We start from the raw sequence: 114,528 nt of genomic DNA, 5'->3' as shown, positions 1-114,528 counted from the left end.
ATCACCGGACCGGGGCTGACCAACACCATCACCGCAATGGGCCAGGCGCGCGCCGATTCGGTGCCGATGCTGGTGATTTCGGGCGTCAACGCGATGCCGACGTTGGGAAAGGGACTGGGCTTCCTGCACGAACTGCCGGACCAGCGCGGCATGATGGAGAAGGTGGCGCTGTTTTCGCAGCGTGTCACCGAGGCCAGCGAATTGCCTGGCGCTTTGGCGCGGGCCTTCGCGCTGTTTTCGTCGTCGCGGCCGGGCCCCGTCCATATCGAGATCCCGACCGACGTCATGGTCAAACCGGCCGACGGCATCGCTGCTTCGCTCACCAATGCAGCGCCGCCGGCGCCGGATGGCGCGGCCATTGCCGAGGCAGCCAAACTGATCGCAGCCGCGCGCCGGCCGCTGATCCTTGCCGGTGGCGGCGCCAAGCGCGCCGAACAGCCATTGCAGCTTTTGGCCGAGCGGCTCGGCGCGCCTGTCGCCCAGACCGCCAATGCGCGCGGTCTGCTGCATGCACATCCGCTTTGCGTGCCGGCCAGCCCCAGCCTGAAGGCGGTGCGTGCGCTGATGGCAGACGCCGATCTGGTCATCGCCGCCGGCACCGAATTCGGCCCGACCGACTATGACGGTTACAGCGATGGCGGCTTCGTGCTGCCCGCCAATCTGATCCGCATCGATATCGGCGCCGACCAGCTCGCCCGCCGCCCGGTGAGCGTCGGCATCCAGGCCGATTGCGCGGAGGCGCTTGGCGCACTGCTTGGCGCGCTCCACCCTGATCATGCCGCGGCGAAGGACGGCGAGAGCCGCGCAGCCACGTCGAGAAAGGCGGCCTTTGCCGAGCTCAGCCCGGCCTATGCCGCGCAGGTGCGTGCGGTGGAAACCATTCGCGACGCGCTGCCGGGCGCCATCATCGTCGGCGATTCCACCCAGCCGATCTACGCCGCCAACCTTTACTACGACCATGACCGGCCAGGCGGCTGGTTCAATGCCGCCACCGGTTTCGGCGCGCTCGGCTACGGACCACCGGCGGCGATCGGCGCAGCCCTTGCCATGCCCGGCGTGCCGGTGGTCTGCCTCACCGGCGACGGCGGCTTCCAGTTCACCTTGCCGGAGCTGGGCGCGGCGCTCGATGCACCCGCACCGGTCATCTTCGTCGTCTGGAACAACAGAGGCTATCGCGAGATCGAAACGTCGATGCTCGATGTCGGCGTCGAGCCGGTCGGCGTGTCGCCGGCGCCGCCGGATTTCTGCAAGCTGGCCGAGGCCTACGGCATATCAGCCGAACGGCTTGCCGGTACTGCCGGTCTCGCCGATGCGCTCAAACGCGCACGCGCAACCAGACTGCCGCACGTCATCGAAATCACCATCGACTGACGCTTGACCGCGCGCTTTACGTCAATGCGCGGGTCAGAAGGGGGCGGTCGGCGACTTCGAGCGATGCAAAGACGCAACAACTGCCATGTCGAGATGTCGGTTGAGTGATCGTGCAAAAGGCGCGACGCTCTGCGTCGGCGCGGCACGACAAGCGACATAATCATAAGAAACGACAGGAGCGTCCAGGATGACGGAAACAGTTCAGGGCAAGCATATCGTGGTGACCGGTGGCACCGGGGCGCTGGGTGCCGCGGTCGTCGGCAAATTGCTGGCGGACGGCGCGATCTGCCATGTGCCGAATGCCCACGCGTCGGCCCCCTCGCATTTCCCCTTCGCGGCCCATGATCGCGTCCGGCTGGCGCACAATGTCGATCTCGCCGATCCTGCCAAGGTCGATGCCTTCTATGACAGCGTCCCCGAATTGTGGGCCTCCATCCATCTGGCCGGCGGCTTTGCCGCAGCCCCGGTCGAGAAGATCGAATCCGCATCCTTTGCCGAAATGATGGACACCAACGCCCGCACCGCCTTTCTGTGCTGCCGCGCGGCAGTGCGCTCCATGTTGGGCTCGAACACAGCGGGCCGCATCGTCAATGTCACGGCACGCGCCGGGCTCGACCCGCGCCGAGGCGCCGGCATGGTCGCCTATACCGCGAGCAAAGCGGCAGTGGCGGCGATGACCGTGGCGATGGCGGAAGAGCTGAAGCACAAAGGCATACTGGTCAACGCGGTGGCGCCCTCGACGCTCGATACGCCGGCCAACCGCGCCGACATGCCGGATGCCGATTTCGGCAAATGGGTCAGCCTCGAAGCCGCCGCCGAGGCAATCGCCTATCTGGCATCACCGGCCAATCTGGCAATGAGCGGAACGCTGGCGCCACTTTACGGCCGCGCCTGAAGTTCCGCCGCGCAGGCGACTCATTTGGTTTGGCTTCCGATGGCGGCCTTTGCCGACCTCGCCTGAGTCTACAGCGGAGGTTGGCCATTCAATCATGGCGTCCGCCGACGCCTCCACGGCATTAGAAGGCCTGCGACTACGTCAGGTTCGAGACGCCCGCTTCCACGACCTCGACTGCGTCGCCGATGGCGATCGCGCCGGCGTTGTTGGGAATCGCATTCTGGCCGAAGATGATGCCGCCCTTGGCGGAGCGGTGGAGTTTGCCAAGCGTCTGCAACGGCTCGCGCGGGTCCGGCTGCTCGCCGCTCAACGGATCTCGGGTGGTGATGACGCAGCGCGAGCAGGGCTTTGCGATCCGCAACTCCACCGTGCCGATGCGGATCGTCTTCCAGCTGTCTTCAGGCCATGCGCCTTCTGCGTCGACGACGATGTTTGGCCGGAACCGCGCCATCTCGATGGGCCTGGCAAGATGGCTGTTCAGATGGTTCAGCGAGCCTGTCGTGGCGATCAGCAGCGGAAAACCGTCGGCAAAGCCGACGAAATCGCCGGGCTGGCCGAATTCCGCATCGACCGGCCGGTTTTGCGGATCGTCGAAATAGACGAGATCGACAGGCCGGCCAAGAATAGCCGAGAGATAGGCGCCGGCGGCCGGATCGCCCGGCCGCGCGGCAGCCATATCCTTCCAGATCTTGACTTGCCGGAGCGCGGTGCCGGGAGCCGGAGCCTCGACGAAGTGCGAGCCATGCCTGTCATGTTTCAACAGGATGCCCGTTCCGCGATGCTCGACGTCGATCGTCGTCATATCAGGTATCTGGCGAATGGTGAGGAACTGCCCATCCTTGTCGACGACCATCCAGCGGCGGTCGCCTTCCATGCCCATTGTCTTGATGTCGGCGCTCGGCACGGCATGGCCGCGCAGGCTCTTGACCGGATAGCGATAGAGTTCGACGACCTTCATCCCGCATGCTTCTCCGTTGCCCGAAGGGCCGGACTTCCGTGTTTACGTCTGCAACGACGGCCGAGCCTACAACCGCGCGTGTGGAATTGAAGGGGTTACACAGTCTTAGTCTAGTGCCAATCGCGCAGCCGAGCATGAAAAACCCGCGAGCCTTGCGGCCCGCGGGTTTTCTTGTTCAGGCTGCGCGCGAGGCGCAGCCGAGGCTTACGCTTGCGCGAAGCGGCTTACGCGCTGCGCGCAAAGCGGCTTAGCTGCCCTGCTTCTTCAGCGCGGCGCCAAGGATGTCGCCCAGCGAAGCGCCGGAGTCGGTAGAGCCGTACTGTGCGACGGCTTCCTTCTCTTCGGCGATTTCCAGCGCCTTGATCGAGACCTGCAGCTTGCGGGTCTTCTTGTCGAAGGCGATGACGCGGGCGTCCAGCTTCTGGCCGACCGAGAAGCGCTCGGGGCGCTGCTCGTCACGGTCACGGCTGAGGTCGTTGCGCTTGATGAAGGTCTCTATGCCGCTGTCGACCAGCCGCACTTCCAGGCCGCCATCCTTGATGCCGGTGACTTCGCAGGTGACGACCGCGTTCTTGCGCAGTTCGCCTGAAGTCGCCGCTTCGCCGACCGTATCCTTGGCCAGCTGCTTGATGCCGAGCGAGATGCGCTCCTTGTCGATGTCGACGTCGAGCACCTGCGCCTTGACCATGTCGCCGCGATTGTACTCTTCGATGACCTGCTCGCCCGGACGGGTCCAGTCGAGGTCCGAGAGGTGCACCATGCCGTCCACGTCGCCTTCAAGGCCGATGAACAGGCCGAACTCGGTCTTGTTCTTGACCTCGCCCTCGACCTGGCTGCCGACCGGATGGCTCGCGGCAAAAGCCTGCCACGGATTCTCGAGCGTCTGCTTGAGGCCGAGCGAGATGCGGCGCTTGGCCGGATCGACCTCGAGCACGACCACGTCGACTTCCTGCGTCGTCGACAGGATCTTGCCGGGGTGCACGTTCTTCTTGGTCCACGACATTTCCGAAACGTGGATGAGGCCTTCGATGCCCGGCTCCAGCTCGACGAACGCGCCGTAGTCGGTGATGTTGGTGACGGTACCCTTGATCTTCTTGCCGATCGGGAACTTGGTGCCGATCTCGGACCACGGATCGCTCTCGAGCTGCTTCATGCCGAGCGAGATGCGGTGGGTTTCCTGGTTGATGCGGATGATCTGCACCTTGACCGTCTGACCGATGTTGAGGATCTCGGTCGGGTGGTTGACGCGGCGCCATGCCATGTCGGTGACATGCAGCAGGCCATCGATGCCGCCGAGGTCGACGAACGCACCGTAGTCGGTGATGTTCTTGACGACGCCTTCGACAACCTGGCCCTCTTCGAGGTTCTGCACGATTTCCGAACGCTGTTCGGCGCGGCTTTCCTCGAGCACGGTGCGGCGCGACACAACGATGTTGCCGCGGCGGCGATCCATCTTGAGGATCTCGAAGGGCTGCGGGTTGTGCATCAGCGGGGAGACATCGCGGATCGGGCGGATATCGACCTGGCTGCGCGGCAGAAAGGCCACGGCGCCGTCGAGGTCGACAGTGAAGCCGCCCTTGACCTGGTTGAAGATGACGCCTTCGACGCGCTCACCCTTGGTGAACTTCTCTTCGAGCTTGACCCAGCTCTCTTCGCGGCGGGCCTTGTCGCGCGACAGGACGGCTTCGCCCAGCGCGTTTTCGATGCGCTCAACCATGACCTCGACCGTGTCGCCGACCTTGAGCGTCGAGTCCTTGCCCTTGACGCCGAATTCCTTCAGCGGCACGCGGCCTTCGACCTTGAGGCCGACATCGATGATGGCCATGTCTTTTTCGATCGCCAGGATCGTGCCCTTGACGACCTGACCTTCGCCGGAGTGACCGGTGGTAAATGATTCTTCGAGCAGGCTCGCGAAATCGTCGCGAGTGGGATTTGCAGCTGACATATTTTCTCCTGGAGTGCCCCGCATCTGAAGCGGAACGGGCGCCGTGGGTTAGCGTTGCGTTGGCCTGCCGGCGTTCCGGGCTACAAAAGCCCTGGGCCGCCTAAGCGGCAATTCCGGCGCATGAAGAATGCTGGCAGGCTGGTTCGTGCCCGATATGGGTATTTTCTTCGCTTCCGGCAATCGGTGGAGCGGGAAAACCCTGGATCAGGCTTTGTCTCTCTTGGCCAGGGCGTCGTCGATGATCGCTTTGGCCGCCAGAAACGCGGCCTCTATAGCCATTTCGGAGGTATCAAGCAAGTGCGCGTCCGCCGCCGGCTTCAGCGGCGAGTCGGCGCGGCCCATGTCGCGCTCGTCGCGGCGCACAATATCGGCAAGAATTTCGGCGAAATCGGCGGTGCCGCCGATGCTTTCGATCTCGGCCAGCCGGCGCTGCGCCCGCACTTCGGCGCTCGCCGTCACATAGAGCTTTATGTCGGCGTCAGGGCACACAACCGTGCCGATGTCGCGCCCGTCGAGCACCGCGCCTGGCGGTGTCCTGGCGAAATCGCGCTGCTTTTCGACCAGGATGCGCCGGACGGTAGGGTAAATCGCGACCTTCGAGGCCGCCTCGCCAACCGCATGCGCCGACAGCACCGCACGGTCGAGCTTTGCCAGATCGACCTGGCGTGCGGCGGTTTCGGCTGCTGAGACATTGTCGAGTGGCAGCGCGTGCCGGATCAACGCATAGGCGACGGCGCGGTAGGTGAGGCCGGTGTCGAGCAGGTTGAGGCGGTAGTGGTCGGCCAGCCGTCGGGCCAGCGTGCCTTTGCCGGCGCCGGCGGGACCGTCGATGGCGATGGTGAAGGTCATTGGCGGGCCAACACGAAAGACAGACGCCGCGATCCTTCGCGCCCCCCTCTGTCCTGCCGGACATCTCCCCCTCCAGAGGGGAGATCAGAAGCTTCTGCGCCCCACTCTTTCCTGCAATTTCGAAAACTGGCGAAAGCCGCTGTGACGGCCGATCTCCCCCCTTGAGGGGGAGATGTCCGGCAGGACAGAGGGGGGCGCTGTCCCGCCGACATCTCTGCTTGCTTTGCGCTTGGCATCAACCTACCCGATCTCCGCACCGAGCCCCGTCATCAGACCCATGAACTCCGGGAAACTCGTCGCGATCATGGCGGCGTCGTCGATGGTCACCGGCTTTTCCGTTGCCAGCCCCATTACCAGGAAGCTCATGGCGATACGATGGTCGAGATGCGTCTGCACCGTCGTGTCCTGGCCATTGGGATGGCCGCCCAGCCCCTTGCCGCCGGGCTTTCCGCGCACCGCGAGCGAAGCTTCGCCTTCGGCGCAGTCGACGCCGTTGAGCTTCAGCCCATTGGCAACCGCTGCCAGTCGGTCGGATTCCTTCACCCGCAGCTCTTCCAGCCCCTGCATCAACGTCTCGCCCTCGGCGAAGCTCGCGGCAACCGCCAGCACCGGATATTCGTCGATCATAGACGGCGCCCGCTCGGGCGGCACGGTGACGCCCTTGAGCTCGGAGTAGCGCACGCGCAGATCGGCAACATCCTCGCCGCCGGCATTGCGCGGGTTCAAGATGTCGATCTGGCCGCCCATTTCCTGCAACGTTAGAAGCAGGCCGGTGCGGGTGGGGTTCATCAGCACGTTCTCGATGACGATGTCCGAACCCGGCACGATCAGTGCCGCGACCAGCGGGAAGCCGGCCGAGGAGGGGTCGCCGGGCACGGCGATGGTCTGCCCCGTCAATTTGCCCTGGCCCTCGATGAAGATGTGGCGCACGCCGCGCTCGTCGGTCTCGACCGAGAGATTGGCGCCAAATCCCCTAAGCATCTTTTCGGTATGATCGCGCGTCATCACCGGTTCGATCACGGTGGTGATGCCGGGCGTGTTGAGGCCTGCCAGCAGCACGGCCGACTTCACCTGCGCCGAGGCCATCGGCACGCGGTAGGTAATGGGTGCGGCGTGTTTCGGCCCATGCAGCGTGATCGGCATGCGGTCGCCCGGCGTCGCCTTCAGCACCTGCACGCCCATCTGGCGCAAGGGTTCGAGCACGCGGCCCATCGGCCGTCCCGACAGCGATGCGTCGCCGATGAAGGTCGTTTCCATGTCGTAAGTGCCGACGAGGCCCATTGTGAGGCGGGAGCCGGTACCGGCATTGCCGAAATCGAGCGGGCCTTCCGGCTGCAGCAGCGCGCCATTGCCGGTGCCGCGGATCACCCACTCGGCGCCGCGCTTCTCGATATGCGCGCCCATCGCCTTCATGGCGGCCGCCGTGCGCATCACATCCTCGCCTTCGAGCAGGCCGGTGACGCGGGTTTCGCCGGAGGCAAGGCCGCCGAACATCATGGAACGGTGCGAAATCGACTTGTCGCCCGGCACGCGAGCGGTGCCGGAAAGGGCGGATGATTTGCGGGCGGTGGCCGGCTTGGCAGCGGCGGCGTGAGACATGGAATTTCCCTGGACGGAATGCCGGCGCACCGGCGCTTTTCATTTGTTGCGGCGGTCTCGTATCACGGCGGGCACGAATGGTCATCCCCATGGTCGTCGCTTGGCGCGAGGCCTTTCAGTGCTTGGTTTTGTGACGCCGGCTTTTCGCTTTGACAGCGCGGTAAACTGTGGTTAAGGGGACCACTCTTTTACTGACGAGGCTTGACGTGGCAAAAAACGAACTTGGCACAAAGCGTGTCGACCCTGAAACGGGCCGAAAATTCTACGACCTGAACAAGGACCCTGTCGTCTCGCCCTATACGGGCAAGACGTATCCGCGTTCCTATTTCGAGGACGGCAAGATCGCCGCCCTCGAAGAGGAAGAGGAAGTGGCCGAGAAGGAAGTGGACGCCGAGGAAGAAGAAGGCGTTGAAGTCGTCTCGCTTGAAGAGGCCGACGAAGACGTCAAGGCCGGCGACGAGCTTCCCGACCTGGGCGACGACGAGGACGATGTCGATCTAGGCGACGATGAGGACGATACTTTCCTTGCCGACGAAGAGGAAGAAGACGACGATGTCGCCGACATGATCGGCGTCGGCGACGACGACGACGAAGTCTAAGAACGCTTCGAACGCATGCATTTAGCGGCGTTCACGGGCTATGACGAAAAAGCGGCCCTCGAAGGCTTGATCTTCAGGGAAGGCGGGGTTAGAAGCCGCCTGCACTAAACGGCGCGGTCCTGAAACCCGCGCCGGACCTCTCGCCGGCAACGGCGACGGCTGACTGCCGGAGTGGGGCCATAGCTCAGTTGGGAGAGCGCTTGAATGGCATTCAAGAGGTCGTCGGTTCGATCCCGATTGGCTCCACCAAACAGTCTCTTTCCGACGCTCGGTTTCGCGGCATTCATGCTTGTCGCCTGCCAGTCGGCGCCTGAACCATCATCGCCGCCGCCAGCGCCCGCACCTCAGCCCATGGCCCCTGCCGCGATCTCTGCTCCTGATGGTGCGGCGGTCCTCGATCCATCCGTGCGGGTTATGCCGCCCGGCGAAGGCGTCCCGGCCAAATATGTCGCGTTTTCCGGCATATGGGGCGGACAGCTGGACGGGATGTATGACGGCAAGCTCGCCGTGCTGACGATTACGCGCGGCGGCAATGTCACCGCCACCTATGCCTGGGGCGATGTCGCCGACAACAAACCGGGCGTGGCCGACGGCGAAGGCAAGATTTTCGGCAACACGTTGAAACTGCGGCGCCTTCCCAATGGCGCGGACGTCAGCGCGGTCATTCAGGCGGACGGAACGCTGGCCGTCACCTATGGGCTTGCCGACCGAACCTATACGGGCACGTTCACCAAGCAATAATCGCGAGAGCTAATCTTCCGGGGGAGCCACGGCTGGCCCCTTCCCCGATCAGTGCAGGCCGAATTCGCGCAGCAGTTCTTCGCGATAGCGCACGAAGCGGCTCTCGCTGCGCTCGCGCGGGCGTGGCAGGTCGATGTCGATCAACCGCGCCGCGCCGCCTTTCTCCTTGGGCAGGATCAGCACCCGGTCGGCAAGATAGATCGCCTCCTCCAGATCGTGGGTGACCATCACCATGGTGACGTTCTCCTCGCTCCAGATGCGCGCCAGTTCCTCCTGCATGCCTATCTTGGTCATGGCGTCCAGCGCCCCCAGCGGCTCGTCGAGCAGAAGGATTTCGGGCTGCACGGTGAGCGCCCGGGCGATGCCGACGCGCTGCGCCATGCCGCCGGAAAGCTGGCTCGGAAAAGCATCCGCGAATTCAGCAAGACCGACCAGTGCGACGTAGAAGCGGGCGCGTTCCTCGGCCTGCCTCTTGGGAACACCGCGCACTTCGAGGCCGAACGCGACATTGCCGAGCACGCTGAGCCACGGCAGCAGCCGCGGCTCCTGGAAAATCACGGCACGCTCGGCGCCGACGCCATGCACCGGCTGGCCGTCGATCGCGACACCGCCGCTGTCGGCCGCCTCCAGCCCGGCCAGAATACGCAGCAGCGTGGTCTTGCCGGAGCCGCTGGCGCCGACGATGACCAGGCATTCCCCCGAACGAATGTCGAGGTTGAGCGTCCGCAGCACGGCAAGCTGGCGCCCGCCGAGGCTGAAGGATTTGGACAGGTCGCGGATCGAGACCTCTCCGCCACGGTTGGAACCGGCCATCTTGTCTCTCAGCTATTTCAAAGCTCAGTTGATCTTGGTTTCGCCGGGCCGGTACAGGATGTCGGCGGCTTTCAGCTTGCCCTTGGCCAGACGGCCGTCTCGCTCCAGCACGGCGACCCAGAAGTCGATGTCGCGATCGGTCGCCTGCGCACCTTCGCGCAGACCAAAGCCGGTCCAGTAGCGGGCGAGATCGCCGTTTTCGCCGCGCTTGTCGAGGATAGTGGCCAGCACCTTGCGGGCTTCGTCCGGGTTCTGGCGCGACCAGTCCGAGGCGCGCGCCGACTGTTCGACGAAGTTGCGCGCCGCATCCGGGTTGGCGGCAATGAAGTCGCGCCTGAGTACGACGAAGCCGCCGGCGAGTTCGCCGAGCACCTGGGTGTCGTCGAACACGCCGCGCACGCCGCCGTTGGCGACCAGCGCGCCGGCAAAGGTCGCCTGCCAGTAGCCGAGGCCGGCAATGTCGACCTGGCGCGAGCGCAGCGTCTGCTCAAGCTGCGGGCCGGGCACGACAATGAGGTTGGCGGCGGTCGGCGGCAGGCCGACGCTGTGCAGGGCCTCACGCACCGTATAGTCGAGATGAGCGCCGAGCGTGTTGACCGAGATGGTCTTGCCGGCAATGTCGGCGATCGATTTGATCGGGCTGTCTTCCAGCACGTAGAAGACGCTCTTCACATCCTTGTTGATGCCGTTGCTCGGATACGCCGCGACGAAGTCGTTGCCGCCGGAGATCGAGTTGATCACCGCTGCGGTGGCGGCCGAGCCGATGTCGACGCTGCCGGAAGACAGCGCAAACAGCGATTCCGGTCCACCCGAGGAATAGCCGACATTCTCCAGCTCGACGCCGAGCCCTTTGAAGTAGCCGAGCTCGTCGGCCAGCTCGTGCGGGGAGATGCTGCCACGGCTGGCGAGGTAGCGGAACTTGACGGCTGCGGCTTGCGCAAAGGCCAGGCGCGGCAGGCCGGCGGCGATGAGGCCGGCGGCAAGCGGCGCGCCGGCAAGCAGCGAACGGCGGGTGATTTTCATGATCGGGTCCTTGTGAGGTAAACGGTGAGGGGCGGACTGCTCAGTTGACAGGATTGCTCCAGCGACAGAGCCGCCGCTGCAGGGTGACCAACGCCTGGTTGGCGATCAGGCCAAGCCCGGCGAGGATGACGATTGCCGCAAACATCAGCGGGATCTGGAAATTGTACTGCGCGTTCATCACCTGGAAGCCGATGCCCTTGTTGGCACCGATCATCTCGGACGCGATCAGCAGCAGCAGCGCCGTGGTGGCGCTCAGCCGCAAGCCGACGAAGATCGACGGCACGGCGCCCGGCAGTACGACGCGGCGAAACACGGTGAGCCGGCTCGCACCATAGACGCGCGCCATTTCAAGCAGCTTGGGATCGACTTCCTTGACGCCGCTGATGGTGTTGAGCAGCAGCGGAAACAGCGTCGCCCAGAAGATGACGAAGATCTTCGAGGTCTCGCCAAGTCCCAAGAGCAGGATGAACACCGGATAGAGCGCCAGCGCCGACGTCTGCCGGAACACCTGCAGGATCGGATCGAGCGCGGTTTCGACCTGGCGCACCTGGCCCATGAACAGGCCAAGCGGAATGGCAACGGCGACAGCCGCCGCAAAGGCGATGCCGGCGCGTTGCAGGCTGATGGCGATGTCGCCGAGCAGGCTGCCGCCGGCAAGCCCCTTCCAGAGTGCGACGACGATCATGTCGATCGGCGGCAGCACCGCCGCGTTGACCCAGCCGACGCTGCCCGCCACCTGCCAGAGCGCCAGGAAGCCGGCAAGCACGCCGTAGCGCTTCAGGAAGCGAACAGCCGCCTTGCTACCGAGGTTCAGGAAGTCGGTGCCGAGCCCGGTTTCGCCACCACTGCGGCGAACCGTGATCTGCCGATCGATGTGCTGCAGCGTCATTGCTTCACCCCTTCGATTGCCAAGGTCATTCGGCGGCAAGGACGGTCGAGCGGGCGACGGTCCATGGATTTTCCGGGCGCCTGAGGCCGAGATTCTCGCGCAGCGTGCGGCCTTCGTAAGCCGTGCGGAACAGGCCGCGCCGCTGCAGTTCGGGAATGACCAGGTCGACGAAATCGTCGAGCGCGCCGGGCAGCCAGGGCGGCAGGATGTTGAAGCCGTCGGCCGCGTCGCTGGTGAACCATTCCTCCAGCTGATCGGCGACCTGCCTGACGCTGCCGACGATGGTGTAGTGGCCGCGCGCCGTCGCTACCCATTGGTAAAGCTGGCGGATGCTGAAATTGTGCTCGTCGGCAATCTGCCGGATCAGCGCCTGGCGGCTCTTCATGCCTTCGGTTTCCTTGCTCGGCGGCAACGGGCCGTCGAGCGGATAGCCCCTGATGTCGAGCGTCTGGCCGGCAAGACCGTTGAGGAGCGCAACACCGTCCTCGGGCAGGATAAGGTCGTTGAGCTGTTGGTATTTGGCGCGGGCCTCGTCCTCGGTGCGGCCGACGAAGGGCGCGACGCCCGGCATGATCAGCACCTGGTCGGGATCGCGGCCGACTTCAGCCACGCGCGCCTTGATGTCGCGGTAGAATTCCTGCGCCGTCTCGAGCTTCTGATGGGCGGTGAAGATGACCTCGGCCGAGTGCGCGGCAAGCCCACGGCCGTCTTCCGACTGCCCCGCTTGTACGACAACCGGATGTCCTTGCACCGGGCGCGGCACGTTGAGCGGACCCTTGACGTTGAAATGCTCGCCCTTGTGGTCGATGTCGTGCAATCTGTCCTTGTCGTAGAAACGGCCCGACTGCTTGTCGCGGATGAAGGCGTCATCCTCCCAGCTGTCCCACAGCGCCTTGACCGTCTCGACATGCTCATGCGCCCTGGCATAGCGCTCGGCATGGCTGGGCTGGACGTCGCGGTTGAAATTGCGTGCCGTTTCGTCGCCGGCCGAGGTCACCACGTTCCAGCCGGCGCGGCCGTTCGACAACAGGTCGAGCGAAGCGAATTTGCGCGCCAGCGTGTAAGGCTCCTCATAGGTGGTGGACGCCGTTGCGATGAAGCCGAGATGCGTCGTCAGCGGCGCCAGCGCCGCAAACAGCGTCACCGGCTCGAAGCCGGCGATCTTGGCGTTGCCGCCCTCGCGGGCGCCGAGGCCGACGGTCAGGTTGTCGGCCAGGAAATAGGCGTCGAACAGGCCGCGCTCGGCGGTCAGCGCCAGTTGCTTGTGGAACTCGAAATTGGTGGCGCCGTCGGCCGGCGCATCGGGATGACGCCAGGCGGCAATATGCTGTCCGCCGCCGGGCAGGAAGGCGCCGAGCTTGATCTGCCGCGGTTTGCTATCGGACTTGCTGGCTCGAGTCATTTGCAGGCGTCCTTCTGGTCTATGCGGGATGGAATATTGCGTCGCGGATCGTTGGTTTTCAGGCGGCAAGGACGACGCTGTAGGGCACGCCGGCCACCCGGCATGCCTCAGCGACCGCCTGCCGGGCTCGCGCCTTGACTGCCTCTGACACCAGCACGCCATCTGCAAAGTCCTTGTCCGAGGCGTAGATCGCGGTCGGCAGGGTCTGCGCCTCGAAGAAGCCGAACAACGGCCGCAACTGGTGTTCGACGACAAGCGAATGACGCTCGCCGCCGCCTGTTGCCGCCAGGATGATCGGCTTGCCGCGCAGCGACGACGGGTCGAGCAGGTCGAAGAAGTGCTTGAACAGCCCGGTGTAGCTGCCCTTGAAGGTCGGGGAGCCGACCACCAGCACGTCGGCGCCGAGCAGCTGCTCGATAATACCGCGCGCCGCCGGATCGAGATCGCCAAGCTGTCTTGCAGGCGCAAAGGACGGGCCGAGATCCTCGATGTCGAAAACGCTCAAAGCCGAGCCGGCCCGGCTCGCCACCTCACCGGCGATGTGGCTGACGAATGCCTTCGTCTTGGACGGACGGGTCAGGTTGCCGGACCACCCCACCACCAGCTTTTTTGACATCCGAGGCTCCTTCTCGCAAACGCACTATCCGCATTAAGCCTACCGATTTTGTAGAATTAAATGAGCGAGAAGATTTCAAAACCGGGCTCTGAAGCGAATGGAGTTTGCGGTACATCGCCTTTGGTTGGTTCATTTGGCCCCAAAAGCGCCGCGGCAGATGCTGACGCGGTCGCGCAAGGCATCGCCGGGGACCATGGCCTTGGTCCTTTGCGCACCGATGGGTATCGTCGCGAAACCGTCAAGGGCCGGCGGCATTGACACTGCGTTGTGTGAGTGTCGATTGAACCCGATCGCGTGGGCGACGAAGTAGGCAACTGGAATCAAAGAACAGGATGCGCGCATGAAGAAGATCGGCCTTCTTTCTTTCGGCCATTGGTCGCCCTCGTCGCAATCGCAGACGCGCTCGGCTTCCGACGCGCTGCTGCAGTCGATCGACCTGGCCGTCGCCGCCGAGGAGCTGGGCGCGGACGGCGCCTATTTCCGCGTCCATCATTTTGCCCGCCAGCTCGCTTCGCCATTTCCGCTTCTGGCCGCGGTCGGCGCCCGCACCAGCCGCATCGAGATCGGCACCGCCGTCATCGACATGCGCTATGAGAATCCGCTGTATATGGCCGAGGATGCGGGTGCTGCCGACCTGATCGCCGGTGGCCGGCTGCAGCTTGGCATCAGCCGCGGTTCGCCGGAGCAGGTGATCGACGGCTGGCGCTACTTCGGCTACGTGCCGCAGGACGGCAAAAGCGATGCCGACATGGCGCGCAACCATGCCGAGGTGTTCCTGGACGTGCTGCGCGGCGAAGGTTTCGCGCAACCCAATCCGCGGCCGATGTTCCCCAATCCTCCGGGAATGCTGCGGCTCGAGCCGTTCTCGGCCGGCCTGCGCGACCGGATCTGGTGGGGCGCCGCTACCAACGCCACCGCCGAATGGGCGGGCAAGCTCGGCATGAACCTGCAAAGTTCAACGCTGAAGTTCGATGAGAGCGGCCAGCCGCTCCACATCCAGCAGGCCGAACAGATCCGCGCTTATCGCGCGGCGTGGAAGGAGGCCGGCCATGCGCGCGAGCCGCGCGTGTCGGTCAGCCGCAGCATCTTTGCGCTAGTGAACGACCGCGACCGCGCCTATTTCGGCGGCGGCAGCAGCGAAGATCATTTCGGCTATATCGAGCCTGAGAAGCTTGCCGTCTTCGGCCGCTCCTATGCCGCGGAGCCCGATGTGCTGATCGATCAGCTGAAAGAGGACGAAGCGATCGCCGAGGCCGACACGCTGCTTCTGACCGTCCCCAACCAGCTCGGCGTCGAGTACAACGCCCACGTCATCGAGGCGATCCTGAAGCACGTCGCGCCGGCTCTCGGCTGGCGCTGACAAGAGGCGCCAGCCGCCGGGGAAACAAAGAGATTGAGCGTTTCGCCGCCAAACGGTGAAACGCTCAAGAGAAGAGATGGCTAAACATCCGCCTTGAAGGTCTGCTTCTGCTGGCCGAGCCCCTCGATGCCCAGTTCCACCACATCGCCAGCCTTCAAGAACACCGGCGGCTTCATGCCCAGCCCAACGCCGGGCGGGGTGCCGGTGGAGATGATGTCGCCAGGATGCAGCGACATGAACTGGCTGAGATAGGAAACGAGATAGGCGACGCCGTAGACCATGGTCCTGGTCGAGCCGTTCTGCATCGTCTTGCCGTTGACCGTCAGCCACATTTTGAGGTTCTGCGGATCGGCAACCTCGTCCTTGGTGACAAGCCACGGCCCGGTCGGACCGAACGTGTCGCAGCTCTTGCCCTTGGTCCACTGGCCCTGGCGCTCGGCCTGGAAGGCTCGCTCGGACACGTCATGGGCAACGGCATAGCCGGCGACATAATCCAGCGCCTCGGCTTCGCTGACATATTTGGCTTTTCTGCCGATGACCACGGCGAGTTCAACCTCCCAGTCGGTCTTTTCCGAACCGCGCGGGATCAGCACGTCATCGTCGGGACCGACAATGGCCGAGCTTGCCTTCATGAAGATGATCGGCTCCGGCGGCACGGTGGCGCCGGTTTCGGCGGCATGGTCGGAATAATTCAGGCCGATGCAGATGAACTTGCCCGTGCCGGCGACGCAGGCGCCGAGGCGCGGCTTGCCGGAAACCGCTGGCAGCGAGTTCGGATCGAGCTTCGACAATGTCTCGAGCGACGCCGGATCGAGCGCCTTGCCGGCAATGTCGGTGACATGACCCGAAAGATCGCGGATCGTTCCATCCGCATCGAGCAGGCCGGGGCGTTCGCTCCCTATCTCGCCATAGCGCAGCAGTTTCATCTTGCTCTCCAAATTGCGGCCCAAGGCCGTTTTCAAAACTCGTTCCGCCAAGCGATGACTGGGTGGACTCTGGCTATCGGACCCGACCTAGGGCAAGCCGGACTTTAGAACTGTTCGAGCCTGGACCTGCGGATCGAGGCTATTGCTCAGATCGACCAGCCGCCGTCGATATTATAGGCCTGGCCTGAGGTGTACGTGGCGCCGGCGAGGTAGACGGCAAGGTCGGCGATTTCCTCGGGCGTGCCGAGACGGCCCATCGGCTGGCGGGCAATGAAGGCCGCGCGGGCCGCCTCGTAATCGCCCTGCGCATGCATGCGGTCCTGTAGCGACGGGCTCTCGACGGTGCCGGGGCAGATGGCGTTGCAGCGAATGCCCTTGGCGACATAGTCCGCGGCAATCGCCTTGGTGAGACCGATCACGGCCGCCTTGGTGACGCCGTAGGCGAAGCGGTTGGGCACACCCTTGCCGGCGCCGGCGACGGACGACATGTTGATGATCGAGCCATCGCCGCGCTCCAGCATGCCGGGCAGTACGGCCCGAATGGTGCGGATCATGGCGCGGACATTGAGGTTGAAGGCGAAATCGAGATCGGCGTCCTTCATCTCGAGGATGGACCCGGAATGGACGAAGCCGGCGCAGTTGAACAGCACGTCGACGCGGCCGATTTCGGCGAAGCCGGATGCCACCGCATCGTCGTTGAGAACGTCGAGCTTGCGGGTCTTGATGCCGGAGGTCTTGGCGAGTTCGGCCAGCAGCGCCTCGTTGATGTCGGTGGCGTGCACGATGGCACCTGCCTTGGCGAAGGCCAATGCGCTCGCTCTGCCGATGCCTTGTGCCGCCGCGGTGACGACAACGACCTTGCCTGCTAGATCCGCCATGCGTTTCTCCTCGCCCTCTTTGGCCACTGCTCGGCCCGATTTACTGCCGGCTGACTGGGGCGTCCCGTGCCAGACAGGCGCGACTATGCGGCCCTGCACAATCCATCAGTCCATAACAAATGTTTTTTCTGGTTAAAGAACACATGTCCAAGCGTCAAGCCCGAACGCGATCACCTTCGCGACGGCTGATGTAATGCACATCGCTTGCTCTGATGCAACAACATGTATGACAACCGGACAACGAGTCACGCTGCCATGGTTCACTCAAGCACAGCGCGCTTCAGGCGGCATTAGTCGCCGTATGGCACCCAGACGTTCTTCACTTCGACGGCGCGGCGCAGCAGGGCATCGCCGGCGGCCTCGTCGGACGCCCAGTCGAGGCTGCTGCCGTTGCCGGTCCAGACGCGCTTGAGATTGCCGACGGAATCGGCCTCCGCCTTGGCGCAAGTGTCGGCATCGGCAAACAGCCAGAGCCCGTCGACATCGTCATGCTTGGCCAGCACGCCGGCAAGCTCCGCCGTGCGGCCGGTGACGATGTTGATGGCGCCTGCCGGAACGTCGGAATATTCGATCACCTGGTAGAGATCGGTGGCAAGCAGCGGGTATTTTTCCGACGGCACGGCCACTACCGTGTTGCCCATGGCAAGCGCAGGTGCGATCAGGGAGATCAAGCCGAGCAGCGGCGCGCTGTCCGGGGCGACGATGCCGACGACGCCGACCGGCTCGTGCAAAGCGAGCGTGACGGCGCGGGCCGGTGGCTGATGCACCCTGCCCTCATACTTGTCGGCAAGGCCGGCATAGAGGAACAGGCGCTCGATCGATTGTTCCACTTCCTCCCGCGCGGCCTTGGCGTTGGCGCCGGTCAGTTCGGTCAAGCGTGCGGTAAACTCGCCGGCACGGCCGGACAGATTTTCGGCGAGATAATATAGCACCTGGGAGCGATTGTAGGCGGTCGCCTCCGGCCACGCTTTGCAGGCGCGGGCGGCGGCAACGGCGTCGCGGATGTCCTTGCGGCTGCCGAGACCGACTTCGCCGGCCAGCTTGCCCCTGGCAGTGGCGACATAAACCGAGTAATTTCCATCGGGACGCACCTGCTTGCCGCCAATGAACAGCTTGGCCGTGCGGTCGATGGCGCCGCCATCCGATTGCTCGACGGGCTGCGCCGAAGACGCCGTCGGCTTGATCACCGGGCCGAGCGGCAGTTTTGCCGAGAGATATTCGAACATGCCCTCGCGCCCGCCCTCGCGGCCAAAGCCGCTTTCGCGATAGCCGCCGAAGCCGCAGGCGGCGTCGAACATGTTGGTGCCGTTAACCCAGACGACGCCGGCCTTCAATTGCGGAGCGACATGCAGCGCGAGGTTGATGTTTTCGCTCCACACCGAGGCGGCCAGCCCATAGCGCGTGTTGTTGGCAAGCTCGATCGCTTCCTCGGTGTTGCGGAAGGTCATGGTGGCCAGAACCGGACCGAACACCTCTTCCTGCGCCAGTATGTTTGCCGGCGAAACACCGGTGGCGAGCGTCGGCAGGTGGTAGTAGCCGGAAGACGGCAGCACCGCATCGGGCTGCCAGCAGACGGCGCCCTGCCTGGCGCCTTCGGCGACCAGACCCTTGACGCGGTCGAGCTGCGTGGCGTCGACCAGCGGGCCGACATCGGTGTTCTTGTCGAGCGGGCTGCCGACGCGAAGCCGGCTCATCCTGACCTTGACCTTGGCGATCAAGGCATCGGCAATGCCTTCCTGCACCAGAAGCCGTGACCCGGCGCAGCAGATCTGGCCCTGGTTGAACCAGATGCCGTCGACCAGTCCTTCGACGGCGCTGTCGAGATCGGCGTCCTCGAAGACGATGAAGGCCGATTTGCCGCCAAGCTCCAATGACAGCTTCTTGCCCGATCCAGCCGTGGCTTTCCTGATGATCTTGCCGACCTCCGAAGAGCCGGTGAAGGCGATCTTCTGGATGCCGGGATGGTTGACGATGGCGACGCCCGCTTCCGGCCCGCCCTGGACGATGTTGACGACGCCCTTGGGCACGCCGGCACGCTCGCAGATCTCGGCAAACAGGATGGCGGTGAGCGGCGTGAACTCGGCCGGCTTCAGCACCACCGTGCAGCCGGCGGCGAGCGCCGGCGCAATCTTCCATGCCAGCATCAGCAGCGGGAAATTCCATGGGATGATCTGGCCGACGACGCCGACACCCTTGTGGCCTGGGAAATCCTTGTCCAGCGCCTGTGCCCAGCCGGCATGATGGATGAAATGGCGGATGGCCAGCGGCACGTCGATGTCGCGGCTTTCGCGGATCGGCTTGCCGTTGTCGATTGACTCAAGCACTGCGAACAGGCGCTGATGACGCTGCATCGCGCGGCCAATGGCGTAAAGCACTTTTGCGCGCTGGTAGCCCGAGGATGCCGACCATTTCGGTAAGGCCTTGGTGGCTGCGGCGACGGCTGCGTCGATATCGGCGGCGCCGGCATCGGAGATCTTGGCCAGCAGCTTGCCGGAGGAGGGTTCGCTGGTCTCGAAAGTCTTGCCGCTGGCGGCCGCCTTCCAGCCGCCATCGATGAACAGCGCCTTGCCGAAATCGCGTCCGGCAAGCCAGGCATCGGCCTCGGTGCGGGCTTCCGGCGCCGGGCCGTATTCCATGGCGTGATAGCGTTCGAGAATGTTCATGACGCGCTCCAGATAATCTTCTTGGCAGGCGCTCTGTGGCGCCCCCCTCCTTCCTGCCGGACATCTTCCCCACAAGGAGGGAGATCAGCATTCGCGCCTGTCGGCTCCGAAACGTCGACGACTGGCGAAATCGTCAATGATAGCCAATCTCCCCCCAGGTGGGGGAGATGTCCGGGAGGACAGAGGGGGGCGCGAAAAAACTCGGCGTTCAAGGCCTTCACCCGCCTCACGCCATTGCGTGGCGGTGGTTGGCCGAATAATGCCCGGTCAGATGATGCTCGAGCTGGCGCTCGATATCGGTCAGCAGGCTCGAGGCGCCGAAGCGGAACAGCTCTGGCTCCAGCCATGGCCGGCCGAGCTCCTCCTTCATCAGCACCAGCCAGTCGAGCGAAGCCTTGGCTGTAGAGATGCCGCCGGCCGGCTTGAAGCCGATGAGAAAGCCGGTCTCCTCGAAATAGGCTCGGATGGCGCGCACCATGGCAAGGCCGACGGGCAGCGTGGCGTTGACGCTTTCCTTGCCGGTCGAGGTCTTGATGAAATCGGCGCCGGCCATCATCGCCACCATCGAGGCCAGCATGACATTGCGCAGCGTGGCGAGGTCGCCAGTGCCGAGAATGACCTTGAGATGCGCATCGCCGCAGGCTTCGCGCATCGAGACGATCTCGTTGTAGAGCTCCTGCCACTTGGCGCCGAAGACCAGGCCGCGCGGGATGACGACGTCGATCTCGTCGGCGCCGTCGCGCACCGATGCCTCGATCTCCTGCAGGCGGGTCGACAACGGCGCAAGGCCGTGCGGGAAAGCGGTGGAGACGGCGGCGACATGGATGCCGGTGCCGCGCACGGCATCAACAGCCGTCGCGACGAATGGATGATAGACGCAGACCGCCGCCGGGCGGATTTTTTCGCCCTCGATGCCAAGCCCCTCGACGATGTCGCGGCGGAACGGGTTGATCGCCTTGGCGCATAGGCGGCGCACCCGCTCTTCGGTGTCGTTGGAATTCAGAGTCGTCAAATCCATGCAGGAGACCGCGCGCAGCAGCCAGGCGGCCTGGTTGTCAGCCTTGATCGAGCGCCGCTTTGTGAGGCTGGCGACCCTGCGTTCCAGCGCCGAGCGGTTGACCGAGCGCACCGATTCCATGAAGCCGAGATCGAGCCGCATGCCGGTGTTGCGGGCAATACCGTGGCTTTGCGGCACGGGCGTGTTGGCTGCGGCACGCGCCGGCAGCGGCGTGACCTTGGACCCGCCGAGATCGGCTTCGCGGATTGTGCTGCTCATCTCCTGCCCTTTCGCTCGACGATTTTACGTCGTGGTGCGTGTCGTTGCTCCCGGACTTGGGCGACACACACCGAAGATAGCCCGTGAATCGATGCTTCACGAGTCCTTCAAGGGCTCATAACGGAAAAAGGCGGCAAAAGCAGCTGAATTTTGACCACATGGTCAAAACGTCAATTCAAGACGTGGCGCCGAGGCGCCGGCTGATGTCAGCCGACGAAAGCGCGCTCGACGACGAAGGTCGAGGGATGGCTGAGCGAGCCCTCATGGAAGCCGAGGCTTTCGGCCATTTCCTTGACGTCCTTCAGCATATGCATCGAGCCGCAGATCATAATGCGATCCGTCTCCGGATTGAGCTTCTCGATGCCGAGGTCGTCGTAGAATTTGCCGGAGCCGATCAGCGCGGTGATGCGGCCCATGCGCGCCGACTCTTCGCGGGTCGTCGAATTGTAGAGGGTGACGCGGCCGCCGGTCAGTTCGCCGATCAGGGGATCGTTCTCGAGCGCGGCCACCAGTTCCTGGCCATAGGTCAGTTCGGCATTGTCGCGGCAGGTGTGGGTCAGGATGACCTGATCGAATTTTTCGTAGGTATCGGGGTCGCGCAGAAGGCTGGCGAAGGGCGCAATGCCGGTGCCGGTCGAGATCATGAACAGGCGCTTTGCCGGGGTCAGCGCGTCGACAACCAGCGTGCCGGTCGACTTCTGGCGCATGATGACGGTGTCGCCGACCTGGATCTTCTGCAGTTCGGAGGTCAGCGGGCCGTCCGGCACCTTGATCGAGAAGAATTCCAGCTCTTCGTCCCAGGCCGGGCTTGCCACCGAATAGGCGCGGTACACCGGCTTTTCGGCATTGGGCAGCCCGATCATGACGAACTCGCCGGAGCGGAAGCGCAGCGACTGCGGACGGGTGATGCGGAACGAGAACAGACGGTCGGTGTAATGCTTCACCGAGACGACGGTTTCGGCATAGACGTTGGCCGGAATCGGGAACTGCAGCGGACGGGCGCCGGCGGTGTTGAGTGCGGATGTGGTGTTCATCAAATCCAACTCTGTCTTGCCCACGCCTGTGCGGGCGCCAAACCGTTTCCTGCGCGCCCAGACCATTCAGGTCCCGGCGAGCCGTTCACACACTCCAAAGCAGTGAGCTCTTGTGTCCCAAATTTATTAGTATACAAACGATATTTGTGTCAAGATACCACGCTAAAACAGCTTTCCAAACTGCGGCATATTCGTAGTTCCGCCATTTCGGATTTCGACAATGAAAGAGAATTTTTCGGTGCAACAACCGGATTCCCTGGGTCACGTCGTTGCCGGCATCGATGTTGGCGGAACCTTCACCGACCTCATTTTGATCGACGGAAATGACGGCGGAAAGGTGCATATCGCCAAGACGCCGACGACGGTCGACAACCAGGCGTTCGGCGTGGTTTCAGCGCTGGGCGCCACCGGCTTTGCCATAGACGGCATCGACCTCATCGTGCATGGCACGACCACCACCACCAATGCAGTTCTGGAACGCCGGCTGGCGAAAACCGGCATGATCACCACACGCGGTTTTCGCGACGTGATCGAGTTGGGACGGCGGACCCGACCGCAGCCCTATGGCATGACAGGCACCTTCGTTCCGATCATACCGCGCGATCTCAGGCTCGAAGTCTCGGAGCGCGTCGAAGCATCCGGCGCGGTGCGCACGCCGCTCGACGAGGCCGAGATGCGCGACGCCGTGAAGACGCTGATCGCGGCCGGCTGCGAGTCCCTCGTCATCCATTTCCTGCATTCCTACGCCAACCCTGGACATGAGCGGCGCGCGGCCGAAATCGCCGCCGAGCTTTGGCCGAACGGCTACATCACGACTGGCCATGCGCTGCTGTCGGAAGCCCGCGAATTCGAGCGCGGCGTTACCGCCGCGGTCAACGCCTCGGTGCAGCCGATCCTCGAGCGTTATGTCGAGCGGCTGCGCAAGGAATTGGCCGCCAAGGGCTATGCCCGCGACTTCCTGATCATGAACGGCAATGGCGGCATGATCTCGGCCCGTTTCGTCACGCGCGAGTCGGCCAAGACCGTGATGTCCGGCCCGGCCTCCGGCGTCATCGCCGCCGCCTATACGGGCAAGCGCGCCGGCTTTGAAAACCTCGTCACCTACGACATGGGCGGCACCTCGACCGATGTGGCGCTGATCCGCAACGCCGAGCCGGCGGTCTCCAACGAGATCGAGATCGAATATGCGATGCCGATCCATGTGCCGATGGTGGCGGTGCATACGGTCGGCGCCGGCGGCGGCTCGATCGCGCGCGTTGATGCGGCCGGCCTGATCCAGATCGGCCCGGAAAGTGCCGGCGCCAATCCCGGTCCGATCTGCTACGGCCGCGGCGGCTTGGAGCCGACCATCACCGATGCCAATCTGGTGCTGGGACGGCTGGCGCCGAAAAAACTGCTGGCGGTCGAAAATCCGGTCACCGTCGAGCGCGTCACCGGCATTTTCGAGAACAGAATAGGCAAGGCCACCGGCCTCTCCGGCGTCGAGGCGGCGGGTGCAATCCTGCGGCTCGGCAACATGAAAATGGCCGGCGCCATCCGCATGGTCTCGGTGTCGCGCGGCCATGATCCGCGCGATTTCGCGCTGTTCGCCTTCGGTGGCGCCGGGCCGCTGCATGCCTCCGCCCTGGCGCGCGAACTCGGCCTGCCCCGTGTGCTGGTGCCGGCGCGTCCGGGCATCACCAATGCGCTCGGCTGCGTCGTGGCCGATCTGCGTCACGACTTCGTCAACACGATCAACCAGCCGGTCGCCGTGCTCGATGAAGCCAGGCTTCGCGAGGTGCTGGAACGTCACCGCGGGGAAGGCGAGGAACTGATCGGCAAGGAAGCGGTGAAGCCGGAAACGATCCGCGTTACGCACTCTGCCGACATGCAGTTTGTCGGCCAGACCCACATCATCAACGTGCCGTTGCCGTCTTCATCGGTGACAAGGCAGGAGTTGCAGGCGCTGTTCGAAAAAGCCTATTTCGCCCGCTTCAAGGTCGAGCTGCCGGAGATCCGCGCCAATCTGGTCAACCTCAACACGTCGGTGACGGGCGTGCGGCCGGCGATCGACCTGTCACGGCTGATCGACCCGGCCGGACGTACAAAGACGCTAGACGAGGCGCTGCGCGAAACAAGGCCTGTCTGGTACGCAGGACGCTGGCACGATACGCCGATATACGCACGCGAAAAGCTGCCGCCCGATGCCGTCATCGAAGGGCCGGCGATCCTCGAACAGATGGACGCCACCACCGTGCTCGAACCCGGCGACCGCGCAAGATCGGACGCCGACGGCAACATCATCATCGATATCGGCGAGGCCTGAGATGCAAAAGCTCGACGCCATCACGCTTTCGGTCCTGCAGGCTGCCCTCCAGCAGGTCTGCGACGAGATGGATCTCACTTTCTCCCGCGCGGCCTTCTCGCCTGTCATCGCCGAAGCCAATGACCGCTCCGACGGCATCTACTCGGCCGTCGACGGCTCGCTGATCGCACAAGGCAGCCAGGGCCTGCCGGTGTTCGTCGGCGTCATGCAGTATTCGACCAGGACGGTGATCGAGATGATCGCCGACGGCCGCTGCCTGCCACCTGAGCCGGGCGACATCTATATCGTCAACGATCCCTATCTCGGCGGCACGCATCTGATGGATGTGCGCTTCGCCATGCCGGTCTATCGCGACGGCAAGATATTTTGCTGGCTATCGAATACCGGCCACTGGCCCGATATCGGTGGCTCGGTGCCGGGCGGCTTCTCCGCTTCCGCCACAGCCGTCGAGCAGGAAGGCCTGCGGCTGCCGCCGGTCAAGCTGTTCAAGAAGGGCGTGCTGGACACGGAAATCTACGCCATCATCTGCTCCAACATCCGGGTCGCCGACCAGCGCATCGGCGATATAAGGGCGCAGGCCGCGGCACTGCTGATCGGTCAGGACCGGCTCAATGGAATCCTCGATCGTTACGGCAACGAAACTGTTGTCGAGGCGATCGCCGAACTGCGTCGCCGCGCCGCCGAGCAGATGCGCGCCAACATCTCCGCCATTCCCGATGGCACATACAGTTCGAAGGCCTTTGTCGACTCGGACGGCGTGGTCAACGAGCCGCTGACCATCGCGCTCGCCGTCGACAAGCAGGGCGACACGCTGACCTTCGACTTTACCGGCTCGTCAAAACCATGCGCGGGGCCCATGAACAGCGTGCTGGCGACGACCTTGTCGTCGGTCTATCTAGCCATGCGCCATATTTTCCCTGATGTGCCGATCAGCGCCGGCGCTTTCGAGCCGCTGATCGTCAAGCGGCCGGAAGGCACGTTCCTCGACGCCAAATACCCGCGTCCCGTCTCCGGCTGTGCGGCTGAAGTCTCGCAGCGCATCGCCGAGGCGGTGTTCGCGGCGATGGTGCAGGCGCTGCCGGAAAAGGTGACGGCCGCGCCCGCCGGCTCCAGCGGCAATTTCGCGCTCGGCGGCAACGATCCGGCCCGCGGCCGCGACTATGTGATGTATCAGATCTCCGGCGGCGGCTATGGCGGCAATTCCGGCCATGACGGCCTGACCAATGGCTGCTCGACCATCGGCATTTCGAAATCGCCGCCGGTCGAGATCATGGAGCAGGCCTTTCCGGTTCTCTACCGCCACTATGCCTTGCGCGAAGGCTCCGGCGGCGCCGGCAAGCAGCGCGGCGGTTTTGGCCTCGCCTATGAGGTCGAGATATTGCGAGGAGAGGCGCGCGCGTCCTTCGTCATGGACCATGGCCGTTTCGGCCCGCAAGGCGCGCTCGGCGGCAAGGACGGCGCGGTGAACACGGTGACCGTGTTCCGCGACGGCGAGGCACATGTGCCGCCGCATCTGTCCAAGGAACAGGACATCGCGCTCAAGGCCGGCGACCGCGTGAGGGTCGGCACGCCCGGGGGCGGCGGCTATGGTGATCCGCGTGAGCGCGACCCGAAACTGGTCGCCGAAGACATCAGGCTTGGTTACTACACCGTTGAACAAGCCAAAGAGCTGTTCGGAACCTGACAGCCGACAGGCCCGAGCCCGCGTCAGGTCTGCAGCTTGGCCTTCAGCGCATCGGCGAATTTTTGCGCGATCTTCTTGAAGCCGGCGGGATCGGGATGCAGTTCGTTGGCCCAGTCGGCCACCTTCAACGTTCCCTGCGTGTCGACCAGATGGAAATTGTTGTTGGGATCGTCGGCCAGGCGCTTCACCACATCGCGGAACGCCGCCAGCGCGTCGTGAACGATGACCGTGCCCTTGGCGACCGTCCAGTTGCAGAAATCGAGCGACGGTTTCAGCCACGGGCCGACACAGGACGGATGCGCTCCGTTCGGGATCGGAAAATCATAGCAATGGCCAAAGATCGGCACGCCTGGCGCGACGCGGTCGCGCAGCGCGAACAAATCGAGATAGCAGGCCTCGACCATGCCGAGCGCCTTGGTGAAGCGGTTCTTGTTCAGCCCGGGGGCGTGGCCGTCATTGAAGTCAAGGAAGATGCAGAACTGGTCGCCGGCAATGTCGTTGCCACCGGCAGAGAACAGGATGGCATCGGGCTTGCCGTCCAGCCAGTTGGCCTTGTTGCGCAGGGCGGCGATCATGCGCTGCTGCTTGGGCAGCGACATCTCGTCGGTCGCCGCATCGCCATGATGGGCAAGGTTGAGGATGGTCGGCGGCATCGAGCCGATGCGGCGCAGCTGCGCGATCACGTCGGTGTCGACGAACGGAAAGCCGTTGCCGGTGAGCGGATAGTCGAACCAGGAATCGCCCTGCGCCAGCATCACCAGCGGCCGGTTGGCGACGGCCGCCTCGAGATTGCCGGCGCTTTCCCTTGCGGTTTCGAGCCGCTCGATGTTGGCCTGGTGAACCTTGATGCGCTTGGCGATGTCGTCGTCTATGCGCCGCTGCGCGGCTTCCTGCACGAATTCCTGCTGGTCCATCCCCAGGTCCCTCCCACGACCGTCTACTTCCAGCTGAACATGCGCCCATGTCCATGATCGGTCTGTAATTTAGATCACAGTAAGATTCCTGGGGAAGGACGGCTTGCCGCGCCGTGATCGCCGCAGAGCATGTCGTTTCCGTCTCCGTGGGGCCTGCAAAAGACCATAGACTTCTATCCTTGTTTTCGCGCAATTCCGGACGGGAAACCGCCAACACCTTCCCTGGAATTGCTTAGTCAACGGAGATCAGGAACATGCGTCTTTTCGGTCGTTTCGTGCTTGCCGCTTCCGCCGCCCTGCTGCTTGGGACCGGTGCTGCCTCCGCCGAGAAACTCAGGATCGGGACCGAGGGCGCCTATCCGCCTTTCAACTATGCCAATTCGGACGGCACGCTGGGCGGCTTCGACATCGACCTCGGCAAGGCGCTGTGTGCCGAGATGAAGGCCGAGTGCGAATTCTCCGTACAGGATTTCGATGGTTCCATTCCGGCGCTGCAGGCCGGCAAGTTCGACGCCATCATCAACATCACCATCACGCCGGAACGGGCCGAGAAGGTCGAGTTCACCCACAAATATTACCAGACGCCGCCGGCCATCGCCGTGCCGAAGGATTCGACCATCGCCGGCACATCGCCGGACGATCTGAAGGGCAAGGTGCTGGGCGTGCAGAGCGCAACCATCCACCAGAATTTCGCCGAGCAGAAATACTCCGGCTCGACCGTGAAAGCCTATCCGACGGGCGACGACGCCCGCACCGACATGGCCAATGGCCGGCTCGACGCGATGATGGACGGCTCGATCATCCTGACCGAATGGCTGAAGAAGCCCGATGGCGCCTGCTGCAAATTGCTCGGCACGCTGACCGCCGATCCGGCCATTCACGGCCCCGGCGTCGGCATCGCCCTGCAAAAGGGCAACAAGGAACTGGCCGACAAGTTCAATGCCGCAATCGAGGCGCTGCGCGCCAACGGCAAGTACAAGGAAATCAACGACAAGTACTTCGCCTTCGACGTCTACGGGGGTTAATCCCTCAGCCAACCCGACCTCGGCAGCGCCACCCGGCGCTGCCGTTTTCATGAGATGACGGAGAAGTTTCTTGGTTGAGCGGCGCTCCCCTTTCTACACCAGCATCGTTGGCCTCGGCGCCACGATGGGCCGGGTCGGCGGCGACTTCGTCTCGGCCAAAACTTATTCCGGCATCGCCGACGAGCATCTGAACACGCGCAAGAATGTCGGCGTGCAGGATCTCAGCACCATGGGCAAGATGGACATCAAGGGGCCGGAAGCGGAGGCGCTGGTCAACCACGTTATCGTCAACGATGCGGCCGCGATGAGCCCCGGCCAGGTGCGCTATTCCACCGTCTGCCGCGACGATGGCGGCATCATGGACGACCTCACCGTGTTCCGGCTGGCGCCTGAGCATTTCATGCTGGTGACCGGCTCGGTCAACCGGCTGAAGATGCTGCCCTGGCTGCAACATCATGCTGAAGCGCGAAAGGCCTATGTCACCGACATCACGGCGGCCGTCGCCTTTCCGACGATACAGGGGCCGCGTTCACGCGAGCTGCTGAAAGCACTGGTTTCGGATGCCGATCTCGATGAGTTGAAACGCTGGGCGTTCACTTCAGGGCGCGTCGGCGAGACCAAAGTCCTGATCTCACGCACCGGGGTGACCGGCGAGCTCGGCTTCGAACTGTTCGTGCCGGCGGACGAGGCCACTTCCGTCTGGGACGCGCTGATGCGGACCGGTAGCGATTTCGGCCTGAAGCCATACGGCGTGCTGGCCATGTTCACGCTCGGGCTGGAAAAGGCCTATCCGGCGCATGGCATCGACATGGACGAGAGCCGTACGCCCTTCCATGTCGGGCTCGATCGCTGGATCAAGTTCGACAAGGGCGAGTTCATCGGCCGCGAGGCATTGCTCACAATTCGCGGCAAGGGGCTCGACGAACGCTGGACCGGGCTGATTCTCGACGGTGACAAGCCGGCCGCGACGGATGCCAGGGTTTTCGCCGACGGCGAGGATGCCGGCGTCGTCACCTACAGCGATCACGGCTATTCCTTAGGCAAAGTTCTGGCGACGGCGCATTTGCGGCTGCCGTTCACCGCCATCGGGACCGAACTCAGCATCGACATTGACGGCAAGCCGACCCGCGCGGTGGTGGCGCCGATGCCATTCTTCGATCCTGAAGGCGCTCGGCTGCGGGCCTAAATCAGGCTAACTTCGCTAGCAGCCGCATAAACGTGGCCGCTTCCTTGGCCGTCAGCGGCGCCAGTGTCTCCTGGGTGATGGCGCGGGCCAACGGGATCAGCCGTTCGATCGCCTCGCGTCCCTCTGGCGTGAGGTTGACCAGCAGGCGCCTTTTGTCGACCTCATGCTTGGTCAGGTCGACCAGGCCACGCGCCTTCAGCCGATCGATCACGCCCTTGACGGTCGCCGCATCCATGGCGATCAGCGTTCCCAACTGGTTCTGCGAGGTCTCGCCGACATCGTGCAGCTTGGCAAGTGCAGCAAATTGCGGCGGCGTCAGGTCGCTGATCTGGGCGGCAAAGATCGAGACATGGCGCTGATGCGCCTTGCGCAGGATGAAGCCGACCTGCTCCTGCAGGCGGTAATCATGTTCGTCGGGCTCTTCGGCCTCGACCAGTTTCAGCAGATTGTCGCCGCCGCTCATCGTAAGCCGTCCCAGGCCTTGATGTCGCCAACCGCGAGGCCGCCCATGCGGTCATGCACACGGGGGCCGCAGCTCATGGCGAGGCAAAACAGGATTTCGTCGGCACGCGGCCCGTCGCTGATGCCGACTTCCATGGCGTCGAAATGGCTGCGGACATAGGCAGCGTTGGTGTGGCCGAGCGGCACGTCGAGCCGCGAGCCGAACGCCCCGACCTTGGTTGCCGACGGCACGATCGCCTTGGCGTCGCCCAGCCGCTCGCGCATGGCATAACCGCCCGGCACATGCCAGAGCGCGCCGTGCTCCAGCTCCCCTGACGAACCGACAATGGTGCCCTTGCCGTAGGCGTCGATCTGCTTGATGTCGCCGCCCAATGCGGCAATGAGCTTGTCGGTGAGCAGCAGGCCAAGCGGCTTCAGATCGTCCATGGCGCTCTGCAGTTCTTCGACGTAGCGGCCGGCGAACGGGTTCTTCACCAGCGCCACGGCCGCCGCGNCACGGCCGCCGCGCGGCGGCGCGGCGCAGCCGCCACCGGGCCGCCATCGTGAAAGATCTCTTCGGTCAGAACCGCGATCTTGCGGATCGGAAACTCAGGCATGGGCAACTTCCTTCCCTGGATTTTTGTTGGGCGCGGCAAGCGCCATGGAACCACTGATCCGCGCTTCCCCGCCTAGAAACAGCGCCGATGCGGCAATCAGGCCGCGCCGGCGAAAATCTTCGGCGACGGCAAGGCCATTGTCCAGCGCCCGCTCCACATCGCCACGCGCGAGCATGCCGACGGCTTGTGTCACCAGCCGCGCGCCGAGATCGCTGTCGGGCGCCAAGTCGTGCGCGGGAATGCGCTTGATGGCGGGATTGCCGGGCAGGTCGACGGCGTTGGCAATGAGCGTCGCCGCCGCATCGGCCTCGGCGCCGGTGCGGGCCAGCACGGTGACGGCGTCGGCAATGCCAAGCGAGAACGAACGGCCGCGCCAGCCGCTGGTGGCGACGCCGCGCACGCCGTCCGCCGAGCGAATGGTGAGGCGGTCGGCCATGCCGTTGCCGGTGCCGGCGATCGCCAGGTTCATCGACTGGCCCTTGCCGATATGGAGGGCGCTGTCGCCGCCATTGTTGACATAGGCGCGGTCGAGTCTGCGGCCTGCAAGCAATGCCGAGAGCATTTCGTCGGCTACCGATCCGGCGACGGCGGCCATCGGCGTGATGAAGCTTTCCGCCAAGGGCATGACGGCTGCTTCCATGCGGCGGGCCGTCGGACCGGCAAAGGTGCGTGGCGCCAGGAAAAATGCCGGGAGGCGCAGTTCCGGAAGCTCCTTGACCAACTCGACCAGGATCGTCTGGAAGCGCTCGATCGACTGGGCGTAGGCGGCACGACACTCATCCGCCTCGCCAAAGGCCTGGACGATCAGGTCGATCGGCCCGTGGTTGAGGTGCAGCCGCTTGCCGTCCTGCAGCCAGTGGACTTGCGGGCCTTGCATCAGGTGGCCCCGTTCGAGCCGACGCGGCGCAATTGCGCCAGCGGCGGCCATGGATTTTGAGCCTCGGCGCCTGAGCCGCGGCGCGGGTTGAGATATTCGCCGCCTTTGGCAACGATATCCTCGACGCTGCGTATCTCGGCCTCGTAGCCGCCCAGCCGGACATAGTCGTCGCGGCGTAGCGTGAATTCGATCGGCGCCACCAGCGCCGGCGTCGGCACATAGCCGAAGGCGCCTTCCGGCACGCGCATGACGTCGACCATCAGCGTGATGCCGCCGCCCGGCCAGACATAGACCGGCGCGCCGCCAACGGTAACATAGGTATTCAAGCCCTGCACCGAGCGGGTGAGATTGACCGGGTTTTCGGTGACGCCGGCGCGCAGCGAACCGCCGGCGCCGCCGATGAACAGCACGGTGCAGAGCGCCGGCTCGCAATTGTCCTCGATCAGGCCGACCGATTTCTGCAGCCGCTCGGGGAACGGTTTTTCCACCGGCTTCAACTCGTCGTCGAGCTCGTAATAGGCGAACTGCTCGCCGGTGGTCGACACCATCAGCAGCGACAGGCCGGGGCGGGCGCCCTTCTTGGCGTTCCATTCGCCGAGGATCGACAGCGGGTCGGAAATCGAGGTGCCGCCCCAGCCGAGGCCGGGCTCGGAAACCTTGAAATAGCGGCCCGGCGTCGAACGGCGGCCGATGATCTTGATGCCGGTATCCTGCCAGCCCAGCACCTTGCCGGCCTGATGCTCGGAGACGACGCCGGTGATATGGTCGTCGACCACCACCACCTCGTCGACTAGGCCGCGCCATTGCGTGGCGAACATGCCGATCGTCGCCGAGCCGCAGCCGACCCGCATGCGGTGTTCCTGCTTGCCGTCGATGACAGGTGGTTTGCCGGCTTCGACGATGATGGTGGCGCCGCCATCGATGGTCAGTTCGACCGGCTTGCGATTGCACAGACCGAGCATCGCGTCGCAGGTTGCCCGGCCTTCGGCCTTAGAGCCACCGGTCAAATGATGCACTCCGCCGAGCGACAGCATCTGCGAGCCGTATTCGCCTGTCGTGACGTGGCCGATCGGCTCGCCTTGCGCGCGCACGATTGCCGTTTCGGGACCGAGATGGCGGTCGGTGTCGATCTTCACCTTGACGCCGCAGTACGAAAAAATGCCTTCGGTGACCACGGTCACCAGATCGACCCCCTCGACCTCCTGGCTGACGATGAAGGGAGCCGGCTTGTAATCGGGATAGGTGGTTCCGGCGCCGATTGCAGTGACGAAGCGGCGGCCGGTGTTGACCAGTTCGCCGTCCCATTGCTCGCCCTCGGCGGTGAAGGGCACGACCGCGGCGCCGCTCTCTGCCGCATGGTCGAGGATGGTCAGCGGGTCCGTACGCACGATGCGGCCACCGACATTGCCGTAGCGGTCGCAGGCGCCGGTGCGGCCATCGGCGATGTAGCACATCACCGGACAGGCATCGCACCGGATCTTTTCCGCCACCAGCTTTTCGCCGGGATCGTGGGTTTCGAAGCGTTCGGCAAGCTCGCTCATCGGCGTGCCTCCTTGTCGCGGATAGCAGCGCGGATGCGCGCCGGCGTCGCCGGAACCTTGGTGATGAGAACGCCGGTGGCGTGGCGTATGGCGTTGAGGATGGCGGGTGCGGTCGGGATCAGCACATGCTCGCCCAGGCCCTTGGCGCCGAACGGTCCCTCCGGATCGGGAACCTCGATCAGAATGTGCTCGATCTCAGGCACGTCGCCGATGGTCGGGATGAGATAGTCGTGCAAATTCTCGGTGCGGCCGGGGATGTATTCCTCCATCAGCGCCATGCCGATGCCTTGCGCGATGCCGCCCTCGATCTGGCCTTCGACCAGCAGCGGATTGATCGCCTTGCCTACATCGTGCGCGGCGGTGATTTTCAAGAGCTTCACCGTGCCGAGCTTGAGGTCGACCTCCAGTTCGGCGATCTGCGCGCCATAGCCATAGACGGCGTAAGGCTTGCCCTGGCCCTTGGCGTCGAGCGGCAGCGTCGGCGGATCGTAGGTCTCCTCGGCGCGAAAGACGAAACTGTCCGCATCGACATCGAGCGCGGCGAGATCGATACGCCGAGTGGCTTCGCCCTCACGAATGACGATCGCCGGGCCGTCCAATTGCAGGGCCGCGTTCTCCGAGACATTGGCAAAGCGCAGGATCTTTTCGCGCAAGGCGCGGCCGGCTTTTTCGGCAGCCTTGCCGGTGACAAAAGTCTGGCGCGAGGCCGATGTTTTGCCGGCGTCCGGGCTGATCGCGGTGTCGGCGCTTCTCAGCTTGAATTTTTCCAGCGGCAGGCCAAGTGCGTCGGCGCAGATCTGGGCAATGACGGTGTTGGAGCCCTGGCCGATATCGACGGCGCCCTGATGCAGGATGACCTCCCCCTCTGGCGAGATACCGACCCGGATGGTCGACGGATTGGGCAGCGAGGTGTTGCCGCAGCCATACCAGCAGGACGCGACGCCGACGCCGCGCTTTTTGCTCGTATTGGCATTGTTGAATGTATCTGCGTCGGCCTTCGCGCGAGCCCAATGCGGTCGCAAGGAGTCGAGGCACTGGAAAATGCCGACGCCCGACTCCAGTCGCTGTCCGGTAACCGTTTCGGATCCGTTCCGAAGGCAGTTCTTCAGCCGAAAATCGAGCCGGTCCATGCCAAGCTTGCCCGCAAGCTCATCGTAAAGCGTCTCCTGCATGATCGTCGCCTGCGGCACGCCGAAGCCACGGAAGGCGCCGGAAATCGGCCCGTGGGTGTGGATGGCGCGGCCTTCGGCGCGGTAGTTCGGCGTCGCATAGGGACCGGAGGCATGCACCGGCACGCGGTTGGCGACGGTCGGGCCCCAGCTGGCATAGGCGCCGGTGTTGAAATCGCCTGTGAAGACCATGCCGGTGACATGGCCCTCGGCATCTACGCCGATGGTCGCCTTCATCTCGGCGGGATGTCGCTTGGTGGTCGACATCATGGATTCGTTGCGGGTGTAGGCCAGTGCTGCCGGCCGGCCGGTCTTCAGCGCCACAAGGCCGATGAGCGGCTGCAGTGAAACGTCCAGTTTCGAGCCGAAGCCGCCGCCGGTCGCGGTCGGCACGATGCGCACCTTGTCGACGGCAAGACCGAGCACCTTCGCCGTTTCGTCGCGGTCCATGTAGGGGGCCTGGGTGCAGGCGACGACGACCAGCGTGTCGCCGTCCATGTAGGCATGGCCGGCTTCCGGCTCGATGTAGGCGTGCTCGACATAGGAGGTGTCGATGGCACCGGACACCGTGAAGGCAGCCTCGCCAAGCGCCGCCTCGGGGTCGCCGCGCTCTACGAAGCCCTTGGTCAACAAATTGGCCGGGCGGTTCGCGTGGATGAGCGCCGCCCCTTCTGCCTGCGCGTCGCCGGGCTGCAGAAAATGCGGCAGCTCGGTCCAGCGGACCGGGAAATCCTGGAGGTCGAGATCGAGCATGGCCTCGCGCTCGCCGGCGACCAGCGCCACTGCCTCGCCGCGCAGCCGCGCAAAGCCTTCGGCCAGCGCCGGCTGGTCGGCAAACGGACCGATGACGCCGAAACAGTTTTTTCCCGGAATGTCGGCGGCGGTGAAGACGCCGACGATGCCGGGATGCGACTTCACCCAGCCCTCCAGGTCGCCGAAGGCGAAGCCGGCATGATAATGCGGCGAGCGGACCACCAGCACGGCCAGCGCATCGGCGGGAAACGCATCGGCGCCGAATTTTTCAGCGCCGGTGACTTTTGGCACGCCGTCGAGCCGGACCGGGGAGGCGCCTACAGCATTCCCTGTGGTTGGCCTTCTACGTTCAAAGTTGAATTCCAACGAATGACGTTGGCGCTGCCCCTCACCCTTACCCTCTCCCCGTGAAGAACGGGGAGCGGGGAGCGTCGGCGCTGGAGCACTTCCCTTCTCCCCGTCACTATACGGGGTGAGGGTGCCGGCAGGCGGATGAGGGGCAGCGCCGTCGGTCGACGTCTCGAACCGTCCCGCATCCATCACTGCCGCGATGATCTTTCTGTAGCCGGTGCAACGGCAGAGGATGCCGCCCAGCGCATCCTGCACCTCGGTCTCGGTCGGATTCGGCGTGCCATCCAGCAGCGCCGTTGCCGCGACCAGCAGCGCCGGCGTGCAGATGCCGCATTGCGCGGCGCCATGTGCCAGGAAGGACGCCTGCAGCGCCGACAGCCGGCGATCGGCGAGGCCTTCGACGGTCGTTACGGACGTCCCGGCTGCGGAGGCCGCCGGCATCAGGCAGGCGCAGACGGCGTCGCCGTCGACCAGCACTGTGCAGGCGCCGCAATCGCCGGCATCGCAGCCAACCTTGGTGCCCGTCAGCTGCAATTCGTCGCGCAAAACCTGCGACAGCCGGCGCAGCGGCGGCACATTGACCGAGACGGCGGCGCCATTGACGGCGAAGGCGATCTCGGCGCGCTCGATGCCGAGGCCCGGCACGAGGTCGGGCAGGGCTTCAATCATCTCGGAGTGGCTCATGCCGCCACCATGCTGTTGTCGTTCGTCAGCCCGCAGGCCCCCAGCACGGCGCGAGCGACAAGCTCGCGCGCTGCGTCGAGCCGGTATTCGGCGCTGCCGCGCACGTCGGCAATCGGCGAGAGCTCGGCCATCGGCGCGGACAGGAGCGCATCGGCGAGTGCCGGGCCGACAGGCTTGCCCACCAGCACGGCTTCGACAGCGGCGAGCCGCTTGGCCACGGCCGAGCAGGACCCGACCGCGACAGCGGCTTCCATGACCATGCCATCCTCGGCAACGAGGCGCGCCGCCACCATGGCGATGGAGATGACGAGGTAGCGCCGCGCACCGAGCTTGACGAAGGCCGACGTGCCGGTGGCCCTGGGCTTCGGCACCCGGATGGCGGTAACCAGCTCGCCCGGTAGCAGCGCGGTGCGGCGGTTGCCGAGAATGAACTCCTGCAGCGGCAGATAACGCGTCGCGGCTGCAGAGCGCAGCTCGACCTCGGCGTCCAGCACCAGCAGTCCCGGAACGCCATCGGCGGCAGGCGAAGCATTGCAGAGATTGCCGGCGATCGAGGCGACATTCTGGATCTGCAGGGAGCCCACTTCGCGCGCGGCCTGCTTCAGCGCATCGAAAGCCGCCGGCAATGGATGGCGGATAAGGTCGGTCCATGTGGTGCGGGCGCCCAAAACCCAATGTGTTTCGGTCTCGGCAATGCCGCGCAGCGAGTGCAGGCCGTTAATATCGAGAACATTCTCGCGGAACGGTTTGGCGCCCTGCGCCGGATAGAAATCGGTGCCGCCGGCAAGCACGCGCCAGGCGCCCTCGCCCAGCAGAGCGAGCGCCTCGTCGAGCGTGGTGGGTTTCGCGTAACGGATCACGCTTTGCCTTCCAAAAAAATCGGCCTTCCCATTGGGGCCTTCAAGGGTGGGGTCTTCCCCAACCCCGCCAGTGTCTGACCAGGCCAAATTCATTCGTATGCAAATGATATCAAGCTGGCGGAAATTGTCAAAGCCGGAGTTTAAGGGAACCCGGCCGCCACGCATTTGTTACGTCCGCGCACGATCCCCAAAAATCGGAATCGATTTTCGGAAAGGATCCTGCGCAAAGTAAAGTGCTACAGCGTCCTTTGCGCGTCCGAAGGGGACGCGCGGCGCTGTAGGAGGTTGACGCAGGCGGCCATCCGGTCAAGTTTCTGCATCCGGTCGCATCAGCGGCGTATTTCACTCGATCCCCCGTTCGAGACGTAGAAGAGGAGAGGCGCCATGGCCGACGAAGCGCTTGTTGTCATCGACCTGCAAAACGACTTCTGCCCCGGCGGCGCGCTGGCGGTTGCCGGCGGCGACGAGATCGTGCCGCTGGTCAACGATATGATTCGGCACGCCGAGCATGTCGTGCTGACGCAGGACTGGCACCCGGCCGGACATTCGAGCTTTGCCTCCAGCCATCCGGGTGCCCAGCCCTTCAGCGCCATCGAGATGCCCTATGGGCCGCAGACGCTGTGGCCCGACCATTGCATCCAGGGCAGCCTCGGCTCGGACTTTCACTCGGGGCTCGCCTGGACCAAGGCCGAGTTGGTGATCCGCAAGGGGTTCCGCCTCGATATCGACAGCTACTCCGCCTTCTTCGAGAACGACCACAAGACGCCGACCGGGCTCGCCGGCTACCTCAAGGAGCGCGGCATCGGCACCGTGACCCTGGTTGGTCTGGCGACCGACTTCTGCGTCGCCTTCTCGGCCCTCGACGCGGTCAAGCAAGGCTTCACGACGACGGTGCGGCTCGACGCCTGCCGCGGCATCGATCTCAACGGTTCGGTCGAGGCGATGCTGAAGCGGATGCGCGATGCCGGGGTGAAGCTCGAAGACCCGATCTCGGAGTGACTGGATCGTGACGCATCGAGGGGGCTGCACACAGTTGGGGAAGGCTTTCGCGGCAGGTGTACTCGCTTCCGCTGTGTCTCCGCAAATGGCCTTCGCGGCTGAGGCCCGCGGCCTGCCCGATGCTGCCATGTCGCTGTGGTGGGCGCTGCCTTTCGCCGGCCTGCTGCTCTCGATCGCCACCGGACCGCTGCTGTTCCACCATGTCTGGGAGCATCATTACGGCAAGATCGCCGCCGGCTGGGCAGCGCTGGCGGTCATCCCGCTGATGGTTGCATTCGGCGTTCCGGTAGCCGGTGAAGCCGTGCTGCACACGCTGCTCACCGAATACATGTCCTTCATTATCCTGCTGTTCGCGCTCTACACCATTTCGGGCGGCATCCTTGTCGCCGGCAACATCCATGGCACGCCGCTGGTCAATGCCGGGCTGCTGCTCGTCGGGGCGATGCTGGCCTCGGTGATCGGCACCACCGGCGCCTCGATGATCCTGATCCGGCCGATGCTGCGCGCCAACGACAACCGGCAGTTCAACGCCCATGTCGTCATCTTCTTCATCTTCCTGGTGTCCAACATCGGCGGCTCGTTGACGCCCTTGGGCGACCCGCCATTGTTCGTCGGGTTCCTGCGCGGCGTCGACTTCTTCTGGACGTCGGCGAACCTCTGGCGCGAGACGCTGTTTACCGGCGGCCTGGTGCTGCTTGTCTTCCTGGCCATCGACATCATGCTGCATCGCCGTGAAGGCGGCGCGCCGAAGATCAAGGATCCGACGCCGGATACGAAGGTGCGCCTTCGCGGCCTGGCCAATCTGCCGCTGCTGGCCGGCGTCATTGCCGCGATCCTGCTGTCGGCAGCGTGGAAGCCGGGCGTGAGCTTTTCAGTGCTGGGCGTGAGCCTCGAACTGCAGAACCTGGCGCGCGACGCCATCATCCTGGGGCTCGCCGGACTGTCGCTTGTCGTGTCACTCAAGAGCCATCGCGAGGCCAACGGCTTCACCTGGGGCCCGATCGCGGAGGTGGCGAAACTGTTTGCTGGCATCTTCATCTGCATCGTGCCGGTCATTGCCATCCTTCGCGCCGGCCATGACGGCGCGCTGGCGCCGCTGGTGGCGCTGGTGACGTCACCCACCGGCCAGCCCAATGATCTCGCCTATTTCTGGCTGACCGGCGGGCTGTCGTCCTTCCTCGACAATGCGCCGACCTATCTGGTGTTTTTCGAACTCGCAGGCGGCGACGCGCGGCACCTGATGACGGAGGCGGCCTCGACGCTGGCCGCGATCTCGGCCGGCGCGGTGTTCATGGGCGCCAACACCTATATCGGCAATGCACCCAACTTTATGGTCTACGCCATAGCCCGGCATCGCGGCGTGAAAATGCCGGGTTTCTTCGGCTACATGGCGTGGTCGGGCCTGGTGCTGATGCCGATCTTTGTGATTGCGGGTTTTTTGTTCTGATGCAAAGGGCGCTAGGCCCTTACCTCCCCCTTGTGGGGAGGTCGGACCGAAGGTCCGGGTGGGGGTCGGNCCCGGCTGCTTCGCAGCCACTTGCCGGGGCGAGCCACGGGTCTCGCCCGTCCTTCGGACCCCCACAAGGGGGAGGGTAAAGTCTATCCCACCCCTACATATCGGCGCACCGCCGACGGATCGGCGCGAAGCTGTTCGACATCCACCGTCTCGCGGTTGCGGCCGTTCTCGATGAAGCAGACGCGGTCGGCGACGGACAGCACGGCGTCGACGCGCTGTTCGACCAGAATGGTGGAGACACCTAGCTCACGCAGCTTCACCACCGTCTCGCGGATCTTGGCGATCATCGACGGCATCAGCCCCTCCGTCGGCTCGTCTAGCAACAGCACCTGCGGCTCCAGACAAAGGGCGCGGGCCATGGCCAACATCTGCTGTTCGCCACCGGACAAAGTGCCGGAGCGCTGCCGCAGCCGCTGGCGCAGCAACGGGAAGAGGTCGAGCACGCTCTCGCGCGTCGCTCTTCCNCTTCCGTTGCCGCGCGCCATCAGTCCGATCTCGATGTTTTCCGCCACCGTCATCTCGGCGAACAGCCGCCTGCCTTGCGGTACATAGGCGACGCCGGCCTTGGGCACCTCATGCGCCGGCAGGCCGGTCAACTCCTTGCCGGCGAGCCGGATCGAACCGGCGCTCGAGCGAACCAGCCCCATGATTGCTTTCAGCGCCGTCGTCTTGCCGGCGCCGTTGCGACCGAACAGGCACAGCACCTCGCCCTTGTTGAGCACGAGATCAAGCTCGTAGAGCACCTGAACCTCGCCATAGAAGCAATCGAGCCTGGAGATGGTCAGCGCTTCAGTCTTGTGGGCTTCAGTCTTGTGGGCTTCAGTCTTGGGGGCCTCAGTCTTGGGGGCCTCAGTCTTGGGGGCTTCGCTCATGGCGCCGTCCCCAGATAGGCTTCCTGCACCTGTGTGTTGGCGCGAACCTGTTCGGGCGTGCCTTCGGCCAGGATCCTGCCGGCGTTGAAGACCGTGATGCGGTCGGCCAGCTGCATGACGACCGGCATGTTGTGCTCGATCAGGAGCACGGTGGCGCTCTTGGCAATCTCGCGCACCAGTCCGATGAAATTGTCGATCTCGCTGTCGGCCAGCCCCTGCGTCGGCTCGTCGAGGATCAAAAGCCGCGGCTTAAGCGCCAGGCCCATCGCGACTTCCAGCAGGCGCTGGTGGCCGTAGGAAAGCTGGCCGGCCGGCATATGGGCGCGGCCGGCAAGTCCGGTGCGTTCCAGCGCGGCCATGACGCCGTTGCGCACCGCACCTTTCGAGCGGCCATCGGTCAGCGTGCGCTGCACCGGCAACGCGACATTATCGTAGGCAGAGAGGTTGGCGAAGACGCTGGTGATCTGGAAGGTGTAGGCGATGCCCCGGCGCACCCTGAGATAGGCCGGCTGGCTGGTGATGTCGGCGCCGTCGAAGACGATCATGCCGGACGATGGCTGAATGCGGCCGCTGACCAGGCTGACGAAGGTGGTTTTGCCGGCGCCATTGGGGCCGATGACGGCGCGGATCTCGCCCGGCATCAGCTGAAAATCGACACCGTCGACGGCGCGCAGGCCGCCGAAACTGCGCGCCAGGCCTTTGGTGGTCAGCAACGGCATCATGGGAGCCACCCGAGCCAGCGCTGGCGGATGGTGCCCAGAATGCCTTCGGGGAAAAACAGCACCAGCAGGATGAGCGCAATACCGACGATCAGGAGATAGGCGGAGGTGTAGCCGCTGGCGGTGTCGATGACATAGTACATGAACACCGTGCCGAGCAGCGCGCCCAGCGTCGTGGCGGCGCCGCCGAGCAGCACCCAGAGCAGCGGCAGGATGGAATACTGCACCGAGGCAAAGCTCGAGCCGACATAGCCGAACAGCAGCGCATAGGCCGCACCCGAGGCGGCGCAGATGGTGCCGGAGACGACGACGGCGATCAGCTTGTTGGAGAAGGTGTCGTAGCCCAGCATTTTCGTGCGCTCCTCGTTCTCGCGCACCGCGACCAGCACGCGGCCATAGCGGGAGCGGACGATGGCGAGGGTGATCAGCAGCACGACCGAGAACAGCGCCAGCGCGCTCATGTAGCGCACGGTCGGGTTGGTTAGGTCGAGCGATGTCGCGCCGAAGGCCAGAACCCGCGCCGGCTGGGGCACGACCAGACCCTGGTCGCCGCCGGTCCAGGCGGCGAAATAGAGGATGACGAGGTAAAACACCTGCGCGAACATCATGGTGACGATCATGAAGGCGACGCCGGTGGTGCGCAGCGCCAGCAGGCCGATCACCAGTGCCAGCAGCGCGCCGCAGGCGATGCCGGCGAGGAAAGCCAAAGGCACGCTCCAGCCGAGATGGATGACCGCGAGACCAGCGCCATAGAGCCCGGCGGCGAAGAACATGGCGTGGCCGAGGCTGAGCAGGCCGACATAGCCGAACAGCATGTTGTAGCCCATGGCGAACACCGCCAGCACCATGATGCGGGCCAGCAGGCCATGATGGTAGTCGGGCAGGACGAAGCTCAGCGCAAACAGTAGCGCGATGACGCCGAGATGCAATGCATAGGCTTTTGCCGGCGAAGCTTCGCTCATCGCGACGCCTGCCCGAACAGGCCCTGCGGCCGGAATACCAGCACCATGGCCACCAGCAGCGTGGCGATGATCTTGGCCAAAGTCGGCGAAAAGAACACCGAGATGATGCCGTCGGACAGGCCGATCAGCACGGCGGCGACGACGGTGCCGCGCAGCGAGCCGAGGCCGCCGATGATGACGACGATGAAGGACAACAGCAGCGGGTCCTGTCCCATCAGATAATGCGCCTGACTGATCGGCACGATCAGCACGGCGGCGATGGCCGCCAGCATGGCGCCGAGCCCGAAGACGCCGGCATAGACGCGGTCGACCGGAATGCCGAAGGCCTGCGCCGTCTCGCTGTCATATTGGGTGGCGCGCATGATGAGGCCGATCTTGGTGCGCGTCAGCACCAGCCAGGTGGCGATGAGCAGAAGGGCCGAAGCGGCAATGATCGACAGCTTGTAGCCGGAATAGCCGAACCAGGGCAAAAGGATGCGGTAGCTGAAGGGCGGCTCCACCGGGCGCGCTTCCGGGCCATAGAAGCTCAACGCCAGCTGCTGGATGATGTAAAGCATGCCGATCGTGGCGACGATGGTGGCTTCCGGATTGTAATTGAGCCGGCGCAGCACAAGCCGCTCGGCTACCAGCGCAATGGCGCCGACGATCAGCGGCGCAATCACCAGCGCCGCCAGGAAGCCGAGCGTGGGATGGCCGGGTATCGCCGTCGAGATCGCCCAGGCCAGCACCGCGCCCAGCATGAAGAACTCGCCATGGGCGACGTTGACGACGCGCATGACGCCGAACACCAGCGACAGCCCAAGCGCCGTCAGCGCCAACACGGCGGAGGTGACAAGGCCTTCGAGGGCGGCGAGGAGGAGGTGGGGTCCGAAATGCATTCAGGGCGCCCTTACCCTCCCCTTGTGGGGAGGGTGACCGCGCAGCGGTCGGGTGGGGGTTGGGCACGGGCCGTCGCGACCCCCACCCCGTCTCGCAAGCTTCGCAAAAGTGCGAAGCTTGCGTGCCGACCCTCCCCACAAGGGGGAGGGTAAGGCGCCTCACAGCGCCTGCGTCGTATAATCCCCTTCGGCCTCGTAAAGCCCGTCCTCGATCTTGGTCTTGTGGACGACCTTCATCTTGCCGCCTTCGACCTTGGAGATGTTCTGGATGCCAAAACACTGGTGGATCTTGCCGTTGAAGGTCTTGGGGCCTTGCGGATGCTCCGGGCCTTCGGCGAATTCGGTCAGAGCCTCGGTCGCCTCTACCAGCTTGGCGCGGTCTTCCGGGCCCTTGTAGCCGGCATCTTCCATCGCCTTCTTAACGACATAGAGCGTCTCCCAGCAGCCGAACATGTGGGCGGCGGTGGAGACGTCCTTGGGGTCGCCGACGGCAGCCCCATTGTCGTCGATGCCGACAGCGGCGCGGTAGGCTTTCTGGGCGGCCGAGTCATTGGCCTGCGCATAGCGCGGCGAACCTTCCCAGAAATGGCTGCCGTCCAAAAATTCGAGGCCGGGGCTGTTGATGTCGGTGGCTTCGAGCGAATCGATGAAGCCGAACAGTTGCGGCCGGTTGGAGCCGTAGAACTCGCCGAGTTCCTTGACGAAGGTGAGCACGGCCGGGCCGACCATCACGTGGTAGATGACTTCGGTCTCGGCCGGGATCTGCGGGAAGTATTTCGTGAAAGATGACTCTGTCGGCGGGATGGCGATCTGGGCGATGACCTCGGCGCCCTGCGCCTTCAGCGCCGGCGGCAGGTAGTCGCGATGGTCGTAGCCGAAGGCGAAATCGGGGAAGATCTGCGTCACCTTCTTGCCGGCATTGGCCGCGATCCATGGCGCCATCGACTGGATCTGGCTCTTCACATCGGTGATGCCAGGCTGGAAGACATAGCGGTTGAGCTTGGTCGAAGCGACGTGGTGGCCTTCGCTGACGACGAAATACGGGATCTTGTTTTCGCCGGCGGCCGGCGCCGAGCCGATCACCACATGCGAGAACAGCGTGCCGAAGACGATGTCGGTCTTGTGCTGGGTGGCGAACTTGCCGACCACCTCGGCGCCACGGCCGGGATCGGTGCCGTCATCCTCGATCACCAGTTCGACAGGTCGGCCATTGATGCCGCCGGCGTCGTTGATCGCCTTGACCGCGGCGGCACTGGTCTTTTCATACCAGCGGCCATAGGCGGCGCCGATGCCGGTGCGGTGCGACTGGAAGCCGATCTTGATTGGCGCCGAACTCTGCGCCTGGCTGTAGCGGACGAAGCCGGGCGCGAGCGTCAGCCCGGCGCCGGCGGCGAGACCTTTCAGCGCGGTGCGGCGGCTAAGGGTGGATTTGGAGAGATCGAAAAACCCATTCTTGTCAGTCACGGCAGTTCCCCTGTTTTTGAGTTTTGACTGTCTGTAACGAGGCAAGGCCACTCCCTTGCAGGAGGGGCAGAAATTGCATGTGTACAAACTAAATCACCAAAGCACAGAGCTTGCAAGCGGGCTTTCCGCAAAGGCATGTGGATCAGCTTGTCTCATCCGGCCGTCGGCGTGGCAAGCAACCACAGGCCGAAGATCGTGTAGGCAATCATCAGCATGGTGAGCGGCAACTGGCTGAGGGCGGCGCGCGATGGCGCCTGGTGCAGTCGCCAGGCCAGTCCATGGGCAACGAGCACCGCCAGCATGTGCCCGGCGATGATGATGCCGGCCTGCAGGTTCCACAGCCACCAGGCGGAGTGGGCCCCGGCGACGAGGCCGGCCTCGATCTGCATGTCGGCGGCGCCGAACAGGTTCCATCCCAGCGCGAACGGGTCGGACAAAGCGGCAATCGCATACTGGCCGTCGACCAGCAGCGCCGTCAGATAGTGCGCGACATGATAGGCGAGCGCGATCGGTACGATCGACCAGACCAGCAGCCCGGCGGCCTCGCCGTGGGAATGTCGGCTGCCGGCAAGGCGCTGGCCGAGTATGACGGCCAGCAGGAATGCCGCCGCGAGCAGGACGAAGGTCAGCACGAGGCCAAAGCTGCTTATGCCGATGAGCGCGGTGCGGCCGGGATATTCCAGCGGGTTGATGCCGAACAGGCCGAGCCAGAAGAAGGTTTTCGACAGGCCGTCGAAGGACACCGATGACAGGCTGAGCAGCAGGAAAGCGATACCGCTTGCCGGCAGGGGCGCTGCGCCGAGCAGTTTTGAGCCCGGCCAGCAGAGAGCGAGCCGCCCGTGTTCATCGCGCTCGACGATGGCGAAACGAGCCACCATGGCGAAAAAGATCGTCAGGAATTCGCCGCGCCGGCTCCAATCGCGGTAGCCAAAGGCGAGCATGGCGATGAAGGTAAGCAACCAGTAGAGGCCGGCGGCATAGGCCAGCCGCGCCGGGTCGTCGGGCGCCGGATAGATCAGTTCGAACCAGGCGAAGGCGAAGAACAGGATAACGGCCGGCCAGCGGCCGAGCCATGAAGGCAAACGCGATTTCTGTCCCTCACCGCCACGAAGCTTGAACAGGCGGCTTTCGATCCGCCGCGGGCCATACCATGGATTCAGCCACGACCAGAGATCGCCGAACAGGCCTTGCGCGATGGCAAGGCCGACCCAGAGCAGCGTCCAGATGGTTAGCGACAGCGGATTGGAGAGCGGGTCGCGGCTGCCGAACAGGCCGGCGGCGATGAGCGTTGCGAAGCCGGCAAAGGAGATGAGGCTGATGATTGTGCGGGCGGTGTCGCTGAAGGTGAAAAGTTGTAAGCGGCGGCGCCAGAAGCGGTCGAGGGTTGCGGGTGGCAGCAGGGCGAGGACGAGGAAGCTGACCGCGACGGCAAGCGCGCCGCCGGCGATGTAGTAGCCGGTGGGAAGCAGGAGGACGTGGCCGCGGTCGGAGGCGTGGGCGAAGGCAGGGGTGGGGAGGAGTGTGAGGGTGGTGGTGATAAGGGTTGGCCGGTGACAGCCGCGCTCTACGACGCCCCCCTCTGTCCTGCCGGACATCTCCCCCTCAAGGGGGGAGATTGGCAGTTGCCCTGCCGGCGTTTCCTTTGCAACGTCGGAGATTAGCGAAGGCGGAGATGACGGGGTAATCTCCCCCCTTGCGGGGGAGATGTCCGGCAGGACAGAGGGGGGTGGGCGGGAACTCACGCTATCGCGATTTCCATTTCGTCCAGCAAGGCACCCGCCGACCCTCAAACCTTGACCAGCTGCTCCACGCGGTCCTTCGCCCCAAAAATCCGGAGATAGCGCTCGATCTCCTTCTTGTCGCCCGTCGCTTTCGCCGGATTGTCCGACAGCTTCACCGCCGGCCGGCCATTGGCCTCCGTTACCTTGCAGACCAGCGATATCGCATCCAGGCTGTTGGTTTCGGTCGGCGCGCAGCCTTCGAAATCGTTGGTGAGGTTGGTGCCCCAGCCGAAGGACATGCGCACCTTGCCCTTGAAGTGCCTGTAGGTCTCCTCGATGGTTTCGACCTCGAGACCGTCGGAGAAGATCAGCAGCTTCTGCCTGGGGTCCTTGCCCTTCTCGCGCCACCAGTCGATGATTTTTTCGCCGCCTTCGATCGGCGGCGCGCTGTCGGGGCGGAAGCCGGTCCAGTCGGCGACCCAGTCCGGGGCGTCGCGCAGGAAGGATGCGGTGCCGAAAGCGTCGGGCAGCACGATCAGCAGGTTGCCGCCGTAATAGCGCTGCCAGTCCTGCAGCACCTTGTAGGGCGATTCCTTCAATTCCTTTTCCGACTTGGCAAGGGCGGCAAAAACCATCGGCAATTCATGCGCGTTGGTGCCGAGCGCTTCGAGGTCGTTGTCCATCGCCAGCAGCACGTTCGAGGTGCCGGTGAAGGCTTCGCCGATGCCTTCCTTGAGCGCCTCGACGCACCAGCGCTGCCACAGGAAGGAATGGCGGCGGCGGGTGCCGAAATCGGAGATGCGGATGCCGGGCAGCGCCTTCAAGCGTTCGGTCTTGGCCCACATCTTCCCCTTGGCGCGTGCATAGAGCACGTCAAGCGCGAAGGGACCGAAGGCGCGCATGGCGGCGCGGGAACGAAGCTCATTGATGATCGCCAGCGCCGGGATTTCCCACAGGGTGGTGTACATCCAGGGACCGCTGAAGGAGAGCTCGTACTGACCGTCGCGCTTGGACAGCTCGTAGTCGGGCAGCCGAAAACCTTCCAGCCAGCCGAGGAATTCCGGCTCGAAGATCTGCTTGCGGCCATAGAAATTGTTACCGCCAAGCCAGATCATCTCCTTCTTGGAGAAGCGCAGCGTGCGAGCATGGTCGAGCTGGTCGCGCAATTCGCCTTCGTCGATGTCGTCGGCAAGCCGCACCGAGGTAGTGCGGTTGATCAGCGAAAAGGTGGCGTCGACCTTGGGATACATGCCCCAGATCATCTGCAGCATCAGAAGCTTGTAGAAATCGGTGTCGAGCAGGCTGCGGACGATCGGGTCCAGCTTCCAGGTGTGGTTGTAGACGCGCCGCGCTATATCGGTTCTTGCCATGTCCTGCCGTCGCCTTCGCTGCTCACGTCTGTCTTACGCAATTCCGGACGGAAAACCGCCGCACTCGTTTCCTGGAATTGCCTGGCAAGAGCTTAGTAGCATTGAATTTTTGAAAGCGCTTCCCGCTTTCCGGGCTGGCCCGACAAAAAGCAGTCGCTCCGGTCCAGCCTCAACTCTTGGCGCCCACCACCCGCAGCGCCGGACGCTTCCGGCGGCTGCCGATGCGGCCGGCCACCGGCGCGTCGGCCCGGCTGTCGGCCTGTTCCTTTTCGGCAAACAGCCAGTCGACGAACAATTGCACGATCGGCGCCGAACGCATCTCGTTGCGGCAGACGACGTAGAAATCGTCGACTGCCGGCACCGACAGGCTGAACGGCGCCACCAGCAGGCCCCTGGCGAGCAGCATGCTGGCGGTGACGGAATCACCGAGCGCCACGCCATGTCCGTGCACCGCGGCTTCGATCGCCGTACGGGCGTCGCCGAGATGGTGGCGGCGGCCACGTTCGAGGTCGAGCCCATCGGCGGCGGCCAGCCAGGTGTGCCATTCGCGGCCATCATCGCCATGCAGGATGACATGGCCAGCAAGATCCCGGCAGATGCGGAGCGGCCGGTTGTTGATCAGCGTCGGACTGACCACCGGGAACAGTTCGAGGCCCGACCATTTGCGCATCCAGCAATCGGTCCAGCTGCCGTCGCCATAGAGCACGCAGACATCGACCTGTGGGGCGCGGATGTCCTTGGGGTCGTTGGACGGGATCAGCGTCAGCCTGATGTCGGGGTATTGCGCCATGAAGCTGCCGAGCCGCGGCGTCATCCATAGAAGCAGCAGCGCCGGCACGCAGGAGACCGACAGCGTACCGGCGCTGGCTGGCCTGGTCATGCGCTGGGTGGCGGCGGCGATGCCGTCGAAGGCGGTCGAGACCGCCGGCAGCAATTCGGCGCCGTGCGGGGTGAGCTTTACCCGCTGTCCGGTGCGTTCGAACAGTTTTACGCCGAGTGATTGCTCGAGCGCCTTGATCTGGTGGCTGATTGCGCCGTGGGTGACGTTGAGCTCACTCGCCGCCTTGGTCAGCGAGGCATGCCGCGCCGTCGCCTCGAAGGCGCGCAAGGGATTCAAGGGGGGCAGACGCTTGGCCATGAGCAACCGGATACTCTGTGAGATTTTCTCACAATCAGCACCGTAACAATATCAATTGATTTTTCAATGCGGCTGCCGGACACTTTGGCAGGTCAACAGCATCAATGACGTGAAATCTACAGGCAGCCAGCGGGACAGCGACCCGGCCGGATGATGGTCAGTTCGCAGATGTCGCCACGGCCGCATGCATCAGCCCGCAGGAGGAGACCGACATGGGTTATGACAGAGGCAAGCTGGAAGCCTTGCGCCGCAAGTATGGCGAGAGCCATGGCGGCGAGATGTTCGACCCGAAGTTCCGCAAGGTCGCCGACAAGATCTTCTCCAAGAGCGGCACCCGACTCGCGCCCTATGCCGGCATCCCGACCTTCCTCGCCGCGCCCTACCGTGAAATCGCAGCCGACAATCCCGATTTCGGCGATTTGCAGGTGGCGATCATCGGCGTGCCGATGGATCTCGGCGTCACCAACCGGCCCGGCTCGCGCTTCGGGCCAAGGGCGCTGCGCGCCATCGAGCGCATCGGCCCTTACAATCATGTGCTGGAATGCGCGCCGACGCATGAGCTGCGCGTCGCCGACATCGGCGATACGCCGTTCCGCAGCCGCTACCGGCTGGAGGTCAGCCACGAAGACATCGAGCGCCGCACCAACCAGATCGTCGATGCCGGCGTGCTGCCGCTCTCGGTCGGAGGCGACCACTCGATCAGCCATCCGATCCTGAAGGCGGTCGGCAAAAAGGCGCCGGTCGGCATGATCCACATCGACGCCCATTGCGACACAAGCGGGCTGTTCGACATGACCAAGTTCCATCATGGCGGACCGTTCCGCAACGCGGTGCTGGACGGCGTGCTCGACCCCACCCGCACCATCCAGATCGGCATCCGCGGCTCGGCGGAGTACCTGTGGGAGTTCACCTATGAATCCGGCATGACGGTCGTGCATGCCGAAGAGGTGACGGGTCTCGGCATTCCGGCCATCATCGAGAAGGCGCGCAGAATAGTCGGCGACGGCCCGACCTACATTTCCTTCGACGTCGACAGTGTCGATCCGGCCTTCGCGCCAGGCACCGGCACGCCGGAAATCGGCGGCCTGACGACGCGCGAGGTGCTCGAACTGCTGCGCGGCTTGAAAGGCCTCAACATCATCGGCGGCGACGTCGTCGAGGTGGCGCCGCAATATGACGCGACCACCAACACCGCCCATGTCGGCGCCCAGGTCCTGTTCGAGATCCTGAGCCTGATGGTGTTCAGCCCGGCGATCACCGGCAAGGGGGCCTGACGGATTTCACACGCAAAGGCGGCCGCCGCGCTGGAGCCGGCGGCCGTTTCCAAAACAAACAAGCTTCCAGAAGGGGAATACCAATGACAATCCAAATGAAATCAACCATCGCCGCCGCGCTGATGCTCGCCGGCCTCGGCTTCGCCTCCCAGGCCCATGCCGATGCCGTCGACGACATCACCAAGGCCGGCGCCATCAATGTCGGCATCTTCTCCGACTTTCCGCCCTTCTCCTCGGCCAGCGCCGATATGAGCATCAAGGGTTACGACGTCGACGTCGCGCAGGCGATCGCCGATTCACTCAAGGTGAAGCTCAATCTGGTCAGCGTCACCGGCCAGAACCGCATCCCGTATCTCACCGACAAGCGCGTCGATATCCTGATGAGCGTCGGCTATTCCAAGGAGCGCGAGGAGGTGATCGATTTCGCCGCCGCCTATGCGCCCTACTACATCGCCGTCATCGGTCCGGCAGCGCTTTCGATCAAAGGCAAGGAAGATCTCGCCGACAAGTCGATCGCCGTCAATCGCGGCACGCTCGAGGATACGTCGTTGACCGAAGCGGCGCCGTCATCGGCCGACATCAAGCGCTTCGACAACTACAATTCCGTCATCCAGGCCTTCATCTCCGGCCAGACCCAGCTGATGGTGGTCGGCAATGATGTCGGCGCGCAGGTGCTGGCCAAGCAGGACGCGCTGAAGCCGGAGCAGAAGTTCCAGCTTTTGACCTCGCCTTCGCATATCGGCCTCAACAAGAAAGAGGACCGGCTGAAGACGGCGGTCAATGATGCGGTTGCCAAGATGCTGGCCGACGGCAAGCTCGATGAGAGCTCGAAGGCCTGGCTGAAGACGCCGCTCAATCCCGACAACCTCAAGGATTGAGTTCTCGTGGCCTTTGCCTGGCTCCCAGGCGCTGTGGGCGACATCGCGCGCGGCGCGGCCACGACGATCCTGTTGATCGTCGTGACCACGCTCGTGGGCACGCTGCTCAGCATCCTGGGCGCTGCCGGCCGGCGCAACGGCCCGGTATTCGTGAAGCGCGCCATCGCGGTCTATGTCGAGGTGATGCGCAACACGCCGTTCCTGGTGCAGCTGTTCTTCATCTTCTTCGGCCTGCCCAGCCTCGGCATAAGGCTCGATCCGATCCTGGCCGCCATGCTGGCAATGACGCTCAACATGGCAGCCTACACCATTGAAATCGTCGGCGCCGGTCTCGATGCCGTGCCCGGCGGACAAACGGAAGCAGCGCTTGCACTGGGCTTGAGACCGCGCCAGGTCTTCATCAAGATCGTGCTGCCGCAGGCGCTCAAGGTGATCTACCCGGCGCTGACCAGCCAGATCGTCATCATGATGCTGGAATCGGCCGTGGTGTCGCAGATCGCCGTGCGTGAGCTGACCTATGAGGCCGACATGCTGCAAGCCCGCACCTTCCGCTCCTTCGAAACCTATTTCGTCGTGACCCTGGTCTACCTCGTCCTGTCCATGGCCTTGCGCCGGCTGCTGGTCACAGGCGGGCGCCGCGTATTGGGGGCAGGTGTCACATGATCGAATTCACCTTCTGGGACATCGTTCGCAATCTGCTGCTCGCCGCCCGCTGGACGGTGCTGTTGTCGCTGGCGGCCTTTGTCGGCGGGGCGGTGGTAGGGCTGATCGTGCTGTTCTTCCGCATCGCCGAAAATAAATGGAGCCGGCGCATCGCTTCCGGCTACATCGCCCTGTTCCAGGGAACGCCGCTGTTGATGCAGCTGTTCCTGATGTTCTTCGGCCTGCCGATGCTCGGCCTGCGCATCGAGCCATGGACGGCAGCGGTGCTCGGCCTGACCTTCTTCGCCAGCGCCTATCTGGCCGAGATCTGGCGCAGCGGCGTCGATGCGCTGCCGCGCGGGCAGTGGGACGCTGGCGCCAGCCTTGGGCTGCACCGTCTGCAGGAGCTCAGGCTGATCATCCTGCCGCAGGCGTTCTCGATCACAAGGGCGCCGATCGTCGGCTTCCTGGTGCAGTTGATCAAATCGACGGCGCTGACCTCGATCATCGGCTTCGAGGAGCTGGTCAGAACCTCCAACGCCATCAACAACGCCACCTTCGAACCGTTCAAGGTCTACGGGCTGGTGGCGCTGATCTTCTTCGTCATGTGCTTTCCACTGACGCAATACGCCCGTACGCTCGAACAACGAGCGGCGGCCCACTGACGCCAGGCGGCGACAGTGCGTGAAGGGAACCTGCCGGAATAGAACGGCATCAACTGAGGAGAAACCAGATGAACAGACTGATTGGAAAATCCCTGACACGGCGCGGCGTGCTTGGTGCGGGCCTCGCTACAGCCGGCGTGCTCGCCATGCCGTCGATCCTGCGCGCGCAGGACAAGTCGCTGAAGGTCGGCGTCTATGGCGGCTATTTCAAGAAATCCTTCGACGAGCACGTCTTCCCAGATTTCACCAAGGCCACCGGCATTGCAGTGGAATCGGTCGCCGAGCCGACCGGCGAAGCCTGGCTGGTGCAGCTCGAACAGGCGTCCAAGGCCGGCCAGGCGCCGGCCGACCTTTCGATGATGTCGCAGACCTCGACGCTGAAGGGCCAGTCGACCGAATTGTGGACGCCGCTCGATACGTCGAAGTTCAAGCACTACAACGATTTGTTGCCGCGCTTCGTCAACAAATATCCGGATGGCCGGGTCGCCGGCATCGGCGCCGTCGCCTGGTGGATCACGCTGGTCTCCAACACCGATGTCTACAAGGATGCGCCGACCTCATGGGAGACTCTGTGGGACAAGGCCAATGAGGACAAGCTTGGCCTTCTGGCACTTGCCTCGAACTCGTTCCTGCTCGAAGTGACAGCCAAGACCTTCATGGGCGGCACCAATGCGCTCGACACCGAGGACGGACTGAACAAGGCGTTCGAAAAGCTCGCCGAGCTCAAGCCGAATGTCCGGCTGTGGTATCGCGACGAGGCGCAGTTCGAGCAGGCGCTGAAGTCGGGCGAGATCCCGATGGGCCAGTATTATCACGACGTCACCGGCCTCGCGGTCGCCGACGGCTTCCATGTCCGCTCGACCTTCCCGAAGGAAGGCGGCATCCAGGATTCCGGCAATTGGGTGCTGTCGCGCGCCTCGACCAAGGTCGACGAGGCGCATGCATTCATCGACTATATGAGCCAGCCGTCGATGCAGGGTCTGATGTCGCGCAAGGTCGGCACCACGCCTACGCTGAAGAAAGAGGTGCTCGACCTCAAGCCGGAAGAGTTCGCCGCGGTGTCGTCGGATATCGATCCGATCATCCCGCGCTATGACCTCTATACGTCGAAGGCCGACTGGATCAACCAGAAGTGGACCGAGCTGATCGTCGGCTGAGCCGCCCGTTCCGCTTGAAAACTGATCGGCCGCCGGATTTCCTCCGGCGGCCATTTCCTGGAATTGCTCCAGCGCACAGCCTGAGAGGGATGAGCATGTCCGGACTAGATATCAACGCCGTCACCAAAAAATTCGGCAACTTCGCCGCCGTCGACAATGTCCAGCTCAACGTGCCGCATGGCACGTTCGTGTGTCTGCTCGGCCCATCGGGCTGCGGCAAGACCACGCTGCTGCGCATGATCGCCGGGCTGGAGGAGCCGACCAGCGGCGCCATCGTGCTCGACGGCGAGGACATCACGCCTTTGCCGACGCACAAGCGCAATCTCGGCATGGTGTTCCAGTCGCTGGCGCTGTTTCCGCATCTCTCTGTCGGCGACAACATCGCCTATGCGCTGCGCATTCGCGGCGCCTCGAAGGAGGAGCAGAAGAAACGCGTCGACGAGTTGCTGGGCCTGATCCATCTGACCGGCTTTGCCGACCGCCCGGTGGCCAAACTGTCGGGCGGCCAGCGCCAGCGCGTGGCGATCGCCCGGGCACTGGCGCTGTCACCAAAGCTGTTCCTGCTCGACGAGCCGCTGTCGGCGCTCGACGCCAAACTGCGCGAGGCCATGCAGGTGGAACTGCGGCAGCTGCAGCAGCGGTTGGGCATCACCACCATCGTCGTCACCCACGACCAGCGCGAAGCCATGACCATGGCCGACCTGGTCGTCGTCATGGGCCACGGCAGGATCCTGCAGGCGGCGCCGCCCATCGAGATCTACCGCAAGCCGGCCGACGCCTTCGTCGCCGACTTCATCGGCATCACCAATCTGCTGCCGGCCGAGATCGACAGCACCGGGCGCACCACCATTCTGGGCACAGCCATTCCGGGCCTTGCCATGCCGGCGGGTCAGACCAAAGCGTCTGTTTCGGTTCGCCCGGAGGATGTGCATCTCGGCAGCCCCGGCGGCTCGGCCATCACCGGCGAGGTGAGTTTCGTGCGCGATCTCGGCGGCACCATCGAGACCTTCGTCGACGTCGGCGGCACCAGCATCATTGCGGTGACGACGCCGCGCGAGCGGCATGACGTGCCGGTCGGCGCCAAGGTCGGCGTAACATTGCCGCCGGCAAGCTGCGTGGTGCTCGGCGCATGAGACGCGAAGCCCCGAAGTCGATAGCCGACTACACGCCGCTGTTCTTTCCGGCGCTGATGCTGGTCGTCTTCTTCGTCGTGCCGTTCTCGACGATGATCGCGGTCAGCTTCTTCAAGCGCAACCCGTCTGGTTTCTACACGCCGGATTTCGTGTTCGACAATTACGCCCGCTTCCTGTCGGTGTTCTTCGGCGGCGTGCTCGGCTTTTCGCTGCTGCTGGCGGTGCTGGTCGCCGTCTGCTGCGTCGCCATCGCCTTCCCCTTCACCTACCTTTTGACCCGTCGGCCGCGCCGCGTGCAGACGCTGTGGCTGGTCGGCCTCCTGTCGGTGCTGTCGCTGTCGGAAGTCATTATCGGCTTTGCCTGGTCGACGCTGTTTTCGCGCACCGCCGGCATCACCAATTTGTTCGTGGCGATCGGGCTGATGGACAAGCCGGTGGCGCTGCTGCCCACCTTTGGCGCGGTGCTGACCGGCATGGTCTACCAGGCGCTGCCCTATACGATCCTGGTGCTGTACCCCGCCCTCGTGCGCCTCGACCCGACATTGCTCGAGGCAGCGCGCACGCTCGGCGCCTCGCCGATCCGCGCCTTCTTCAACGTCGTCGCGCCTGCGCTCAGAAACACCATCGTGGCGACGCTGATCATGGTTTTCGTCTTTGCGCTCGGCTCCTATCTGCTACCGCAGATTCTGGGACGGCCGCAGCACTGGACGCTGTCGGTGTTGATCACCGACCAGGCGATCTACCAGTCCAACATGCCGTTCGCGGCCGCAATGGCGGTGTTCCTGGTGCTGATCTCGCTGGCGCTGGTCGGATTGACACTGCTCGTCGGACGAAGGGAGAACGCCTTATGACCGCGACCTTGCTGCGCCGTGTCTATTTCACCATCGTCGCGCTGTTCCTGGCGGCGCCGCTGATCGTCGTCGCCGGCGTGTCGGTGAATTCGCGGCAGGAGCTCTCCTTCCCGCCGGTCGGTTTCTCGCTCGCCTGGTACGCCCAGATCTTCACCGATCCGGAATGGCGGCTGGCGCTGATCCATTCGGTGACGCTGGCCGTCTGTTCGGCGGCGATCGCTGTTGCGGTGGCGCTGCCGCTGGCCTGGTTCCTGTGGCGGCGCATCGCGCCCTGGGCAAACATCTTTCAGGTGCTGGGGCTTGCCCCCTTCATCCTGCCGCCGGTCATCACCGCGCTCGGCTTCCTCTCCTTCTGGGCGACGGTCGGGCTGTTCGGCCAGTTCTTCACCGCCATCATCAGCCACGCCATCTTCTTCGTGACGCTGCCGCTGGTGACGCTGTCGCTGGGCTTTGCCTCGATCGACCGCTCGCTGGTAGAGGCCGCCGCCACCATGGGCGCCGACGACCGCACGGTGCTGAAGACCGTGGTGCTGCCGCTGATCCTGCCCTACCTCGTCTCGGGCTACGCCTTCGCCTTCGTCTTGTCGCTCAACGAATACATCGTCGCCTACATGACGATCGGCTTCACCACCGAGACGCTGCCCATCAAGATCTTCAACGCGCTGCGCTACGGCTACACGCCGACCATGGCTTCGGTCTCGGTGTTCTTCGTGGCGGTGGCGGCACTGGTGTTCGGCTCGATCGCCAGGTTCGGCGATATACGCCGGCTGCTCGGCGCGATGTCGTCGGACGGGAGCTGAGCGCAATCATTTGTAACAGCACCCCTCGATCGCGTCGCCTGTACGGGCCGTCCCGGCCCAGGCCTGCTTGATCTTCAGCGATATGGCTGGTGCGGCGAAGCCGGTGTGCACCAGCCATTTCGCAAGTCTAGCACATGGTGCGGCACCGCCGTCATGCTGCCCCTTTCCAACGCAGGAGGCGCATGGCATTGGCCGTCACCAGCACGGTCGCGCCGGTATCGGCCATGATCGCCGGCCACAGGCCGGTGATTCCCAAGACCGTGGTCACGAGGAAGACGGCCTTGAGGCCGAGGGCCATGGTTATGTTCTGTTTGATGTTGGCCATGGTCGCCTTCGACAGCGCAATCATCGCGGCAACGTCGCCGACACGGCCATGCAGCACCGCTGCATCAGCGGTTTCGAGAGCCACGTCAGTGCCGCCGCCCATCGCAATACCAACATCGGCGGCCGCAAGGGCTGGCGCGTCATTAATGCCATCGCCGACCTTGGCCACAATGAGGCCCTCTCCCTTCAGCTCTCCGACAATACGCTGCTTGTCTTCTGGCAGTAGCGCGGCGCGGACCTCGATGCCGAGTTGCTTGCCGATCGCGGCAGCTGTCCGCTTGTTGTCGCCCGTCAGCATGATGGTCTTAATGCCGGAATCCGTCAGCGCCTTGAGACCAGCGAAAGCGTCCGGGCGCGGTTCATCACGCATTGCAATGGCGCCCGCCACCTTGTTGTCGACGAGGACGACCGAAACGGTTTTGCCTTCGTCATTGAGCGCGGCGATTTGAGACTTTTGAACCTCAGTGAGCTTCGCCGTATCCTCGGCCGCCTGTGGCGATGCAAGGAAAACTTCGGTGCCTTCCACGTTCGCCTTGACCCCCTTGCCACCTAGAGCCTGCGCTTTGGACACGGCCGGAGCCTGAACCTTGTCTGCAGACGCCTTTGCGAGGATGGCGATGGCAAGCGGATGGCTTGAGCCGGTCTCCAAGGCGGCAGCAAGACGCAGCACTTCGGCCTCCGATTTTCCGAAAGAAACCACGTCGGTGACCTGGGGCTTGCCGAGCGTGAGCGTGCCGGTCTTGTCAAGCGCCACGGCGGTGACCTTGCCGAGAACCTCGAGGACCGCCCCGCCCTTCATCAGTAGGCCGCGCTTGGCGCCAGCCGAGAGCGACGCGGCGATTGCCGCCGGGACCGAGATGACCAGGGCACAGGGGCAGCCGATGAGCAACAGGGCGAGGCCTTTGTAGATCCATTCGTTCCAGTTGCCGCCGAAAACGAGAGGTGGAACCACGGCCACCATCGCGGCCACGCCGACCACAGCAGGCGTGTACCAGCGCGAGAAGCGGTCGACGAACCGCTCAGTTGGCGCCTTGCTCTCCTGGGCTTCCTCGACCAGCTTGACGACGCGCGCGATGGTGTTATCGGAGGCAACGGCGGTGACCTTGATGCGCAAAACAGCGTCGCCATTGATGGTGCCGGCGAAAACCTTGTCGCCGACGCATTTGCGCACCGGCACGCTCTCGCCTGACACCGGGGATTCGTCGATCGCGCTCTCACCCTCGGTGATCTCGCCATCGGCGGGAATCCGGTCACCCGGCCGCACCATGATCATGGCGCCTACTTCAAGGCTTTCGGCCGGCACCTCGCGCGTCTTGCCGCCCTTTTCAATGAAGGCCGTTTTCGGGACCAGCGTGGTCAGCGCTTGAATGCTCGAGCGCGCCTTTCCGGCGGCAACGCCCTCGAGAAGCTCACCGACAAGGAACAGGAAGACCACAGTGGCAGCTTCCTGGCCGGCGCCGATAATGACCGCACCGACGGCCGCTATGGTCATGAGCATTTCGATGGTGAAGGGAATGCCTGCGACGGCGGCCATGACGGCCCGTTTGGCGATAGGCACCAGGCCAACCAGCATGGCCGCGATAAAGACCCACACCCCGGACGCCGGCCACACATAGTGAATGGCAAACGCAAGGACCAGCGCGGCGCCGCTGGCGATCGTCAGGCGACCCTTGGGACTCTTCCACCACGGCCCCGAGGTTGGCGCGCGGTCGTGCCCGTGAAGGCCCTCTATTCCCTCCTCGCGGTCATCTTGACTTTCGCTGACCTGATCGTGGCTGGCGTGAGCATGGCCCGCATGGTAGTCGCCCGCATCGTCGTGGTCATTGTGATGGTGCTCTGCCCCGTCCAGCCCGACCTTTCCCTTTACCTTGAGTTCGGCAACCGTGTAGCCGAGGCCAGTCACCTTCTTTTCAAGTTCGGCGAGGTCACTCTCGGGCGTGTGCCTGACCGTCATGGTGCCGGCGGTGACGGACACGCTGACATCTTCGACGCCAGGGATGCGACGTACCGCCTTATCGATTTTGGTGGCGCAACCGGCACAATCCATGCCTTCGACGCGATAACGGGTTTGTGCTTGAAGCGCGGTCATAACATTCCTCTTGTATCGTTTGACTGCGACGCTACATCCTCTAGCGACTAGAGGAGCAAGCGAAATATGCTGAATGGAGTGACCATTGGCGAAGCCGCCCGCCAAAGCGGCGTGAAAGTACCGACCATTCGCTATTACGAGCAGATAGGGTTGCTTGCCGCGCCAGCGCGAAGTGACGGCAACCGCCGTCAATATGAAGGTGGCGACTTGCGCCGGTTAGCGTTTATTCGCCATTCCCGCGAACTGGGCTTCGATATCGAAGCGATCCGCACTCTACTTGATTTGCAGGATAACCCTTTACAGCCTTGTGCAACTGCTGACGCCATTGCCCAAGCACGGCTCGCCGACGTTGCGCAGCGTATCCGCAGCCTGAAAGCCTTGCAGGCCGAGCTCGAGCTGATGGTTGAAGGCTGCCGCCATGGTAGAGTCGGCGAATGCCGGGTGATCGAGGTTTTGGCCGACCATGATCAATGTCGACACGAGCACAAATGTTTGCGTATTTAAGTGCTCCATGTGGCCACCTTGGTCTCCATTTCCAACAATGGGAAGACCTCGATTGCGACTGACGCAATTTCAGGAGTTCCGCCGTTGAAGTACTCTGCCAGGGGCGTTTTCGCATGGTCCGCTATTTAACCTGCGCGTCGCAAGCCGACCGGCAGCTTTCGGCCCAAAGCGATACCAGACATCTGCTCTGCAGTGACTGCTTCGGGCAGTTGGCGGACCGCTTGGTTCGCCGTCAATGCCCAAAGACAAGCGGCGGTGCTATGCGGTCGCGCCGCAGCCAGCGCGCGAGGAGCAGCACCGCCACCACGGCCAGACCTGACGCCAGGCCGATCCAGATGCCGACGCCGTGCAGGCCGAAATGGAAGGCGAGCAGCACGCCGAGCGGCAGGCCGATGCCCCAATAGCCGATGGCGGCATAGATCATCGGCACCTTGGTGTCGTGCAGGCCGCGCAGCATGCCGGCGGCAACGGCCTGCGCGCCGTCGAAGATCTGGAACAGCGCCGCAAAGGCAAGGAACGACACGGCCAGCGCGATCACCCTGGCATTGGCCGGATCGGTCATGTCGATGAAGGCGCTGATCAACAGATGCGGCCACAGCACCATCACCAGCGCCATCAGCGCCATGGACGAGACGCCGATGACGAAGGCGGTCCAGCCGGCGCGCGAAACGCCTGCCGGATTGCCTGCGCCATGGGCCAGCCCGACGCGCACGGTGACGGCCTGGTTGAGGCCGAGCGGCACCATGAAGGAGATCGAGGCGATCTGGATTGCGATGGCGTGCGCGGCCAGCGAGTCCGCATCGATCAGGCCCATCAGCAGGGCTGCCGCGTTGAAGATCGTCACCTCGAAGGCGAGGATGCCGGCGATCGGCATGCCGAGCCGCAGCAGACCCTTGAAACGCGGCCAGTCGGAGCGCCAAAAGCGGCCGAACAGGCGGTAGCGGCGGAACTTCTTCTCCAGCATCACCACGGCTGCCAGGCCGCAGAACATCAGCGTGCTCGACAGCGTGGTCGCCAGCCCCGAACCGGCAATGCCCATCGAGGTGACGCCGAGATTGCCGAACATGAACACCCAGTTGAAAAAGGCGTTGCAGGCGACGGCGACGAAAACGATGACCAACGCCCAGCCTGGCCGCTCCAGCGCCGAGATGAAGGAACGCAGCACGATATAGCCGTAGAACGGCAGCACCGCCCATTCCAGCCAGCGCAGATAGATGCCGGCCTGGTGGGCGAGCGCCGGCTCCTGGCCCATGGCCAGCAGAATGGCCTCGCCATGCCACAGCACGATCCAGATCGGGATCGAGATCAGGATCGCCAGCCACAGGCCCTGGCGCACGGTACGGCGCAAATCGCGCACCGAATAGCGCCGGCGGCCAAGCTCGGTGGCGATCATCGGCGAGGTCGCCAGCATCAGGCCGAGGCCGAAGATCAGCGGCATGAAATAGAGATTGGCGCCAAGCGCGCCGCTGGCCAGCGTGTCCGCGCCCAGACGCCCCATCATCATGACGTCGGTGGCGGTCATCGCGGTCTGGCCGAGATTGGTCAGCACCATCGGCCAGGCCAGCGCCAGCGTCGCCCTGATTTCCTGACGCCAAAGATTTTCCGGCGCACGAGCGCCGGCTTCGATCGCAGACATTGTCCTGCTCTTTCCGATTGCGGCGCGTCGGCAACGAGGCCGGAAGCCGCACTTCCAAACGGCAAAACCTTCGGTTTCGCAGCGTTTGCGTCGTTCTATTGGACGAAATGCGGCATGAAGGCAAGGGAGGACGGGCAGCCGGCGATTGAGCCAGAAGCGGGAACCCTCCTATCCGGCTGCCCTTATTTGTTTTACGCAATTCCGGACGGAAAACCGTTACACACTTTTCCTGGAATTGCTCTAGATCAGCCGATGCTTTCGCCGCCGTCGATCACCAGTGCCTGGCCGGTCATGAAGGATGAGCGGTCGGAGACGAGGAACAGGATCGCTTCTGCGATCTCTTCGGCGCTCGCCCAGCGGCCCATCGGAATCTTGGTGCGGACATAGGTTTCGATCGCCTCGCGTCCGCCCATCTGGGCGATGAACGGTTCGTTGAAGGGGGTGTCGACCCAGCCGGGGCAGAGCGCGTTGACGCGCACATTGTGCCGGGCATAGTCGAGCGACATCTGCCTGGTCATCGCCACCACGGCATGTTTGGACGTGGCATAGGCGATCATCTCGCGGTCGTAGAAGACGCCCGAATTCGAAGCCGTGTTGAGGATGACGCCGCCGCCTTGCGCGACCATTGCCGGCATGACCAGCCGCGCGGCCAGAAACTGCGCCCGTACATTGATGCGCCAGGACGCATCCATACCATCGACCTCGACCTCGGTCAGCGTGCCGCCGACCTGGATGCCGGCGTGATTGTGCAGAATGTCGATGCGGCCATACTTGCCGAGAGTGCCTGTGATGAGCTGCCCTACCGCCGCGTCGTCAGAGACGTCGGTGACAATGGCCTCGGCCTGCCCGCCAGCCGCGCGGATACTCGCCGCTGTCGCCTCGCCGCTGGTCTTATCCCGGTCGGCGATGACCACCAGCGCGCCTTCCCTGGCCATGATCATGGCGCCGGCGCGGCCGATGCCGGAACCGGCGCCCGTCACCACGGCGATGCGGTCTTTGAGGAGCATGAATTTGTCTTTCAGCTGGATGGCTTGTTCAGTTTGACGGCTGGCGCTGGCGCAGCTGCCATTGGGCAAGCACCACCAGAAGAACCGAGGCGACGAGCACGATGGTGGCGATGGCGTTGATTTCCGGCGTCACGCCGCGCCGGATCGAGGCGAAGACATAGATCGGCAGCGTCGTCTGCGCGCCGGCGACGAAGAAGGCGACGATGAAATCGTCGAAGGAGAAGGTGAAGGCGAGCAGGAAGCCGGCGATCACCGCCGGCATGATCTGCGGCAGCACGATCGAGCGAAACGTCGTCAGCGGCGTGGCGTAGAGATCGCTCGAGGCCTCGACCAGGTTGCGGTCGAGGCTGGCGAGACGCGTGCCGACGATCATCGTCACCAGCGCCATCGAAAACAGGCCGTGGGCGGCGATGATCGATCCATAGCCGAGCGACAGGCGCGGCGGCTGGTCGTTTGGCCAGATCGAGGCGAGGAACGGGTTGAGCACGCCAAACAGCTGGACCAGCGCGACAAGCGTCGAGATGCCGATGACGACGCCGGGAACGACGATCGCGGCACCCATCAGCGCGTCGAAGACGGCGCGGGTTCTGAGCCCGACCCGCGCCAGGCCGAGTGCCGCCGCCGTGCCGCACACCGCCGCCAGAAGGGCGCTGGTGGTGGCGATGAACAGGCTGTTCTTCAACGCCTCGACCAGGAACGGGTTCGACAGCGCCGTGCCGTACCACTGCACCGAAAAGCCGGTGAACTCGCTGGCATGGCGGCCGGCGTTGAAGGAAAACAGCACGACCAACGCGATCGGCAGATAGAGGAAGGCGAAGACGGCTGTGACGAAGGCGCGCATCAGATCAGATCCACCCTGCGGGCGCCCGACACCCGTGTCGAAATGCGGTTTGCCGCGATCAGCACCACCACCGAAACCGCCACCAGCGTGATGGCGATGGCCGATCCGAACGGCCAGTTGCGCGACTGCAGGAACAGGTCGACCAGCGCATTGCCGATGAAGAACACCTTGCCGCCGCCAAGCAGCGTCGGGATCAGGTATTCTCCGAGCAGCAGGATCATGACCAGCGAGAAGCCGGTCATCACGCCCGGCAGCGACAGCTTCAGCGTCACTCCCAGAAAGGTTGAGAGCGGGGTCGCGCCGAGATCGGCGGAGGCTTCCAGCAGCCTTCGGTCGAGCCGCTCGAGACTGACATAGATCGGCAGGATCATGAGGGGCAAATAGCCATAGACGATACCGAGCAGCACGGCGCCCGGCGTGTTGATCAACCTGACATCCTCGATGCCGACAAAGGCCAGCAGTGCGGGAATGCCGCGTCCGCCCAGAATGTACATCCAGGCATAGGTGCGCATCAAAAGGCTGGTCCAGAACGGAATGACGACGAGCGCAAGCAGGATCAGCCGCCAGCGCTCCGGCGCCTTCAGGGCGAGATAGTAGGCAACCGGGTAGGCGACGAGCAGGCAGGCAAGCGCGCCCACAGGCGCCAGCATCATCGTGTTCCAGAAGGCGGTCGCCCTTGCCGGGAGATTGGCGTATTGCGCCAGCGTGAAGGCGGCCTGATAGCCGCCCTCCGGCGCCCGCTCGCCGACGCTGAACACGGCCATGGCGATGAACGGCAACACCAAAAACACCACCAGCCACGCTGTAGCCGGAGCGAGCAGCAGCGCTGTCAGGATGTTATACCGAAATCTGTTGCCGTGCATGGAAACCGCCCCGATGCCGGCGGACATAGGCCCGCCGGTTTTCCGTTTGCGTCAGGCCAGCCTCAAGCCGACTTGAAGCGCGCCATCAGTTCGGCGCGGCCGGGGTCGGTCAGCGTCGCCGCCGCACCAAACTCCAGCGGTGTCAACAGGTCGGCCGCCGGGTAAAGGATCGGATTGTCGAGCACTTCCTTGGGCAGCAGTTTGTTGACCCGCGCGTCGGTCGAGGGCGCGCCATTGGCGAGATGCTCCTTCACAGCAACCTCCGGGGTCATCAGATAATTGAGCAAGGCATAGCCGGCCGGCTTGTTCGGCGCGTCCTTCGGGATGGCGTAGAAATCGGTCCAGATTTCCCCGCCCTCCTTGCCCAGCACGTACGCGATCTCCGGGATATCGCGATGCAACTGCGCGCCGTCATTCGTCCAGCACATGGTCATCCAGGCGTCGCCCGCCCGCATTCCCGGCTGGTAGTCGGACGAGACCGCGAACAGATGCGGCTTGACCTTGAGCAGCAGCTCCTCGGCCTTGGCGAGCTCGTCCTGCTTCAGCGAGTTGAAGGAATAGCCATAATATTTCAGCGCGTTGCCGATGGTGGTCAGCTGGTAGTCGTGCACCATGGTGCGGCCATCGCCCTCGGCCATGGCGACGTCCCAGAATTCCTTCCAGCTGGTCATCGGCTTGGCCAGCTTCTTGGTGTTGACGGCAAAGCCCGTGGTGCCCCAGTTCTTCGGCACCGCGTAGGTCGTGCCGTCGATCGTGCCTTCCGAGGTGAAGCGCGGGTCCTCCTGGGAGCTGTCGAAATTCGGCAGCTTGGCCATGTCGAGCGGATCGATGATGCCGAGTTTCTTGTAGGTCGAGATCGTGTAGTTGGTCGGCACGAACAGGCTCCAGCCCGAGGCGCCGGCCTGCAGCTTGGCCAGCATCTCCTCATTGGAGCCGAACACGTTGACCTCGACGGCGACGCCGGTGTCCTTCTTGAAATTCTCGAAGGTCTGCGGGTCGTGATAGTTCGGCCAGGTGGCGATCGACATGCGGTCGCCGAGGTTTTCGGCGGCGAAGGCCGGCGTCGGCATGATGCCGAGCTCGCGCGCCATCACCGCGGTTGCGATGCCAAGGCCGGTGAGGCCGAGGAAGTCGCGGCGGCCGATCGAGCCGCGCTTCAGGCGCATCAGCTGGTCGACGAAGTTCTCAGGGCTAATCGGCAGTCCGTCACGATATGATTTCGACATTTTTTGCTACCCTCTGGTTGGTCCCGTTGTTCTTGGTCTCCGGAAACGCCAGCGGCGTCCCGGAGGCAAAGCCGATGGCGACGGGTTCACCCGGCTTGAAGAGGTTGCCATGGCCGATCACATGGTCGGCCTTGGCCAGCAGCGTTCCGATGCCCTGCACCTCGATGGCGTATTCCGCCGTCGAGCCCAAGAAGATCCGGTTGCGTACGATGCCCTTGAAAGGGCTGCCTTTGGTGGCGCCGAGGCTTAGCGATTCAGGACGCAGGCTAACAGAAACGGTCTCGCCCTGCTGCAAGGCGGTTCGTTTGCGCGCGGCAATGACGGTTCCGTCCGCCAGCGCCACATTGACAAGATCGCCTGTATGCCCGGCAACCTTGCCGCTCAACAGATTGGTCTTGCCGACGAAGTCGGCGACGAACAGGTCGGCCGGCTCGTCATAGATCTCGCTTGGTTGCCCGAGCTGTACGATGCGGCCGCCGTTCATGACGCAGACGAAGTCGCTCATCGACAGCGCCTCCTCCTGGTCGTGGGTGACCAGCACGAAGGTGATGCCGATCTCGCGCTGCAGGTTCTGCAACTCGATCTGCATGTCGGTGCGCAGTTTCTTGTCGAGGGCCGCCAGCGGCTCGTCGAGCAACAGCACGGCCGGCTTGTTGACCAGTGCGCGCGCCAGCGCGACGCGCTGCTGCTGGCCGCCGGAGAGTTCGTGGATCTTGCGGCGGCCATAGCCGGCGAGCCGCACCATTTCGAGCGCCTCGCCGGCGCGCCGGCCGATTTCCTGCGACGACAGGCGCGGCCGTGCCTGGCGCAGTCCGTAGGACACATTGGCTTCGACATCGAGGTGCGGAAACAGCGCATATTGCTGGAACACCATGTTGACCGGCCGACGATAGGGCGGCGTTCCGGCCATGTCCCGGCCACGGATGAACACCTGGCCTTCGCTCGGCTGCTCGAAGCCGCCGATGATGCGCAGGCATGTGGTCTTGCCGCAGCCGGACGGTCCGAGAAGGGCGACAAAGGCGGAGGGCGGCACAGCCAGATCGATGCCGCTGACAGCGGTCACGGCGCCATAGCGCTTGGTGACGCCGCGAAACTCGATGTCGGGCACTGCGGTCAAAGTGCTGGCTCCAGCAACAGGGCTATTTCAGGACGCTACCAGAGCCAATGGCGGCTAGTATATACCTCGCTGGTGGTATATCTGATCTATTTTCGGGTTTAAGGGGGTATATTTTGAGCGCATCTCGCAGCGACGAATACAGCCGGCTCGCTGCCCTTGTCGCGGCAACGCGAGAGACCAGCCGCGACCTGTTCGGCCAGGCTATGGTCGATTGGTTGAGGCAGCATGTCAGCTTCGACCACTGCGTGATCTTCGGCTATCGCGGCGCTTCGCGGCCGCCGTTGCTGTTCGAAACCTTCTCGCCTGACGAGAGCCATGTCTTCGTCACGCTTTATCAGGAAGGGCCTTACCTGCTCGACCCGTTTCATCACGCGGCGGTGGAGCGCAAGGAGGGGTTCTGGCGCATGCGCGAACTGGCGCCCGACCGCTTCTATGCCAGCGAGTATTTTCGCACCTACTACAGTCAGACAAGGCTCGCCGAGGAGGTCGGCTTCTTCGTGCCATTGCCCGGCAAGGATGCGCTGGTGCTGTCGCTGATGCGATTGCAGGCCTCCGGCCCCTTCGGCACCGCCGATGCCAGGCTGCTGCGCGACATGGCGCCGGCGGTGATCGGTTTCATCAGGTTGCGCTGGACCGCACTTTCGGCCGAGGAGCAGGACGAAGCGGAGCAGGGCGAGACGATCGCCGCAGTCAACGAATTCGACCGCGCCCACATTTGGGAAAGCCTGTCGCTGACCCCGCGCGAAAAGCATGTCGTCGATCTGGTGCTGCAGGGGCATTCCACCGAGTCGATCGCGAGAGCCATGCGCATCGTACCGGGAACGGTGAAGGTTCACCGCCGCAACATCCATCGCAAACTCGGCATCAAATCCCAGGCCGGGCTGTTCGCCCGCTTCATTGAGATCATCGAGAGCCGGCGTTGAAATCGCTGAGGCAGACATCGTTCACTTGCGGGCGACAGACTGCTACGGATTACCCGAAACCAGTCGCTTCCTCATACGCCCCGGAGAGCAGACGATGGCATTCAGGCGCAGAAAGAACACGGCCGCGATCCCTCGCACGGTGCCGGCTTTCGAGCACATCGTCACCGAGGCGAGCGACAGTTTCCTGTGGCGGCTCGACGACTATCCCTGGGAGCGCAATGTCTGGAATTTTCATCCGGAATACGAGATCCATCTCCTGAGGAAGTCTTCCGGGGTCGCGCTGGTCGGCGATCACATCGGCGAATTCGGGCCGGGCTACCTGAGCATCGTCGGCGGCGGGCTGCCGCATGACTGGGTGACATCGGTGCAACCCGGCGAGCTGATCGAAGGACGCGACATCGTGCTGCAATTCGATCCGCAGCGGCTGCGCGGCTCGGCGGGACTGCTGCCGGAGCTGCGCGAACTAGAACCGTTCCTGGAGCGATCGCTGCGCGGCATTGTCTTCCATGGCCGCGCCGCGCTCGACGGCGCTGCGCTGATGGAAAGGATGGGCACCGTGCACGGGCTCGCCCGGTTTTGCCTCTTCCTCGAACTGGTCGATCTGCTGGCCAGGACAGACGAATACGAGCTTTTGTCCTCGCCGGATTTCTCACCCGCGCTCGACGCAACCTCGCTGGACATCATCCAGCGCACGCTGACCTATCTGTTCCAGCACTTCGCCGAGGACCTGAAGCTGCCGGAGGCTGCGGAGCTGGCGGGGATGAGCGAAAGCACGTTTTCGCGCTTCTTCCAGAAAAACACCGGCAACAGTTTCAGCGACCACATCGCCAAGCTCCGGCTCTGGCAAGCCTGCAAGCTGCTGGCGGACACCGATATTCCGATCACCGACATCTGCTTCCAGGTCGGCTACATGAACATCTCCAACTTCAACCGCGCCTTCCTGCGCAAGCACCGGATGACGCCGTCATCCTACCGCAAGCTGTCGAAGCAGCGGATGACGATGCGCGCCTGAAAACCGGCCTTCCTCACTCCATCGGTACTCATGTGACAGAGGCCGTGCAGGCGGGCCGGATTTTGCAGCGCACAATGCATAAAAGTACAGGTCTGCTGCAACGGGGCTTCTAGCGCGGCCTTTAGCAACTCCTCATTTTGGCGATGGGTGGCTTGTCGCTCGGGCGATGGCGAGGATCGCGCAACCGAAGACTTCCGCTTCCTGCGACTGTTCCTGGAGGAGAAAATCAATGAACCCAATTCGGCTCGCTGCGAGCATAAGCGCAGCCTTCATGCTTACCACGACCCTCTCGACCATGGCGCTGGCGGCGCCGGTCTGCTCGGCGCCGGTCAAGGTGCTGGCGCAACCGCGTGACGGGCTGACGCTGCTGGAAGCGTCCAAGGACGAGTTCCAGAAACTGGCCGGCGCCAGCTTCCAGATCGACTATCTCAACGAGAACGACCGCCGGGCAAAATCGCGCGCCGATGCGTCCACGGTGGGCAACTACAACGTCTACTATGTCGACGAAGCCAATGTGGCGCTGTTCGCCTCGTCGAAATGGATCGTGCCGCTCACCGACTATTACCCGGCTGACTACGACTACGCCGATTTCGACCCGGGCCGGCAGAAGGTCGCCACCTATGACGGCAAGGTGTGGTTCGCGCCGCTGACCGGCGGCGGCGACCTGATGGTCTACCGCAAGGACATTCTGGAAGCCGCCGGCATCCAGCCGCCGAAGACGCTGGACGAGTTGATCGCCGACGTGCCGAAGCTGACCGATCCCGACAAGGGCATGTACGGCATCGCGCTGCGCGGCGCGCGTGGCTCGGGCGCCAATGTCTGGCGCTGGATGCCGTTCTTCAAGGCCTATGGCGGAAAATGGTTCGACGGTGACAAGCCGGCTTTCAACTCCGAGGCCGCGGTCAAAGCGACCGAGACCTATCTTAAACTGTTCAAGGCTTCAGCGCCCGGCACGCAGACCGGCAGCTGGGATGAATCGACCGGCGCCTTCCTGTCGGGCCAGGTTGCCATCTTGGTCGAATCGACGCCGCTGTCGGGCATGGCGGTCGACCCGAAGACCTCGCAAGTGGTCGGCAAGATCGGCTTCCTGCCGCCGCCCTCGCCACTGACCGGCGGCGGCTACGGCCACGGCCTCGCCATCGCCGCCAAGGCCAATGCCGATGACGCCGCGAAGCAATGCGCCGGCCTGTTCATCGCCTGGGCGACGTCGAAGGAGAACGAGAAGCGCCGGCTCGACGCGCACCAATTCGGCGAGCTCAACCGCACCAGCGTGCTGTCCAGCAAGGAGTTCGCCGACATCTATGGCGCCGATCTCGGCCAGGCGCTTGCGGATACCGGCAAGGTGACGGCGGTGAACTTCTGGCAGGATCCGCGCTGGCCGGATCTCGGCGACCGCTGGGGCATCATCCTGGAAGAGCTGGTCACCGGCACGCGCACCGACGTCAAGGGCGGCCTCGACGAACTCGAGGCCTACGCCAACGAGCTGGTGAAGAAGAAGTAATCCTCCCGCCCGCGGCGCGCGGTCCACGGCATTCGACTGGATGCCGGGACTGTGCGCCGCGGGTTCTCCCCAAAAAGGCACAGCCCGAGGATAGGCAATGCGCCGACGCTCTTCCCTGCCCGTGACGTTTCTGGTTCCGACGCTCGCCATTCTTCTGGTGCTGTCGATGGTGCCGACGCTGTACGCCATCGTCATTGCGCTGCAGAACCGCGAGCTGAGCTCGTCGGACTATTCCTGGGTCTGGCTGTCGAACTTCATCGACCTGTTCGCCGACCGGCGTTTCCTCAACGCGGTCTGGGTTTCGGTGAAGTGGGAAATCGTCACCGTGGTGGCGACGATGATGGTGGCGATCGGGCTCGGCGTGCTGATGTTCGAAGTAGCGTCGCCGCGGCTGCGCAACATCTACTGCCTGCTGTTCATCATCCCGGTGCTGTTGCCGCGTGTCTCGGCGGCCTTCGTGTGGAAGTTTGCCTATCATCCGCTCTACGGCATCGCCACCTATCCCTACAGGCTGATCACCGGCGGGCTGATCTTCGACCCGCTGTCGAAGCCGTCGACGGCCCTGTTTGCCGTCGCCTCGGTCGATGTCTGGCAGTGGGGACTGTTCTTCGCGGTCATCGTGCTGAAGCTTCTGGAGACCTTGCCGCCGCAGCCGATCGAAGCGGCGCGGCTCGACCACGCCAAACGCTGGCAGATCCATGCCTATGTGACCTTGCCTATGCTGAAGGCGCCGCTGATCAGCCTGATGTTCGTCAAGATGATCGAATCGCTGCGCTCCTTCGACCTGATTTATGTGATGACGCGCGGCGGGCCGGGCGTGGCGACCGAGACACTCGACATGTACGCCTTCTCGCAAGGCTTCATCGAGTCCGGCAAGGTGTCCTACGCCTCGGCCATGGCGGTGCTGATGATGATGGCCACCGTCATCACGTTCACCATGCTGTGGAAGCGGGTGCAGGCATGAAGTCGAATCGCATGAGACCGTATCGCATGAGACCGGGCCGCCTCATCGGCAAGATCATCCTGGCCTTCGCCGGCTTCATGGCGGTGTTTCCGCTCGCCTGGACGGCGGTCAATTCGCTGAAGAACAATGTCGACATCATCACCCGCGTGCCGCGCCTGGTGTTTACCCCGACCTTCGACAATATCAGCTACATCATCGGCCGCGACAGCGTAATGACCGGTCTCTATAACTCGGTCATTTCCTGCGGCGTCGCCGTGCTGATCGGCGTCATGCTCGGCCTTCCGGCAGCCTATGCGGTGGCGCGCTATCCCAATCGCTTCGCTGGCGACATCCAGTTCTTCGTGCTGTCGCTGCGCTTCCTGCCGCCGGTGGCAGTCGCCATTCCGCTGATGGTGATCTGGCTGCAGATCGGCCTCTACGACACGCTGCCGGCGCTGATCGTCACCTATTCGCTGCTCACCATCTCGGTGATCATGTGGCTCGCCATTCCCGCCTTCCAGGCCGTGCCGAAGGAAATCGAGGAAGCCGCCTTCGTCGATGGCTACGGCGCTTACTCGGTGTTCTGGCGCATTGCGCTGCCGGTAGCGGCGCGCTCGCTGATCGGCGCCGTCGCCTTCAGCTTCGTGCTGGTGTGGAACGAATTCCTGATCGCGCTGATGCTGTCCAGTTCCAACGCCAAGACATTGCCGATCGTCGCTTCCGAACTTTCACAGCAAGGCATGAACGTGCCGTGGGGAATCCTCAACGCCTCGGTCGTGCTGTTGTCGCTACCGCCGCTGCTGTTCCTCGGCGTGCTCAGCGGCTTCCTGAATTCCGTTTTCCGGCAAAAAAAGACTTGATGCGAGGACTTACCGATGCGGGCACTGGTGCTTGAGAAAAAAGGCGAACTGTCGTTGCGCGAGATCGCGCTGCCGCTCGAGGTCGGACCGGGCGATGTCAAGATAGCCATCCACACGGTCGGCGTCTGCGGCAGCGACGTGCACTATTACACCCATGGCGCCATCGGCAGCTATGTCGTGCGGGCTCCGATGGTGCTCGGCCACGAAGCCGCGGGAACGATCGTCGAGATCGGCGCCAATGTCGGCACGCTGAAGGTCGGCGACCGCGTCTGCATGGAGCCGGGCGTGCCGAACCTGTCGTCGCGCGCGACGAGGCTCGGCATCTACAATGTCGACCCTGACGTCTCCTTCTGGGCGACGCCGCCTGTGCATGGCGTGCTGGCGCCCTATGCCGTGCACCCGGCCGCCTTCACCTACAGACTGCCGGACAATGTCACCTTCGCCGAAGGCGCGATGGTCGAACCCTTTGCCATCGGCATGCAGGCGGCGAGCCGCGCCCGCATCGTGCCTGGCGACGTCGCCGTCGTCGTCGGCTGCGGCCCGATCGGCATCATGATCGCGCTGGCGGCGCTGGCCGGCGGCTGCTCGAAGGTGCTGATCTCCGATTTTTCCGCACCCAAGCTCAAGATTGCCGCGCAATATCCCGGCATCGTGCCGGTCAATATAGGTGAGCAATCGCTGGTCGACGCAGTCTCCGCCGCGACCGACAATTGGGGCGCGGATATCGTGTTCGAGGCGAGCGGCAGCCCGAAGGCATTCGCCGACCTGTTCGATGTCGTGCGGCCGGGCGGCGCGGTGGTGCTGGTCGGACTGCCGGTCGAACCGGTCAGCCTCAACGTTCCGGCGGCGATCTCCAAGGAAGTGCGCATCGAGACGGTGTTCCGTTACGCCAACATCTTCGACCGCGCGCTGCAGCTGATCGCCTCGGGGAAGGTCGACCTCAAGCCGCTGATCACCGGCACTTATGATTTCTCGGACAGCATCGAGGCCTTCGAGCGGGCGGCGCAAGGCAAGCCGCAAGACGTCAAGCTGCAAATCCTTCTTACCGGCGAGAAGGGCTGACCATGTCCGCGATCGTTTGCTCCCATGTCGACAAGGCTTACGGCGCCACCACCGTCATCCGCGACCTCAATCTCTCGATCGAGGAGCACGAATTCGTCGTATTCCTCGGCCCGTCCGGCTGCGGCAAGTCGACCTTGCTCAGGATGCTGGCCGGACTGGAGGATATCAGCGGCGGGGAAGTGTCGATCGGCGGCAAAGTGGTCAACGATCTCGAGCCCGGCGAGCGCGGCATTGCCATGGTTTTCCAGAACTATGCGCTCTACCCGCATATGACGATCTTCGACAACATCGCCTTTGGGCTCAAGCGACAGAAAGTGCCCCCGGCCGAGATCCGGAAGCGGGTCGAGGCGGTGGCAACGACGCTCGGCCTCGAACCTTACCTCGCCCGCAAGCCGACCGAACTTTCCGGCGGCCAGCAGCAGCGCGTGGCGATTGCGCGCGCCATGATCAAGACGCCGAAAGTGTTCCTGTTCGACGAGCCGCTGTCCAATCTCGATGCCAAGCTGCGCAACCACATGCGGGTCGAAATCGCCCGCCTGCACCAGTTGCTGAAGACCACTACCGTCTATGTCACCCACGACCAGCTCGAAGCGATGACGCTGGCCGACCGGATCGTGCTGCTCAGGGATGGCGTTATCGAACAGATCGGCTCGCCTGCGGAGATCTATCGCCAGCCGGGCAATCTGTTCGTCGCCGGCTTCATCGGTACGCCGAACATGAATTTCATCGACGTGGCCGTCGGGCGGAAGGACGAACGCTGGGCGCTGACAGGCGGCGGCTCGACCTTCTCCATAGAAGGCTCGGGCTTCGATCTGCGCGGCGTCGATCGCGCCGTGCTTGGCGTTCGGCCTCCGGACCTGAAGACCGCCGGCGCTCAGAGCATCAACCTTCTGCAAGGCACCGCCGACCTCATCGAATTCCATGGCAATGACGCGCTGGTGACGTTCGCCTGCGGCGGCAAGGAGGTCGGCGCATTGGTATCGGCCCGTGAATGCCCGGCGTTGCGCGCGCCTGTGCGCTACACATTCGAGGAGGAGAGCGTGCATCTGTTCGACGCGGCGACCGGCGCATCCTTGCGCCAGCGAGAAGCCTAAATCTGTACGCAATTCCTGACGGAAAACCGTTTCACACTTTTCCTGGAATTGCTCTAGCCGATCGCGTCGAGCGCCTGCCGCTGGCGGTGCATTTCGAGGAAGACCTTGTAGTCGCGGTCGAAGCGGCCTGAAGCGGCCGGGTTCGAAGCGCGGGTTCTGCCGCCTTGCTGCATGGCGACGCAGGCAGCGTTCAGATCCGGGAACAGGCCGGCGGCAGTGGCGGCGACCATGCCGGTGCCGAGCAGCACCGCTTCGTCGGCCAGCGGCTCGATCACCGCGCAGCCGGTGGCGTCGGCATAGAGCTCCATCAGCAACGGGTTCTTGGTGTGGCCGCCGGTGACATGCAGCGTGTCTATGAGATAGCCGTTCTCGTTCAGCGCCTCCAGCACATGGCGCACGCCGAGCGCGATGCCGACGGCGGTGCGCCAGTACAGCTTGCACAGACTGTCGAATGAGGAATCCAGCGTCAGCCCGCTGACCACGCCGACCGCATGCGGGTCGGCAAGCGGCGAGCGGTTACCGTGGAAATCCGGCAGCACATGCAACCTCGCCGCCAGCTTGTCACCCTCAAGGTTGCGCAGTTCAGCGACGCGCCTGGCGATCTTGGCATGCATGGCCGCATCCGGCTCGCCGCCGGCGCCATGCCAGCGGATGATGTGGTCGAGCAAAGCCCCGGTAGCCGACTGGCCGCCTTCCGACAGCCAGAGCTTTGGCAGTGCGGCGCCATAGTATGGACCCCAGACGCCGGCGAAAGGCTGCGGGTCGGGCGACATCGCCATGACGCAGGACGAGGTGCCGGCGATCAATGCCAGATGGCGGCCGATATTCTGCTCGTCGCCAGCAAAGCCGCCGAGCACGCCAAGCGCGCCGGCATAGGCATCGATGACGCCGGCGCCGACCCGACAGTTTTCGCTCAAGCCCAACTCCGCCGCCGCTTCAGGGGTGAGCGTGCCGATGTCGGCGCCGACAGCACTTGCCTTCTCCGGCAGGCTGCCGTGTTCGAACAGATCGCCAAGCCCGACCCTGTCGAAGAAGTCACGGCGCCAGCCGGTTTCCTCATGCGCCAGATAGGTCCATTTGGCGGTCAGCGTGCATTGCGAGCGCGCCAGCGACCCGGTCGCCTTCCAGGTCAGGAAATCGGTGAGGTCGAACAGGTAGCCGGCTTCATGCCAAGTTCCCGGCAGATTGCGCTTCAGCCACATCAGCTTCGGCGTCGCCATTTCCGGCGACATGACGCCACCGATATAGTCGAGTACGGCGTGGCCGCTATCGGTGCATTCATCTGCCTCGGCGATGGCGCGATGGTCGAGCCAGACGATGGTGTCCCAGCGCCGTTCGCCCGTCACCGAGACGCTGAGCTGGCCGGCATTCCTGTCCAGCACCACCAGCGAGCAGGTGGCGTCGAACGACATGCCGACAATATCGTCGGCTGACACACCGGCCTTTTCGCGCGCGGCACGCACCGCGATGCAGACCGCCGACCAGATATCCTGCGAATTGTGCTCGGCGTGATCGGCCTTCGGCTGGTTCATGACGATCGGATGCTCGGCGCGGCCGAGCAAGGTGCCTGACGTATCGAGAATGCCCGCGCGGGCGCTCCCGGTGCCGACATCGACCGCGCAAACGAAGCTTTTCGTCAAGATGCTTTTACTCTCGCTCCCTAGAGCCGGATGATTTCAGGTCTGTTCGACCTGAAATCTGAATCCGTCTCTAAATCAAAGAAGTAGAGCATGATGTCGTCCGAAAACCGCTTCACACTTTTGGCATCATGCTCTAGCCTGCAATCAGATCGGGCAATTGCAGCATGTCCGCGAATATAAAGTCCGGTTCACTCGACGCAAGCCGCGCTTTCAAGGCCGGGTTGCCGGCGTGCGAACCGCCGGTGAAAGCAAAGACGCGCATGCCGGCCGCACGCGCCGCCGCGATGCCGGCAGGGCTGTCCTCGATTACGATGCAATTACCGGGATGCGCGCCCATGGCGGCGGCGGCATGGAGAAAAAGATCCGGCGCCGGCTTGCCGCGCGGGACCATGGCGGCGCTGAACAGATGGGGCTCGAGCAGGCCGAGCAGGCCGGTAACGTCGAGCGCATAGCGAATGCGGTCGAGCGTGCCGGAAGAGGCGACGCAGCAGGGAATGCCCAGCCTCGGCAGGATGTCGCTGATGCCGGGAATCGGCTTCAGCTCCTCGCGGAATTTGCGCATCAGTTCGACGCGCATGTCGGTCAGATGCACGTCGGTGATGTCGATGGTGAAATCGCGAAGAAGTATCTCGCGCACGCTCTTCATGCTCTTGCCTAAGAAATGCTCGTAGGCGGTATCTTCGCTGACCGAGCCCCCGGCGGCAGAGATCATGCCGAGCAGAGCCGAAACCGACAGCGCCTCGCTGTCGACCAGCACGCCGTCACAGTCGAAGATGACCAGTTCGGGCGTCATTGCGGCTGGCGTCAGAGCTTGCCGGAGATGTAGCGCGTCAGCGTCGCGCGCGTGCCATTCGCCCACAAGACGTTGAGCGCATGGGCAAAGGCCTCGGCGAACGGCGCCGAGCGGCCGACATCGCCATAGATGTCCTCCATCGCAAGCCAGGCGCCGGGCTTGTCCTTCGCCGCCTTGGCGGTTGCCTGCAGCCGGTCCCAGCTGGGATCGTTGGCTTCGATGTCGGCGCCGCTGTCGGTGGTGCCGAAGCAATAGCGGCACCACAGCGCCGATTCCAGCGCGAGACCCGCAACGCTCTTCCCGGCTTTCAGCCGGTCGGCGATGGTCGGGATGATGAATTTCGGCTGCCGGTTGGAACCGTCGAGGCAAAGCCGGCGGATGGTGTCGCCGATCTTGGGGTTGGAAAAGCGGTGCTCGATGAGCTGGTAATAATCCTCCAGCACGGTGTCCGGCACCGGCGGCACGGTCGGGATGATCTCGTCATGCTCGAGCTTGGCGAGGAAGCCGCGCACCAGCGGCTCCTGCATCGCCTCATGGACGAAATGGATGTCCATCAACCCTGCGGGATAAGCGATCGTGGCATGACCGCCATTGAGGATGCGGATCTTCATCAGCTCATAGGGCGCGACATCCCTCACGAATTGCACACCGACCTTTTCCAGCGGCGGGCGGCCGTCGGTGAAACGGTCTTCCAGCACCCATTGCCTGAACGGCTCGCAGAACACCGGCCAGTTGTCCTCGAGGCCGAACTCGGTGGCGAGAATGCCGCGCTCGCGGTCGGAGGTGGCGGGGGTGATGCGGTCGACCATGCCGTTGGGAAAGGCGACATTGTCGCTGACCCAGTTTGCCAGATCCTCATCGATCAGCCGGGCCAGCCCGATGACGCCATCCGAGGTGACATGGCCATTGTGAGGGATGTTGTCGCAGGACATGACGGTGAACGGCACGATGCCGTCGGCCCGGCGGCGCATCAGGCCCGCAAGGATGAGGCCGAACACCGTCTTCGGCGTCGTGCCTGCCTGTGCGTCGGCGACGATGTCGGGGTGGGTCGGGTTGAACTTGCCGGAGGCCGGATCGATGAAATAACCGCCTTCCGTGATGGTCAGCGAGACGATCTTGATCGCCGGCTCGGCGAGCTGGTCGATGATGGCATCGGCATCGCCGGGCGTCAGGAAGTCGATCATGACGCCGGTGACGCGGGCGCTCATATGGTCGGAATCCTGCTCGACCACGGTGGTCAGCCAGTCCTGCTCCTGCAGCTTGGAACGGCCGAGCTTTTCGCCCTCGAAGACTCCGGCGCCGACCAGCGCCCAGTCATGGCCGATCCCTGCATTGAAGAGATCGTCGAGATAGACCGCCTGATGCGAGCGATGGAAATTGCCGACGCCGAAATGGACGATACCGGGTTTGAGCCTGGAGCGATCATATCTGGGACCGGCGACCTTGGCGGGGAGTTCCGAGAGGATCGAGGAGGAGAGTTTCACGGTCATTTTTCTACCCTTTTGGCCGGGCTGCGGCCTTCGTGATCCCGGCCCATCAACTCATCCATTGGCCGCCATCGACATTGTAGGTCTGGGCGACGATGTATTCGGCGGCGTCGCTGGCCAGGAACACCGCCATGCCGGTCAGGTCCTCCGGCTTGCCCATGCGGCCATAGGGCACGCCCTCGCCGACCAGCCGCTTCTTCTCGCCCTTCGGCCGGTTCTCATATTTGGCAAACAGCGCATCGACCTCATCCCACATATCGCTGTCGACGACGCCGGGCGCGATGCCATTGACGTTGATGCGGTGCTTGATCAGGTCGAGCCCGGCGGACTGGGTCAGCGAAATCACCGCGGCCTTGGTGGCGCAATAGACGGCGACCAGCGGCTCGCCGCGCCGTCCGGCCTGGCTGGCGATGTTGATGATCCTGCCGCCCTTGCCCCTTGCGATCATCGAACGTGCCGCTGCCTGCAGCATGAACAAGGTGCCGGCGACGTTGACGGAGAACAATTTGTCGTAGCTCGCTTTGGTGATCTCGACGATCGGCGCCAGGTCGAACAAGGCAGCATTGTTGATCAGGATGTCGAGGCCGCCGGTCTTTGTTTCGACCGCCTTCACCGCCGCCTCGATCGAAGCGAGGTCGCTGACGTCGAGCCTGACCGGATAGGCGTTGGCGCCGATCTCGGAGGCTGTCTTTTCGGCAGCCGCCAGATTGATATCGGCAATGGCGACGGTCGCACCCTCACGCACATAAGCTTCGGCGAAGGCCTTGCCGATGCCGCGTGCTGATCCGGTGACCAGCGCCGATTTGCCTTTCAGCCTCACTGCGTCAGCGCCTTTCCGTCGGGGCCGAAGCGATGCATCCGGACCTTGTCGGGGGTGAGGTAAATGGTGTCGCCGTGACGGACGGGCATTTCGCCATCGGCGCGCACGGTCAGCGGACCGACGCCGTCAGCCTGGACATGCAGGAAGGTGTCGGATCCAAGATGCTCGGCGACGCCGACAAGGGCTTTCCAGTCGCCCGCCGTGGTCGATATCCCCATGTGCTCGGGACGGATGCCGATGGTCTTGGCGTTGTATTTGGCCGCCGGCGCGCCTTCGATCAGATTCATCTTCGGCGAACCGATGAAGCCGGCGACAAACAGGTTCTTCGGCGACTTGTAGAGTTCCATCGGCGAGCCGACCTGTTCGATGTTGCCGGCGTTGAGCACGACGATCTTGTCGGCCATGGTCATGGCCTCGATCTGGTCGTGGGTGACGTAGACCATCGTCGTCTTGAGCTGGTGGTGCAGCTCGCTGATTTCCAGACGCATGGTGCCGCGCAGTGCGGCATCGAGGTTGGACAGCGGCTCGTCGAACAGGAATGCCGAGGGCTGGCGCACGATGGCGCGGCCGATGGCGACGCGTTGCCGCTGGCCGCCAGAGAGCTGGCCGGGCCGGCGTTCGAGATAGTTGGTGAGGTTGAGGACCCGGGCTGCGTCCTTCACCTTCTTGTCGATCGTCGCCACATCCTCGCCCGCCATCTTCAGCGGGAAGCCGATGTTCTTGGCCACCGTCATATGCGGATAGAGCGCATAGGACTGGAATACCATGGCCAGCTTGCGCTTGGCCGGCGCCTCGCCGGTGACGTCACGGCCATCGATGTTGATGGTGCCCCCGCTGGTGTCCTCGAGCCCGGCGATGAGGCGCAGCAACGTGGACTTGCCGCAACCCGACGGCCCGACGAAGACGACGAACTCGCCATTCTCGATGACCAGGTCGAGGCCTGGAATGATGACCGTCGATCCGAAATGCTTGGAGACGTTCTTGAGCGTGATGTTTCCCATGGTTTCCTCCCCGAGGGGTTATTTGGCCGGATTGCTTCAGGCAACGTCCGTTATTTTACCGCACCGAAGGTCAGCCCGCGCACCAGCTGCTTCTGGCTGAACCAGCCCATGATCAGGATGGGCGCGATGGCCAGCGTCGATGCCGCCGAAAGCTTGGCCCAGAACAGGCCTTGCGGGCTTGAGAACGAACTGATGAAGGCCGTCAGCGGCGCCGCCTCGGTGGTGGTCAGGCGGATGGTCCAGAACGCTTCGTTCCACGCCAGGATGATGTTGAGCAGCATGGTCGAGGCGATGCCCGGCACGGCCATGGGGGTCAGCACATAGACGATCTCGCCCCACAGGGTGGCGCCGTCCATGCGTGCCGCTTCCAGGATCTCGCCGGGGATTTCGCGGAAGTAGGTGTAGAGCATCCAGATCACGATCGGCAGGTTGATCAGCATCAGCATGATCATCAGGCCGATGCGGCTGTCGAGCAGTCCGGCATCGCGGAAGATGAGGTAGATCGGGAACAGCACGGCAACGGCCGGCATCATCTTGGTCGAGAGCATCCACATCAGGATGTCCTTGGTCCACTTGCCCGGCGAGAAGGCCATCGACCAGGCGGCCGGAACCGCGACGATCAGGGCCAGGATGGTCGAGCCGACCGAGAGCAGCACCGAGTTGAAGAAGAACTTGAAGTAGCCGCTCTGCGCCTGGACCTCGGTATAGCTCTCGAACGTCCCCGACGGGATCAGCGCGAAGCCCTGGATGGCCTCCTGCTCCGACTTGAACGAGGTGATGATCGTGTAGAGGATCGGGAAGAAGATCAGCAGCGCGACGATCCAGGCGGCGCCTGTCGCAATGACCTTGTGTTGGGTGGTGACTGCACGTGCCATCGTATCCTCCCTTACTTGTCCAGGTTCTTGCCGACCGCGCGCATGGCGAAGAAGGCGACGATGTTGGCGAGAATGACGGCGATGACACCGCCGGCCGATGCCTGGCCGATTTTGAACTCCAGCAATGCCTTCTGGTAGACGAGGAAGGGCAGGTTGGTGGAGGCATAGCCGGGTCCGCCATTGGTGGTGACCAGGATTTCGGCATAGACCGACAGCAGGAAGATGGTCTGGATCAGGATGACGACGGTGATGGCGCGCGACATGTGCGGCAGCGTCAGATAGATGAAGCGGCTGACGAAGCCGGCGCCGTCCATCTCGGCGGCTTCCTTCTGCTCGCCGTCGAGCGACTGCAATGCGGTCAGCAGGATCAGCGTTGCGAAGGGCAGCCATTGCCAGGCGACGATGATGATGATGGCAAGCATCGGATGCTGCCCGAACCAGTCGATCGGTTGAGCCCCGAAGAAGCGCGCAATGTCGGCAAAGACGCCGTATTGCGGGTGCATGATCATGTTCTTCCAGACAAGTGCAGCCACCGGCGGCATGACGAAGAACGGAGAGATGACGAGGATGCGGACGATCCCCTGTCCCCACATCGGCTGATCGATCAACAGCGCCAGCATGATGCCGCCGATGACGGTGATCAGCAGCACGCTGCCCACCAGGACCAGCGTGTTGAGGATCGACTGCAGGAATGCCGGGTTGGAATAGAACAGCGAGTAATTCGAGAACCAGACAAACCCATCGCGGATCGGATTGAGCGGATTGTACTGCTGGAAGGAGAACCAGATCGTGAGTGCCAGCGGCACGATCATCCAGACGAACAGCAGCACCACGGATGGCGCCAACATAAAGCGGGCAAGCGAACGGGTCTGCTGAGTAGCCATGACGGTCACCCTTCAAGGTCAGCCAAATTTTCAGGTGTGTGAAAGGGGCCGCCCGAACTGGGATTCGGGCGGCCGTTGCCGGCCAAGGAGGCGACCGGCATTCGGCACCGGGAGGAGCCTTACTTGATATAACCGCCTTCGGTCATGGTCGCGGTGGCGGCGTCCTGCGCCTGCTTGAGCGCGTCGTCTACGCTGGTCTGGCCGGCGAGCGCCGCCGAGAAGAGCTGGCCGACCGTGGTGCCAAGACCCTGGAACTCAGGAATGGCGACGAACTGCACACCGACATAGGGCACCGGCTTGACGGTCGGATGCGTCGGGTCGGCGGCATTGATCGAGTCCAGCGTCATCTTGGCGAACGGAGCCGCCTTCTGATACTCGGCATTGGCGTAGAGCGAGGAGCGCGTGCCCGGAGGAACGTTGGCCCAGCCTTCCTTCGAAGCAACCAGTTCTGCGTAGTGCTTGCTGGTCGCCCAGGAGACGAACTTCTGTGCGGCGTCTCCCTTCTGCGTGCCGGCCGGGATGGCCAGCGACCAGGCCCACAGCCAGTTGCCGCGCTTGCCCAGACCATTGTCGGGGGCCAGTGCGTAGCCGACCTTGTCCGCGACGGTCGAGTTCTTCGGGTCGGAGACGAAGGAGGCGGCGACGGTGGCGTCGATCCACATGCCGCACTTGCCCTGCTGGAACAGCGCCAGGTTTTCGTTGAAGCCGTTGGACGAGGCGCCCTCGGGACCGTCGGCCTTCATCAGGTCGACATAGAACTGCAGCGTGTTCTTCCATTCCGGCTGGTCGAATTGCGGCTTCCAGTTCTCGTCGAACCAGCGGGCGCCGAAGGAGTTCGACATGGCGGTGAGGAAGGCCATGTTCTCGCCCCAGCCGGCCTTGCCGCGCAGGCAGACGCCGTTCACGCCATTGGCGCGGTCGGTCATCTTGTCGGCGGCCTGCTTGATGAAGTCCCAGGTCGGGGCGTCGGGCATCTTCAGCCCGGCCTTCTCGATCAGGTCCTTGCGGTACATGACGAACGAGCTTTCGCCGTAGAAGGGCGCGGCATAGAGCTTGCCGTCGACCGACAGGCCGCCGGCGATGGCCGGGATGATGTCCTTGGCGTCATAGTCGTCGCCGAGCTTGTCGAGCGGCAACAGCCAGTTCTGCTTGGCCCAGATCGGAACCTCGTAAGTGCCGATGGTCATAACGTCATACTGGCCACCCTTGGTGGCGATGTCGGTGGTGACGCGCTCGCGCAGCACGTTCTCTTCGAGCGTGACCCAGTTGAGCGTGACGTCGGGGTTCGCCTTGGTGAAGTCGTCCGTCAGCTTCTGCATGCGGACCATGTCGCCATTGTTGACCGTGGCGATGGTGATGGATTCGGCGTGTGCGGCAAAAGCGAAAGCGCTGGCCGACAACAAGCCCAAAGTGAGCGTGCGCAGTTTCATCAAATTCCTCCCATGAACCAAGATGAGCATTTGCCTTGGTAATGGGCAATTACTCACTTGGCATAAATTATGTCAAGCCGGATTCGATGCTGCAGCGCAGCACACGGGGCAGGTGCGCGACGTTGCGCGCGTAGAGGATATTGAATGGATTTGTTTGCACGGGATGTGAGAGCGGGTTGATGCCGACCCATCGCAACCCAATCATGGCGCCAGGGAGCGATAGGGCCCAGCCCGTCAGCCGTGGGACGGGTAGCTTCCCACGGAATATTCGAAAACCCTGCCGTCGCGTGTTTGCTTGGCTCTGGTCAGCACTTCCGTCACCTGGATCCAGCTGGGTTCGTCCTTGCGCAGCCTAACTTCCCGGCCGATTGCCTTCACGGCAGCTTGAAACGGCGTAAATGCTTCGATCACCTGCGTCGTGCGCACGGTGTTGTTTTCGATTTCCTCGACGCGATAGACTTTCATCAGCCGGCTGATCGACCCTGTTTCAATCTGCAGACGATTGATCCTGCTCAATTGGGTCGTCACAAGCACAAGCCTATGCCGGGCGAGTGATATCGACAGCGTTTTTGTCAAGCTTGGTTAACCGGGTGGCCCGATCGCAGCTGTTTGTCCGCGAAAGCGAGCATTCGTCGCGGATCCATGGCTCGCTTTGCATCTCGGAAATCAATCCGCGAATCGCTCGCCCTCAGGCGCAGGCGATCTCGGCCAGGATCCAGTCCCGGAAGGCTTTTATCTTCGGCACGTTGCGACGCGCCGTCGGGTAGACCAGCCAATAGGCGTGGCCGTCGTCGCCGACCAGGTCGAAGGGCTGGATCAGGCGGCCGGCGGCGAGCTCGGTCTTGAACAATGCGGTGGTCAGGATCGCCACACCATGGCCGGCGATGGCCGCGTTCGCCTCATAGGCCTGCGCGCCCATGCTGGTGCCGGTGCGCCTGGCAAGTTCGTCCGCCGGGACGCCGGCAAGGGCGAACCATTCCCGCCACCAGATGTCGCCGGGATCGAGAATGGGCAGCTTGAACAGGTCGGCGGGTTCGTGGACGCCACCTATGGTGGCAGCGAGTGCCGGGCTCAGCACCGGGGTGAAATCGGCCTTGAACAAAAGATGGGTCTCCACTCCAGGCCACTTGCCGCTGCCGGAGCGGATAGCGATGTCCATGTCCTCGCGGGCAAAATCGATCACCCTGTTCGAGGTATCGACGCGCACCGCCAGCGACGGATGTGCGACCTGGAAGGAGCCGAGGTGCTGCGCCAGCCAGTTCGAGGCAAAGGTCAGCAGCGTCGAGACGCACAGCACACCATCGGCGCCCCCACGCGCGGCGGAATAGGCGCTTGAGAGCAGGCTGAACGCCTCGCTGACGGCGGGCGCCAGGCGCTGGCCGGGTTCGGTCAGCACAATCTGGCGCGGCTGGCGCAGGAACAGCGGCGAACCGATGCGCTCTTCCAGAAGCTTGATCTGATAGCTGGCGGCGGCCTGCGTCATGCCGAGTTCCTGCGCGGCCTTGGTGAAGGAGAGATGCCGCGCGACGGCTTCGAACACCCTGATGGCCTGCAGCGGCGGCAGCTGGGCGAGCTGCGGTGCCTTGAGATCGGGCATAAGCCCTCCTTATGGGTCTTGATCGACGTTTGATTGGAAGCCGGAGCCGATCAGACTGATATTTGGTGTCGAGGAACAATCAAGTTCAAGCATAGCGGAGGCTGAAGATCATGACCACGGTACAGCAAAAGCTCCATTCGACCCCGGCGCAGAGCTGGTTTTCCCTGCTGGTGCATGAATTTTCCCTGCTTGTGCACCGCCGGCGCGGCTACGTCGACGTCCGGGAGTTGTCGCCGCATCTGCAGCGCGACATGGGTTTTCTCGACGGCAACGACCCGTCCGGGCGCTGCAAATAAACGTGTTGGATTTTATCGATGGGCCGCTTAATCTTTCAGGAACCGTCGAGCAAGGCCGTGGCGGTCCGCTCGTCGGTGATGAGGCCATTGACCAGCCGGCGGTTCACAGCGGCCAGGATGCCCGGCAATTTACGCTCGCCCATGGCGAGCGCAATGACCAGCGACTTTTCGCGTGACGGCAAGGCTGCCGACGATACCCGGTCGTTGGTGATGCCCTCGATCATGCGGCCTTCCCGATCGAACACCCAGCCGACGATCTCGGCGACGCCGCCAGCCTTTTGCAACGCCTTCAGCTCGCTTTCCGAGATAAAACCGTCCTCGTAGAGCGGCGCCTTCGGGCCGAGATCGCCGATGCCGACAAAGGTCACGTCGGCTTCCGCGGCCAGCGCCAGCGTCGGTTGGATCATCGGCTGGGCAAGCAGCATCTCGCGCTCTTCCGGCGACGAGGCGATGACCGGCAGCGGCATCGGGAACGAGCGCGCCTTGACCCGGTCGGCCATGGTGAAGATGACGTTGTAGAAGGCGGCCGAACCGTCGGGCGAGATGTTGCCGGTCAAGGACACAACCTTGTGCTGCGAGCATTCCATCGGCGGCAATTGCTCGATCGCCGCCTTCAGCGTGCGGCCGGTGCCGATGGCCAAGACGATGGGCGTCGGTGACCGCAGCCGCCGCTCGATCTCGGCCGCAGCCGCCTCGGCAATGCCGATCGTGGTCGAGGATGAGGTTGGATCGCTCGGCACCACTTCGACGAGGTCGAGCGCGAAGCGTGACTTCAGTCTAGCTGCGAGATCAAGGCAATTGGCGATCGGGTGGTCGACGCGAACCTTGATCAGCCCCTCCGACACCGCCAGCGACACCAGCCGCTGCGCCGTCTGCCGGGAAATGCCGAGCGTGGCGGCGATCTGGTCCTGGGTGTTGCCGGCAACATAATAAAGCCAGCCGGCGCGCGCTGCCTCGTCCAGCCTGCTGCTGCCGCCATCTTGCCGCGAATTCAAAATGTGCCTCCAGCCCTGCCCCTTTGCCTGCCCTCGGGCGAAGCGTCATAGTCTTGCAGGGAATGTGTCGGCGCGCAATTGTCTATTGGCAGGGCAATTGCTTGCTGCTTCCGATCCGACTGCCGCGCGGCAACCAACCAAGCGAAATTCGCCAGCGGACGGGCTCGGCGGTTTATCTCCTGATACAAACGCTTTAAGGGGATCGGCAAAGGAGCCTCGCATGACGCCGAAAGCGGTTTTCTGGGATATGGACGGCACGCTGGTCGACAGCGAGCCGCTGCATGAGGCGGCCTTGGTGGCGGCGCTGCGCAGCGTCGGTATCACGCCGCCGGCCGACCTGCATGAGCGGGTGCTGGGCGTCGCCGCCGCACCGGTCTACGAGATGCTGCGCAGCGAGTTCGGCCTCGACCTGCCCTTCGACGACTGGATCGTGCGCAAATACGATCACTACATGCCGATGGCCGAGACGCTGAAGCCGCGCCCCGGCGCGATCGAAGTGTTCAACGAATTGCGCGCGCTCGGCGTGCAGCAGGCGGTGGTGTCCAATTCCGACCGGGTGATCGTCGATGCAAATCTGAGCGCCGTCGGCCTGATCTATCCCGGCATGCGCACGATCAGCCGAAACGACGTGCGCGAAGGCAAGCCGCATCCCGAACCGTTCCTGCGCGCCGCATGGCTGGCCGGCGTCGATCCTTCAGATGCGGTGGCCGTCGACGACAGCGTTACCGGCGCCACATCAGGCCTGGCCGCGGGGATGCGGACGATCTTCTGGCCGGAAGCGCCGATGGCAGGACCGAAGGGCGCTGTCGTGATCAACAGTGCGGAAGAGTTGCGGGCTCAGTTGGGACTCTGAGTGAGCCTATGAACGTCGGCGCTGCCCCTCATCCCCCTGCCGGGACCTTCTCCCCGTGAACGGGGAGAAGGGTGAACTCATTCAGCTCCGGTACACCGGCTCTTCCTCGTCGAGGATCGCCTTCAGCTCGGCAAGGTGACGCTCTGCCTGGCCGGGATAGTCGTCCATCTCGCTGGCGGCCTTTTCGGCAATGGCATCGGACAGCGTGCGCAGCGGACGGCCGGTCCACAGAGCCTTGATGTAGGTTTCGGCGGCGCGCTCGAAATAGAACATGCGGTTGAAGGCGTCGGCGACGGTGTCGCCGATGACCATGACGCCGTGATTGCCCATCACCATCACTTTGACCTTCGGGTCGGTGAGCAGTTGCGAGCAGCGCTCGCCTTCTTCCTCGAAGGCCAGCCCGCCATAATGGGCATCGACGACGTGGCGGTTGAAGAACATGGCCGAGTTCTGATCGATCGGCGGCAGGGTCGAGTCGGCCAGCGATGCCAGCACGGTGGCGTGGATGGAATGCACATGCATGGCGCAGCGCGCATGCGGCACGTTGCGGTGAATGGCGCCGTGCAGACCCCAGGCGGTCGGGTCGGGCGCATTCGGGCCGGACAATGTCTCGGGATCATTGGCGTCGATCAGCAAAAGGTCGCTCGCCTTGATGCGCGAGAAATGCACCTGGTTGGGGTTCATCAGGAATTTGCTGCCGTCCTCGTTGACCGACAGCGAAAAGTGATTGGCCACGGCTTCATGCATGTTGAGCCGCGCCGTCCAGCGGAAGGCGGCGGCCAGATCGACGCGCTCCTCATAGTAGGGCAGGTTGGTCAGCGTTTCCTTTTGCAGGCGGGCGATGCTCATCCGAAAAACCTCCGTTTTTAAGAGAATGCCGCGCTCAGCCGTGGCCAGCAACCGCAAACTGGTGGGTCAGGTTGTCCCAAAACCGCTACGCACTTTTGGGCGACATGCATTACGCCGCCGAGCGAGCCGACTGCAGCCCGCCATGTTCGACGATGAAGTCGATGACTTCCTGCAGTCCCTTGCCGCGCGACAGGTCGGTGAAGCCGAACGGGCGCTTGCCCCGCATTCGGGCGGCGTCGCTCTCCATGACATCGAGGTTGACGTTCACATAGGGCGCCAGATCGCTCTTGTTGATGACCAGGAAATCGGAACGGGTGATCGCCGGCCCGCCCTTCCTGGGGATTTCCTCGCCCTGGCAAACCGAGATGACATAGAGGGTCAGGTCGGCAAGGTCCGGCGAGAAGGTGGCGGCAAGATTGTCGCCGCCGGATTCGATGAAGACGATGTCGAGATCGGGGAATTTCCTGTTCAGTCCGGCGATCGCCTGCAAATTGATCGAGGCGTCCTCACGGATGGCGGTGTGCGGGCAGCCGCCGGTCTCCACGCCGACGATGCGGTCCTCAGGCAGCGCCTGCAGGCGGGCCAGCATCATGGCGTCTTCCTTGGTGTAGATGTCGTTGGTGACGACGGCGATGGAGAAATCGTCGCGCAGCGCCTTGCAGAGCTTTTCGGTGAGCGTCGTCTTGCCGGAGCCGACGGGACCGCCGATGCCGATACGCAGGGGACCGTTTGCCTGAGTCATACCGAAAACTCCGTCATGCCGAAAACTCCGTGATGGCGAGGATGGCGAAGCTGAGCCCGATCAACAGGCAGAGCGGCGAATAGAAGCTGATATCGAGCCGCGCAAAAGGCTGTTCCGGCGCCAGACGGCGCCACCACGGCGTGAAGCCGGCAATGCCGCGGCCGAGGAAGACGAGCCCGATGAGCAGCGCTGTGGCGGCAAGGCCCTCCCTTGGAAAGGGGGAGGCGAAGACCCCGGTCAGCGCCAGCGGCCACAGGGTTGCGAGGCACAGGCACGCGGCAACGGCGAAACAGGGAAACGGCGTCGGCATCTCGTCGACGCCGCGAAAGCCGACGACGGCGTGGGCGCAGGAGACGCCGTCCCTGCCCGGCCAGATGCCGCCAAGGCCCCAATAGACATGCAGCGCGGTGATCAGCAGCAGGACGGCCGAGAGGGCGAAGGCGAGGACGATCATGAGCGGAACAGCCTGGAATACTGCGTCTCGTGCTTCATCGCCATGATGTCGGAGATGAAGGCGCAGCCGCCGAGATCGTCCAATGTCGAGCCGGCGGCGCGCGCGGCCGTCGACAGCGCCAGCGGCTCGAAGCCGGCGAGCAAGGCCATAGCGTCCGTCTGGCCGACGATGCCGAGTCGGATCGCCGCCTGGACGAGGTTGGAGAAGAAGGCCTGCAGGAAGGCCGACATCGCGTCCTGAAGCGCGAAACCGTTGCCGCCGGCAGCGGCGCCGACGGCGACACAGTAGGCGCATTCGGCCGGCAGGCGGCCCAACACCGGATTCGCCCACGCCGCTGCCGCTTTCAGGAAGGCGGCGCCTTGCAGCATGGTTTCGGTGTGACGCTCACGCGAGCCGGCCAGCGCTTCGGCGAGATCGGCAATTTCAAGGAGATCGCCGCCGTCGCGGGCGCGACGCCAGGCTTCCGTGAAGAGCACGGCGTCGTTCCAGCCCGAGCCCATCTCGACCAGCGTCTCCAGCCAGGAGGCGAGGCTGGCGGTATCGGCAACCAGCCCGTCTTGCCCGGCGCGTTCGAGACCATGGCTGTAGGCAAAGCCGCCGACCGGAAAGGCCGGCGACAGCCACGCCATGAGCCGCAGCAAAGCGATGCCGGATGGCTGGTCAGTCATGATCGTGATGATGCCCGTCATGGGAATGGCTGTGCGAATGCGACTCGCTGTGTGCGTGGGAATGCCCATCATGGGAATGCGCTTCGGCATGAGCATGGGCATGACCGTGATCGTGGCCATGCGCACCTTGCGCGGAATAGGCGCCGCGCACCGGCTTGAACGGCTCGGAAACGTCGCGCACCGTGGCGCCGAGACCTTCCAGCATCGCCTTGATGACGTGGTCGCGCAAAATCAGGATGCGGCCGGCCTCGATCGCTGCCGCCAGATGCCGGTTGCCGATATGCCAGGCAAGTTCGGTCAGATGCACGGCGTCGCGGGCGCGGATGTCGTAGACCTCTTCGGGCGCTGCGATGATTTCGATATAACCACCGTCCTCCAGCACCAGCCGGTCGCCATGGTTCAGGGTGACAGGCTCCGGCAGGTCGACCAGCACCTTGCTGCCGTCGGCAAGTTCGATGGCGCGGCGGCGCAGATGGCGCTCGTCATGGGGCAGCACGGCACGGCCGGATGGCGGCACGCTACCGGCAGTGCCGGCCGTCAGCACCGAGACGGCGCGCGGGAATTTGGTGAAGTCGGTGTTGAGGTTGAGTTTCATCGCATGGCTCCGCCATTGGCTTGCGCCCGTGCCCGGGCAGGCCGCGCCAAGACGCGGTCGAAATACGCGTTGACGCGCTCGGACTCGATCGGGAATTTTCCGGCTCGGGCCCAGCCGCCCATGTCGCCCAACAGCACGTCGACGGCGGAAAATCGGTCGCCCAGCGCAAACGGCCTGTTGCCCAGCCGGCCGTCCAGCGCCTTGGTCTCGGAGGCGAAATCGTAGGCGGCGGCAGGACCGACATCGACCCGCACTTCCTTGGGCAGCAGGAAGCGGTGGCGCAGCTTGTTCCACAGCGGCGCTTCGAATTCGCTCTGGGCAAAATGCATCCAGGAATCCATCTCGGCGCGTCCGGCCACACCTGGATTGGCGCCCATGCCTTTGTCGGCGTGCTTGTCGGCGAGATAGACGCAGATTGCCGCCGAATCGGTCACCGTCAGTTCGCCATCGATCAGGATCGGCACCTTGCCCGATGGGTTGAGCGCATAGGCTTCGGGCGAACGCAATTTGACCTCGACGAATTCATAGGGCTGCCCGAGTTCCTCGAGCATCCACAGAACGCGGCTGACGCGGGATCCACGCGATCCGATGGCTTGTACATGGTTGAACCCTCTTTCCTGCGACCCTAAACCATAGCCACTGTTCAGACGATGGTGTCGAAGAGCCGCAGGATGAACGATATTTGGTAAATCAGCGTGCCGGCGACGAAGGCGATGTGGAAACGGCGGTCACGCACCAGTATGGCGGCAATGCACAACACCACGAAAACCGGCGTTCGGAACAGATATTCATTGCCGTAGCGGGCGAAATGCTCGGGACCTTTCAGCAGCGTGTCGACAACATCGAGCAGATAGGTGGCCGCCAGCAGGCCGAAGAACCAGCCACGGCGCGAATAGAAGAAATCCTCGTAGCTGGTGTAGTCGAGCATCGAATCCGGAAACAGCAGCGCGCACAGCAGGAACAGCGTGATGGCGTAGAAGATCAGGAACAGGTACTTGCCGAAAGTCCAGACCTCTATGGTGTAGAGGCCGAACTCCCACCACCAGAAATGCACCAGCAGCAACAGCATGGAGGCGACCCAGCCGAGGTGCACGGGATAGAGCCTGTACTGGCCGGGATGCTGGACGATTCGCGCCACCCCCGACAGCAGGCGAGCGACGCCAAGTCCGATCACCATGCCCATGACGATGCGGATATGCGGGAAGATGTCGTGGGCGGAGGCTATTTCGGTGGCCATGACCTGCTACGCGGTTCTTTGAGCCGCATATTGCGGTGGGACCGACCGGGTCGCAACGGAATTTGCCGGGTCGATCAAATCGCCCCTCGCCTCAAAACAGGAAATACCGCTGCGCCATCGGTAGCACGCTTGCCGGCTCGCAGGTCAGTAGCTCGCCATCGGCGCGCACCTCGTAAGTCTCCGGGTCGACTTCGACATGCGGCGTAGCGTCGTTGAGCACCATCGAATGCTTGCCGATGCCGCCACGGGTGTTTTCCACGGCCACGAACTGCTTGTCGACGCCGAGCCGGCCATGCAGGCCTGAGTCCAGAGCCGCCTTGGAAACGAACGTCACCGACGAGTTGGTCCTGGCCTTGCCATAGGCGCCGAACATCGGGCGGTAGTGCATCGGCTGCGGTGTCGGGATAGAGGCGTTTGGGTCGCCCATCGGGGCTGCGGCTATCATGCCGCCGATCAGCACCATGTCCGGTTTGACGCCGAAGAAGGCTGGGTTCCACAGCACCAGATCGGCGCGCTTGCCGACCGCGATCGAACCGATGTCCCTGGACAGGCCATGCGCGATGGCCGGGTTGATGGTGTATTTGGCGATGTAGCGGCGGACGCGGAAATTGTCGTTGTTGCCGGTCTCCTGCGGCAATGACCCGCGCTGGCGCTTCATCTTGTCGGCGGTCTGCCAGGTGCGGATCGCCACCTCGCCGACACGGCCCATGGCCTGCGAGTCCGACGAGATGATCGAGAAGGCGCCGATATCGTGCAGAATGTCTTCCGCCGCGATGGTCTCCTTGCGGATGCGGCTTTCGGCAAAGGCGATGTCTTCAGGGATCGACGGCGACAGATGGTGGCAGACCATCAGCATGTCGAGATGCTCGGCCAGCGTGTTGACGGTGTAGGGCCGGGTCGGGTTGGTCGAAGACGGAATGACGTTGGGCAAGCCGCAGACCTTGATGATATCGGGCGCATGGCCGCCGCCGGCACCCTCGGTGTGGAAGGCGTGGATGGTGCGGCCCTTGATGGCGGCGACGGTGTTCTCGACAAAGCCGGATTCGTTCAGCGTATCGGTGTGGATCATCACCTGCACGTCGTAATCGTCGGCAACCGACAGGCAGCAGTCGATGGCCGCCGGCGTCGTGCCCCAGTCCTCGTGCAGCTTCAGCGAGCAGGCGCCGCCCAGCACCATTTCCTCCAGCGCTGCCGGCAGCGAGGCGTTGCCCTTGCCGGACAGGCCGATGTTCATCGGGAAAGCGTCGAAGGACTGGATCATGCGCGCCATGTGCCAGGGTCCAGGCGTGCAGGTGGTGGCCAGCGTGCCATGCGCCGGGCCGGTGCCGCCGCCGAGCATGGTGGTGATGCCCGACATCAGCGCTTCGTCGATCTGCTGCGGGCAGATGAAGTGGATGTGCGCGTCGAAGCCGCCGGCGGTCAGGATCTTGCCCTCGCCCGCGATGATCTCTGTACCGGGGCCGATGACGATGGTGACGCCGTCCTGCGTGTCGGGATTGCCGGCCTTGCCGATCGCCGCGATGCGGCCGTCCCTGAGACCGATGTCGGCCTTGAAGATGCCGGCCGTGGCATCGACCACCAGCGCGTTGGTGATGACCGTGTCGACCGCGCCGCCGGCGCGCGACACCTGGCTCTGGCCCATGCCGTCGCGGATGACCTTGCCGCCGCCGAATTTCACCTCCTCGCCATGGACGGTGAGGTCCTTTTCGACCTCGATAAACAGCTCGGTGTCGGCCAAGCGCACTCTGTCGCCGACCGTCGCGCCATACATCTGCGCGTAGGCGGCGCGGGTAATTCTAGCCATCAGTCAATGCTCCCCAAACGAGAGGCCGGCCGCAGCCGAACTCCACATCGTCGCCATCCAATGGTCATGCAATGACCCGCCCGGCGACACCTTCTGATCCCATTTGGCCGTTGAGGTGGCCGTGCCACCCCAAACCGCCCGTTTGCCAAACCCTTGGCCAAATCGATGAAAGGAAAATACATGCGCAAAATCATCGTTCTTGCAGCCGCCGCCACGCTGGCCTCCGCAACCGTAGCCGGCGCCCAGCAGCAGCCCACGCCGCAACCGAAGCCGGCAGCGCCCAGCGCTCAGCCGGCGGCGCCGGCGATCCAGAAGGTCAACATCGTCGATATCAGCGAATTGCCCAAAGCCACCCAGACGCAGGTCAATCAGGTGATCGCCCAGCGTGGCGATGCCGGGCTGCAGAAACTGCGCTCTTCGATCGACGCGACGCCGCAGATCAAGTCGGCGCTCGAAGCCAAGGGGCTCACCTCGGCACAGGTGGTCGCCGCCAGCATGACCACCGATGGCGCGCTGACCCTTGTCACCAAGAAGGCAAGCTGAAAGAAGCGCTTGGCGGGCCGGCACCCGGCCCGCCAGCCCACAGGGAACCTTCGCCCGACAGGAGGCGTTTCGTCCCTTTGGCGCCGAACGGCGTTGCACAGAAAAGTCCACCAGGAGCGAGCAATGCCTGTCTTTGCCGACACCAGATGGCTCCAGAGCCTTGCTGCCTGCGCATTTCTCGCAGCTTTCGGCCCGCAAGCCGCGCAAGGTCTTGAAAGCGCTGACGCCGTCAACCGGGCCGACACCGTCAACAGGATCGTCGGCTCCGATGTCCGGCAGGAGGAGGCGCGGACGGAACCACAGACCAACAAGATCATCACCGCGATCGAGCGGACGCGTGAGAACATCGGCGCCGTGCGCAAGACGTCCAAGCTCGACACTGTGGATATCGTCTTCCTCACCGACGCGGCGCGCAGCGAAGGCGGCCCGCCGCCGGCCGTCGAGAGCAAGGTCGAACAGCATCAGGACGACATTGCGGAACTGCGCAAGGAGATCGACGCCAACGCCTTGCTGTTCAACGCCATCGATTCGCGGCGCGTGCTTACGGAAGACGTCCTTGCGGTGGAATTCGACGGCTCGGCAAGAATCGTCATCTACGCGGCGGCCAGGCCGTCGAACTGACCTCAGGGCGCTCGACCCCGTCGATCTCACAGCCTGCCCATGATCTTCTGCTGAAAACCGTAGACCTCGCGTTTTCCTCCGAACGGCACCAGCGTGACGTCCCGCTCTTGTCCCGGTTCGAAGCGCATCGCGGTGCCGGCGGCAATGTCCAGACGCATGCCGCGCGCTTTGTCGCGGTCGAATTTCAACCCCTCATTGGTCTCGAAGAAATGGTAGTGGCTGCCGACCTGGATCGGCCGGTCGCCGCTGTTGGCGACCTTCAGCGTCACCGTCGGCAGCCCCTTGTTGAGCTCGATGTCGCCGCTTGCGGTGATGATTTCGCCGGGAATCATCGTTAGCCTCACAAAACGCCGAAGACCAGGCCGCCGCCGACTGCAGCACAAGCGGCGCCAGCGGCGCGGGCAAGCCCGCGAAAGCGCATGCCGAGGCCAAGGCCGGCAGCGATGCCCATGGCATGGAGAAGTGCGGTGGCAACGGCAAAGCCGGCCATATAGTCAAGTCCACCGGCATTTTCCGGCACTTCGGTGCCGTGGGCATGGCCATGGAACAGCGCGAACAGGCCGATGATGGCGACTCCGGCCGAGACCGGCAGATCGACCGCCAACGCCACCAGCAAGCCAAGCGCGACGACGGAGGCAAGGATGCCCGGTTCGACGAAAGGCACCGGCACGTGGAGCATGCCGAGCGCGCCGCCGACCAGCATGACGCCGACAAAGGCCAGCGGCCAGGCCCAGATTGCCTTGCCGCCCTTGAGCGCCGCCCACAGGCCGACGGCTACCATGACGGTCATATGGTCGAGGCCGGACAGCGGATGCGCGAAGCCCGCCGCGAAGGACGAGGTCGTGCCGATGCCGACATGGGCATAGGCGGGCATCGCCGCCGCCAGCAGCAGGATCGCTGCAAGCGTGGTGCGTTTGGTTGAAGCAGAGATCATCGGTCTTCCCTTCGAAGTCACGAAAACAATCACGCAGCCTTGCGCGGGCCGCAGCCCTCGGCCTTGAGCACGCGTTGGGTCGAGGCCGGATATTTCACCAGTTTCTCCACTGGGCGGATCGGGCGTGCGGAAAAATTGCCGCCGCAGTTCGGGCAGACGCCGCCCAGCACATGTTCAGCGCAGTCAGCGCAGAAGGTGCATTCAAAGGTGCAGATCAGCGCGTCCGCCGCTTCCGGCGGCAGGTCCTTGTCGCAGCATTCGCAATTCGGTCGCAGCTCCAGCATCGTTTTCTCCTCACCTGATCGGTTCGTGCACGGTCACCAGCTTGGTGCCGTCGGGAAAGGTCGCCTCGACCTGCACGTCGTGGATCATCTCGGCGATGCCTTCCATCACCTGCGCGCGGGTGATGACATGGGCGCCGGCCTCCATCAGTTCGGCGACCGGGCGGCCGTCGCGGGCGCCCTCGACGACGAAATCGGTGATCAGCGCGATCGCTTCGGGGTGATTGAGCTTGACGCCGCGTTCCAGCCGCTTGCGCGCCACGATCGCCGCCATGGCGATGAGCAGCTTGTCCTTTTCACGCGGCGTCAGGTTCATGCGCTTTCCTGGATTTGGCCTGTATTTGGCTCAGAGTGACCATAATTTGGGCAGACCCGCCCGCCCGTTGAGCAGTTCGACGAGCGGAACCAGCCGCTTGCGCAGCTGATAGCCGTCCTCGGCAAACAGCCTCGCAAGAAGCTTGCCAGATTTTTTGACGCTCCAGGCGCTGGCATCGCCGTCGGCGCCGACGATGTCGCGGGCCGGATCGAGCAAGGCTTCGGCCTGCGGCGAGACCATCAGCAGCGTCGCAGCGGCAATGGCGCCGCCGGCGACCGCCGGGCGGCCAAGTGCCGCCGCGATAGCCGGCCCGATGCGGAAATCCTCGGCATGAACGAGCGCACCATCCTGGCGGACACGCCAACGGTCGTGGAAATGGCCGTGCGCGGCCTCTTCGCCCATGGCGAGGCGGCCGAATATGGTGGCTTCAAGCAGCAATGCCTCGGCGCCTGCGGCAAGCTCGACCTCGAGCGTGCGGGCAAAGGCCGAGCGGTCGAAGACGATGGTTTCCTGGGGCAGCCAGGCGATACGCCCGCCCGCGCCGACGCTGAGCTTCACCCGAACTTCGGCGCGGTCGCTAGCGGCACGATAGATCTTTTCGCAGGCCTGGGTGGTTATCGAGGCGGAGGCACCTGGCCCGACATCGATTTCCCAGCCGAGCCGATCGCCGCCGGTCAGACCGCCGGCGGTGTTGATGAGCACGGCTTCGAGCGGATCGGCCGCAACGGCCGGCATGCGGATTTTGGCCGAGCCGTCCTGATAGAGGCGCAAAAGCCGGGTGCGTCCATCCCTGACGCCGCACGCAAGCCGGGCCGCCCCGGCCGCGCGCTGGGCCGGAAGAGCTGGGATCAAGACATGCTGCAACGTATCCACGGCGCTAACGTTAAGCACTCCCGGCGCTTTGTCGATATGGTGCTTGTTGATATAGCTTGTTGCTTGACAGCGTTTCCGTTTCTATAGAGGGAGCCTCTTTGGAACGGTCATGCTGCGCCTGGCGGGTTTTTGAAGGCGACGGCGATTTCAGTCCAGGCAACAGGGGCGCCAACCAATCGGCACCGCGACGTTATAAAATTGGGGAAGGAATCGAATGGCTGACGAGCTGGCAACGGAAATCATCGCCAAGATCAGGGCACATGCGGAGCCCGGTGGCGAAGAGATCACCACCAATACGGAATTGACCGCGCTTGGCATCCATTCCCTGGAACTGACCGAGATCATCTTCGATCTCGAGGAGCAGTACGGCATCGAGATCGAGATGAACACGGTCGATGCCTGGAGCAATCTCAAGAATGTCGGCGATATGGTTGAGGCTGTTCGCGCGCTGATTGCGAAAAAAGCCTGAGCTGAATGCAAAAGCGCGTCGTCATTACCGGCATCGGCGGCATATGCGGGCTCGGCGCCAATGCGCCTGCAATCTGGAACGAAATGCGGGCCGGCCGATCGGCCATCGGTCAAATCAGCAATCCCGGTTTGCATGATTTGAAGGTCAAGGTCGGCTGCGAAATCAAGACGCTGCCCGACCATGGCATCAGCCACAAGCAGACCGTGTCGATGGACCGCTTCAGCCTTTTGGCGACGATTGCCGCGCGCGAAGCCATGCAGCATGCCGGCCTGACATCGACTGAAGCAACCACCTACCGGATGGGCGCGGTTGTCGGCGTCGGCGTCTGCGGCTGGGAGGCGATCGAGGAGAACTATCGCGCCATCCTGGTCGACGGCAAGAACCGGGCCGGCATCTTCACCGTGCCGAAAGTGATGCCGAGTGCGGCATCCGGCCATGTCAGCATGAATCTCGGCCTGCGCGGGCCGGTGTTCGGCGTCACTTCGGCCTGCTCCTCGTCCAATCACGCCTTTGCCTCGGCGGTCGACCAGATCCGGCTCGGCCGCGCCGATGTCATGGTCGCCGGCGGCACCGACGCGCCGCTGCTTTGGGGCATCCTGAAGGGCTGGGAGGCCCTGCGGGTGCTGGCGCCCGATACCTGCCGGCCGTTCTCGGCCGATCGCCAAGGCCTGTCGCTCGGCGAAGGTGCTGGAATGGCGGTGCTGGAAACGTATGAACACGCCATGGCGCGCGGCGCGACCATTCTGGCCGAATTTGCTGGAGCCGGCCTTTCCGCCGACGCTTCCGATATCGTCGCGCCGACTGTCGAGGGACCGACGGCGGCGATGCGCGCCTGCCTGGCGGACGCCGGGCTCAATCCCGAGGACGTCGACTATCTCAACGCCCACGGCACCGGCACCAAGGCCAACGACCAGATCGAGACGGCGGCAATCAAGCGCGTCTTCGGCGACCATGCCTATAAGCTGTCGGTGTCGTCGACCAAGTCGATGCATGCCCATTGCCTCGGCGCCTCGGGCGGCCTGGAAATGATCGCCTGCGTGATGGCGATCCGCGAAGGCATCGTGCCGCCGACGGCCAATTTCCGGCAGGCCGACCCCGACTGCGATCTCGACATCACGCCGAATGTGGCGCGCGAGCGCAAGGTGCGCGCGGCGATCAGCAACGGTTTTGCCTTCGGCGGCACCAATGCCGTGGTGGCGTTCAAGGCGGTCTGACGGCAAGCGACTGGCCTGAGCGACTGGCCCTGAATGACTGCGAAGACGGTGTGTGCACCTTCGACCGGTTGATCGGCAAAGAAGCCGAGGATAATCCTTCGCAACTCGCCAGACGGCGCGATACCGCGCCAAATTCCCGACCGGAGCTTTCGATGACCGACCTGTCCGCCTTTCCGATCACCAAGCGCTGGCCGGCCAGCCACCCCGACCGCCTGCAGCTCTATTCCGCGACGACGCCGAATGGGGTGAAAGTCTCGATCGCGCTGGAAGAACTCGGCCTCCCCTACGAGGCGCATCTGGTGGATATCGGCAAGGACCAGAGCTGGACGCCGGAATTCCTGTCGCTGAACCCGAACGGCAAGATACCCGCGATCATCGACCCCGACGGGCCGGGCGGCAGGCCATTCGGCCTGTTCGAATCCGGCGCCATCCTGCTCTACCTCACCGACAAGACCGGCAAGCTGATCCCTGCCGATCCGGCGCGGCGCTACGAGACCATCCAATGGGTGTTCTTCCAGATGGCGGCGATCGGGCCGATTTTCGGACAGGTCGGGTTTTTCAACAAATTCGCCGGACGCGAGATCGCCGACAAGCGGCCGCTGGATCGCTACCGCAATGAATCGCGGCGGCTGATCGGGGTGCTGGAGACGCGGCTGAAGGGTCGAACCTGGATCATGGACGACGACTATACGATCGCCGACATTTCGATGCTGGGCTGGGTGCGCAATCTGATCGGCTTCTACGAGGCGCGAGAACTCGTCGGCTTCGACGACTTCCCCACCGTCGCGGCATGGCTGGAGCGCGGGCTGGCGCGGCCCGCGGTGCAGCGCGGCCTGACCATTCCCGCCAGGAATTGACCTCGGCCGGCCGAAGCAACCAGGTCTATTTCGCCTTGGCCTTGCTTTTCGAGCCGCCCTTGCCGATGACGGACGCAGCGAGCGACGCGGCGCCCCTGGCTGTCGCCGCCACCGCACCAGCGGCGACATTGGCGGTCGCCTTGACCGTGCGCATGGCCCCGCCGGCCATCGAGCCGCGGCTTGCCGGCTTCTTGGGTTTGGCGGTTTTCGCCGCCACCTTCGCCGTCGCGACCGGTTCTACCTTCTTTGGCGCCGCTTTGCCGAAAGCCGGCTTTGCGTCCTTGGACCGCTCGGCGATTGCCGGGCCGGCGCCTGCCTTGGCCTGCGTGGCCTTTGCCTGCCTGGCTTTGGGTTGAGCGGTCTTGCTCTTGGCGGGTGTTTTTGCCTTGGTTGCCATCTGACGGTTCCCTCGCGGCGGCACGATTGCCGATGAGAGATAACGACCTGAAAGTCTTAAGGTTCCCGTTCCGAAGTCCAGCGAACTATGCGGGATCGCCAACAACCAGGTCGGCGGACCTGCGACGGCCGAGCACGCGATCGATGTTGGGCATGTCGTTGGAAGCGATCCAGGCGCGGGCGTCTTCGTCGGAGCGGCCATGCTCGTGCCAGCGCACCAGAAGGCGGCGCTCGAGTTCGGCCCGCGGCACATCGACAAAGATGGTGAAGTCGAACAGCGGCGCCAGCCGCGACCACGGCTCCTCGTCGAGCAGGAGGTAATTGCCTTCGACCAGGATGAACTTGGTCTCGGCGGCAACGATGGAGGCGGCGGCGCGCGACAATTCCATGCTGCGGTCGAACACCGGAATGGCGATGTCTGGCTCGCCCGAACGGATGCGCTTCAACAGCGTCTCGAAGCCGGCGAAGTCGAAAGTCTCCGGCGCGCCCTTTCTTGACCGCAGGCCGCGCTGGTCGAGCACGATGTCATCATAGTGGAAGCCGTCCATCGGCACGACTTCAGCCGCGCCCTCCGGCAACAGATCATGCAGGCCGGCCGAGAGCGTCGACTTGCCGGCGCCGGGCGGGCCGGCAATGGCGACGATGAAGCGTTTCGCCTTGCCGGCGCGCTTGAAGATGGTGGCGGCGAGATGGGCGATTTCGGACATTGGGCGCTTCCAGTTATGCTTTGCATCTTGTCGGCAGTTTGAGGAAATTTCAAACCGCGATTTGGGCAATCTCACGACATCCGCCACGTCAGCGCTGCCCCTCGTCGCCCTGCCGGTGTCCAGCCGATAGATGGGTAACACTTCTCCCCCTATGCGTCCGCCGCAGCGCCAAGCAGATTGGTTGGCGCGGCGGTGCGGCGGACAAGCTCCATGTGCCGTGTGTCGAGGATGCCGGCAGGCAGGTGAGGGGCAGGGCCAGCGTTCGAAAATCAGCCGGGCTGGCCGATCCGCAGGAAATCGCTGTCGAATGCGACATCGCGGGTCGAACCATCGGCTCCGGTGAGATGCATGTGACCTGAGGCTGTCCCGATAGCGCGCGGCGGCTCGCCGCTCGCCAGCGGCAGCGTGCCGATGACATGGCGGAAGGAGACTTCGCCGCCGAGGGTAAAAGCGGTCGCGACCCCTTCGCGCTTCAGCCAATTGTCGTCGATCGATGCGGCATGGCCGATGGCGGCGCGGCCGTCCTCGATGCCGAGCACGCCGCGATGGCGGCTGCTCCACGGCGCGTAGTCGCGGCCGCCATTGCTGAACCACAGCATGGTGACCGGAAGCTCCGCCGGGTTCTTCAGCACCAGCACCAGATCCTGTTCGGCCCGGCGCGCCAGCGCCGTCCAGCCCGGACCGTCATGATCGGCTTCGACCAGGGTGATGAAATCCTCGCGCTCATCCTCCATGCGGTAGTCGGTGAGATCGAGCGTGCCGCCGCCAGTGGCTGGAAAGCGCGTCAGATCGGTCGAGCGGGCGGGATAGGAAAGCTTGAAGCGGCCGCGGGCCGGATCGGGCTCCAGCGGTGCGTCCAGTGTCCCGGCAAAGCGCTTCGGCGAAAAGGCCAGCCGGCCGCCATCGCGCATCGCCGCCATCGGATGGTGGGCGGCGGAGACCGCTCCGGAACCGCCGGAAAAGACATGCTCCTGATAGAGAAAGGGATGACTGTTGCGGAGCGTGAAGATCTTGTCGACCGTCGCGCCCATCACCGTGCGGCGCAACCGGAAGACGGCCCGCCAGCCGTCGGATGTCGCTTCGCTGGCGGTGACATCCCAGGCGCTGTTGGCCGGCCAGCCATGCAGCGGTGCGGCTTCGATGTCGCTGGCCGAAAACGGTGCGCATAGGAAATCGCCAGACAGCCGCACCGTGCCTTGAGGCAGGTCCGGCGGCAGCGTCTCGCCGGCATCGATCCAGGGCGCGCGGTGCAGCGGCTTCAGCTGGCGGCCATCGCTGTCGACCGTCATGTCGGCGATATGGCCGACAGTGGGATCGAGCGTGACCGAAATGCCCTTTGCCTTGATCGTGACCGTATCCATCCGCGCACCTGCTGATTCTGGTGGCAGCGAACAAACCCGCTCCGCGACGGATGCGCAAGCACAGCGACCGGCATTTTGCATCAGGGCGATTTTTACCCTCCCCCTTGTGGGGAGGGTCGGCGAGCGCTCGACGCGAAGCGGAGATTGTTCGACGGGGCGGGGGTAGCGCCCTACAAGGACCCCCACCCCGATCCGCTACGCGGATCGACCCTCCCCACAAGGGGAAGGGTGGACGCCTACTGCCGTTTGTACTCCCGGACCGGCGACTTGGTGCCGTCGGTGTAGGTGACCTGCACCGCCATCGACGTCACGTTGTCGGCGACCTTGAAGTAAGGCTGGTAGTCATAAGGAATGGCGTACGGGTCCTTCTTGTCGCAAGGCGGCAGCTTGATCTCCCTGTCGAGCGCCGTGCCGTTCAGGCTGTAGCGCACCTCCTTGATGCCGCAGCGGAACGACAGCATCTGGGAGAAATAGACCAGGCCATGATTGCCGCTGGCGTCGAAGGCGATCCACGACGTCCAGAACTGGTCGAGGATCTGTTTGTTGCCCTGTTGCAGCGCTGCGTCCGGATCGAAACTTATGTCGAACGGCCCGGTCTCGCGGCCCCTGAGATCGAGATACTTGACCCCGATGGTGGTGGCCGTGGTGCTGTCGGGCAATTCGAAGCTCGGATTGGGCATCGGCTTGCCGGTGCGCTGGTCGTTCATCGCCATCAGCCCGGTGTCGGTGAACGGACCTGACACACCCATGCGCCAGGAAATGCCGGTCGCGGCCTCGGGCAGCGAGATGGAGATCATCCAGCCGGCATTGGAGCGCATCGGCGTCAGCGTCGGGGCAAAGCGTGCTGGGTCGAGCACGTCGCCAAGCGCCGTCAGGCGGGTACGGCTGCGGTCGAGCCAGTCGGCGAGCTGCGTCTGGTCGACGAAATATTTGAGCAGCCCGCCTTCCTTTTCATAGGAGACGAACCTGGTCAGCGCCTCGGCCTCGCTGCGCTTGTCGGACAGCGACTGGACGCCGAGGCGATCCTCGGAAAACTCCTGCGCGAGCAGGTAATAGGCCGGTGCGAAATCCGGATTGGCGGCGATGAAGGCGTTGAGCTTGTCGAGACGCTGGGCATCGTCGAACTGCAGGATATGGACCAGCTTGATCGACAGCGCCTTGGCCTTGTCGGCCAGGGCGCCGAACACTTCGCGGGCGCCGGCCTTGCCGTCCTGCACGCGCAGCAGGGTGGCGAAGCGTGTGTAGGGATCGACGGCGTCGACGTCGAAACCGGCGAAAGCGAGATAGGAGCGCCGCGCATTCAGCATGTCGCCGGAAAGCTCGTAGACGCGGGCATTGTGATAGAATTCGTCCGGCCGCTTCGGCTCGGCGATCGTCCCGCCCTGCGCGGCCAATGCGGCAAAGCCCTTGGCGATGGTGTCGATCGAGGCGGCGATCTGCTCGGTGGTCGCCTGAAGCTTATCCGCCTGCTCGGCCTGTTTCTGCTGGCCGGCAGCGAGCGTTTCGGTCGTCTGCTTGACCGCCTCTACCGACTTTTGCGTCTGCGCGCCCTGCTCAGCCTGCTGCTGCTGGGTCGACGCAATTTCCTCGGTCTTCTTCGCCACCGCGTCGGTCGATTGCTTGACCTGGTCGACCGCCAGCTTCGTCTCGGTTACCGTTTGCTCGATCCTGGCCACCCTGGCCGAGACGATGCCCATCTGCTGCTGCAACTGGGCGATGGCCGGCACCAGGCCGGCGATCACACCGTTCTGCGAATTGGACTGCTGCTGCAGGCCATAGACGCCGCCGGCGACGGCGGCAGCGCTGGTGGCAAAGATCAGCGCCGGCAGCGCCTTGGCGGCCAGCACCAGCCGCAGAACGATGGCAATGGCGATGATGGCGGCGGCAACCGAAGCGACCAGCGCGATATAGGCGGCGAACGGCGCCAGCGGATTGAGGATGTCGGATGCGGCGCCGCCGATGAAAGCGACGCTGCCGGCCCATTTGCCGGTGCGGCTGAGCGAAGCCCTGATAAGAGATGGCGCAGCCGCGCCGATGTCACCGGTCANCAGGAAATCGGGAATGGAAAGGGCGGCGCCGCTGGCGATATCGATGCCGGCCCATTTGCCGGTGCGGCTGAGCGAAGCCCTGATAAGAGATGGCGCAGCCGCGCCGATGTCACCGGTCATTGTCAAATCCCCCAAGCAATTGCCGCCTCTATAGCAGCACCGCGACCCCGCAGGCAAAACAGGACAGGAAGCAGGCGATTTCGGGAGGTTGCCGTTTCAGCGCCGATGGTTGGCGAAGCCGAAGCGACATCTGATCTCCCCCCTTGCGGGGGAGATTGGCAGCGTCATCGGCAGCTCCGCCGTTAACCAAATGGACGAACACAATGGGTTAGGCTAGGTTCCGGCCCTCTCAGCAACGCCGGACTTGACTTGCCAAATTTCAATTTCCCCTCCCCCGCCCAGAAATTTCTCGCAGCCCTCCTGCTGCTTGTCTTCGTGGCCGGCTGCAGCACCACCGCACCGCCCGACAGCGTGCTGGCGGTGCCGGCGCCGCAGGAGAAATATGCGGCCATCGTCGTCGATGCCGGCAGTGGCAAGACGCTGTTCGAAGTCAGTTCGAGGGCGCAACGCTATCCGGCGTCGCTGACCAAGATGATGACGCTGTACCTGCTGTTCGAGGCGCTGGAGTCCGGCCGCGTCTCGAAGGAAACGCAGATCCCGGTCTCCGACAATGCCGCCCGGCAGCCGCCGACCAAATTGCGCTTCAAGCGCGGCGAGAGCATCGATGTCGATTCGGCGATCCGGGCGATCGTGGTCAAGTCGGCCAATGACGTGGCGGTGGCGGTGGGCGAATATCTCGGCGGCTCGGAGGACCAGTTCGCCGCCATGATGACGTCCAAGGCGCGCCAGATCGGCATGAGCAGCACCGTCTTCCGCAATGCCTCCGGCCTGCCCGACGATGGCCAGCACACATCGGCGCGCGACATGGCGACGCTGGGGATGGCGCTGCGCGCCCGCTTCCCGCAGCAGTTCCACTATTTCTCCGAAAGCGACTTCATGTTCCGCGGCCGGCTGGTGCGCGGCCACAACGACATGCTCGGCCGGGTGCGCGGCGTCGACGGCATCAAGACCGGCTATATCAGGGCATCCGGCTACAATATCGTCACGTCCTACAATGCCGACGGCCGGCATCTGATCGTGGTGGTGATGGGCGCCGCCAGCGCCCGCCAGCGCAACGACCATGTCGAAGCGCTGATGCAGCGCAGTCTGTCGCCGACGCTGGCCGATACCAAGACGCGGCTGATGTTTGCGGGAGACCAGCCGGCAGCGTCGCCCGGCCTGCCGCCGCCTGGTTTGCCGGCGCAGGGGTCGCAGTTGCCTGGTTTACCGCCGCAATAGAACCCGTCGTTGGGTGGAGGAACTCTGAAACGCCGGCGGGACAGCATCCCCCTCTGGCCTGCCGGCCATCTCCCCCTCAAGTGGGGAGATTAGCAGCTTCGGCGTCTCGCCTCTTTTTCGTGTTTGGCGAAGCCATGGCGACATCTGATCTCCCCCCTTGAGGGGGAGATGTCCGGCAGGACAGAGGGGGGGTCGTGAAGGATCGCTGCCTCATCTTAACTCTGCAGCAGGCGCAACAGCACTTCGGCGGTCTGGTTGCCGAGCAGCAGGCGAGCGAGGCCCCGGGGGGCTGCGCCGCCACAGGCAATTGCAGCAGGCATTCATCACAAGCGCTTGCACAAGCCCCCAATCTTCACCGCCACAGTGGCTATGGCGTGCCGGCTTGGCGTATCGTGGGCGCGACAGCAGGAGCCGGCATCATGAGCCCAAAACCATCCGAACAGGCCGCCAATGAAAACGACAGCGGCGGCGAGTATTTCGAGGCGCCGCCCATCGGCGATCATGACGCCGAGCTGGTTGCCGACGAGGCGCTGGAAGCGCCCGATGTGCCGGACTCCGAACCGCATGGCCGCCTGAAGCCGAAGCGAAAGCCGTCGGCGATATCGGGCCGCAAATTCCGCAAGCGCGACCTGGTGCGCATCGACGACCTGCGGCCAAGCCTGGCCGACCGCATCCGCTCCGATCATCCGGACCTGCCGCGCGGCGCCCGCATCAGCCGCGAGGAGCTCGGCCGCTACCGCATGCGCTACATGGAGGAGCTGCTGCAGCAGGAGCATGGCGAATTCTCCGAGCTCGACCGCCAGGTGGTCGAATCGATCGCCAGGCAGGACACGATTTCGGAAAACTCGGAAGAGGAGTTCGAGGAGCACCGCTCGNAGGTGGTCGAATCGATCGCCAGGCAGGACACGATTTCGGAAAACTCGGAAGAGGAGTTCGAGGAGCACCGCTCGTTCGCCGACCGCGTCTCCGACAACATGGCGGCTTTCGGCGGCAGCTGGTGGTTCCTGATCTCGTTCGGCAGCGTGCTTGCGGTGTGGATCGGCATCAATTTGATCGCGGGCGTGAGCAGCGCCTTCGACCCCTACCCCTTCATCCTGCTCAACCTGCTGCTCTCCTGTATCGCCGCCATCCAGGCGCCGATCATCATGATGAGCCAGAGACGGACGGAGGCCAAGGACCGCCTGCGCTCGTTCAACGACTACCGGGTGAACCTGAAAGCCGAGCTGGAAGTGCGCCATTTGCACGAAAAGCTCGACTATCTGATCTCGCGCCAATGGACGCGGCTGGCCGAAATGCAGCAGATGCAGCTGGACGCGATGCATGAACTGACCGGCGCGAAGAAGGCGAAGCGGGCGCCGCGCAGGGTGCGCAGGCGGGTGGCGAAGGTGGAGGTGGCGGGGTGAGTCCCGGGCTGAGGCTGCAGGGCGGACGCGAACTTGCCAGGCCGCGCAAGCGGCTTCGAAAATATCGCCACGCCAATTGCCCGTTGAAGCCCGCGCCGGCTTCCGCTAAGAAGCCGTGGCTGGCCGGCCTATCGGCTGGTTCGTTTTCAGGTTCCCTGAAGGCACCCGTAGCTCAGCTGGATAGAGCGCTGCCCTCCGAAGGCAGAGGTCACAGGTTCGAATCCTGTCGGGTGCGCCAACTTACCGATGCATTACAATAGCTTAGATAACCCTAAAGCGCGTCGCGCTGAACGGATTCATGCGACCGCTTGAAGTCTTTGTTTAATGCATGTCGTTGTCCCAGGACCGCGGCACTTCTGGGCGACATGCATGAGTGCCCGGGTGCAGGCATAGCCGATCAGTCCATACGGTGTTATTGGCGCGTCGATTACCACTTCCGCCCGTTCAGTCAGACGCTATGCTGCCGACCATGACACCAAGGCGCGCGTTCCGTTCGTGATGAAGCAAAGTCAACACCGCTTGCATGAGCGGATGACCATTCGCGGCCACCTCGAACCCGCGTCCTTCGTGCCTTGGATCATGCGCCATGCGGCCAAGCTCGGTCTCGCGCACCACATCGCTCATGCAAGCACCGATCGCATCGAACTCGATATTGCCGGTGCGGCGGAACTGATCGACATGATGGAGATGGGATGTTCGCTTGGGCCCATTGAGGTCTGGGTCGAGACGATCGACCGCGCGCCTGTCGAGCAAAAAAACATATAGCTTTGCGTGTGGTTACCCTCCGTTTGCACTTAATTTAACCAATATTGCAATTGCGAAATTATTATGCATACGTCAGCCGCATCGAGCGGTTCGCCAACTCCTTGCGCCGGCATCTCTCTGGTCGGGAAACAGTGGTATCAGTACGGAAAGTAAGGTCATGCTGTCCGACAAGACGGACACCTGGGTGCCGGTCGCCCTTACCCAGGATCTGCCAACAGGACAGGTAATGCCGGCGCGGACGCCCGCCGGTCCCATTGCCCTCTGGCGAAGCCAATCGGGGCGCTTGGCGGCATCGGCGGATCGCTGTCCGCATCGCGGCATGCGCCTCTCCCATGGCTTCGTGCGCGGCGAGGCGCTCTCCTGCATCTATCACGGCTGGACCTATTCGCAGGCCGGTCAGTGCCTGCGCATTCCCGCCCATCCCAGCCTCACGCCGCCGGAGACGATTCGCGTTGCGACCCGGTTGGTCGAAGAGGCGGGCGGGATCATCTGGGTCGCTGATGGAGAGCCTGACGGCAAGCCACCCCTTTTTGAGGGTTACGTCCCGCTCCGTTCATTGACGGCCCGCGCCGGATGTTCGGCACTCTCGGTCGCTGCCGGTACGAAGGCCACCGTTGAAGGATACGTCTGGCAGGCGCCCGGCGCGCCGGCAATCCGCCTGCTGCCCATCCCGCAGGAAGCCGGCGAGACGCTGATCCACGTCCTTGTTCCAGCCGATTGCGATGCGTCCGAGCGCATCGCCGCCTCGCGAGCCGCCGAGAGCCTTCGGCGCATGGCCGAAGGGATCGAGGCGAAAGGGGCTGTGCCATGATCGACGATGCGATGCGCGACGAATGGTATCCGGTCGGGCTTTTCAGCCGGCTCGACCGCTATGGGCGCGAGACCACCCTGATGGACGAGCCGATCAAGGTTGCGCTCGACGCCGATGGCGCGGCGAAAGTGACAGGCGAAAACGGGCGCGTGCTGCCGGTTTCGGTGCGCTATGGCCATATCTGGTCGTCGCTCGGCGAACCGAAGAAACCGGTCTTCCCGATTCCCGAGGCAGACCAGCCCGGGCGCCGCTTCGTCGATGTCGGCGTGGTGCGGGTGCGCTGCTCGCCGCTCCGCGCCGTCGAGAACTTCCTCGACATCGCACACTTCCCCTTCGTCCATACCGACATCCTCGGCTCGGAGCCGCATACCGAGGTCGAAAACTACAAGGTCGAGATCCGCGAGGAAGAGGACGAGGTCTGGGCGACCCAGGTGAAGTTCTACCAGCCGCAGGCGGCGAAATCCGCGAGCGGAGGTATCACGACGGAATACATGTACCGCGTGCCGGCTCCGACCTGCTCAGTCCTCTACAAGACCTGCCCGCCGCGCCCGGGCGAATGGGATGTCATTGCGCTATTCGTCCAACCGCTTGCCGAGGATCTCTGCGACGTCTGGCCGTGGATGGCGCTTTTCGATGACGAGACGCCACAGACCGACCTCATCCATTTCCAGCAGACGATTTTCCTGCAGGACCGCTCGATCCTCGAAAACCAGATCCCGCGTCTTTTGCCGCTCGATCCCGGCATGGAAATCCCGACGCGCGCCGACCTGACCTCGGTCGCCTATCGCCGCTGGCTGAAGCGCCACAATTATACCTACGGCGCGCAATTGGTGGCACAGTGAAGCTTTACGACTACATCCTCTCCCCAAGTTGCTACAAGGTGCGCCTGATGGCGACGCTGTCAGGTGTGAAGCTCGAAATCCGCCCGGTCGACTTCCATCCCGGCGCCGAGCATCGCGGCCCCGAGCTTATGGCACTTAATCCGGGAGGCTCCATCCCGATCCTTGAAGACGGCGACCTGATCCTGACCGAGTCTTCCGCCATGCTTGGCTATCTCGCCGCGAAGGCAGCACCGGCCTGGCTCGGCAGCGGCGCCCCCGAGGAGACGGCGCGCATCCAGCAATGGCTTTCCTTCTCGCACAGGCTGACCGCCAACCTCGGCGGCGCGCGCCTGCATGAGATGCTGCTGCGTCCCGGTGACATCGGTGCGCTTCAGGCCAATGGCATAGCGGCACTACGTGAGCTGGAAGCCGGCCTCTTCGAACAAAAAATGCGTGGCGATCGGTTTCTCGCATCCGACCGGCCGACGATTGCCGACATTGCTTGCTTTCCCTACGTCGCGCTCGCGCCCGACGGCGGCGTTTCCCTCGATCCGTATCCCACGATCCGGCTCTGGTCGCGAGCGCTCCGCAGCCTCGACAATTTCATCGAAATGCCCGGTATCCACCGGCTGCACGAGTTGAAGCCCGAACCGCGACCCATACCGGACGAGGCGTGAGGTGACCGGCTATCTCCTGAAGAATTGCGCAGCGGTCATCACCGACGAGGGCAGGGGTCCGAGCGTCCGGCGCAATGTCGATATGCTGACGAATGGCCCGCAGATCGAGGCAATCGGGCAAGGCCTGCACAGAAGCGAGTTGCCGGCCGGTACTATCGTGCAGGACGCCGACGGCTGGTTCGTCTATCCCGGCCTCGTCAACACGCACCATCACTTCTTTCAGTGCTTTGTGCGCAACCGTGCCGACCTCGACTGGACGAAGCTGTCGGTCATCGAATGGCTCGACCGGATCTATCCGATCTTCTCCCGGCTCAACGAGGATTGTTTCTACCACGCCTCGATCACGGCGATGGCAGAGTTGATAAAGCACGGTTGCACGACGGCCTTCGACCACCAGTACAATTTTCCGCTCCATGCCGGAAAACGGCTCATCGACCGGCAGTTCGAAGCGGCCGACCTTCTCGGCATGCGTTTCCACGCCGGCCGCGGCGGCAACACGCTGCCAAAATCGGAAGGCTCGACCATTCCAGACGAGATGCTGGAGACCACGGACGAATTCATTGCCGACTGCGCACGCCTCATCGACACTTATCACGACACCAGTCCCTTCAGCATGCGTCAGGTCGTGGTCGCTCCCTGCCAGCCGGTCAACTGCTACCGCGAGACCTTCGTGGAATCGGTTTCGCTGGCGCGTGATCGCGGGGTGCGGATGCACACCCATGTCGGCGAGGGCGAAAGCCCGATCATCGAGGCCCGCCATGGCATGCGTACGGTGGACTATCTCGAGGACCTCGGATTTGCCGGCCGAGACACTTTCTATGCCCATTGCTGGGAGCTGACGCATGACGAACTGCGGCTGATGGCGGCGAGCGGCACCGGTGTCTCGCATTGCCCGGAGCCGGTCTATCTGGTGGGCGCGGAGGTGACTGATATTCCCGCCATGTCCGCCTTTGGCCTGCGCGTCGGTCTCGGCTGCGACGGTGCTGCCTCGAACGACAATTCCAACCTCATGCACTGCATCCATTCCGCCTACATGCTGCAATGCCTGGCGGCCTCGACGCGCGCTCATCCCGTGCCTGCGCCGGTCGATTTCCTCGGCTATGCGACAACGGGCGGGGCCGCGCTTCTGGGCCGCAATGACATCGGCCGACTGTCGCCCGGCATGGCCGCCGACCTCTTCGCGATCGACACGCGCCGCATGGATTATGTCGGCACGCGCCACGATCCATTGAGCCTGATCGCCAAGGTCGGTATCGGCATGCCCACCGACATGACCATGATCAACGGCCGCATCGTCTGGGAGAAGGGTGCGTTTACCGGGCTGAACGAGGCCCGGCTTGCTGCGGACGCGGAAGCCGCCTTTGCCGCGGTGGAATTCTAACAACTTAAGACAGGGGAACTGACATGCTGAACTATCTGACCCGCAGAACTCTGATGAAGGGCCTTGCCGCGACAGGGCTTGCCGGCGCGCTTGGCAGCCGTCCCGCCTTTGCGGCCGACGAGCCGCTCGGTATCACGCTCGTGCTCCCGTCGCCGGTCGGCGATGTCGGCTGGGGCCATGCGCTCGCCGCCGGCCTCGAGCCGGTCAAGGCCGCGTACGGCGACAAGGTGAAGATCACCGTCATCGAGAACATCGCCGAAGGGCCGGACGCCGACCGGATCATGAACAAGACCGTCGCCGACGGCAACAAGTTCCTGATCGCCGGCTCATTCGGCTACCAGAATGGTGCATTACAGATCGCCCGCCGCGATCCTGCGGTCACCGTGCTGCATGCCTCCGGCTTCCAGACCGCGCCGAATTTCTCGCCCTTCGCGGCGAAGTATTTCCAGGGCACTTACCTGCTCGGCATAGCCGCCGCAGCTCTTTCCAAGACCGGCAAGGTCGGCTCCGTCTCGGCCTTCGCCATTCCGGAGCTGATCACCTCGATCAACGCATTCACGCTCGGCGCACAGACCGTAAATCCCGATATCGAGGTATCGGTCGTTTGGGTGAACTCCTGGTTCGACCCGGCCAAGGAACAGGAAGCCGCCAAGGCGCTGATGGCACAGAACTGCGACGTGATCTTCTCGAACGCGCAGGACACACCCTCCGTGATCTCGGCCTGCGAGGAGGCTGGCGTCTATGCGTTCAACCTCAATTCGTCGATGAAGAAATATGCGCCGAAGAAATATCTCGGCTGCATCGCGACGGACTGGTCGCCCTTCTTCAAGGCTTCCGTGGATGCCCATCTCGCCGGAACTTTCAAGGGCGCCAACACCTTCCTCGGCGTCGCCGAAAAGGTGGTGGAGGTCGTGGACTGGAACTCAGATATCCCAGCCGACACGATGACGAAGATCAAGGAAGTGGCGGCGAAGATCGCCGACGGCAGCTTCTCGCCCTTCACAGGTCCAATCACCAAGGCCGACGGCAGCGAAGCCGCCGCCGCCGGTGCGACGATAGCGGATCCCGAGATCGTCGCGATGGACTGGCACGTCAAGGGTGTCACCACACCACTGCCGAAGTAAGTCATGACCCCGCCCCTTCTGTCGCTCCGCGGCATCTCGAAGAGCTACGGCCAGATCCGGGCCAACCAAGCCATCGATCTGGACGTGGCGCCCCAATCGATCCATGCGATTCTCGGGGAGAATGGGGCGGGCAAATCGACGCTGATGAAGCTCATCTATGGCGTTGAACAGCCGGACGAAGGCACCGTCGTCTGGAACGGAGAGCCTCTGCGCCTTGCCTCGCCGGCTGAGGCACGGCGCAGGGGCATCGGCATGGTCTTTCAGCATTTCTCGCTGTTCGAGACGCTGACTGTCGTCGAGAACATCCAGCTCGTCGTCCCCGGCGGCAAGGCGGAGCTGGCGGGGCGCATCCGCAGCCTCGGCCAGGATTTCGGCCTTGAAGTAGATCCTCTCGCCGATGTGCACGCGCTCTCGGTCGGCGAACGGCAGCGGGTGGAGATCATCCGCTGCCTGATGACGGACCCGAAGCTGCTCATTCTCGACGAGCCGACCTCGGTCTTGCCGCCGCAGGCGGTGAAGAAGCTGTTCGACACGCTCAGGCGCCTTCGCGACCGCGGCGTGTCCATCCTGTTCATCTCCCACAAACTGGAGGAAATTCGCACGATCTGTGACCAGGCGACGGTCTTGCGTGGAGGGCGCGTTATCGGCACCGTCGACCCGCGCGACTATGATGCGCACGACCTCGCCCGGATGATGATCGGCCGCGACATGCCCGAGGTGATGCCCGCGTTGGCCATGCCCGAGGGGGAGAAGCGGCTGGAAATAATCGGCATGGACTACACGCCGGACGACCCCTTTGCCACGCCGCTCTCCGGCATCAGCCTCACGGTACGATCAGGCGAGATTCTTGGCATAGCCGGAATATCGGGCAATGGCCAAGGCGAGCTTGCCGCGCTTATCTCGGGCGAAGCGATGCTGCTGAAGGAACAACGCGACCGGATTTACATGATGGGCCGCGACGTAGGCGCACTCGATGCGGCCGCGCGCAGGAGATTTGGCTTCGCCTTCGTGCCCGAAGACCGGCTGGGACGCGGCGCGGTCCCTGAAATGTCGCTCGTGCTCAACACCGTTCTTACCGCCCATCCTTTCGATCTCGTGAGGCGCGGCCTCATCAACAGCGCCGGAGCGACGGCTTTCACCAGCGAATGCATCCGTCGGTACGACGTCCGCGCCTCCGGCCCGGATGCCGAAGCGGGCTCGCTGTCCGGCGGCAACTTGCAGAAATTCATCGTCGGTCGCGAGATGATGCTGTCGCCAAAACTGCTTTTCGTGGCGCAGCCGACCTGGGGTGTAGACATTGGCGCTGCATCCGCCATCAGAAGGCGGCTCATCGCGTTGCGCAACCTGGGCGTGGCGATCCTCGTAATTTCCGAGGAACTCGAGGAACTTTTCGAACTCTGCGATTTCATCCAGGTGCTCCATCATGGAATGCTGAGTCCGCCTCTGGTCACGCGGGACACGCGCCCCGAAGACATCGGCAGATACATGATCGGAGCACATGCCTCGCCAGAGAAGGTTCCTGCATGAGCGTTTGGGCCGCGCCGTTCCTCCCCGCGCTCGTCCGCCGGGAGCATGCCTCGCTCGTCGCGGCCATGCTGGCCCCGGCTGTCGCGCTTGGCATGGCGATCATCCTCAATCTGGGCCTTTATGTGCTGATAGGCCGAGATCCGGCGGCCGTCCTGTACGCGATGCTTCTCGAGCCGTTCCTCTCCTGGGCATCGTTCGCGGAGGTGCTGCTGAAGGCGGGGCCTCTTCTCCTCATTGCTCAGGGGCTGGCGATCGGTTTCCGCGCAAAAGTGTTCAACATCGGCGCGGAGGGCCAGTTTATCCTGGGCGCTATTTTCGCCTCGGCGATCCCCGTCTGGTTTCCGCAGGCGACCGGGCAGTGGATCTGGCCGCTGATGCTGCTTCTCGGTGCCCTCGGCGGTGCGCTTTGGGCATCTATCACCGCCTTCTGGCGCGTCAGGCTCAATGCGAACGAGATCCTGGTCTCCCTAATGCTGAGCCTCGTTGCGGCGCAAGTCCTCAACTACCTGCTGCTCGGCCCATGGAAGGACCCGGCCGGCTTCAATTTCCCACAATCCGTCATGTTTCAGAACGACGCGATGGTGCCGACCCTGATCACCGGTACCCGCGTCAACGTCTCGCTGCTCATCACACTTGCGCTCTCGCTGGTGGCCTGGGTTTTCATGCAGCGGAGCTTCATGGGGTATAAGCTCAAGGTCGGCGGCCTTGCCCCGCGCGCGGCCGGTTACGCCGGCTTCAGCGAAGGGCGTGCGATTTGGCTATCGCTTCTGATCGGTGGCTTGGCGGCGGGACTGGCAGGCGCGGCGGAAGTCGCGGGTCCGCTCGGCCAGCTGCAGCGCTCGATCTCGACCGGCTACGGTTATGCGGCCATCATTGTCGCCTATCTCGGCGGCTTGCATCCAGTCGGCATCATCTTTTCCGCGCTCTTTATGGCTGTCCTCTATATCGGCGGCGACAATGCGATGGTGTCGGCAAACCTGCCGATCGCCGCCGTCCGCGTCTTCCAAGGCAGCTTGCTGCTCGCCTATCTCGGCGCTGTGGCCTTCGTGCGCTACCGCATCGAGTGGCGCCGCCCCCATCACCTGAGCCAGCCATGAACGCCGTCGAGTTCATTATTTCGGGCATGCTCGCAGCGGCAACCCCCTTTCTCCTTGCCGCACTCGGCGAGTTGGTGGTCGAGCGCACCGGCGTTCTTAACCTCGGCGTAGAGGGCCTGATGGCCCTCGGCGCGGTGCTCGCGTTCATCGTCGTCTACCACGGCGGTGGACACCTGCTGGGGTTCGTTGCCGCCGGCCTCGGTAGCGCCGTCCTGTCCCTCGTCTTTGCAGTGCTGGCACTCGGATTCCGGGCAAACCAGGTCGCGACAGGCCTTGCGATCGGCATTCTCGGCCAGGGCCTTTCGGCGCTGTTCGGCAAAAGCTACGAGAGCTTGACGGTCAAGGGGCTCCCGAAACTTGCCTTTCCCGGCCTCTCGGAAATCCCGGTAGTCGGCAGGCTGCTTGTCCAGGACGTCGTCGTATGGCTTTCCCTTGCCGTGACGTTTGCGATCTGGGCGATGTTTGCCTATACGAGAGTCGGCCTTGTCGTGAGGGCAATCGGCGAGAATCCCAAGGCAGCCCATGCCATCGGCTATCCGGTTATCGCTATCCGTATCGCGGCCATAGCTTTTGGTGGCATGATGGCGGGTTTTGCCGGCGCCTATGCGGCGGCGGTGTACACGCCCCTTTGGGCGGACGGTATGATTGCCGGACGTGGCTGGATCGCGATCGCACTCGTTGTCTTTGGTACGTGGCTCGCTGGCCGCATCTTCCTGGGTGCCTGCCTCTTCGGCGCGGTTTCGCTGATGAGCCTCGCCGCCCAGGCGACCGGTCTGGACTTGCCATCGCAACTGCTTTCCAGCCTTCCCTATCTCGTTACGATCGTCGTGCTCGGTGTCATCTCGGCGGACCGCCGCTTGCTCAGGCTGAACGGTGTCGCCTCGCTTGGCGAACCCTTCGAACGTTAGCCGGGATGAAAGTGGATTTGCGAAACTCGGCGTAAGTTGAAGAGATTCGAAACGCCAGCGGACGATCGGCATCCGATCCAAAGGGCAGAAACGCCAAACGGGGCGAAGGTATGCCCGCAAGGGTAGCGCTGACGCCGTCGACTGCGAGCAGCGGAACGATGTGACGCACAACGCGCCCGACATCGGTGGAGATCGTCGCGGGTTTCTTGGGTCGTCCCCTTTCCCCAGCACGAGCCCATTCTCGAGGGTCCATTCTCCACCGCAGCCTAGGGAAGCGGCTTCGCAAGACGGCCTGAGGCATGCGCCCGGCAAATTCCCGCATGCGAGCACTCGTCCTGCCTGTCTAAGGTTCCGAGTCTAACCGCAAATCCTCGATTTTTTCCGCCAATTCCAAAATATATATTCCGATCGCCGCAAGCAGCCATAACAACGATTTCCAATACTACCTATTCTCGCAGAAACTAAAAACGCTACACTCGCGTAATCATATTGGTAACGGATGCTGTTCAACCTGCGTACAGGCAACCAACACGGGGAGCGTCATTATGGATTTCTTTAAAAGTTTAACAAAGGCCTTGGCCGGTGGCGCTGTTGCCGTGGCTTTGTGCTTTCCGGCTGGCGCGGGCGGGCTCAGTGTAGGCATCGGCGGCAGCGGTGGGGTGGGCGTCTCGGTCGGCGGCAGTGGCGGCGGGCTTGGCGTCGGCGTCTCGGTCGGCGGCAGCAAGGGCGCCAATGTCGGCGCAACGGTCGG

The 114,528-nt window shown here is 63.8% G+C and carries 109 protein-coding genes, 2 tRNA genes and 1 pseudogene (1 of these 112 only partly in view); 48 read left to right on the top strand and 64 right to left on the bottom strand.

Features of this window, described 5'->3' with window-relative positions; genetic code table 11:
* Both X726_RS148480 and X726_RS148485 read left to right on the top strand, forming a co-directional pair.
* Positions 1–1,371: the 3' portion of a 5-guanidino-2-oxopentanoate decarboxylase gene (locus X726_RS148480; RefSeq protein WP_023671319.1), read on the top strand. The gene continues 210 nt to the left of window position 1, outside the view; 1,371 of the gene's 1,581 nt are visible here — the last part of the coding sequence; its start codon lies beyond the left edge, outside the window; it ends in the stop codon at positions 1,369–1,371.
* Between the two features lie 187 nt (positions 1,372–1,558).
* Positions 1,559–2,266, top strand: a complete 708-nt coding sequence (locus X726_RS148485; RefSeq protein WP_023671318.1) for an SDR family NAD(P)-dependent oxidoreductase — start codon at positions 1,559–1,561, stop codon at positions 2,264–2,266.
* Positions 2,267–2,402: 136 nt separating this feature from the next.
* On the opposite strand, the gene X726_RS148490 is transcribed toward X726_RS148485, so the two are convergent.
* The 4 genes from X726_RS148490 to aroA form a co-directional block, all read right to left on the bottom strand.
* On the bottom strand, positions 2,403–3,224 hold the full coding sequence (locus X726_RS148490) for an MOSC domain-containing protein (RefSeq protein ID WP_023671317.1): 822 nt from the start codon (positions 3,222–3,224) through the stop codon (positions 2,403–2,405).
* A gap of 247 nt (positions 3,225–3,471) precedes the next feature.
* Positions 3,472–5,169 carry a 30S ribosomal protein S1 gene (gene rpsA / locus X726_RS148495; protein WP_023671316.1) on the bottom strand — a complete coding sequence of 566 codons (1,698 nt, stop codon included), beginning with the start codon at positions 5,167–5,169 and terminating at the stop codon, positions 3,472–3,474.
* A 204-nt stretch (positions 5,170–5,373) separates the two neighbouring features.
* Positions 5,374–6,018: a (d)CMP kinase gene (gene cmk / locus X726_RS148500; protein WP_023671315.1), complete on the bottom strand. Its 645-nt coding sequence runs from the start codon at positions 6,016–6,018 to the stop codon at positions 5,374–5,376.
* A gap of 240 nt (positions 6,019–6,258) precedes the next feature.
* Positions 6,259–7,617, bottom strand: coding sequence for a 3-phosphoshikimate 1-carboxyvinyltransferase (aroA, locus tag X726_RS148505; protein ID WP_023671314.1), 1,359 nt, complete (start codon positions 7,615–7,617; stop codon positions 6,259–6,261).
* Positions 7,618–7,823: 206 nt separating this feature from the next.
* Between aroA and X726_RS148510 the strand changes: the two genes are divergently transcribed.
* From X726_RS148510 to X726_RS0135660, 3 genes are all read left to right on the top strand, one after another.
* Positions 7,824–8,216 (top strand): TIGR02300 family protein, encoded by a 393-nt coding sequence (locus X726_RS148510; protein ID WP_023671313.1) that lies wholly within the window; start codon positions 7,824–7,826, stop codon positions 8,214–8,216.
* Positions 8,217–8,389: 173 nt separating this feature from the next.
* Positions 8,390–8,465: transfer RNA gene (locus tag X726_RS148515), tRNA-Ala, on the top strand.
* Positions 8,466–8,567: 102 nt separating this feature from the next.
* Positions 8,568–8,957, top strand: a complete 390-nt coding sequence (locus tag X726_RS0135660; RefSeq protein WP_023683541.1) for a hypothetical protein — start codon at positions 8,568–8,570, stop codon at positions 8,955–8,957.
* A gap of 48 nt (positions 8,958–9,005) precedes the next feature.
* On the opposite strand, the gene X726_RS148520 is transcribed toward X726_RS0135660, so the two are convergent.
* The 5 genes from X726_RS148520 to msuE are packed head-to-tail and all read right to left on the bottom strand — an operon-like array spanning position 9,006 to position 13,700.
* On the bottom strand, positions 9,006–9,770 hold the full coding sequence (locus X726_RS148520; RefSeq protein WP_023671311.1) for an ABC transporter ATP-binding protein: 765 nt from the start codon (positions 9,768–9,770) through the stop codon (positions 9,006–9,008).
* 24 nt (positions 9,771–9,794) lie between these two features.
* Positions 9,795–10,793 carry an ABC transporter substrate-binding protein gene (locus X726_RS148525; RefSeq protein WP_023671310.1) on the bottom strand — a complete coding sequence of 333 codons (999 nt, stop codon included), beginning with the start codon at positions 10,791–10,793 and terminating at the stop codon, positions 9,795–9,797.
* Between the two features lie 40 nt (positions 10,794–10,833).
* Complete coding sequence (locus X726_RS148530) at positions 10,834–11,682, bottom strand: ABC transporter permease (RefSeq protein WP_023671309.1); 849 nt, start codon at positions 11,680–11,682, stop codon at positions 10,834–10,836.
* A gap of 25 nt (positions 11,683–11,707) precedes the next feature.
* Entirely contained in the window at positions 11,708–13,084 is a 1,377-nt protein-coding gene (locus X726_RS148535) for an LLM class flavin-dependent oxidoreductase (protein ID WP_023671308.1), read from the bottom strand.
* Between the two features lie 58 nt (positions 13,085–13,142).
* Positions 13,143–13,700 carry an FMN reductase gene (msuE, locus tag X726_RS148540; protein ID WP_023671307.1) on the bottom strand — a complete coding sequence of 186 codons (558 nt, stop codon included), beginning with the start codon at positions 13,698–13,700 and terminating at the stop codon, positions 13,143–13,145.
* Positions 13,701–14,040: 340 nt separating this feature from the next.
* Here msuE and X726_RS148545 point away from each other — a divergent pair, with 340 nt between their 5' ends.
* On the top strand, positions 14,041–15,060 hold the full coding sequence (locus X726_RS148545; RefSeq protein ID WP_023671305.1) for an LLM class flavin-dependent oxidoreductase: 1,020 nt from the start codon (positions 14,041–14,043) through the stop codon (positions 15,058–15,060).
* Positions 15,061–15,140: 80 nt separating this feature from the next.
* Here the strand turns inward: X726_RS148545 and X726_RS148550 are convergent, their stop codons facing one another.
* The 5 genes from X726_RS148550 to X726_RS148570 form a co-directional block, all read right to left on the bottom strand.
* The gene (locus X726_RS148550) at positions 15,141–15,986 is read right to left on the bottom strand and encodes a fumarylacetoacetate hydrolase family protein (RefSeq protein ID WP_023671304.1); all 846 of its coding nucleotides are present in this window, start codon (positions 15,984–15,986) and stop codon (positions 15,141–15,143) included.
* Positions 15,987–16,132: 146 nt separating this feature from the next.
* The gene (locus X726_RS148555; protein ID WP_023671303.1) at positions 16,133–16,864 is read right to left on the bottom strand and encodes an SDR family oxidoreductase; all 732 of its coding nucleotides are present in this window, start codon (positions 16,862–16,864) and stop codon (positions 16,133–16,135) included.
* A gap of 290 nt (positions 16,865–17,154) precedes the next feature.
* Positions 17,155–19,527, bottom strand: coding sequence for an aldehyde dehydrogenase family protein (locus X726_RS148560; RefSeq protein ID WP_023671302.1), 2,373 nt, complete (start codon positions 19,525–19,527; stop codon positions 17,155–17,157).
* A 226-nt stretch (positions 19,528–19,753) separates the two neighbouring features.
* The gene (gene deoC / locus X726_RS148565; RefSeq protein WP_023671301.1) at positions 19,754–20,803 is read right to left on the bottom strand and encodes a deoxyribose-phosphate aldolase; all 1,050 of its coding nucleotides are present in this window, start codon (positions 20,801–20,803) and stop codon (positions 19,754–19,756) included.
* 206 nt (positions 20,804–21,009) lie between these two features.
* A complete protein-coding gene (locus X726_RS148570) occupies positions 21,010–21,837 on the bottom strand; it encodes a ferredoxin--NADP reductase (RefSeq protein WP_023671300.1) in 828 nt (275 codons plus the stop codon).
* Positions 21,838–22,057: 220 nt separating this feature from the next.
* On the opposite strand from X726_RS148570, the gene X726_RS148575 reads away from it, so the two are divergent.
* On the top strand, positions 22,058–24,142 hold the full coding sequence (locus X726_RS148575; protein WP_023671299.1) for a hydantoinase/oxoprolinase family protein: 2,085 nt from the start codon (positions 22,058–22,060) through the stop codon (positions 24,140–24,142).
* Between the two features lies 1 nt (position 24,143).
* Entirely contained in the window at positions 24,144–25,826 is a 1,683-nt protein-coding gene (locus X726_RS148580; RefSeq protein WP_023671298.1) for a hydantoinase B/oxoprolinase family protein, read from the top strand.
* Positions 25,827–25,849: 23 nt separating this feature from the next.
* Here the strand turns inward: X726_RS148580 and X726_RS148585 are convergent, their stop codons facing one another.
* Positions 25,850–26,740 (bottom strand): SGNH/GDSL hydrolase family protein, encoded by an 891-nt coding sequence (locus X726_RS148585; RefSeq protein ID WP_023671297.1) that lies wholly within the window; start codon positions 26,738–26,740, stop codon positions 25,850–25,852.
* Positions 26,741–26,994: 254 nt separating this feature from the next.
* On the opposite strand from X726_RS148585, the gene X726_RS148590 reads away from it, so the two are divergent.
* Both X726_RS148590 and X726_RS148595 read left to right on the top strand, forming a co-directional pair.
* Complete coding sequence (locus tag X726_RS148590) at positions 26,995–27,765, top strand: ABC transporter substrate-binding protein (protein WP_023671296.1); 771 nt, start codon at positions 26,995–26,997, stop codon at positions 27,763–27,765.
* Between the two features lie 70 nt (positions 27,766–27,835).
* Positions 27,836–28,951, top strand: coding sequence for an aminomethyltransferase family protein (locus X726_RS148595; RefSeq protein ID WP_023671295.1), 1,116 nt, complete (start codon positions 27,836–27,838; stop codon positions 28,949–28,951).
* Between the two features lies 1 nt (position 28,952).
* Here the strand turns inward: X726_RS148595 and X726_RS148600 are convergent, their stop codons facing one another.
* The 6 genes and pseudogenes from X726_RS148600 to X726_RS148620 form a co-directional block, all read right to left on the bottom strand.
* The gene (locus X726_RS148600; protein ID WP_023671294.1) at positions 28,953–29,414 is read right to left on the bottom strand and encodes a MarR family transcriptional regulator; all 462 of its coding nucleotides are present in this window, start codon (positions 29,412–29,414) and stop codon (positions 28,953–28,955) included.
* A pseudogene (locus tag X726_RS01000000167150) lies at positions 29,411–30,009 on the bottom strand (amino acid synthesis family protein). The gene X726_RS148600 and the pseudogene X726_RS01000000167150 overlap by 4 nt, the downstream one beginning before the upstream one ends.
* The gene (locus X726_RS148605) at positions 30,002–30,886 is read right to left on the bottom strand and encodes a thiamine biosynthesis protein ApbE (protein WP_023671293.1); all 885 of its coding nucleotides are present in this window, start codon (positions 30,884–30,886) and stop codon (positions 30,002–30,004) included. The pseudogene X726_RS01000000167150 and the gene X726_RS148605 overlap by 8 nt, the downstream one beginning before the upstream one ends.
* The gene (locus X726_RS148610; protein WP_023671292.1) at positions 30,886–32,427 is read right to left on the bottom strand and encodes a 6-hydroxynicotinate reductase; all 1,542 of its coding nucleotides are present in this window, start codon (positions 32,425–32,427) and stop codon (positions 30,886–30,888) included. Before X726_RS148610 ends, X726_RS148605 begins: the two co-directional genes overlap by 1 nt.
* Positions 32,424–35,384, bottom strand: a complete 2,961-nt coding sequence (locus tag X726_RS148615) for a molybdopterin-dependent oxidoreductase (RefSeq protein ID WP_156940671.1) — start codon at positions 35,382–35,384, stop codon at positions 32,424–32,426. The genes X726_RS148610 and X726_RS148615 overlap by 4 nt, the downstream gene beginning before the upstream one ends.
* The gene (locus tag X726_RS148620; RefSeq protein ID WP_023671290.1) at positions 35,381–36,244 is read right to left on the bottom strand and encodes a xanthine dehydrogenase family protein subunit M; all 864 of its coding nucleotides are present in this window, start codon (positions 36,242–36,244) and stop codon (positions 35,381–35,383) included. Before X726_RS148620 ends, X726_RS148615 begins: the two co-directional genes overlap by 4 nt.
* Before the next feature lie 384 nt (positions 36,245–36,628).
* Between X726_RS148620 and pncA the strand changes: the two genes are divergently transcribed.
* Both pncA and X726_RS148630 read left to right on the top strand, forming a co-directional pair.
* Entirely contained in the window at positions 36,629–37,243 is a 615-nt protein-coding gene (gene pncA / locus X726_RS148625; protein WP_023671289.1) for a bifunctional nicotinamidase/pyrazinamidase, read from the top strand.
* Between the two features lie 85 nt (positions 37,244–37,328).
* Entirely contained in the window at positions 37,329–38,690 is a 1,362-nt protein-coding gene (locus tag X726_RS148630; protein WP_050588558.1) for a sodium:proton antiporter, read from the top strand.
* Between the two features lie 152 nt (positions 38,691–38,842).
* Here the strand turns inward: X726_RS148630 and X726_RS148635 are convergent, their stop codons facing one another.
* The 8 genes from X726_RS148635 to gcvA form a co-directional block, all read right to left on the bottom strand.
* On the bottom strand, positions 38,843–39,631 hold the full coding sequence (locus tag X726_RS148635; protein WP_023671287.1) for an ABC transporter ATP-binding protein: 789 nt from the start codon (positions 39,629–39,631) through the stop codon (positions 38,843–38,845).
* Positions 39,628–40,353, bottom strand: a complete 726-nt coding sequence (locus X726_RS148640) for an ABC transporter ATP-binding protein (RefSeq protein ID WP_023671286.1) — start codon at positions 40,351–40,353, stop codon at positions 39,628–39,630. The genes X726_RS148635 and X726_RS148640 overlap by 4 nt, the downstream gene beginning before the upstream one ends.
* A complete protein-coding gene (locus tag X726_RS148645) occupies positions 40,350–41,312 on the bottom strand; it encodes a branched-chain amino acid ABC transporter permease (protein WP_023671285.1) in 963 nt (320 codons plus the stop codon). The genes X726_RS148640 and X726_RS148645 overlap by 4 nt, the downstream gene beginning before the upstream one ends.
* Positions 41,309–42,190: a branched-chain amino acid ABC transporter permease gene (locus X726_RS148650; protein WP_023671284.1), complete on the bottom strand. Its 882-nt coding sequence runs from the start codon at positions 42,188–42,190 to the stop codon at positions 41,309–41,311. The genes X726_RS148645 and X726_RS148650 overlap by 4 nt, the downstream gene beginning before the upstream one ends.
* Before the next feature lie 159 nt (positions 42,191–42,349).
* On the bottom strand, positions 42,350–43,654 hold the full coding sequence (locus tag X726_RS148655; RefSeq protein ID WP_023671283.1) for an ABC transporter substrate-binding protein: 1,305 nt from the start codon (positions 43,652–43,654) through the stop codon (positions 42,350–42,352).
* 152 nt (positions 43,655–43,806) lie between these two features.
* Positions 43,807–45,249: a hypothetical protein gene (locus X726_RS148660; protein ID WP_023671282.1), complete on the bottom strand. Its 1,443-nt coding sequence runs from the start codon at positions 45,247–45,249 to the stop codon at positions 43,807–43,809.
* A 191-nt stretch (positions 45,250–45,440) separates the two neighbouring features.
* Positions 45,441–46,745, bottom strand: a complete 1,305-nt coding sequence (gene pncB / locus X726_RS148665; protein ID WP_023671281.1) for a nicotinate phosphoribosyltransferase — start codon at positions 46,743–46,745, stop codon at positions 45,441–45,443.
* 169 nt (positions 46,746–46,914) lie between these two features.
* Positions 46,915–47,883: a transcriptional regulator GcvA gene (gene gcvA / locus X726_RS148670; RefSeq protein WP_023671280.1), complete on the bottom strand. Its 969-nt coding sequence runs from the start codon at positions 47,881–47,883 to the stop codon at positions 46,915–46,917.
* Positions 47,884–48,095: 212 nt separating this feature from the next.
* Between gcvA and speB the strand changes: the two genes are divergently transcribed.
* The 8 genes from speB to X726_RS148710 all read left to right on the top strand — a co-directional run bounded on the left by speB (position 48,096) and on the right by X726_RS148710 (position 55,283).
* Entirely contained in the window at positions 48,096–49,157 is a 1,062-nt protein-coding gene (gene speB / locus X726_RS148675; RefSeq protein WP_023671279.1) for an agmatinase, read from the top strand.
* 83 nt (positions 49,158–49,240) lie between these two features.
* Positions 49,241–50,035: a transporter substrate-binding domain-containing protein gene (locus X726_RS148680; RefSeq protein WP_023671278.1), complete on the top strand. Its 795-nt coding sequence runs from the start codon at positions 49,241–49,243 to the stop codon at positions 50,033–50,035.
* Between the two features lie 6 nt (positions 50,036–50,041).
* The gene (locus tag X726_RS148685; protein WP_023671277.1) at positions 50,042–50,698 is read left to right on the top strand and encodes an amino acid ABC transporter permease; all 657 of its coding nucleotides are present in this window, start codon (positions 50,042–50,044) and stop codon (positions 50,696–50,698) included.
* The gene (locus X726_RS148690; RefSeq protein ID WP_023671276.1) at positions 50,695–51,342 is read left to right on the top strand and encodes an amino acid ABC transporter permease; all 648 of its coding nucleotides are present in this window, start codon (positions 50,695–50,697) and stop codon (positions 51,340–51,342) included. Before X726_RS148685 ends, X726_RS148690 begins: the two co-directional genes overlap by 4 nt.
* A gap of 77 nt (positions 51,343–51,419) precedes the next feature.
* Positions 51,420–52,499, top strand: coding sequence for an extracellular solute-binding protein (locus tag X726_RS148695; RefSeq protein ID WP_031193903.1), 1,080 nt, complete (start codon positions 51,420–51,422; stop codon positions 52,497–52,499).
* Positions 52,500–52,594: 95 nt separating this feature from the next.
* Entirely contained in the window at positions 52,595–53,632 is a 1,038-nt protein-coding gene (locus tag X726_RS148700) for an ABC transporter ATP-binding protein (protein WP_023671274.1), read from the top strand.
* Complete coding sequence (locus tag X726_RS148705) at positions 53,629–54,483, top strand: ABC transporter permease (RefSeq protein ID WP_023671273.1); 855 nt, start codon at positions 53,629–53,631, stop codon at positions 54,481–54,483. The genes X726_RS148700 and X726_RS148705 overlap by 4 nt, the downstream gene beginning before the upstream one ends.
* Positions 54,480–55,283 carry an ABC transporter permease gene (locus tag X726_RS148710; protein WP_023671272.1) on the top strand — a complete coding sequence of 268 codons (804 nt, stop codon included), beginning with the start codon at positions 54,480–54,482 and terminating at the stop codon, positions 55,281–55,283. Before X726_RS148705 ends, X726_RS148710 begins: the two co-directional genes overlap by 4 nt.
* Before the next feature lie 151 nt (positions 55,284–55,434).
* On the opposite strand, the gene X726_RS148715 is transcribed toward X726_RS148710, so the two are convergent.
* A complete protein-coding gene (locus tag X726_RS148715; RefSeq protein ID WP_023671271.1) occupies positions 55,435–57,696 on the bottom strand; it encodes a heavy metal translocating P-type ATPase in 2,262 nt (753 codons plus the stop codon).
* Between the two features lie 69 nt (positions 57,697–57,765).
* Between X726_RS148715 and X726_RS1000000169295 the strand changes: the two genes are divergently transcribed.
* Positions 57,766–58,200 carry a helix-turn-helix domain-containing protein gene (locus X726_RS1000000169295; RefSeq protein WP_155921645.1) on the top strand — a complete coding sequence of 145 codons (435 nt, stop codon included), beginning with the start codon at positions 57,766–57,768 and terminating at the stop codon, positions 58,198–58,200.
* A 232-nt stretch (positions 58,201–58,432) separates the two neighbouring features.
* Here X726_RS1000000169295 and X726_RS148720 read toward each other — a convergent pair whose 3' ends face one another.
* The 6 genes from X726_RS148720 to X726_RS148745 all read right to left on the bottom strand — a co-directional run bounded on the left by X726_RS148720 (position 58,433) and on the right by X726_RS148745 (position 64,890).
* Complete coding sequence (locus tag X726_RS148720; protein ID WP_023671269.1) at positions 58,433–59,836, bottom strand: MATE family efflux transporter; 1,404 nt, start codon at positions 59,834–59,836, stop codon at positions 58,433–58,435.
* A gap of 245 nt (positions 59,837–60,081) precedes the next feature.
* A complete protein-coding gene (locus X726_RS148725; RefSeq protein WP_023671268.1) occupies positions 60,082–60,843 on the bottom strand; it encodes a glucose 1-dehydrogenase in 762 nt (253 codons plus the stop codon).
* Between the two features lie 28 nt (positions 60,844–60,871).
* On the bottom strand, positions 60,872–61,684 hold the full coding sequence (locus tag X726_RS148730; protein WP_023671267.1) for an ABC transporter permease: 813 nt from the start codon (positions 61,682–61,684) through the stop codon (positions 60,872–60,874).
* Positions 61,684–62,547 carry an ABC transporter permease gene (locus tag X726_RS148735; RefSeq protein WP_023671266.1) on the bottom strand — a complete coding sequence of 288 codons (864 nt, stop codon included), beginning with the start codon at positions 62,545–62,547 and terminating at the stop codon, positions 61,684–61,686. Before X726_RS148735 ends, X726_RS148730 begins: the two co-directional genes overlap by 1 nt.
* A gap of 62 nt (positions 62,548–62,609) precedes the next feature.
* The gene (locus X726_RS148740) at positions 62,610–63,773 is read right to left on the bottom strand and encodes a spermidine/putrescine ABC transporter substrate-binding protein (protein ID WP_023671265.1); all 1,164 of its coding nucleotides are present in this window, start codon (positions 63,771–63,773) and stop codon (positions 62,610–62,612) included.
* On the bottom strand, positions 63,754–64,890 hold the full coding sequence (locus X726_RS148745; protein ID WP_023671264.1) for an ABC transporter ATP-binding protein: 1,137 nt from the start codon (positions 64,888–64,890) through the stop codon (positions 63,754–63,756). The genes X726_RS148740 and X726_RS148745 overlap by 20 nt, the downstream gene beginning before the upstream one ends.
* 113 nt (positions 64,891–65,003) lie before the next feature.
* On the opposite strand from X726_RS148745, the gene X726_RS148750 reads away from it, so the two are divergent.
* The 7 genes from X726_RS148750 (at position 65,004) to ugpC (ending at position 72,285) form a co-directional block, all read left to right on the top strand.
* Entirely contained in the window at positions 65,004–65,813 is an 810-nt protein-coding gene (locus tag X726_RS148750) for a LuxR C-terminal-related transcriptional regulator (RefSeq protein WP_023671263.1), read from the top strand.
* A 94-nt stretch (positions 65,814–65,907) separates the two neighbouring features.
* Positions 65,908–66,825, top strand: coding sequence for an AraC family transcriptional regulator (locus tag X726_RS148755; protein WP_023671262.1), 918 nt, complete (start codon positions 65,908–65,910; stop codon positions 66,823–66,825).
* Positions 66,826–67,096: 271 nt separating this feature from the next.
* Positions 67,097–68,326 carry a sugar ABC transporter substrate-binding protein gene (locus X726_RS148760; protein ID WP_031253438.1) on the top strand — a complete coding sequence of 410 codons (1,230 nt, stop codon included), beginning with the start codon at positions 67,097–67,099 and terminating at the stop codon, positions 68,324–68,326.
* Between the two features lie 97 nt (positions 68,327–68,423).
* On the top strand, positions 68,424–69,290 hold the full coding sequence (locus X726_RS148765) for a sugar ABC transporter permease (protein ID WP_023671260.1): 867 nt from the start codon (positions 68,424–68,426) through the stop codon (positions 69,288–69,290).
* A 26-nt stretch (positions 69,291–69,316) separates the two neighbouring features.
* Positions 69,317–70,129, top strand: coding sequence for a carbohydrate ABC transporter permease (locus tag X726_RS148770; RefSeq protein ID WP_023671259.1), 813 nt, complete (start codon positions 69,317–69,319; stop codon positions 70,127–70,129).
* A gap of 15 nt (positions 70,130–70,144) precedes the next feature.
* Positions 70,145–71,191 carry an NAD(P)-dependent alcohol dehydrogenase gene (locus tag X726_RS148775; RefSeq protein ID WP_023671258.1) on the top strand — a complete coding sequence of 349 codons (1,047 nt, stop codon included), beginning with the start codon at positions 70,145–70,147 and terminating at the stop codon, positions 71,189–71,191.
* Between the two features lie 2 nt (positions 71,192–71,193).
* Positions 71,194–72,285 carry a sn-glycerol-3-phosphate ABC transporter ATP-binding protein UgpC gene (ugpC, locus tag X726_RS148780; protein WP_023671257.1) on the top strand — a complete coding sequence of 364 codons (1,092 nt, stop codon included), beginning with the start codon at positions 71,194–71,196 and terminating at the stop codon, positions 72,283–72,285.
* Between the two features lie 53 nt (positions 72,286–72,338).
* On the opposite strand, the gene X726_RS148785 is transcribed toward ugpC, so the two are convergent.
* From X726_RS148785 to X726_RS148825, 10 genes are all read right to left on the bottom strand, one after another.
* Positions 72,339–73,925 (bottom strand): FGGY-family carbohydrate kinase, encoded by a 1,587-nt coding sequence (locus X726_RS148785; RefSeq protein ID WP_023671256.1) that lies wholly within the window; start codon positions 73,923–73,925, stop codon positions 72,339–72,341.
* 133 nt (positions 73,926–74,058) lie between these two features.
* Complete coding sequence (locus tag X726_RS148790) at positions 74,059–74,718, bottom strand: HAD family hydrolase (RefSeq protein WP_023671254.1); 660 nt, start codon at positions 74,716–74,718, stop codon at positions 74,059–74,061.
* Positions 74,719–74,729: 11 nt separating this feature from the next.
* A complete protein-coding gene (locus X726_RS148795; protein WP_023671253.1) occupies positions 74,730–76,208 on the bottom strand; it encodes a mannitol dehydrogenase family protein in 1,479 nt (492 codons plus the stop codon).
* 46 nt (positions 76,209–76,254) lie between these two features.
* Positions 76,255–77,025: an L-iditol 2-dehydrogenase gene (locus tag X726_RS148800; protein ID WP_023671252.1), complete on the bottom strand. Its 771-nt coding sequence runs from the start codon at positions 77,023–77,025 to the stop codon at positions 76,255–76,257.
* Positions 77,022–78,026 carry an ABC transporter ATP-binding protein gene (locus tag X726_RS148805; RefSeq protein WP_023671251.1) on the bottom strand — a complete coding sequence of 335 codons (1,005 nt, stop codon included), beginning with the start codon at positions 78,024–78,026 and terminating at the stop codon, positions 77,022–77,024. Before X726_RS148805 ends, X726_RS148800 begins: the two co-directional genes overlap by 4 nt.
* A gap of 50 nt (positions 78,027–78,076) precedes the next feature.
* Positions 78,077–78,901, bottom strand: coding sequence for a carbohydrate ABC transporter permease (locus X726_RS148810; RefSeq protein WP_023671250.1), 825 nt, complete (start codon positions 78,899–78,901; stop codon positions 78,077–78,079).
* 11 nt (positions 78,902–78,912) lie between these two features.
* Complete coding sequence (locus X726_RS148815) at positions 78,913–79,785, bottom strand: sugar ABC transporter permease (RefSeq protein ID WP_023671249.1); 873 nt, start codon at positions 79,783–79,785, stop codon at positions 78,913–78,915.
* A 119-nt stretch (positions 79,786–79,904) separates the two neighbouring features.
* Positions 79,905–81,215: a sugar ABC transporter substrate-binding protein gene (locus X726_RS148820; RefSeq protein WP_023671248.1), complete on the bottom strand. Its 1,311-nt coding sequence runs from the start codon at positions 81,213–81,215 to the stop codon at positions 79,905–79,907.
* A gap of 234 nt (positions 81,216–81,449) precedes the next feature.
* Entirely contained in the window at positions 81,450–81,731 is a 282-nt protein-coding gene (locus tag X726_RS0135645; protein ID WP_023683593.1) for a hypothetical protein, read from the bottom strand.
* A 172-nt stretch (positions 81,732–81,903) separates the two neighbouring features.
* Positions 81,904–82,812, bottom strand: coding sequence for a LysR substrate-binding domain-containing protein (locus X726_RS148825; RefSeq protein WP_023671245.1), 909 nt, complete (start codon positions 82,810–82,812; stop codon positions 81,904–81,906).
* 110 nt (positions 82,813–82,922) lie between these two features.
* Here X726_RS148825 and X726_RS148830 point away from each other — a divergent pair, with 110 nt between their 5' ends.
* Positions 82,923–83,108, top strand: a complete 186-nt coding sequence (locus tag X726_RS148830) for a hypothetical protein (RefSeq protein WP_023671244.1) — start codon at positions 82,923–82,925, stop codon at positions 83,106–83,108.
* Positions 83,109–83,143: 35 nt separating this feature from the next.
* On the opposite strand, the gene X726_RS148835 is transcribed toward X726_RS148830, so the two are convergent.
* The gene (locus X726_RS148835) at positions 83,144–84,103 is read right to left on the bottom strand and encodes a sugar-binding transcriptional regulator (RefSeq protein ID WP_023671243.1); all 960 of its coding nucleotides are present in this window, start codon (positions 84,101–84,103) and stop codon (positions 83,144–83,146) included.
* 220 nt (positions 84,104–84,323) lie between these two features.
* On the opposite strand from X726_RS148835, the gene X726_RS148840 reads away from it, so the two are divergent.
* The gene (locus tag X726_RS148840) at positions 84,324–84,956 is read left to right on the top strand and encodes an HAD family phosphatase (protein WP_023671242.1); all 633 of its coding nucleotides are present in this window, start codon (positions 84,324–84,326) and stop codon (positions 84,954–84,956) included.
* Positions 84,957–85,037: 81 nt separating this feature from the next.
* Here X726_RS148840 and X726_RS148845 read toward each other — a convergent pair whose 3' ends face one another.
* The 8 genes from X726_RS148845 to ureC all read right to left on the bottom strand — a co-directional run bounded on the left by X726_RS148845 (position 85,038) and on the right by ureC (position 91,308).
* Positions 85,038–85,805, bottom strand: a complete 768-nt coding sequence (locus tag X726_RS148845) for a class II aldolase and adducin N-terminal domain-containing protein (protein WP_023671241.1) — start codon at positions 85,803–85,805, stop codon at positions 85,038–85,040.
* Positions 85,806–85,914: 109 nt separating this feature from the next.
* Positions 85,915–86,547 carry an urease accessory protein UreG gene (gene ureG, locus X726_RS148850; RefSeq protein ID WP_023671240.1) on the bottom strand — a complete coding sequence of 211 codons (633 nt, stop codon included), beginning with the start codon at positions 86,545–86,547 and terminating at the stop codon, positions 85,915–85,917.
* A 13-nt stretch (positions 86,548–86,560) separates the two neighbouring features.
* Entirely contained in the window at positions 86,561–87,001 is a 441-nt protein-coding gene (locus X726_RS148855; RefSeq protein ID WP_023671239.1) for a DUF3995 domain-containing protein, read from the bottom strand.
* Positions 86,998–87,669: an urease accessory protein UreF gene (locus X726_RS148860; RefSeq protein WP_023671238.1), complete on the bottom strand. Its 672-nt coding sequence runs from the start codon at positions 87,667–87,669 to the stop codon at positions 86,998–87,000. Before X726_RS148860 ends, X726_RS148855 begins: the two co-directional genes overlap by 4 nt.
* Complete coding sequence (locus X726_RS148865) at positions 87,662–88,264, bottom strand: urease accessory protein UreE (protein ID WP_023671237.1); 603 nt, start codon at positions 88,262–88,264, stop codon at positions 87,662–87,664. Before X726_RS148865 ends, X726_RS148860 begins: the two co-directional genes overlap by 8 nt.
* Positions 88,261–88,911 carry a glutathione S-transferase family protein gene (locus tag X726_RS148870; protein WP_348626768.1) on the bottom strand — a complete coding sequence of 217 codons (651 nt, stop codon included), beginning with the start codon at positions 88,909–88,911 and terminating at the stop codon, positions 88,261–88,263. The genes X726_RS148865 and X726_RS148870 overlap by 4 nt, the downstream gene beginning before the upstream one ends.
* Positions 88,908–89,501 (bottom strand): hypothetical protein, encoded by a 594-nt coding sequence (locus X726_RS148875; protein WP_023671235.1) that lies wholly within the window; start codon positions 89,499–89,501, stop codon positions 88,908–88,910. Before X726_RS148875 ends, X726_RS148870 begins: the two co-directional genes overlap by 4 nt.
* A 91-nt stretch (positions 89,502–89,592) precedes the next feature.
* Positions 89,593–91,308: an urease subunit alpha gene (gene ureC / locus X726_RS148880; RefSeq protein ID WP_023671234.1), complete on the bottom strand. Its 1,716-nt coding sequence runs from the start codon at positions 91,306–91,308 to the stop codon at positions 89,593–89,595.
* Positions 91,309–91,485: 177 nt separating this feature from the next.
* Here ureC and X726_RS148885 point away from each other — a divergent pair, with 177 nt between their 5' ends.
* Positions 91,486–91,848 (top strand): hypothetical protein, encoded by a 363-nt coding sequence (locus tag X726_RS148885; RefSeq protein WP_023671233.1) that lies wholly within the window; start codon positions 91,486–91,488, stop codon positions 91,846–91,848.
* A gap of 123 nt (positions 91,849–91,971) precedes the next feature.
* Positions 91,972–92,469, top strand: a complete 498-nt coding sequence (locus X726_RS148890) for a hypothetical protein (protein ID WP_023671232.1) — start codon at positions 91,972–91,974, stop codon at positions 92,467–92,469.
* Between the two features lie 26 nt (positions 92,470–92,495).
* On the opposite strand, the gene X726_RS148895 is transcribed toward X726_RS148890, so the two are convergent.
* The 5 genes from X726_RS148895 to X726_RS148915 are packed head-to-tail and all read right to left on the bottom strand — an operon-like array spanning position 92,496 to position 94,852.
* A complete protein-coding gene (locus tag X726_RS148895) occupies positions 92,496–92,801 on the bottom strand; it encodes an urease subunit beta (RefSeq protein WP_023671231.1) in 306 nt (101 codons plus the stop codon).
* A gap of 8 nt (positions 92,802–92,809) precedes the next feature.
* A complete protein-coding gene (locus X726_RS148900) occupies positions 92,810–93,403 on the bottom strand; it encodes a HupE/UreJ family protein (protein WP_023671230.1) in 594 nt (197 codons plus the stop codon).
* Between the two features lie 29 nt (positions 93,404–93,432).
* Entirely contained in the window at positions 93,433–93,687 is a 255-nt protein-coding gene (locus tag X726_RS148905; RefSeq protein ID WP_023671229.1) for a DUF1272 domain-containing protein, read from the bottom strand.
* Positions 93,688–93,697: 10 nt separating this feature from the next.
* Positions 93,698–94,000: an urease subunit gamma gene (locus X726_RS148910; RefSeq protein ID WP_023671228.1), complete on the bottom strand. Its 303-nt coding sequence runs from the start codon at positions 93,998–94,000 to the stop codon at positions 93,698–93,700.
* Positions 94,001–94,030: 30 nt separating this feature from the next.
* On the bottom strand, positions 94,031–94,852 hold the full coding sequence (locus X726_RS148915; protein WP_081726189.1) for an urease accessory protein UreD: 822 nt from the start codon (positions 94,850–94,852) through the stop codon (positions 94,031–94,033).
* A 235-nt stretch (positions 94,853–95,087) separates the two neighbouring features.
* Between X726_RS148915 and X726_RS148920 the strand changes: the two genes are divergently transcribed.
* The 3 genes from X726_RS148920 to X726_RS148930 all read left to right on the top strand — a co-directional run bounded on the left by X726_RS148920 (position 95,088) and on the right by X726_RS148930 (position 97,413).
* On the top strand, positions 95,088–95,342 hold the full coding sequence (locus tag X726_RS148920; RefSeq protein WP_023671226.1) for an acyl carrier protein: 255 nt from the start codon (positions 95,088–95,090) through the stop codon (positions 95,340–95,342).
* 5 nt (positions 95,343–95,347) lie between these two features.
* Positions 95,348–96,556 carry a beta-ketoacyl-[acyl-carrier-protein] synthase family protein gene (locus X726_RS148925; RefSeq protein WP_023671225.1) on the top strand — a complete coding sequence of 403 codons (1,209 nt, stop codon included), beginning with the start codon at positions 95,348–95,350 and terminating at the stop codon, positions 96,554–96,556.
* Between the two features lie 152 nt (positions 96,557–96,708).
* A complete protein-coding gene (locus tag X726_RS148930) occupies positions 96,709–97,413 on the top strand; it encodes a glutathione S-transferase N-terminal domain-containing protein (protein WP_023671224.1) in 705 nt (234 codons plus the stop codon).
* A gap of 25 nt (positions 97,414–97,438) precedes the next feature.
* Here the strand turns inward: X726_RS148930 and X726_RS148935 are convergent, their stop codons facing one another.
* From X726_RS148935 to X726_RS148950, 4 genes are all read right to left on the bottom strand, one after another.
* A complete protein-coding gene (locus X726_RS148935) occupies positions 97,439–97,810 on the bottom strand; it encodes a hypothetical protein (RefSeq protein ID WP_023671223.1) in 372 nt (123 codons plus the stop codon).
* Positions 97,811–97,895: 85 nt separating this feature from the next.
* On the bottom strand, positions 97,896–98,516 hold the full coding sequence (locus X726_RS148940) for a nucleoside triphosphate hydrolase (RefSeq protein ID WP_023671222.1): 621 nt from the start codon (positions 98,514–98,516) through the stop codon (positions 97,896–97,898).
* A 269-nt stretch (positions 98,517–98,785) separates the two neighbouring features.
* On the bottom strand, positions 98,786–99,877 hold the full coding sequence (locus X726_RS148945) for a hypothetical protein (protein ID WP_023671221.1): 1,092 nt from the start codon (positions 99,875–99,877) through the stop codon (positions 98,786–98,788).
* A 236-nt stretch (positions 99,878–100,113) separates the two neighbouring features.
* Positions 100,114–102,045 carry a peptidase C14, caspase catalytic subunit p20 gene (locus X726_RS148950; RefSeq protein WP_023671220.1) on the bottom strand — a complete coding sequence of 644 codons (1,932 nt, stop codon included), beginning with the start codon at positions 102,043–102,045 and terminating at the stop codon, positions 100,114–100,116.
* Positions 102,046–102,294: 249 nt separating this feature from the next.
* Between X726_RS148950 and X726_RS148955 the strand changes: the two genes are divergently transcribed.
* The 13 genes from X726_RS148955 to X726_RS1000000170570 form a co-directional block, all read left to right on the top strand.
* Positions 102,295–103,263, top strand: a complete 969-nt coding sequence (locus X726_RS148955; RefSeq protein ID WP_023671219.1) for a D-alanyl-D-alanine carboxypeptidase family protein — start codon at positions 102,295–102,297, stop codon at positions 103,261–103,263.
* 419 nt (positions 103,264–103,682) lie between these two features.
* Positions 103,683–104,666 carry a DUF1003 domain-containing protein gene (locus X726_RS148960; protein ID WP_023671217.1) on the top strand — a complete coding sequence of 328 codons (984 nt, stop codon included), beginning with the start codon at positions 103,683–103,685 and terminating at the stop codon, positions 104,664–104,666.
* A 161-nt stretch (positions 104,667–104,827) separates the two neighbouring features.
* Positions 104,828–104,904 (top strand) — tRNA-Arg (locus X726_RS148965).
* Positions 104,905–105,197: 293 nt separating this feature from the next.
* On the top strand, positions 105,198–105,431 hold the full coding sequence (locus tag X726_RS148970; RefSeq protein WP_023832684.1) for an acylphosphatase: 234 nt from the start codon (positions 105,198–105,200) through the stop codon (positions 105,429–105,431).
* A gap of 157 nt (positions 105,432–105,588) precedes the next feature.
* Positions 105,589–106,242 carry a Rieske 2Fe-2S domain-containing protein gene (locus X726_RS148975; protein WP_023671215.1) on the top strand — a complete coding sequence of 218 codons (654 nt, stop codon included), beginning with the start codon at positions 105,589–105,591 and terminating at the stop codon, positions 106,240–106,242.
* Positions 106,239–107,084, top strand: coding sequence for an aromatic ring-hydroxylating dioxygenase subunit alpha (locus tag X726_RS148980; RefSeq protein ID WP_023671214.1), 846 nt, complete (start codon positions 106,239–106,241; stop codon positions 107,082–107,084). Before X726_RS148975 ends, X726_RS148980 begins: the two co-directional genes overlap by 4 nt.
* Complete coding sequence (locus X726_RS148985) at positions 107,081–107,740, top strand: glutathione S-transferase family protein (protein ID WP_023671213.1); 660 nt, start codon at positions 107,081–107,083, stop codon at positions 107,738–107,740. The genes X726_RS148980 and X726_RS148985 overlap by 4 nt, the downstream gene beginning before the upstream one ends.
* Before the next feature lies 1 nt (position 107,741).
* Positions 107,742–109,121: an amidohydrolase gene (locus X726_RS148990; RefSeq protein ID WP_023671212.1), complete on the top strand. Its 1,380-nt coding sequence runs from the start codon at positions 107,742–107,744 to the stop codon at positions 109,119–109,121.
* Between the two features lie 26 nt (positions 109,122–109,147).
* A complete protein-coding gene (locus X726_RS148995) occupies positions 109,148–110,245 on the top strand; it encodes a BMP family ABC transporter substrate-binding protein (RefSeq protein ID WP_196814159.1) in 1,098 nt (365 codons plus the stop codon).
* A gap of 3 nt (positions 110,246–110,248) precedes the next feature.
* On the top strand, positions 110,249–111,772 hold the full coding sequence (locus X726_RS149000) for an ABC transporter ATP-binding protein (RefSeq protein ID WP_023671210.1): 1,524 nt from the start codon (positions 110,249–110,251) through the stop codon (positions 111,770–111,772).
* Entirely contained in the window at positions 111,769–112,869 is a 1,101-nt protein-coding gene (locus X726_RS149005; protein ID WP_023671209.1) for an ABC transporter permease, read from the top strand. Before X726_RS149000 ends, X726_RS149005 begins: the two co-directional genes overlap by 4 nt.
* The gene (locus X726_RS149010) at positions 112,866–113,777 is read left to right on the top strand and encodes an ABC transporter permease (protein ID WP_023671208.1); all 912 of its coding nucleotides are present in this window, start codon (positions 112,866–112,868) and stop codon (positions 113,775–113,777) included. Before X726_RS149005 ends, X726_RS149010 begins: the two co-directional genes overlap by 4 nt.
* 545 nt (positions 113,778–114,322) lie before the next feature.
* The coding region (locus X726_RS1000000170570; RefSeq protein WP_198037347.1) for a hypothetical protein at positions 114,323–114,528 on the top strand (206 nt) is incomplete at its 3' end.

It is taken from the genome of Mesorhizobium sp. LSJC285A00, from assembly GCF_000503155.1.
Classification (GTDB): Bacteria; Pseudomonadota; Alphaproteobacteria; order Rhizobiales; family Rhizobiaceae; genus Mesorhizobium.
Note: the sequence above shows the minus strand (reverse complement) of the source record. Positions and strands in the feature narration are given on the sequence as shown.

Coding starts and splice junctions, on each gene's coding strand:
- X726_RS148605 (WP_023671293.1), bottom strand. CDS start 30,886: ATGCAAGGCCCGCAAGTCCACTGGCTGCAGGACGGCAAGCGGCTGCAC.
- X726_RS148560 (WP_023671302.1), bottom strand. CDS start 19,527: ATGAACATTCTCGAACGCTATCACGCCATGGAATACGGCCCGGCGCCG.
- X726_RS148775 (WP_023671258.1), top strand. CDS start 70,145: ATGCGGGCACTGGTGCTTGAGAAAAAAGGCGAACTGTCGTTGCGCGAG.
- X726_RS148795 (WP_023671253.1), bottom strand. CDS start 76,208: ATGACCGTGAAACTCTCCTCCTCGATCCTCTCGGAACTCCCCGCCAAG.
- X726_RS148940 (WP_023671222.1), bottom strand. CDS start 98,516: ATGTCCGAAATCGCCCATCTCGCCGCCACCATCTTCAAGCGCGCCGGC.
- X726_RS148825 (WP_023671245.1), bottom strand. CDS start 82,812: ATGCCCGATCTCAAGGCACCGCAGCTCGCCCAGCTGCCGCCGCTGCAG.
- deoC (WP_023671301.1), bottom strand. CDS start 20,803: ATGAGCAGCACAATCCGCGAAGCCGATCTCGGCGGGTCCAAGGTCACG.
- X726_RS148790 (WP_023671254.1), bottom strand. CDS start 74,718: ATGACGCCCGAACTGGTCATCTTCGACTGTGACGGCGTGCTGGTCGAC.
- ureG (WP_023671240.1), bottom strand. CDS start 86,547: ATGACTCAGGCAAACGGTCCCCTGCGTATCGGCATCGGCGGTCCCGTC.
- X726_RS148640 (WP_023671286.1), bottom strand. CDS start 40,353: ATGATGCCGTTGCTGACCACCAAAGGCCTGGCGCGCAGTTTCGGCGGC.
- X726_RS148925 (WP_023671225.1), top strand. CDS start 95,348: ATGCAAAAGCGCGTCGTCATTACCGGCATCGGCGGCATATGCGGGCTC.
- X726_RS148720 (WP_023671269.1), bottom strand. CDS start 59,836: ATGTCTGCGATCGAAGCCGGCGCTCGTGCGCCGGAAAATCTTTGGCGT.
- pncA (WP_023671289.1), top strand. CDS start 36,629: ATGGCCGACGAAGCGCTTGTTGTCATCGACCTGCAAAACGACTTCTGC.
- X726_RS148930 (WP_023671224.1), top strand. CDS start 96,709: ATGACCGACCTGTCCGCCTTTCCGATCACCAAGCGCTGGCCGGCCAGC.
- X726_RS148690 (WP_023671276.1), top strand. CDS start 50,695: ATGATCGAATTCACCTTCTGGGACATCGTTCGCAATCTGCTGCTCGCC.
- X726_RS148910 (WP_023671228.1), bottom strand. CDS start 94,000: ATGAACCTGACGCCGCGTGAAAAGGACAAGCTGCTCATCGCCATGGCG.
- X726_RS148650 (WP_023671284.1), bottom strand. CDS start 42,190: ATGCATTTCGGACCCCACCTCCTCCTCGCCGCCCTCGAAGGCCTTGTC.
- aroA (WP_023671314.1), bottom strand. CDS start 7,617: ATGTCTCACGCCGCCGCTGCCAAGCCGGCCACCGCCCGCAAATCATCC.
- ugpC (WP_023671257.1), top strand. CDS start 71,194: ATGTCCGCGATCGTTTGCTCCCATGTCGACAAGGCTTACGGCGCCACC.
- X726_RS149000 (WP_023671210.1), top strand. CDS start 110,249: ATGACCCCGCCCCTTCTGTCGCTCCGCGGCATCTCGAAGAGCTACGGC.
- X726_RS148525 (WP_023671310.1), bottom strand. CDS start 10,793: ATGAAAATCACCCGCCGTTCGCTGCTTGCCGGCGCGCCGCTTGCCGCC.
- X726_RS148725 (WP_023671268.1), bottom strand. CDS start 60,843: ATGCTCCTCAAAGACCGCATCGCCGTGGTGACGGGCGCCGGTTCCGGC.
- X726_RS148645 (WP_023671285.1), bottom strand. CDS start 41,312: ATGAGCGAAGCTTCGCCGGCAAAAGCCTATGCATTGCATCTCGGCGTC.
- X726_RS148660 (WP_023671282.1), bottom strand. CDS start 45,249: ATGTCCGGCAGGACAGAGGGGGGCGTCGTAGAGCGCGGCTGTCACCGG.
- X726_RS149005 (WP_023671209.1), top strand. CDS start 111,769: ATGAGCGTTTGGGCCGCGCCGTTCCTCCCCGCGCTCGTCCGCCGGGAG.
- X726_RS148705 (WP_023671273.1), top strand. CDS start 53,629: ATGAGACGCGAAGCCCCGAAGTCGATAGCCGACTACACGCCGCTGTTC.
- rpsA (WP_023671316.1), bottom strand. CDS start 5,169: ATGTCAGCTGCAAATCCCACTCGCGACGATTTCGCGAGCCTGCTCGAA.
- X726_RS148760 (WP_031253438.1), top strand. CDS start 67,097: ATGCTTACCACGACCCTCTCGACCATGGCGCTGGCGGCGCCGGTCTGC.
- X726_RS148845 (WP_023671241.1), bottom strand. CDS start 85,805: ATGAGCATCGCCCGCCTGCAAAAGGAAACGCTGACCAACCTGCCCTAC.
- X726_RS148820 (WP_023671248.1), bottom strand. CDS start 81,215: ATGAAACTGCGCACGCTCACTTTGGGCTTGTTGTCGGCCAGCGCTTTC.
- X726_RS148600 (WP_023671294.1), bottom strand. CDS start 29,414: ATGAGCGGCGGCGACAATCTGCTGAAACTGGTCGAGGCCGAAGAGCCC.
- X726_RS148570 (WP_023671300.1), bottom strand. CDS start 21,837: ATGAACACCACATCCGCACTCAACACCGCCGGCGCCCGTCCGCTGCAG.
- X726_RS148610 (WP_023671292.1), bottom strand. CDS start 32,427: ATGAGCGAGCTTGCCGAACGCTTCGAAACCCACGATCCCGGCGAAAAG.
- X726_RS0135660 (WP_023683541.1), top strand. CDS start 8,568: ATGGCCCCTGCCGCGATCTCTGCTCCTGATGGTGCGGCGGTCCTCGAT.
- X726_RS148545 (WP_023671305.1), top strand. CDS start 14,041: ATGAAGAAGATCGGCCTTCTTTCTTTCGGCCATTGGTCGCCCTCGTCG.
- X726_RS148905 (WP_023671229.1), bottom strand. CDS start 93,687: ATGCTGGAGCTGCGACCGAATTGCGAATGCTGCGACAAGGACCTGCCG.
- X726_RS148865 (WP_023671237.1), bottom strand. CDS start 88,264: ATGAAACTCAACCTCAACACCGACTTCACCAAATTCCCGCGCGCCGTC.
- X726_RS148805 (WP_023671251.1), bottom strand. CDS start 78,026: ATGGGAAACATCACGCTCAAGAACGTCTCCAAGCATTTCGGATCGACG.
- X726_RS148945 (WP_023671221.1), bottom strand. CDS start 99,877: ATGGATACGGTCACGATCAAGGCAAAGGGCATTTCGGTCACGCTCGAT.
- X726_RS148890 (WP_023671232.1), top strand. CDS start 91,972: ATGCCTGTCTTTGCCGACACCAGATGGCTCCAGAGCCTTGCTGCCTGC.
- X726_RS148590 (WP_023671296.1), top strand. CDS start 26,995: ATGCGTCTTTTCGGTCGTTTCGTGCTTGCCGCTTCCGCCGCCCTGCTG.
- X726_RS148765 (WP_023671260.1), top strand. CDS start 68,424: ATGCGCCGACGCTCTTCCCTGCCCGTGACGTTTCTGGTTCCGACGCTC.
- X726_RS148520 (WP_023671311.1), bottom strand. CDS start 9,770: ATGGCCGGTTCCAACCGTGGCGGAGAGGTCTCGATCCGCGACCTGTCC.
- X726_RS148840 (WP_023671242.1), top strand. CDS start 84,324: ATGACGCCGAAAGCGGTTTTCTGGGATATGGACGGCACGCTGGTCGAC.
- X726_RS148715 (WP_023671271.1), bottom strand. CDS start 57,696: ATGACCGCGCTTCAAGCACAAACCCGTTATCGCGTCGAAGGCATGGAT.
- X726_RS148755 (WP_023671262.1), top strand. CDS start 65,908: ATGGCATTCAGGCGCAGAAAGAACACGGCCGCGATCCCTCGCACGGTG.
- X726_RS148535 (WP_023671308.1), bottom strand. CDS start 13,084: ATGACTCGAGCCAGCAAGTCCGATAGCAAACCGCGGCAGATCAAGCTC.
- X726_RS148485 (WP_023671318.1), top strand. CDS start 1,559: ATGACGGAAACAGTTCAGGGCAAGCATATCGTGGTGACCGGTGGCACC.
- X726_RS148855 (WP_023671239.1), bottom strand. CDS start 87,001: ATGATCGTCCTCGCCTTCGCCCTCTCGGCCGTCCTGCTGCTGATCACC.
- X726_RS148975 (WP_023671215.1), top strand. CDS start 105,589: ATGCTGTCCGACAAGACGGACACCTGGGTGCCGGTCGCCCTTACCCAG.
- X726_RS148585 (WP_023671297.1), bottom strand. CDS start 26,740: ATGGACCAGCAGGAATTCGTGCAGGAAGCCGCGCAGCGGCGCATAGAC.
- X726_RS148575 (WP_023671299.1), top strand. CDS start 22,058: ATGAAAGAGAATTTTTCGGTGCAACAACCGGATTCCCTGGGTCACGTC.
- pncB (WP_023671281.1), bottom strand. CDS start 46,745: ATGGCAAGAACCGATATAGCGCGGCGCGTCTACAACCACACCTGGAAG.
- X726_RS148980 (WP_023671214.1), top strand. CDS start 106,239: ATGATCGACGATGCGATGCGCGACGAATGGTATCCGGTCGGGCTTTTC.
- speB (WP_023671279.1), top strand. CDS start 48,096: ATGGGTTATGACAGAGGCAAGCTGGAAGCCTTGCGCCGCAAGTATGGC.
- X726_RS148875 (WP_023671235.1), bottom strand. CDS start 89,501: ATGGCCACCGAAATAGCCTCCGCCCACGACATCTTCCCGCATATCCGC.
- X726_RS148770 (WP_023671259.1), top strand. CDS start 69,317: ATGAGACCGGGCCGCCTCATCGGCAAGATCATCCTGGCCTTCGCCGGC.
- X726_RS148700 (WP_023671274.1), top strand. CDS start 52,595: ATGTCCGGACTAGATATCAACGCCGTCACCAAAAAATTCGGCAACTTC.
- msuE (WP_023671307.1), bottom strand. CDS start 13,700: ATGTCAAAAAAGCTGGTGGTGGGGTGGTCCGGCAACCTGACCCGTCCG.
- X726_RS148895 (WP_023671231.1), bottom strand. CDS start 92,801: ATGATTCCCGGCGAAATCATCACCGCAAGCGGCGACATCGAGCTCAAC.
- X726_RS148815 (WP_023671249.1), bottom strand. CDS start 79,785: ATGGCTACTCAGCAGACCCGTTCGCTTGCCCGCTTTATGTTGGCGCCA.
- X726_RS148580 (WP_023671298.1), top strand. CDS start 24,144: ATGCAAAAGCTCGACGCCATCACGCTTTCGGTCCTGCAGGCTGCCCTC.
- X726_RS148885 (WP_023671233.1), top strand. CDS start 91,486: ATGCGCAAAATCATCGTTCTTGCAGCCGCCGCCACGCTGGCCTCCGCA.
- X726_RS148810 (WP_023671250.1), bottom strand. CDS start 78,901: ATGGCACGTGCAGTCACCACCCAACACAAGGTCATTGCGACAGGCGCC.
- X726_RS148615 (WP_156940671.1), bottom strand. CDS start 35,384: ATGAGCCACTCCGAGATGATTGAAGCCCTGCCCGACCTCGTGCCGGGC.
- X726_RS149010 (WP_023671208.1), top strand. CDS start 112,866: ATGAACGCCGTCGAGTTCATTATTTCGGGCATGCTCGCAGCGGCAACC.
- gcvA (WP_023671280.1), bottom strand. CDS start 47,883: ATGGCCAAGCGTCTGCCCCCCTTGAATCCCTTGCGCGCCTTCGAGGCG.
- X726_RS148935 (WP_023671223.1), bottom strand. CDS start 97,810: ATGGCAACCAAGGCAAAAACACCCGCCAAGAGCAAGACCGCTCAACCC.
- X726_RS148830 (WP_023671244.1), top strand. CDS start 82,923: ATGACCACGGTACAGCAAAAGCTCCATTCGACCCCGGCGCAGAGCTGG.
- X726_RS148730 (WP_023671267.1), bottom strand. CDS start 61,684: ATGCGCGCCTTCGTCACAGCCGTCTTCGCCTTCCTCTATCTGCCGATC.
- X726_RS148530 (WP_023671309.1), bottom strand. CDS start 11,682: ATGACGCTGCAGCACATCGATCGGCAGATCACGGTTCGCCGCAGTGGT.
- X726_RS148900 (WP_023671230.1), bottom strand. CDS start 93,403: ATGATCTCTGCTTCAACCAAACGCACCACGCTTGCAGCGATCCTGCTG.
- cmk (WP_023671315.1), bottom strand. CDS start 6,018: ATGACCTTCACCATCGCCATCGACGGTCCCGCCGGCGCCGGCAAAGGC.
- X726_RS148680 (WP_023671278.1), top strand. CDS start 49,241: ATGACAATCCAAATGAAATCAACCATCGCCGCCGCGCTGATGCTCGCC.
- X726_RS148920 (WP_023671226.1), top strand. CDS start 95,088: ATGGCTGACGAGCTGGCAACGGAAATCATCGCCAAGATCAGGGCACAT.
- X726_RS148735 (WP_023671266.1), bottom strand. CDS start 62,547: ATGCACGGCAACAGATTTCGGTATAACATCCTGACAGCGCTGCTGCTC.
- X726_RS148860 (WP_023671238.1), bottom strand. CDS start 87,669: ATGACTGACCAGCCATCCGGCATCGCTTTGCTGCGGCTCATGGCGTGG.
- X726_RS148970 (WP_023832684.1), top strand. CDS start 105,198: ATGACCATTCGCGGCCACCTCGAACCCGCGTCCTTCGTGCCTTGGATC.
- X726_RS148710 (WP_023671272.1), top strand. CDS start 54,480: ATGACCGCGACCTTGCTGCGCCGTGTCTATTTCACCATCGTCGCGCTG.
- X726_RS148490 (WP_023671317.1), bottom strand. CDS start 3,224: ATGAAGGTCGTCGAACTCTATCGCTATCCGGTCAAGAGCCTGCGCGGC.
- X726_RS148550 (WP_023671304.1), bottom strand. CDS start 15,986: ATGAAACTGCTGCGCTATGGCGAGATAGGGAGCGAACGCCCCGGCCTG.
- X726_RS148555 (WP_023671303.1), bottom strand. CDS start 16,864: ATGGCGGATCTAGCAGGCAAGGTCGTTGTCGTCACCGCGGCGGCACAA.
- X726_RS148630 (WP_050588558.1), top strand. CDS start 37,329: ATGGCCTTCGCGGCTGAGGCCCGCGGCCTGCCCGATGCTGCCATGTCG.
- X726_RS148740 (WP_023671265.1), bottom strand. CDS start 63,773: ATGTCGAAATCATATCGTGACGGACTGCCGATTAGCCCTGAGAACTTC.